Annotated in this window: 106 protein-coding genes and 2 pseudogenes (1 of these 108 running past the window's edge); 41 read left to right on the top strand and 67 right to left on the bottom strand. The window is 53.9% G+C overall.

Annotated elements, in window-relative coordinates:
* Positions 1-109: the start of a hypothetical protein gene (locus BLS94_RS02330; RefSeq protein ID WP_090957649.1), read on the bottom strand. It extends 470 nt beyond the left edge of the window; the window shows 109 of its 579 coding nt (coding positions 1-109); its start codon is at positions 107-109; the stop codon falls past the left edge of the window.
* A 338-nt stretch (positions 110-447) separates the two neighbouring features.
* On the opposite strand from BLS94_RS02330, the gene BLS94_RS02325 reads away from it, so the two are divergent.
* The 4 genes from BLS94_RS02325 (at position 448) to BLS94_RS02310 (ending at position 3,171) form a co-directional block, all read left to right on the top strand.
* Complete coding sequence (locus BLS94_RS02325; protein WP_090957594.1) at positions 448-828, top strand: winged helix-turn-helix transcriptional regulator; 381 nt, start codon at positions 448-450, stop codon at positions 826-828.
* A 141-nt stretch (positions 829-969) separates the two neighbouring features.
* The gene (locus BLS94_RS02320; protein ID WP_090957593.1) at positions 970-1,533 is read left to right on the top strand and encodes a sugar O-acetyltransferase; all 564 of its coding nucleotides are present in this window, start codon (positions 970-972) and stop codon (positions 1,531-1,533) included.
* Positions 1,534-1,636: 103 nt separating this feature from the next.
* Complete coding sequence (locus BLS94_RS02315) at positions 1,637-2,095, top strand: DUF3293 domain-containing protein (protein WP_090957592.1); 459 nt, start codon at positions 1,637-1,639, stop codon at positions 2,093-2,095.
* A 134-nt stretch (positions 2,096-2,229) separates the two neighbouring features.
* Positions 2,230-3,171 (top strand): D-hexose-6-phosphate mutarotase, encoded by a 942-nt coding sequence (locus BLS94_RS02310; protein WP_090957591.1) that lies wholly within the window; start codon positions 2,230-2,232, stop codon positions 3,169-3,171.
* A 55-nt stretch (positions 3,172-3,226) separates the two neighbouring features.
* Here BLS94_RS02310 and hrpA read toward each other — a convergent pair whose 3' ends face one another.
* Positions 3,227-7,105 (bottom strand): ATP-dependent RNA helicase HrpA, encoded by a 3,879-nt coding sequence (gene hrpA / locus BLS94_RS02305; protein ID WP_090957590.1) that lies wholly within the window; start codon positions 7,103-7,105, stop codon positions 3,227-3,229.
* A 452-nt stretch (positions 7,106-7,557) separates the two neighbouring features.
* On the opposite strand from hrpA, the gene BLS94_RS02300 reads away from it, so the two are divergent.
* Both BLS94_RS02300 and BLS94_RS14770 read left to right on the top strand, forming a co-directional pair.
* Positions 7,558-9,303: a hypothetical protein gene (locus BLS94_RS02300; RefSeq protein ID WP_090957589.1), complete on the top strand. Its 1,746-nt coding sequence runs from the start codon at positions 7,558-7,560 to the stop codon at positions 9,301-9,303.
* Between the two features lie 153 nt (positions 9,304-9,456).
* Positions 9,457-9,621, top strand: coding sequence for a hypothetical protein (locus tag BLS94_RS14770; protein WP_176767767.1), 165 nt, complete (start codon positions 9,457-9,459; stop codon positions 9,619-9,621).
* A 333-nt stretch (positions 9,622-9,954) separates the two neighbouring features.
* Here BLS94_RS14770 and BLS94_RS02295 read toward each other — a convergent pair whose 3' ends face one another.
* Positions 9,955-11,085, bottom strand: coding sequence for a TIGR03118 family protein (locus BLS94_RS02295; RefSeq protein ID WP_090957588.1), 1,131 nt, complete (start codon positions 11,083-11,085; stop codon positions 9,955-9,957).
* A 621-nt stretch (positions 11,086-11,706) separates the two neighbouring features.
* Here BLS94_RS02295 and BLS94_RS02290 point away from each other — a divergent pair.
* The 3 genes from BLS94_RS02290 (at position 11,707) to msrA (ending at position 14,021) form a co-directional block, all read left to right on the top strand.
* Positions 11,707-12,639: an NAD-dependent epimerase/dehydratase family protein gene (locus BLS94_RS02290; RefSeq protein ID WP_090957587.1), complete on the top strand. Its 933-nt coding sequence runs from the start codon at positions 11,707-11,709 to the stop codon at positions 12,637-12,639.
* A gap of 124 nt (positions 12,640-12,763) precedes the next feature.
* The gene (msrB, locus tag BLS94_RS02285; RefSeq protein WP_090957586.1) at positions 12,764-13,288 is read left to right on the top strand and encodes a peptide-methionine (R)-S-oxide reductase MsrB; all 525 of its coding nucleotides are present in this window, start codon (positions 12,764-12,766) and stop codon (positions 13,286-13,288) included.
* A 91-nt stretch (positions 13,289-13,379) separates the two neighbouring features.
* Positions 13,380-14,021, top strand: coding sequence for a peptide-methionine (S)-S-oxide reductase MsrA (gene msrA, locus BLS94_RS02280; protein ID WP_256325249.1), 642 nt, complete (start codon positions 13,380-13,382; stop codon positions 14,019-14,021).
* 229 nt (positions 14,022-14,250) lie between these two features.
* On the opposite strand, the gene BLS94_RS02275 is transcribed toward msrA, so the two are convergent.
* Positions 14,251-14,991: a hypothetical protein gene (locus BLS94_RS02275; protein ID WP_090957585.1), complete on the bottom strand. Its 741-nt coding sequence runs from the start codon at positions 14,989-14,991 to the stop codon at positions 14,251-14,253.
* Between the two features lie 249 nt (positions 14,992-15,240).
* On the opposite strand from BLS94_RS02275, the gene tmk reads away from it, so the two are divergent.
* From tmk to BLS94_RS02245, 6 genes are all read left to right on the top strand, one after another.
* The gene (gene tmk / locus BLS94_RS02270; RefSeq protein WP_090957584.1) at positions 15,241-15,873 is read left to right on the top strand and encodes a dTMP kinase; all 633 of its coding nucleotides are present in this window, start codon (positions 15,241-15,243) and stop codon (positions 15,871-15,873) included.
* Positions 15,873-16,991, top strand: coding sequence for a DNA polymerase III subunit delta' (gene holB / locus BLS94_RS02265; protein WP_090957583.1), 1,119 nt, complete (start codon positions 15,873-15,875; stop codon positions 16,989-16,991). The genes tmk and holB overlap by 1 nt, the downstream gene beginning before the upstream one ends.
* Positions 16,992-17,158: 167 nt before the next feature.
* On the top strand, positions 17,159-17,923 hold the full coding sequence (locus BLS94_RS02260) for a TatD family hydrolase (protein WP_090957582.1): 765 nt from the start codon (positions 17,159-17,161) through the stop codon (positions 17,921-17,923).
* Complete coding sequence (locus tag BLS94_RS02255) at positions 17,924-18,580, top strand: ankyrin repeat domain-containing protein (RefSeq protein ID WP_256325248.1); 657 nt, start codon at positions 17,924-17,926, stop codon at positions 18,578-18,580.
* 41 nt (positions 18,581-18,621) lie between these two features.
* Positions 18,622-19,014, top strand: coding sequence for a VOC family protein (locus BLS94_RS02250; protein WP_090957581.1), 393 nt, complete (start codon positions 18,622-18,624; stop codon positions 19,012-19,014).
* A 113-nt stretch (positions 19,015-19,127) separates the two neighbouring features.
* Positions 19,128-19,871: an SDR family oxidoreductase gene (locus BLS94_RS02245; protein WP_090957580.1), complete on the top strand. Its 744-nt coding sequence runs from the start codon at positions 19,128-19,130 to the stop codon at positions 19,869-19,871.
* Positions 19,872-20,002: 131 nt separating this feature from the next.
* Here BLS94_RS02245 and BLS94_RS02240 read toward each other — a convergent pair whose 3' ends face one another.
* The gene (locus BLS94_RS02240; RefSeq protein WP_072767523.1) at positions 20,003-20,269 is read right to left on the bottom strand and encodes a hypothetical protein; all 267 of its coding nucleotides are present in this window, start codon (positions 20,267-20,269) and stop codon (positions 20,003-20,005) included.
* A 268-nt stretch (positions 20,270-20,537) separates the two neighbouring features.
* Between BLS94_RS02240 and BLS94_RS02235 the strand changes: the two genes are divergently transcribed.
* The 12 genes and pseudogenes from BLS94_RS02235 to BLS94_RS02180 all read left to right on the top strand — a co-directional run.
* Positions 20,538-21,233 carry an MgtC/SapB family protein gene (locus tag BLS94_RS02235; RefSeq protein ID WP_090957579.1) on the top strand — a complete coding sequence of 232 codons (696 nt, stop codon included), beginning with the start codon at positions 20,538-20,540 and terminating at the stop codon, positions 21,231-21,233.
* Positions 21,234-21,527: 294 nt separating this feature from the next.
* Positions 21,528-21,965 (top strand): YciI family protein, encoded by a 438-nt coding sequence (locus tag BLS94_RS02230; protein WP_072767521.1) that lies wholly within the window; start codon positions 21,528-21,530, stop codon positions 21,963-21,965.
* Between the two features lie 135 nt (positions 21,966-22,100).
* The gene (locus tag BLS94_RS02225; protein ID WP_072767520.1) at positions 22,101-22,502 is read left to right on the top strand and encodes a VOC family protein; all 402 of its coding nucleotides are present in this window, start codon (positions 22,101-22,103) and stop codon (positions 22,500-22,502) included.
* Between the two features lie 83 nt (positions 22,503-22,585).
* Positions 22,586-23,212: an SOS response-associated peptidase family protein gene (locus tag BLS94_RS02220; RefSeq protein ID WP_090957578.1), complete on the top strand. Its 627-nt coding sequence runs from the start codon at positions 22,586-22,588 to the stop codon at positions 23,210-23,212.
* A gap of 391 nt (positions 23,213-23,603) precedes the next feature.
* A complete protein-coding gene (locus BLS94_RS02215) occupies positions 23,604-26,537 on the top strand; it encodes a PAS domain S-box protein (RefSeq protein ID WP_090957577.1) in 2,934 nt (977 codons plus the stop codon).
* A 925-nt stretch (positions 26,538-27,462) separates the two neighbouring features.
* A pseudogene (locus BLS94_RS02210) lies at positions 27,463-28,213 on the top strand (IS6 family transposase).
* Between the two features lie 69 nt (positions 28,214-28,282).
* Positions 28,283-29,899 (top strand): dihydroxyacetone kinase subunit DhaK, encoded by a 1,617-nt coding sequence (locus BLS94_RS02205; protein WP_090957576.1) that lies wholly within the window; start codon positions 28,283-28,285, stop codon positions 29,897-29,899.
* Between the two features lie 117 nt (positions 29,900-30,016).
* Positions 30,017-30,982 (top strand): tyrosine-type recombinase/integrase, encoded by a 966-nt coding sequence (locus tag BLS94_RS02200; protein WP_090957575.1) that lies wholly within the window; start codon positions 30,017-30,019, stop codon positions 30,980-30,982.
* Between the two features lie 60 nt (positions 30,983-31,042).
* Positions 31,043-32,500, top strand: a complete 1,458-nt coding sequence (locus BLS94_RS02195) for a CHASE2 domain-containing protein (protein WP_090957574.1) — start codon at positions 31,043-31,045, stop codon at positions 32,498-32,500.
* 55 nt (positions 32,501-32,555) lie between these two features.
* Positions 32,556-32,942, top strand: coding sequence for a hypothetical protein (locus tag BLS94_RS02190; RefSeq protein ID WP_090957573.1), 387 nt, complete (start codon positions 32,556-32,558; stop codon positions 32,940-32,942).
* Between the two features lie 10 nt (positions 32,943-32,952).
* On the top strand, positions 32,953-34,545 hold the full coding sequence (locus tag BLS94_RS02185) for a M48 family metallopeptidase (protein WP_090957572.1): 1,593 nt from the start codon (positions 32,953-32,955) through the stop codon (positions 34,543-34,545).
* Positions 34,546-34,730: 185 nt separating this feature from the next.
* A pseudogene (locus tag BLS94_RS02180) lies at positions 34,731-34,838 on the top strand (transposase); the annotation flags it as partial.
* A gap of 102 nt (positions 34,839-34,940) precedes the next feature.
* On the opposite strand, the gene BLS94_RS02175 reads toward BLS94_RS02180, so the two are convergent.
* Positions 34,941-35,984, bottom strand: coding sequence for an NAD(P)H-quinone oxidoreductase (locus BLS94_RS02175; protein ID WP_256325247.1), 1,044 nt, complete (start codon positions 35,982-35,984; stop codon positions 34,941-34,943).
* A gap of 420 nt (positions 35,985-36,404) precedes the next feature.
* On the opposite strand from BLS94_RS02175, the gene BLS94_RS02170 reads away from it, so the two are divergent.
* Positions 36,405-37,121, top strand: coding sequence for a type 1 glutamine amidotransferase domain-containing protein (locus BLS94_RS02170; RefSeq protein WP_090957571.1), 717 nt, complete (start codon positions 36,405-36,407; stop codon positions 37,119-37,121).
* A 199-nt stretch (positions 37,122-37,320) separates the two neighbouring features.
* Positions 37,321-37,539 carry a hypothetical protein gene (locus tag BLS94_RS02165; protein WP_072768931.1) on the top strand — a complete coding sequence of 73 codons (219 nt, stop codon included), beginning with the start codon at positions 37,321-37,323 and terminating at the stop codon, positions 37,537-37,539.
* Between the two features lie 105 nt (positions 37,540-37,644).
* On the opposite strand, the gene BLS94_RS02160 is transcribed toward BLS94_RS02165, so the two are convergent.
* The 4 genes from BLS94_RS02160 to BLS94_RS02145 all read right to left on the bottom strand — a co-directional run bounded on the left by BLS94_RS02160 (position 37,645) and on the right by BLS94_RS02145 (position 44,244).
* A complete protein-coding gene (locus tag BLS94_RS02160) occupies positions 37,645-38,655 on the bottom strand; it encodes a 2-hydroxyacid dehydrogenase (RefSeq protein ID WP_090957570.1) in 1,011 nt (336 codons plus the stop codon).
* 510 nt (positions 38,656-39,165) lie between these two features.
* The gene (locus BLS94_RS02155) at positions 39,166-42,258 is read right to left on the bottom strand and encodes an efflux RND transporter permease subunit (protein WP_090957569.1); all 3,093 of its coding nucleotides are present in this window, start codon (positions 42,256-42,258) and stop codon (positions 39,166-39,168) included.
* 86 nt (positions 42,259-42,344) lie between these two features.
* Positions 42,345-43,484, bottom strand: coding sequence for an efflux RND transporter periplasmic adaptor subunit (locus BLS94_RS02150; RefSeq protein WP_176767765.1), 1,140 nt, complete (start codon positions 43,482-43,484; stop codon positions 42,345-42,347).
* 133 nt (positions 43,485-43,617) lie between these two features.
* On the bottom strand, positions 43,618-44,244 hold the full coding sequence (locus tag BLS94_RS02145) for a TetR/AcrR family transcriptional regulator (RefSeq protein ID WP_090957567.1): 627 nt from the start codon (positions 44,242-44,244) through the stop codon (positions 43,618-43,620).
* A gap of 596 nt (positions 44,245-44,840) precedes the next feature.
* Here BLS94_RS02145 and BLS94_RS02140 point away from each other — a divergent pair.
* On the top strand, positions 44,841-46,757 hold the full coding sequence (locus BLS94_RS02140) for a ParB/RepB/Spo0J family partition protein (protein ID WP_256325246.1): 1,917 nt from the start codon (positions 44,841-44,843) through the stop codon (positions 46,755-46,757).
* Positions 46,758-46,853: 96 nt separating this feature from the next.
* Here BLS94_RS02140 and BLS94_RS02135 read toward each other — a convergent pair whose 3' ends face one another.
* From BLS94_RS02135 to BLS94_RS02130, 3 genes are read right to left on the bottom strand one after another with little or no spacing between them, the layout of a single operon-like run.
* On the bottom strand, positions 46,854-47,354 hold the full coding sequence (locus tag BLS94_RS02135; protein WP_090957566.1) for a hypothetical protein: 501 nt from the start codon (positions 47,352-47,354) through the stop codon (positions 46,854-46,856).
* Positions 47,351-47,650: a hypothetical protein gene (locus BLS94_RS14450; RefSeq protein WP_143021633.1), complete on the bottom strand. Its 300-nt coding sequence runs from the start codon at positions 47,648-47,650 to the stop codon at positions 47,351-47,353. The genes BLS94_RS02135 and BLS94_RS14450 overlap by 4 nt, the downstream gene beginning before the upstream one ends.
* Positions 47,634-48,359: a glycosyltransferase family 2 protein gene (locus BLS94_RS02130; protein WP_090957644.1), complete on the bottom strand. Its 726-nt coding sequence runs from the start codon at positions 48,357-48,359 to the stop codon at positions 47,634-47,636. The genes BLS94_RS14450 and BLS94_RS02130 overlap by 17 nt, the downstream gene beginning before the upstream one ends.
* 280 nt (positions 48,360-48,639) lie before the next feature.
* Between BLS94_RS02130 and BLS94_RS02125 the strand changes: the two genes are divergently transcribed.
* The 3 genes from BLS94_RS02125 (at position 48,640) to BLS94_RS02115 (ending at position 50,410) form a co-directional block, all read left to right on the top strand.
* Positions 48,640-48,852 carry a hypothetical protein gene (locus BLS94_RS02125; RefSeq protein ID WP_256325245.1) on the top strand — a complete coding sequence of 71 codons (213 nt, stop codon included), beginning with the start codon at positions 48,640-48,642 and terminating at the stop codon, positions 48,850-48,852.
* A gap of 587 nt (positions 48,853-49,439) precedes the next feature.
* Entirely contained in the window at positions 49,440-49,931 is a 492-nt protein-coding gene (locus BLS94_RS02120) for a hypothetical protein (RefSeq protein ID WP_072767028.1), read from the top strand.
* A gap of 197 nt (positions 49,932-50,128) precedes the next feature.
* Entirely contained in the window at positions 50,129-50,410 is a 282-nt protein-coding gene (locus tag BLS94_RS02115) for an NrfJ-related protein (RefSeq protein WP_256325244.1), read from the top strand.
* Between the two features lie 49 nt (positions 50,411-50,459).
* Here BLS94_RS02115 and uvrB read toward each other — a convergent pair whose 3' ends face one another.
* Positions 50,460-52,544 carry an excinuclease ABC subunit UvrB gene (uvrB, locus tag BLS94_RS02110; RefSeq protein ID WP_090957565.1) on the bottom strand — a complete coding sequence of 695 codons (2,085 nt, stop codon included), beginning with the start codon at positions 52,542-52,544 and terminating at the stop codon, positions 50,460-50,462.
* A 98-nt stretch (positions 52,545-52,642) separates the two neighbouring features.
* On the opposite strand from uvrB, the gene BLS94_RS02105 reads away from it, so the two are divergent.
* A complete protein-coding gene (locus BLS94_RS02105; protein ID WP_090957641.1) occupies positions 52,643-53,836 on the top strand; it encodes a pyridoxal phosphate-dependent aminotransferase in 1,194 nt (397 codons plus the stop codon).
* Positions 53,837-53,881: 45 nt separating this feature from the next.
* Here BLS94_RS02105 and BLS94_RS02100 read toward each other — a convergent pair whose 3' ends face one another.
* The 3 genes from BLS94_RS02100 to BLS94_RS02090 form a co-directional block, all read right to left on the bottom strand.
* Positions 53,882-55,255: an alkaline phosphatase family protein gene (locus BLS94_RS02100; RefSeq protein ID WP_090957564.1), complete on the bottom strand. Its 1,374-nt coding sequence runs from the start codon at positions 55,253-55,255 to the stop codon at positions 53,882-53,884.
* Positions 55,242-55,934: a hypothetical protein gene (locus BLS94_RS02095; RefSeq protein ID WP_090957563.1), complete on the bottom strand. Its 693-nt coding sequence runs from the start codon at positions 55,932-55,934 to the stop codon at positions 55,242-55,244. Before BLS94_RS02095 ends, BLS94_RS02100 begins: the two co-directional genes overlap by 14 nt.
* A 126-nt stretch (positions 55,935-56,060) precedes the next feature.
* Positions 56,061-57,149, bottom strand: coding sequence for a hypothetical protein (locus BLS94_RS02090; RefSeq protein WP_090957562.1), 1,089 nt, complete (start codon positions 57,147-57,149; stop codon positions 56,061-56,063).
* Positions 57,150-57,658: 509 nt separating this feature from the next.
* Here BLS94_RS02090 and BLS94_RS02085 point away from each other — a divergent pair.
* A complete protein-coding gene (locus tag BLS94_RS02085; RefSeq protein WP_090957561.1) occupies positions 57,659-58,414 on the top strand; it encodes a hypothetical protein in 756 nt (251 codons plus the stop codon).
* Positions 58,415-58,538: 124 nt separating this feature from the next.
* Here BLS94_RS02085 and fliR read toward each other — a convergent pair whose 3' ends face one another.
* The 13 genes from fliR to fliF all read right to left on the bottom strand — a co-directional run bounded on the left by fliR (position 58,539) and on the right by fliF (position 71,193).
* Positions 58,539-59,333, bottom strand: coding sequence for a flagellar biosynthetic protein FliR (gene fliR / locus BLS94_RS02080; protein WP_090957560.1), 795 nt, complete (start codon positions 59,331-59,333; stop codon positions 58,539-58,541).
* 493 nt (positions 59,334-59,826) lie between these two features.
* A complete protein-coding gene (fliQ, locus tag BLS94_RS02075; protein WP_025039698.1) occupies positions 59,827-60,096 on the bottom strand; it encodes a flagellar biosynthesis protein FliQ in 270 nt (89 codons plus the stop codon).
* Positions 60,097-60,229: 133 nt separating this feature from the next.
* Positions 60,230-61,006: a flagellar type III secretion system pore protein FliP gene (fliP, locus tag BLS94_RS02070; protein ID WP_090957639.1), complete on the bottom strand. Its 777-nt coding sequence runs from the start codon at positions 61,004-61,006 to the stop codon at positions 60,230-60,232.
* Complete coding sequence (gene fliO, locus BLS94_RS02065; protein ID WP_256325243.1) at positions 60,996-61,583, bottom strand: flagellar biosynthetic protein FliO; 588 nt, start codon at positions 61,581-61,583, stop codon at positions 60,996-60,998. The genes fliP and fliO overlap by 11 nt, the downstream gene beginning before the upstream one ends.
* A 23-nt stretch (positions 61,584-61,606) precedes the next feature.
* Positions 61,607-62,002 carry a flagellar motor switch protein FliN gene (fliN, locus tag BLS94_RS02060; protein ID WP_072767093.1) on the bottom strand — a complete coding sequence of 132 codons (396 nt, stop codon included), beginning with the start codon at positions 62,000-62,002 and terminating at the stop codon, positions 61,607-61,609.
* Positions 62,003-62,058: 56 nt separating this feature from the next.
* Positions 62,059-63,036, bottom strand: a complete 978-nt coding sequence (gene fliM, locus BLS94_RS02055; protein WP_090957559.1) for a flagellar motor switch protein FliM — start codon at positions 63,034-63,036, stop codon at positions 62,059-62,061.
* Positions 63,037-63,043: 7 nt separating this feature from the next.
* Positions 63,044-63,547, bottom strand: coding sequence for a flagellar basal body-associated protein FliL (fliL, locus tag BLS94_RS02050; RefSeq protein WP_090957558.1), 504 nt, complete (start codon positions 63,545-63,547; stop codon positions 63,044-63,046).
* 359 nt (positions 63,548-63,906) lie between these two features.
* On the bottom strand, positions 63,907-65,364 hold the full coding sequence (locus BLS94_RS02045) for a flagellar hook-length control protein FliK (RefSeq protein WP_090957557.1): 1,458 nt from the start codon (positions 65,362-65,364) through the stop codon (positions 63,907-63,909).
* A 48-nt stretch (positions 65,365-65,412) separates the two neighbouring features.
* On the bottom strand, positions 65,413-65,862 hold the full coding sequence (gene fliJ / locus BLS94_RS02040; protein ID WP_072767017.1) for a flagellar export protein FliJ: 450 nt from the start codon (positions 65,860-65,862) through the stop codon (positions 65,413-65,415).
* A gap of 78 nt (positions 65,863-65,940) precedes the next feature.
* Positions 65,941-67,302, bottom strand: coding sequence for a flagellar protein export ATPase FliI (gene fliI / locus BLS94_RS02035; protein WP_176767764.1), 1,362 nt, complete (start codon positions 67,300-67,302; stop codon positions 65,941-65,943).
* A 182-nt stretch (positions 67,303-67,484) separates the two neighbouring features.
* The gene (locus tag BLS94_RS02030) at positions 67,485-68,180 is read right to left on the bottom strand and encodes a flagellar assembly protein FliH (protein ID WP_256325242.1); all 696 of its coding nucleotides are present in this window, start codon (positions 68,178-68,180) and stop codon (positions 67,485-67,487) included.
* 333 nt (positions 68,181-68,513) lie between these two features.
* On the bottom strand, positions 68,514-69,512 hold the full coding sequence (gene fliG / locus BLS94_RS02025) for a flagellar motor switch protein FliG (protein WP_090957555.1): 999 nt from the start codon (positions 69,510-69,512) through the stop codon (positions 68,514-68,516).
* Positions 69,505-71,193 (bottom strand): flagellar basal-body MS-ring/collar protein FliF, encoded by a 1,689-nt coding sequence (gene fliF / locus BLS94_RS02020; protein ID WP_090957554.1) that lies wholly within the window; start codon positions 71,191-71,193, stop codon positions 69,505-69,507. Before fliF ends, fliG begins: the two co-directional genes overlap by 8 nt.
* A 287-nt stretch (positions 71,194-71,480) precedes the next feature.
* Between fliF and fliE the strand changes: the two genes are divergently transcribed.
* Positions 71,481-71,879 carry a flagellar hook-basal body complex protein FliE gene (gene fliE, locus BLS94_RS02015; protein ID WP_371130202.1) on the top strand — a complete coding sequence of 133 codons (399 nt, stop codon included), beginning with the start codon at positions 71,481-71,483 and terminating at the stop codon, positions 71,877-71,879.
* A gap of 398 nt (positions 71,880-72,277) precedes the next feature.
* A complete protein-coding gene (locus BLS94_RS02010; protein ID WP_090957553.1) occupies positions 72,278-75,115 on the top strand; it encodes a PAS domain S-box protein in 2,838 nt (945 codons plus the stop codon).
* 123 nt (positions 75,116-75,238) lie between these two features.
* Here the strand turns inward: BLS94_RS02010 and BLS94_RS02005 are convergent, their stop codons facing one another.
* From BLS94_RS02005 to BLS94_RS01950, 12 genes are all read right to left on the bottom strand, one after another.
* Entirely contained in the window at positions 75,239-75,814 is a 576-nt protein-coding gene (locus BLS94_RS02005; protein ID WP_090957552.1) for an NADPH-dependent FMN reductase, read from the bottom strand.
* A gap of 349 nt (positions 75,815-76,163) precedes the next feature.
* Entirely contained in the window at positions 76,164-76,490 is a 327-nt protein-coding gene (locus BLS94_RS02000; RefSeq protein ID WP_090957551.1) for an EscU/YscU/HrcU family type III secretion system export apparatus switch protein, read from the bottom strand.
* Positions 76,483-77,547 carry a flagellar hook-length control protein FliK gene (locus tag BLS94_RS01995; protein WP_090957550.1) on the bottom strand — a complete coding sequence of 355 codons (1,065 nt, stop codon included), beginning with the start codon at positions 77,545-77,547 and terminating at the stop codon, positions 76,483-76,485. The genes BLS94_RS02000 and BLS94_RS01995 overlap by 8 nt, the downstream gene beginning before the upstream one ends.
* 488 nt (positions 77,548-78,035) lie before the next feature.
* Entirely contained in the window at positions 78,036-78,365 is a 330-nt protein-coding gene (locus tag BLS94_RS01990) for a flagellar protein FliT (RefSeq protein WP_090957549.1), read from the bottom strand.
* A gap of 2 nt (positions 78,366-78,367) precedes the next feature.
* Positions 78,368-78,841: a flagellar export chaperone FliS gene (fliS, locus tag BLS94_RS01985; RefSeq protein ID WP_090957548.1), complete on the bottom strand. Its 474-nt coding sequence runs from the start codon at positions 78,839-78,841 to the stop codon at positions 78,368-78,370.
* 32 nt (positions 78,842-78,873) lie between these two features.
* On the bottom strand, positions 78,874-80,892 hold the full coding sequence (gene fliD / locus BLS94_RS01980; protein ID WP_090957547.1) for a flagellar filament capping protein FliD: 2,019 nt from the start codon (positions 80,890-80,892) through the stop codon (positions 78,874-78,876).
* Between the two features lie 50 nt (positions 80,893-80,942).
* A complete protein-coding gene (locus tag BLS94_RS01975) occupies positions 80,943-81,284 on the bottom strand; it encodes a flagellar protein FlaG (RefSeq protein WP_090957546.1) in 342 nt (113 codons plus the stop codon).
* A gap of 85 nt (positions 81,285-81,369) precedes the next feature.
* Entirely contained in the window at positions 81,370-82,536 is a 1,167-nt protein-coding gene (locus BLS94_RS01970; RefSeq protein ID WP_090957545.1) for a flagellin, read from the bottom strand.
* Positions 82,537-83,039: 503 nt separating this feature from the next.
* On the bottom strand, positions 83,040-83,666 hold the full coding sequence (locus BLS94_RS01965; protein ID WP_090957544.1) for a response regulator: 627 nt from the start codon (positions 83,664-83,666) through the stop codon (positions 83,040-83,042).
* On the bottom strand, positions 83,663-85,219 hold the full coding sequence (locus BLS94_RS01960; RefSeq protein WP_256325241.1) for a sensor histidine kinase: 1,557 nt from the start codon (positions 85,217-85,219) through the stop codon (positions 83,663-83,665). Before BLS94_RS01960 ends, BLS94_RS01965 begins: the two co-directional genes overlap by 4 nt.
* 103 nt (positions 85,220-85,322) lie before the next feature.
* Positions 85,323-85,649 carry a thioredoxin family protein gene (locus BLS94_RS01955; RefSeq protein ID WP_090957635.1) on the bottom strand — a complete coding sequence of 109 codons (327 nt, stop codon included), beginning with the start codon at positions 85,647-85,649 and terminating at the stop codon, positions 85,323-85,325.
* A 154-nt stretch (positions 85,650-85,803) separates the two neighbouring features.
* Positions 85,804-86,283 carry a VOC family protein gene (locus tag BLS94_RS01950; RefSeq protein ID WP_090957543.1) on the bottom strand — a complete coding sequence of 160 codons (480 nt, stop codon included), beginning with the start codon at positions 86,281-86,283 and terminating at the stop codon, positions 85,804-85,806.
* Between the two features lie 212 nt (positions 86,284-86,495).
* Here BLS94_RS01950 and BLS94_RS01940 point away from each other — a divergent pair, with 212 nt between their 5' ends.
* Positions 86,496-87,782 carry a DNA topoisomerase IB gene (locus BLS94_RS01940; protein WP_256325240.1) on the top strand — a complete coding sequence of 429 codons (1,287 nt, stop codon included), beginning with the start codon at positions 86,496-86,498 and terminating at the stop codon, positions 87,780-87,782.
* A 105-nt stretch (positions 87,783-87,887) separates the two neighbouring features.
* Here the strand turns inward: BLS94_RS01940 and BLS94_RS01935 are convergent, their stop codons facing one another.
* The 12 genes from BLS94_RS01935 to flgB form a co-directional block, all read right to left on the bottom strand.
* Positions 87,888-88,229 carry a hypothetical protein gene (locus tag BLS94_RS01935; RefSeq protein ID WP_090957540.1) on the bottom strand — a complete coding sequence of 114 codons (342 nt, stop codon included), beginning with the start codon at positions 88,227-88,229 and terminating at the stop codon, positions 87,888-87,890.
* Between the two features lie 574 nt (positions 88,230-88,803).
* Positions 88,804-89,739 (bottom strand): flagellar hook-associated protein FlgL, encoded by a 936-nt coding sequence (gene flgL, locus BLS94_RS01930; protein ID WP_090957539.1) that lies wholly within the window; start codon positions 89,737-89,739, stop codon positions 88,804-88,806.
* Between the two features lie 86 nt (positions 89,740-89,825).
* Positions 89,826-91,736, bottom strand: a complete 1,911-nt coding sequence (flgK, locus tag BLS94_RS01925; protein WP_090957538.1) for a flagellar hook-associated protein FlgK — start codon at positions 91,734-91,736, stop codon at positions 89,826-89,828.
* 121 nt (positions 91,737-91,857) lie between these two features.
* Positions 91,858-92,886: a flagellar assembly peptidoglycan hydrolase FlgJ gene (gene flgJ, locus BLS94_RS01920; protein ID WP_090957537.1), complete on the bottom strand. Its 1,029-nt coding sequence runs from the start codon at positions 92,884-92,886 to the stop codon at positions 91,858-91,860.
* On the bottom strand, positions 92,886-93,941 hold the full coding sequence (locus BLS94_RS01915; RefSeq protein WP_256325239.1) for a flagellar basal body P-ring protein FlgI: 1,056 nt from the start codon (positions 93,939-93,941) through the stop codon (positions 92,886-92,888). The genes flgJ and BLS94_RS01915 overlap by 1 nt, the downstream gene beginning before the upstream one ends.
* Positions 93,942-94,049: 108 nt before the next feature.
* Positions 94,050-94,748, bottom strand: coding sequence for a flagellar basal body L-ring protein FlgH (locus tag BLS94_RS01910; RefSeq protein ID WP_371130201.1), 699 nt, complete (start codon positions 94,746-94,748; stop codon positions 94,050-94,052).
* A 64-nt stretch (positions 94,749-94,812) separates the two neighbouring features.
* A complete protein-coding gene (gene flgG / locus BLS94_RS01905; protein WP_090957535.1) occupies positions 94,813-95,595 on the bottom strand; it encodes a flagellar basal-body rod protein FlgG in 783 nt (260 codons plus the stop codon).
* Positions 95,596-95,915: 320 nt separating this feature from the next.
* Positions 95,916-96,668, bottom strand: a complete 753-nt coding sequence (locus BLS94_RS01900; protein ID WP_090957534.1) for a flagellar basal body rod protein FlgF — start codon at positions 96,666-96,668, stop codon at positions 95,916-95,918.
* A 74-nt stretch (positions 96,669-96,742) separates the two neighbouring features.
* Positions 96,743-97,963: a flagellar hook protein FlgE gene (gene flgE / locus BLS94_RS01895; protein WP_090957533.1), complete on the bottom strand. Its 1,221-nt coding sequence runs from the start codon at positions 97,961-97,963 to the stop codon at positions 96,743-96,745.
* A 56-nt stretch (positions 97,964-98,019) separates the two neighbouring features.
* Positions 98,020-98,688, bottom strand: a complete 669-nt coding sequence (gene flgD / locus BLS94_RS01890; protein WP_090957532.1) for a flagellar hook assembly protein FlgD — start codon at positions 98,686-98,688, stop codon at positions 98,020-98,022.
* A gap of 9 nt (positions 98,689-98,697) precedes the next feature.
* The gene (flgC, locus tag BLS94_RS01885; protein WP_090957531.1) at positions 98,698-99,117 is read right to left on the bottom strand and encodes a flagellar basal body rod protein FlgC; all 420 of its coding nucleotides are present in this window, start codon (positions 99,115-99,117) and stop codon (positions 98,698-98,700) included.
* A gap of 14 nt (positions 99,118-99,131) precedes the next feature.
* Positions 99,132-99,539: a flagellar basal body rod protein FlgB gene (flgB, locus tag BLS94_RS01880; protein ID WP_090957530.1), complete on the bottom strand. Its 408-nt coding sequence runs from the start codon at positions 99,537-99,539 to the stop codon at positions 99,132-99,134.
* Positions 99,540-100,022: 483 nt separating this feature from the next.
* Here flgB and flgA point away from each other — a divergent pair, with 483 nt between their 5' ends.
* From flgA to BLS94_RS01865, 3 genes are all read left to right on the top strand, one after another.
* Positions 100,023-100,745 carry a flagellar basal body P-ring formation chaperone FlgA gene (gene flgA, locus BLS94_RS01875; protein WP_090957529.1) on the top strand — a complete coding sequence of 241 codons (723 nt, stop codon included), beginning with the start codon at positions 100,023-100,025 and terminating at the stop codon, positions 100,743-100,745.
* Between the two features lie 185 nt (positions 100,746-100,930).
* Positions 100,931-101,254: a flagellar biosynthesis anti-sigma factor FlgM gene (flgM, locus tag BLS94_RS01870; RefSeq protein WP_256325238.1), complete on the top strand. Its 324-nt coding sequence runs from the start codon at positions 100,931-100,933 to the stop codon at positions 101,252-101,254.
* Entirely contained in the window at positions 101,247-101,723 is a 477-nt protein-coding gene (locus BLS94_RS01865; RefSeq protein WP_090957527.1) for a flagella synthesis protein FlgN, read from the top strand. Before flgM ends, BLS94_RS01865 begins: the two co-directional genes overlap by 8 nt.
* Positions 101,724-102,023: 300 nt before the next feature.
* Here BLS94_RS01865 and motD read toward each other — a convergent pair whose 3' ends face one another.
* The 13 genes from motD to BLS94_RS14990 form a co-directional block, all read right to left on the bottom strand.
* A complete protein-coding gene (gene motD / locus BLS94_RS01860) occupies positions 102,024-102,938 on the bottom strand; it encodes a flagellar motor protein MotD (protein WP_090957526.1) in 915 nt (304 codons plus the stop codon).
* A 104-nt stretch (positions 102,939-103,042) separates the two neighbouring features.
* Entirely contained in the window at positions 103,043-103,783 is a 741-nt protein-coding gene (locus BLS94_RS01855) for a flagellar motor protein (RefSeq protein WP_090957525.1), read from the bottom strand.
* Entirely contained in the window at positions 103,765-104,493 is a 729-nt protein-coding gene (locus tag BLS94_RS01850) for an RNA polymerase sigma factor FliA (RefSeq protein WP_090957524.1), read from the bottom strand. Before BLS94_RS01850 ends, BLS94_RS01855 begins: the two co-directional genes overlap by 19 nt.
* 8 nt (positions 104,494-104,501) lie before the next feature.
* Positions 104,502-105,392, bottom strand: a complete 891-nt coding sequence (locus tag BLS94_RS01845) for a MinD/ParA family ATP-binding protein (RefSeq protein ID WP_090957523.1) — start codon at positions 105,390-105,392, stop codon at positions 104,502-104,504.
* The gene (flhF, locus tag BLS94_RS01840; protein ID WP_090957522.1) at positions 105,385-107,034 is read right to left on the bottom strand and encodes a flagellar biosynthesis GTPase FlhF; all 1,650 of its coding nucleotides are present in this window, start codon (positions 107,032-107,034) and stop codon (positions 105,385-105,387) included. Before flhF ends, BLS94_RS01845 begins: the two co-directional genes overlap by 8 nt.
* On the bottom strand, positions 107,031-109,109 hold the full coding sequence (gene flhA / locus BLS94_RS01835) for a flagellar biosynthesis protein FlhA (RefSeq protein WP_090957521.1): 2,079 nt from the start codon (positions 109,107-109,109) through the stop codon (positions 107,031-107,033). The genes flhF and flhA overlap by 4 nt, the downstream gene beginning before the upstream one ends.
* Positions 109,106-110,287 (bottom strand): flagellar biosynthesis protein FlhB, encoded by a 1,182-nt coding sequence (flhB, locus tag BLS94_RS01830; protein ID WP_090957520.1) that lies wholly within the window; start codon positions 110,285-110,287, stop codon positions 109,106-109,108. The genes flhA and flhB overlap by 4 nt, the downstream gene beginning before the upstream one ends.
* A 195-nt stretch (positions 110,288-110,482) precedes the next feature.
* On the bottom strand, positions 110,483-111,412 hold the full coding sequence (gene motB, locus BLS94_RS01825) for a flagellar motor protein MotB (protein ID WP_090957519.1): 930 nt from the start codon (positions 111,410-111,412) through the stop codon (positions 110,483-110,485).
* 12 nt (positions 111,413-111,424) lie between these two features.
* Positions 111,425-112,285: a flagellar motor stator protein MotA gene (gene motA, locus BLS94_RS01820; RefSeq protein ID WP_090957518.1), complete on the bottom strand. Its 861-nt coding sequence runs from the start codon at positions 112,283-112,285 to the stop codon at positions 111,425-111,427.
* Positions 112,286-112,576: 291 nt separating this feature from the next.
* A complete protein-coding gene (flhC, locus tag BLS94_RS01815; RefSeq protein ID WP_090957517.1) occupies positions 112,577-113,125 on the bottom strand; it encodes a flagellar transcriptional regulator FlhC in 549 nt (182 codons plus the stop codon).
* Between the two features lie 84 nt (positions 113,126-113,209).
* On the bottom strand, positions 113,210-113,527 hold the full coding sequence (flhD, locus tag BLS94_RS01810) for a flagellar transcriptional regulator FlhD (protein ID WP_025039760.1): 318 nt from the start codon (positions 113,525-113,527) through the stop codon (positions 113,210-113,212).
* Between the two features lie 289 nt (positions 113,528-113,816).
* A complete protein-coding gene (locus BLS94_RS01805) occupies positions 113,817-115,025 on the bottom strand; it encodes a hypothetical protein (protein WP_090957516.1) in 1,209 nt (402 codons plus the stop codon).
* 104 nt (positions 115,026-115,129) lie between these two features.
* On the bottom strand, positions 115,130-115,343 hold a 214-nt coding region (locus tag BLS94_RS14990; protein WP_218124719.1), incomplete at its 5' end, for a hypothetical protein.

Below are 115,343 nucleotides of genomic sequence, written 5' to 3'. Positions count from 1 at the left end.
AGGTGTCTTCTTCCATGGAGACTCTTCCATGCGCAGCCACCGCACCGCTGTAAAGCGCTGAGGCGAGCACAAGAGTCGATACGCCGACCCGTATCACTTCTTTGATCATCATTGAATTACTCCTCTCTGTTTATAACGCTTGCCTCTACAATGAACCCTTCTTTGAGTTACGATTTAGCGGAGGCCAAGCCATTGGCTGGCGGAAGAAACTTCACTGGCGCCAGCCATAATGATTTTTCCGGAAAAGCCCGGATAAAGTAAAATACGCTTTGAATCCTTTAAAGCAGCATTAGCTGCTTTGCCGGTTTGGCAGGATAGTTTTAAGACGCTCTACATTTGCAAAAATTCGACCCGCCGGCAAGTTTATTTTATCCTGTATAGGGGTTGCGCAAGGAAAGTATAATCGATTAATTGCATAGTGCAACTAAATAATAAGTTGAGGCTGTTATGGTTAAACAAGATCAGATCAAACGCTCTTCCTGTCCGGTTAGTTGTGCGCTCGATATATTAGGCGACAAGTGGACCCTGCTTGTCATTCGCGACATCATGTTTATGCACAAGCAGTATTTTGGGGATTTTTTGATGTCGCCGGAAAAGATCGCTTCCAATATACTTTCCGACCGGCTAAGAAAACTGGAAGAGTCTCATATCGTTTCACGCCAGCGCGATCCCGGCAATGCGCGTAGAGTGATTTATACACTTACCGAGAAAGGCCATGATCTGTCGCCTGCGATCCTGGAGTTGTTACGCTGGGGTTCGAAGCACGATCCTGCGAGTGATGCGCAAGAATTTTTGAGCCAATACCCGAATACGAGCTCGCACAATTAGTGACTGACGCAAAATCAAGCTCGCCACAGAATGCTGGGAGAGGGCATTCTGTGGCAGGGCCTTGCGAAAATCCCTCCATAAAACTTCAGTAAAATGTCCTGTTCGTTTTGGTTGCCCATTTCTTGTACTCCCGGGTAATTTATGGCCCATCAGTCGGAAAAGCATAAAATGCTCACCGGGCAGTTGTACCGGTCCAGCGATGAGTTGCTGTGCAGGGAAAGAAGGCACGCCAGAAAACTGCTGAGAACATTCAATGAAACCCTGCCGGATGACCTTGATAAACGATCGATTATTCTGCGCGAGCTATTCAGTACGCTAGGTCAGCGTGCGGTGATCGAGCCGCCTTTTTTTTGCGATTACGGCTATAACATCCACATCGGCGATAACTTCTATGCCAATTTTAACTGCGTGGTGCTCGACTGCGCAGAAGTAACCATAGGCAACGATGTGTTTCTGGGTCCCAGTGTTCAGATCTATACCGCAACGCATCCACTGATGGCGGAAGAACGTAATACAGGGCTGGAAGCGGCTAAACCCATTGAAGTCGGGGATAGCGTCTGGATTGGCGGCGGTGCGATTATCAATCCTGGTTTAACGATTGGCCGAGGCACAACCATTGGATCGGGCAGCGTCGTAACCAGAAATATCCCGCCGAACGTTTTCGCTGCCGGGAACCCTTGCAAAGTAATACGGCATCTTGGCTAATGGGCATTTCCGCCGGATAAACACTTTTGAAGCCACTTTGAAGCGTTTCTTCTTATACGCCCGAAGAATCAGGAACAAGGCTGGGTAATACCGGGATTTTTATTTGCCACAGTCTAAAATTGACGGCGGCCTCATCGCCGCTTACCGCTCAGCGCGCTATCGGGTTGACCAACAGGTTGACTACGGAAGAGGCTTTGCTCCTGGCGCAATTATCCTGCGCATAGATCAGTATTCCGAACCGTTGTCGCAGCTTTTTTCCGCTTCGGGTCATCGATCTGCCGCTTTCATCACTGCTTGCAATCCGTTTGGACAAGTTCGGAGCCCCGAGATAAATCAGGAGGCTTGCGTGCATCTTTTCGGCAAACTGCGCAGCCTGGTCGGGCCAGGCCGGATTATCGAGGGTGAAGGCTTTGATCCCTGCGGGAAGTGGCCGGCGGAGAAGAGCTTTCTTGCGCTTGGGCTGGATCTCAAGGCATCGTCTGCGCTAGGGAAAGAGTTTGGCCAAAACGCTATAGTATGGGCTGGAGCTGACGCCATCCCCAGGCTGATCCTGCTCCGATGATCTACCATATATTTTAATGATATTAGAATAAGTGACGGTCTCCGAAAAAAGCCTTCCAAACAGATTGTTGTAATGCTATTATAATGTTGTTTCTATCTAGCTAAACTCAGATAAAATACGAATGGAATAAAATCATGAATATCGAACGACTAAATGCGGAATACGGAATTGCCGACCAGCTCAAATTCATTGAAGGTGCGGAAGGATTCCCTTTTATCAAAATAGATAACGTCAAGGCAAGCGCTCTGGTCTCTATCTACGGAGGCCAAGTCTTGTCCTTTCAGCCCGCCAATGAGCCGCATAACCTGATGTTTCTCAGCGAAGCTGCATATTATCAGGCGGGTAAGAGCATCAAGGGCGGAGCACCGATCTGCTGGCCCTGGTTCGGGCCGGACCCTGAGCAACTGGGACGCCCAGCCCATGGTTTTGTGCGAAACCGGCTTTGGAATGTGATAGAAACCGAAGTCACCGCAAATGGGGAATGCAAAATTACACTGGGTCTGGCAGATACACCCGAAACACAGGCGATATGGCCGCATTCATTCAAACTTTCTCTGGAAATTACTGTTGGGGAATCGCTGAACCTGGAATTAATTACGCACAATCCGACAACCCATACGTTTCACGTAACTCAGGCGTTGCACACTTATTTCAAAGTAGGGCATATCGATCAGGTGGCGATATCGGGTCTGGAGGGAATCAAGTATATCGATAAAACCGATAACGGCCTTCAAAAGCTCCAGGCGGGCCCGGTAACGATCGATACGGAAGTTGACCGTATCTATGAGGACACACACGGCGAGGTACTGATTGATGATGCTGCCTTCGGCCGGAGGATTCGAATCACATCCACAGGGAGCAAAACCGCGGTAGTGTGGAACCCCTGGGAAAAAATATCAGCTGAAATGGGCGACCTGAAAGATGACGATTACGAGCGCTTTGTGTGCGTTGAAACCGCCAATGCGGGCGTGGATATTCTGGAAGTCGCTCCAGGCAGTGAAGTGCGATTGGCGGCAAACTATCGAATAGAACCCCATTTGTCGGAGTTGGATAGTGAATTTCCATCTGCCGCTTAGTGAGTCAAATATTGCATACGCGTCCATAGGTGGGCAGTGAGACGGCCCTTCTACTTCATGCGCTTATTTCTTCCCAAGATTTCTGTAGCCGTTTAGCGGAAACAGGGTAGGGCGTTTTCAGCTCCTGAGCAAATAGCGAGATACGCAGTTCCTCGATTTGCCAGCGGAATCCGGCCAGGGCCGCATCGTAGATTCCGGCCTTGAGTTGCTTTTCCATACGCTGCTCATACTGGTTCCATAGCCCGGCAATAACGGCGCCGTGGCGTGCGTCACGCTCCGGGTTGGCCGCGTATTTTTCCAGTCGCAAAACCATGCCTTTCAAATAACGCGGTAAATGTGGCAACTGCTCCCATGGGGTGGCATTTAAAAACCCTGGATAAACGAGGCTGCGCAGTTGAGCAGTCAGCTTGTCTTTCAGCTTTGGAGTACCCGATCCCGCTGCAGAAAGACTGCTCGACAATGCCTGGCATTCACCCGCGATATTTTGTACCGTCCGGATAACAGCTTCAGTCACGGCGGGTAGCCGCGCTCTCGCCCGCTGCCGCTGGGCAATAAACTCTTTTTCGGTTCGGGGCAGTGCATCGTCACCGATAAAAGCGCGGTCGGCGATGGCGTCCAGCATGTCTTCCCTGAGTAACGGGGGACTGATAAGGGTTTGCAATTGCAATACTGCCTGGCTCTGGTATCGATTTTGTCCCGACAGGTCTTTTTCCAATCGCTTCATTTGCTCCTTGAGTTCGAAGCGCAGCAGCTGCCGCACGCCTCCGCGCATATTGGCTTGTGCCGCATGGCGCGTATCGAACAAATGAATGGCTACTTTTTCCTCTCGTGTGACCAGCGCCGGGTAGCCGGTCAGTTTCTTCCCGCTGCGGATAAAAGTGATTTCTTCGGGCAAATCACCAAAATCCCAGCGTTTCACATCATCACGCTCGATCGGGCTGCGCTCGCCCGAATCGAGCTGGGCGAATGTCATCTGCGCGGCTTGGCCAAGTTGCGCCTTGAGTTGCGCGAGGTCACGGCTTATCGCCAGTTCGCGCCCCGCATCGTCCACAACGTTATAATTCATCAGCAGATGCGGCGGGGGTTTTTCGTTGTGCCACATATCGCGCGGAACAGTGATCCCCGTCTTGAACGAGATAAAATCCGCTAATGCTTCAGTCAGAGGCTTGGGTAGGGGCACAGGGGCGGAAGCCGTAACCGTTGATTCATGGCGTTCCAGGAACTGCGTTACGAAATCCGGTATCGGTATCAGCTGGCGGCGTATCTGTTTGGGCAGCGCTTTCAAATACCAGGTTATTTTTTCGCGGATCAGCCCTGGGACGAGATTGTCGAACCGGGCAGCCTGAAGCTTGTTGAGCAGCGGTAACGGTACGGTAAGGGTGACGCCATCCAATAGATGCCCCGGCTCGAAGCGATAGGCAAACTGCAGCCGTACACCATCCACGACCGTACTATCGGGAAAACGCTCTTCCGTAACGTTGCCCGCCTCATGACGCATCAGGTATTCCCTGGTGAGATAGAGCAGGCGCGGGTTTTCCCGCTCGGCCTGCCTGCGCCATTTTTCGAATGTCGCGCCGTTGCATACCCCGTCAGGGATGAGATTGTCGTAAAACGCAACTATCTCTGCTTCATCCACGAGCACATCCGGGCGGCGTGTCTTGTGCTCCAGCGCTGCCACCTCGGCGATAAGTTTGCGGTTATGCTGATAAAACGGCGCCTGGGTCAGGTATTCGCCCGCCACCAGCGCCGAGCGTATAAAAATTTCACGCGCTTCCTTTGGGTTGATTGCGCCGTAATAAATCCGCCGCTTCGGTATGATCGTCAAGCCGTACAGTGTTATGCGCTCGAATGCCGATACCTGTGCCGGTGTCTTCTCCCAATGGGGATCGAAATAGTGCTTCTTGCACAGCCTGCCTGCAATTTTTTCTACCCAAAGGGGATCGATCCTGGCCACGCTACGTGCGTAGAGCTTCCTGGTTTCGGTCAGTTCGGCAGCCATTACCCATTTAGGTTTGGCTTTTTTGAGCACTGAACCCGGAAAAATCGAAAACTTGATGGCGCGCGCTCCCAGATACTCGCCATCCTCGTCGGCCTTGAAGCCGATATTGCCCAGCAACCCCGCCAGAAGTGCGCGATGAATTTCGTCATAACTCGCGGGAATTTCGTTTGGTCTCAGCCCGAATTCGGCCACCAGCGTATGTAGCTGACCATGAATTTCACGCCACTCCCGCATTCTGCGGTGGGATAAAAAATTTTCCCGGCACTGCTCCATGAGCTTGTGATTGGATTTTTTATGCTTCAACAATTCATCGAAGAAATCCCACAGCTTCAGGTAGCCGATGAAGTCGGACCGCTCATCCTGAAAGCGCTGATGTGCCCTGTCGGCGGCCTCTTGCTGCTCGAACGGCCGGTCGCGGGGATCTTGTATGCTCAAGCCGGACGCAATGATCAGCACTTCGCTCAGGCTGTTCTCTTCTTTGCCAGCCAGGATCATGCGTGCAATCTTGGGATCGATAGGAAACTTGGCCAATCGCCAGCCTATGCTGGTCAACGAATTGCTGTCGTCTACTGCGCCGAGTTCCGCCAGTAACTGGTAGCCATCCGCGATCATTCGCGGCAGGGGCGGATCAAGGAACGGAAAATTCTGCACTTCTCCAATTTTGAGAGACTTCATGCGCAAAATCACGGCTGCCAGCGATGAGCGCAGGATTTCCGGATCGGTAAATTCCGGACGCGCAAGGTAATCTTCTTCCGAATAAAGACGAATGCAGATACCGCTCATTACGCGGCCACAACGCCCCGCCCGTTGGTTGGCGGAAGCCCGCGAAATTTTCTCGACCTGTAATTGCTCCACTTTGTTGCGATAACTATAGCGATTGAGCCGCGCAAATCCTGTATCGATCACATAGCGAATGCCGGGAACGGTGAGCGAAGTTTCGGCTACATTGGTCGCCAACACGACACGTCTCAAATTGCTGCCGCCGGGCTTGAACACCCGCTCCTGCTCGGCATAGGACAATCGCGCGAACAACGGCAGAATTTCCATACCGGATATGGCGGCGCTACTGCCGGGCCTGCTTATGCCATGCTTGCGCAGCGCCTCGGCAGTCTCGCGGATTTCCCGCTCGCCAGGGAGGAATATCAACACATCGCCCGTATCGGAGCCGGGAATCTCATCCAATGCGTTCAGGATGGATTGTTCAATATCGTCTTCTTCCTTATCCTCATTCTGGGCTTCATCTTTACTTCGATTTTTCGCCTGATATTCGGGATCAATGGCGCCGTGCGACTGAATCGGCCGGTAGCGCACTTCCACTGGGTACATTCTGCCCGAGACTTCGACTACCGGCGCATCATCGAAGTGGGCTGAAAAACGTTGCGCGTTAATGGTGGCGGAAGTGATGATCAGCTTCAGATCAGGTCTCGCAGGTAGCAATTGCTTGAGATAGCCGAGCAAAAAATCAATATTGAGGCTGCGTTCATGTGCCTCATCAATGATGATAGTGTCGTAAGCCAGCAGGAAATGGTCACCTTGGGTTTCCGCCAGGAGAATTCCATCGGTCATGAGCTTGATATAAGTTTCCGAACTCACCTTGTCGGAAAAGCGCACCTTATAGCCTACCGCGTGTCCCAGCGGACTCTTGAGTTCCGAAGCGATGCGGGCTGCTACTGTGCGCGCCGCAATGCGCCGAGGCTGCGTATGACCGATCATGCCGGCAGCCCCCCGCCCGAGTTCAAGGCAAATTTTGGGTAGCTGCGTGGTCTTGCCCGAGCCGGTCTCACCGCACACAATTACCACCTGGTTTTCCCGGATCGCGCGCGCTATCTCATGGCGTCGCGCAACCACAGGCAGATCTTCCGGATAGACCGGCTTAGGCAAATTGGCAAGACGCCGCGCAGCATCAATCACAGAAATGGCAGGAAGTTTTTTCATCAGCGGGTTATTCAAGAGAAGACACGTATTTTAACGCAGCGGAAGGAACGGGTACGAAACGCTGGATGGGGCAGCGGAAAGCGATTTATTCTTGATTTCTCATTCTCGTCAGCTATGTTTAAAAAGGGGTGGTAAGTCGATCGGCCGCACCCGATAGAATAGTACGTGTAAATATATGTCTACGTTATACTGGGCAAATGGCTTGTGATGAGGCGACTGGCATGCCAATTACCTGAACCACTATAGATAAGGTAGCATGACCGAACTATTTACGCTTCGATGAGCTGCTAAAGGTCGGTCCTGATTTCCGATGAGCTGGCGATTCTTTCCGAACTGTCCAGGCCAACCTGAAAAGATCAGCCGGCCGAGCATGGAGTGCCGTCTTGTCGACGTTATCGAAGCGAAGCGATGTTTATATAAGGCATTCATTTTTTATCCAGGAAAAATCCAACATGCGGGCTGCCATTCAGTTTATCCATCCGGACAGGAAACTGGCTATCCTCACCAAACTGCTGGGCATCATTCAAGGTATCGGTAATTTGCGGCAGCATATCCTGGCGCATGGCGTATTACTGGACAAATTGAATAAAAACGATCGGGAGATATTAAAAAACGCGCTGATAAAACTGGGCTATTCGAGTTATATAGCCACGGACAGTTCCATTCGCCTGCTGATCGCCAATGGTGAATTACGGACCTTGTTTGGGCTGGTGATGCCAATCGGACGTCGACAAAACGACTTTGCGGAAATTTTTTGGGAACGCGGTTTTACTATTGAGAATCTTCCAACCCATCAAGCCGAGGACCTGAAAAAACGGCTTGAGACCATTGCTACCGTTGTTATTGCACCCGACATCCCGCAGCCATATATTCACACCGTTTGCGGCCAGGTCAGCCAGGCAGACGGCACCCCGATCAGCACCGTCGGCTTTACCGCGCGCGCTTTCGATGCGCTGTCGCCAACAAATATTGTCCCACGCGGAAATACGGTTGCGCTTCAGACCAATGGAAATTATCGCATTGATTTTGCCTGGCAGTCAGACGGCAGAAAAGGGCCCAATCTACTCGTTCACATCTTTGATCCGGAAGGAAATGTCGTTGCGGAAGGTAGAAAAACCGCAGCGGCTATCCAGGAATTCCTCGACATCACGGTCCCCCACTTCACACCTGAAACTTATGCGCTGACAATAGCGGTTAAAAACTATGCAACAGATGCTTCTTTGCCAGGGGTACAGGTTGACGCCGTATTCCAGATTAATGGCCAGCAACTGATTCGCTCAGGCACGACAGATGCCGACGGCGTAACTTTTATCCCGGTTGATGAATATTTTTTCGGTGCGGGACATACTGTCGAGGTTCTGTTCCGGGTTCATCAGGATGATCAAGCGCTCGATACCGATACCTTTATCGAAAACCTTCTACCTGGAAACCAGGAGGTGGAAATCCTGGTTACGTTGCCGAAACCCGGGGGGGAGTTGCGTATTGTCCGAGGTACGGTTCGGCAGACGGATGGCTTCCCTTTGCCGGATGTCATCGTACGGGCATTCGATCGGGATATCCGGACAGAGACATTACTTGGACAGGCAATTGCCGATACCCAAGGGTTCTATGAGATTGCTTATACCACCGGCCAACTGCGCCGGCCAGAAAAAGTGCGAGCTGATCTGATCGTTCGCGCATTCGAACCAGAGGGGAAGGGGGACGAAATCGCTGTGTCGGGTATTATATTCAACGTTTCGCCGCAGCAAACTGTCGATCTTGAGGTTGACCTGGAAAAATTTCGTGGACTGTCGGAGTACGAGCGATATCTTGCCGAGCTGCAACCGCTGGTTGAAAGCGTGCCAATTCACGAATTAACGAAGGAGGATCTGTATTTCCTGGGCGGTAAAACAGGCATTTCACCTAAACAGCTGAATTATTTGCGGCTGGATGCGCAATTGTCATTTCAACGGATGCTGTTACCCGCGGTAACCTACGGTCTTTTTCGCCAGGGGCTTCCGGCGGACTTGGGCCGCTTGTTGATGGAGAAGCCGTTGCGCCTACAGGAAGCACTTAAGGCATCGCTGGCGCAGAACATCGTTCCGGCGTCAATAGCTCCCCAAATTGATCAGGTTATTGAGCAGCTTTTATCCCTTAATGATTCGCTGGGCTTTGAGCTGGAGCTGGAGGCGAAGGCCAGGCAAGGTGCGGTCAGCTGAGGATAATGCCCGGGCATTTGAGCTTGCTGTACAAAACCGTGGAAATGTATGCTTGTTGCAATCGCCTGATTCCCGCGTTCGTTGGAATGATGGCATTTATCGGCCTGCGGTCTATAGTGATATATCACCTTATCCGCGATGAGTTTCTAAATCATGTCCAGAAGTCGTCGCACTAAACGAGTTTTATCTGTTTTGCTGCTTATCGTGGGCGGCATGCTGATGTTCCTGGCGCCGGAAAACATCTGGATCGGCGCCATTCTTTTCATGCTTGGTCTCGCCATGGAAATAGCAGGACTGGTGCTCAGGCGCAACAAATAACGAAATAAAAAGCGGTAATTGTTGCTATGTCGCGTTGGCGTTGATAGACAATCTCTTGGGTGCTGCGATCCCGGGTTGCAGGCCGCAGTCATCGCGAGGTCATTGATTAAATTCGGGTAAATTTAGCGGTCATAAAAAAACCCGAAAACGGACGGGCCGGGTTCGGGTTTAGAGTTTCCGCTTACAAAGGAGGGATCACTTATCCAACGGCTCCATGATAAAACTATCAGAAATAAAGTCAAGTATTTTTGGGACATGTCCCGATCAGCGAAATCAGACCAGGACATGTCGATTTGTATCGATCAGCCGAAAAAATTAGGTCCCTTCCCTTCTTTAAATCAAGGCGCGGCGCCGGATCAGCAGACCTAATACCCCAAGCCCAACGAGCATCATTGCATAGGTTGATGGCTCCGGAACCGGTGTCAGAACGCCAAACAACCCGTGGGCTTCTTCATTGGGCCCAGCAGTGAAATACAACAGGTGGCTGCTCCCGGCCATCATATCGTTTCCAGGGGAAAGTGCCCATAATCCATCGACCGCCAGCGGTCTATTGCTGGCATCGAGCACTTGTCCAAGAAACGCGTGAGTATTCGGGTCGTAAATGTTTATGTGGCCGTCGCCGAAATTACCCACCAGCAGGTCGCCTGCCATCGGGCCGAACGATGATGGCGCGGTAGCTACTGCCCATGGCGCGTTTAATGTTCCGCCTGACGCAACCCGCTCCGCAAAGTCGCCATTCAGGTTATATCTGTCGACAAAACCCAGTCCCAAGCCTGCGACTTCGTCCTCCTTGGCTACATCCTGCAAGGCATAGGTGACATAGAGCGAGCCGTTGAGATTTTGAACATTGAAAGGAGCATATCCCGCGGGAAGGCTCGGGTCCGTGAATGAGCCTGTCAACGCCGGCGCTGAGGTAGTGCCCTTGTAGACATCCACGGTGCCGGCTTTGAAGTTGGCTGCATACAGATAATCCTGCCCCGCAACGCTACCAATGGCTGCGCCCTTGTAAATATTATCCGTTGAGGCCGGGGCGATGGTTTCGGCATTTATCAATCCGGTTGTACCCAGCGCCGGGCGCCAACCGGAAACACTGCCGTTTTCACTGACGAACAGAAAACGATTGCCATTGAATGATGCGGTGCTGTTGAACACTTGCCCGGTAACACCGCCGCCAGGGATCGAAACTGTCAACTGTAGCTTGGCAGTAGCCTGTGTTGCCGGGTCCACGCTATATAAAGGCGATGTTCCAGCACCATTCGAGGAGACCCAGAACGGACCGTTGGGCGCGTATGCCATCCCCCATGCATTCTTGAGGCCGGGATCGGTAAGTTGTGCGGGATTTAACGCCTGATTATCGGTCACAAGACCGGTTGCCGTGAATGGAACAGCCCAGGCAGGGATAGAGAGTAAAGATATTACTACCCCTGCTGTGAGTGAAGGCAAAAAGGATCGAACTTGTCGCATGATATTTCCCCTGAAATAATTATAAGAACTCGATGCCACGCTAGTTTGTTCCCTCTCTATCCTTCTCTACCCCGTTCTGTCCCTTACTTTTTTTCTCTTGAAAAGAAAAGCTTACGGCTTATAGAATCGACGTTGCGTAAAACTACCCTTGACCGCTCGGGTGCAGCCTTTTCCGGGATGAGAAGCTAGTTCTCATTTAACATAGCCTGTGTGATGAAATTGTTGTTTTACTGTAAAAGCTTTGTGAAATTTCAATCCGGTTACTTTTCGAAAGGCAATTTCGATAGCTTCCATGGAGTTCTTGCGCAACTTGTTTCATAATGAAGCGAATGAAGCGCCGAAACCAGTGCGAAACCAATGCTCGAATAAAACTTGTGCTCGAAGCGGGTTATTTTTTATTACGTCCAACCCAGCCTATGCCCGGTCTCAACCTGCTGCGACCTCCACTGCGACCGGCCTCTCGGGCAAAGGTATGAGCTGGCTTGGCAAACACGCTCTTTCCCGTCAATTCCCGGCAGCAGGCCGAATTGCCGGACGGGGAGATCGATATGACCGGGTTTTCAGCCCTCGAGGTACGAAAGCCTGTTCCAGCCACCAGAACTGTTGTCCCAAGGCCTGCCTATGGGCTTGAAAGTCTTTGTCACCGGAGCCGGCGGTTATCTCGGAAATGTGCTGGTTGCTTATCTGGCAGATATGCCAGAGGTCGAGCATATAACCGGGTTGATCAACAACACATTGCCGCCGGCGCCTCTCTCGCCTAAAGTAAATCTCGTCAAGATGGATATCCGTTCACCTGAACTGGCGAGCGTAATGGCCGGGCATGAGGTCGTTGTACACACTGCGTTCCTTGTACAGTGGATCTCCAGAATGCCAGCGGCAGTTCGCGATGACATCAATTTAAGAGGCACGTGGAATCTGGCTCAAGCGGCGGTCGAAAGCCGTGCTCAAAAGGTTATCTATGCCAGCAGTATCTCGGCATACGATCCCATCCTGGTACAAGGAACAGATGACGTAAAAGAAGAATTTCCTACCGGAAAAGGCGATTCCTCCATGTATTACTGGAACAATAAGGCGATTGCGGAGAAGATACTGACGGAGATTCTGGAGCCTTCCGGGATCATATTGACCTCGCTCCGCCTCAGCTACATCATTGGCCCGCGCAACCGCATTACGGTGGCGGGATTTCGCGAGAACGCGGCAAATTTTCCGGGCCGCGATCCCCGCGCGCAATTTGTGCATGAAGAGGATGTGGCTGAGGCTTTTGGGCAAGCAGTGCGTGCCGATATGCCGGGTGTCTTTAACGCTGTTCCAGACGGCAACATCCGGCTCAGTGAAGTCTATGAAATTATCGGTGCAAAGCCCATAACCGTCCCATTATGGCTGGCGCACCTGATAACATTCGTTCGCTGGCAATATCTCGGTTCACCCGTACACCCATCCTGGATCCGGTCAGCTTTGGTGGATGCGACCTTGAGTAACGCAAAACTGAAAGCCGCGGGATGGCGCCCGCGTTACAGCAGCAGGGATGCCATCATCGGCGCCATCGAGAAATAACGATTTTTTTAATCCGTGATTTCATTCGGGAAATGCAGCGGGAGGGCTTGCTCAGGCCCTCAAAGAACCATAACCGCGGGTACACGGTCAAAGGTTGTAATGACCGAAGGAGAAGGAGGATCCCATGAATCGACGCGCTGTACTGCAAAGTCTCGCCACGCTGGCCGGGCTGCCGTTGATTTCGGCATGCTCAAACAGCAAAACCTCGGTAAATACGTCAACTGCGATAACGGTAAAACCTCTGAACAAACCGCATGAAGATTGGCGCGACCTGGTTTCGCCCGCCGCTTATAAGGTGTTGTTTGAAGAAGATACGGAGCCGCCGGGCAGTAGCGCGCTAAATCGTGAAGACCGGGAAGGTACCTTTATTTGCGCCGCGTGCTATCTGCCGCTGTTCGATAGTGCGAACAAATATGAAAGCGGCACGGGATGGCCCAGTTTCACCCAGCCCATTGCGGGTCATATGGAAACGAGGCGCGATTTCAAAATGATTCTGCCGCGCACGGAGTACCATTGCGCGCGTTGCGGAGGTCACCAGGGCCATGTATTTAAAGATGGACCCCTTCCCAGGGGAGAGCGTTGGTGCAACAACGGGCTGGCGCTCCGGTTCGTGCTGAAGGGTGAACAGTTGCCGCCACTCAGAGGCTGACCACCTCCAGCCTCAGACTATGTTCAAGCCATTTAAATTTTACGCCATGCCTCGCGCCCAGCCTTTCCGCCGGGTGTTCGAAGCCATGGTGATGGGCATGATGCTGATCATGTCAGCCGCATGCGAACAGCCTGGCGCGCACCTCAACTCCTCGGCCGCCAGCCCATCAGCGAGTCAGCATGCCGGTTCGCCCGCCGGATCTTCCGTTACGGACATCGCAATTTTCGCTGGCGGTTGCTTCTGGTGTACGGAAGCGGATTTCGACAAGGTCCCCGGTGTAGTATCCACCACATCCGGCTATATCGGTGGCAAGGTGGCAAATCCAACTTATAAGCAGGTGTCTTCAGGAAAAACCGGTCACATTGAAGCAGTGCAGGTGCGCTTCGATCCTGAAAAGATTAGTTTCGCCAAGCTGCTGATTGCATTCTGGCCGACGATCGACCCCCTCACTCCTAATGGACAGTTCTGTGATGAGGGCTCGCAATATCGCAGCGCAATCTTTTATCGTAATGCTGATCAAAGGCGACAGGCCGAGGCATCCAAAGCCGAACTCGAAGCCTCTGGTCGTTTTACGCAACCTATTGTGACCGAGATTTTGCCCGCCACGGAATTTTACCCGGCAGAGGAATATCATCAGGATTATTACAAAAAAAATCCGGTCCGCTATTCCTATTACCGTAACGGCTGTGGCCGCGATGCGCGTCTAGCCCAGGTATGGGGTATTCGCAAATAGTCGGGAGGCAGGTATCGAGGTATCGAGGAAATGCCCACACGCCGCACTGCCCTACGTTTATTGTCGCCTTATACTTTTTGGACTCACTTCAAAGGCTCGGTTGCACGTTGTGTGCCCGCAGCTTTTACCTCCCGGACTCCTCGAATAACGGGCAATTCTCCCCTCATTTTCCTACTCTGCTTTCGCGGGATCAGGCGAGTGGGTTTCTACAAGCGGTGTCCACAGAACGCTAGTGCACGGCGTTCAAGGCTGGGCCCGATGCCGGGTTCGGAGTCAAGCCTGTATTCGGACGACCGCTCCCGTCGCGCCTCTCCCTGAGCTCCGTGGTATCCAAATCCATGATGCGGGGATCTTTAGCCGCGTTGTCGTCGGCCTGTAGATATTGCGTTTCGGGTTCCCTGGTTTTTACCTTCGTTCCCTTCTGGTCTTTCACCTTCGAAGCCTTGACCTTCGCAGGCTGCGTCTTTGCATCTTTACGGCCTTCGGCTGTATCCTGCGGATTCTTTGAAATGTCGGCGGTATCGTGCTGGGCCTTGAGATTGGCGCTCATGGCCATATAGTTGCGATACTCATTCTGCATCTGGGAGTGCAACTGCGAATATTGAGTACTGTAGGAACTCCGCGCGCTTTCCAGCTGCCGTAGTTTTGTTTCCAGCTGGCGCCGGTTTTGGGAATTATCTTTTGCTTCGACAGTTTTTACTGCCAGCGAGACCTCCTGGATTTTTTGATTCAGTTGCTTGAATAACTGAGCCATACTATTGGCAGCGTTACTGTAACGCCGGTGGTATAACTCCAATTTCTCGAAATCGGTCAGCGGTTCACCGATAGGGCGCGAAGTTGTCTCGGACATATCATTTGCCGCCGGCTCCTGCTCCACCTGTCCTGCGAAAGCATTGGGCAAGGATAGTCCCAAAGCCAAAGCAATTATGGCTGCGTATTGCGTCCATAAGCTCTTTATGTGCCGTTTCATGGATGAACTCCTGGATATGTTGGTTTTGTTGAATATGATGGTATACCTGTTTAACGCGGGACTCCAATTTCTGGTGCTTATCGTTTAGTGATTGGTTTTGGCTTTGGGTTCGATGAAATCAGGATATCAGACAAGGCTATTGCCGTTTGCGAGTATAAGTTAAACTGCGTGGTGATAATGATATGGGACAAAAATGGAAAGCAGTTTTCTAATACACCCAGCCATCCGCCCTGACCAGCAATCGCGAGAATGACAGTTTCCAGATCGTCCAAGAGTAAATTCATTACGTTGGAAGGCATAGACGGCGCAGGCAAGAGTACACACCTTGGCTGGCTTGCGAGCCTTTTGCGTAGCAGGGGGAAAAGCGTAGTCGTGACACGCGAGCCGGGCGGCACCCGTTTGGGCGAAGGATTGCGCGAGCTTTTGCTTGACAGTGACCAGGCCATGCATCCAGAAACCGAGGCTCTGCTTATGTTCGCAGCGCGCCGGGAGCACTTGGACAAGATTATCCTGCCGGCGCTGGATCGCGGCGATTGGGTGCTTTCAGATCGGTTCACCGATGCCAGCTTCGCCTATCAGGGCGGTGGCAGGGGTTTGGCAATGGAGAAACTCGATAAGCTCGAGCATTGGGTGCAAGGAGAATTTCAACCTGACCTCACGCTTTATTTCGACGTAACAGTCGAATTGGGCAGGCAACGAATAGATGCCATCAAGCCAGCTGACCGGTTCGAAGCGGAACAGGATGAGTTTTTCGGGAGAGTACGAAATGCCTACCTGGAAAGAGCTCGCCGTTTTCCGCGGCGTATCTCTGTAATAGACGCAAACCAGACTCTCGAGGAAGTTAAGGAATCAGTTGAAAAAATCATCCTATCCTTTTGTTGATGAAGAATATTTATTCATGGCAAAAAGAAGCCTGGCGGAGATTGGCCCAGGATGTTCAAGGAAGCAGGAGGTCATCAGTCCATGCCTTGCTGCTGAGGGGCAGAAAGGGCTTGGGCAAGCTTGCATTCGGCCGTTACCTGGCCAAATCCAGGCTCTGCGAGAATCCATCTGCTGAGGGCGAGGCATGCCAAACTTGTGCCAGCTGCCGCTGGTTTGAACAAGGCAGTCATCCGGATTATCGCCTGATCGAGCCAGAAGCCATGTCAGGATCGCCCGATGATAACGGGGAGGATGGAAGCAGCGATATCGGGCCGGGCTCCACGCCTGGGTCTGCCTCGGGCGCCACGACGGAATCCAGCAACGCAAAATCCAGGAAAAAACCAAGCAAGCAGATCAGTGTCGCGCAAATAAGAGATCTGGCCGATTTCATCAATATATCCAGCCATCAGAACGGATATAAGATCATCTTGCTCCATCCTGCAGAAACCATGAATGCAGCCGCTGCCAATGCGCTGCTGAAGAACCTGGAAGAACCGCCGCCCCGAACACTGTTCATTCTCGTTACCCATCACGCGCAGTATTTGCTGCCGACCATACGCAGCCGGTGCCTGCAAGTTGCAATGCCCGTGCCTGATCCTGCAACCGCCATTGCCTGGCTTAAGCAGCAGGGGATCAAAGATCCGGAAACATGCCTGGCTTCCGCTGGGTATGCGCCATTGTCGGCGCTGGAATTCAACGATGACGATTATCTGGAGCGGCACGGCGACTTCATCGAACAGATCAGCGTACTCGCCGAACTCAGCCCGATTGCGCTGGCGGAGGCGTTGCAAAAATCAGACTTGTCCACGGTGGTCAACTGGCTGCAGAAATGGTGCTACGACTTGATGAGCTTTCGCACGACCGGCAAGGTCCGCTATCATCTTGACAGACTCGCCGCCATAGAATTGCTGGCGCCAGGGATTGAGCCGCGTTCACTGGCCACGTACTCGCGGACACTGGCTGGCGCACAGCTGCTGGCAAGCCATCCCCTCAATACTCGATTATTCCTGGAAGAGTTGCTGTTTTCCTATGTCGCTGCGCTATCACCGGCATCACCCTCATCTCAAGTAGAAGCATAAGCGAGCCATGCTTGATTTGGACTGGGGCAATATCCACCCCATGCGTTGCACTCGTCGGCATCGTAGACTAAGCTACCCCTTCATCGTACGCTTGCAATTCCACGCCGGGTTGCGGTCAACTACCGCCGATGGTCCACGGGAAGTACTTGTTCAAAGGTTCCATAGCCATGTTTGTTGACTCTCATTGCCATCTTGATTTTCCTGATCTGTCGAGCAACCTCAACGAGTTGCTGGAGAAAATGCGGGCGAATGATGTTAGCCATGCACTCTGCGTGAGCGTTAACCTGGAAGACTTTCCCCGAGTGCTTGCGTTGGCGGAAACCCATCCGAACCTGTTTGCCTCAGTGGGTGTTCATCCTGATTATGAAAATCTGGCCGAGCCGCAAGCATCGCAACTGGCATCCCTGGCTGAACATCCGCGAATCGTCGCCATCGGGGAGACGGGGCTGGATTACTTTCGCCTGAAGGGCGATCTGGAATGGCAGCGGGAACGCTTCCGCCAGCATATTCGTGCCGCCCGGCAGTGCGGTAAACCGCTCATCATTCACACGCGCGAGGCTGCTGCCGATACCTTGCGTATCATGGCGGAGGAGGGCGCGGATAAGGTCGGTGGGGTGATGCATTGCTTCACGGAAAGCTGGGAAGTGGCCCAGCAAGCGATGGAAATGAATTTTTATATTTCTTTTTCCGGGATTGTCACTTTCAAGAATGCCATTGCCTTGAAGGATGTGGCAAAGAGAATCAAACTGGAAAGAATGCTCATAGAGACAGATTCGCCATATCTCGCGCCGGTGCCTCATCGCGGCAAAATGAATCAGCCTGCCTTTGTGCGACATGTAGCGGGGGAAATAGCCGCATTGCGCGGTATCAGCATCGACGAAGTAGGCACAACTACGACCGAAAATTTTTTCAACTTATTCAAGGCGGCGTGAATGATGAGCTTACCAGGAAAATTCTTTTTCATGGCTGGTCTGATGCTTGCTGTCAACCTGTGCCAGCCGCCGGTTGCGCTGGCAGGAGCCTATGAGGATCTACGTTGGGCGGCTGAGGACAATAACATTACAGACATAAGGGAGTTGCTAGCTAAAGGTGCCGACCCTAACACGTCTGATGCGCAGGGAAATACGCTTTTGATGGTTGCGGTACGCAACAAAAATGCCGAGCTCGTTGATTTGCTGATAAAGGCTGGCGCAAAGCTCAATTTGCGCAATAAATATGGCGAAACCGCCATTATGCTCGCCAGCTATAACGGGCTTGGGGATATCGTCGAGAAACTGTATGTAAAGGGAGCGGAAATCAACCATAAGGGGTGGAATCCACTGCTTTATGCCGCAACCGCCGGTCACGCGAAAATCGCCCAGTTATTACTGGAGGGGGGCGCGGAAGCCAATTCGATATCCAGCAACGGATCAACTGCATTAATGATGGCGGCTCGCGGCAATCATGTGGATACTGCAAAAGTGCTTCTGAAAAACGGCGCCGATCCCAATATCAGGAATGAGTTGGGAAAAACGGCATTGGATTGGGCTTTGAGCAAAAATCATGGCCAAATAGCTGAGGTGTTGAAAGCCGGCGGAGCGACGAAATAACCGGGTCTTCCGAAAGTTGACCCGTAACTGACAGGAGTGACATGAGCACGATTGGATTCAATCATTACAATTTGCGCGCTCCGCGCGAGCTCATGAATCAGCTCAAGGATTTTTATTGCGAGATAGTGGGACTTGCGCAAGGTCAACGTCCATCTTTAGAGAGTCCTGGGTATTGGCTTTATGCCGGCGATCAATGTGTTCTCCACTTGAGCCAGGCACGCCCGGATGAAGTGCGCCTTACGCATATCGCCACCACTTTTGATCACGTGGCGTTTACCTGTACTGATCGTCCGGAAATGGAGGAGCGCCTGAAGCAGCACAATGTCGAATTCCGGAGAAGTAAAGTACCTTCTCTTGGCATAGCCCAGCTATTTTTCAAGGATCCGGCAGGGAACGGAATAGAATTGAGCTTCGCCGAAGACCAGCCCGTCTGAATGAGTCGTTAACTTGATGCCGCCGATGCAAGCGACAACAGATAGCAGAGGTAGCGAAAACAAGCTCCGCGCACGGAACACCGCGCACTTTGCATTCATACGGAAACACGGAAATGAAAAAACCGCTTCAGGATAAAGTTGCCATTATCACCGGCTCGTCGAGGGGCATCGGTGCGGAAATCGCTCGTACGCTGGCTGGCGCGGGCGCAAAGGTGGTGGTTAACTTTACCGCGAACCCGAGTGCCGCCGAAGCGGTATGCGCTGCGATAGCGGAAGCAGGCGGCGAATCGCTAGCGGTTAAAGCAGACGTCAGTGACCCGGCTCAGGTTCGAATGCTGTTTGATGCCACTATCGAACGCTTCAAGCACCTTGATATTCTCGTCAATAATGCGGGCGTGCTTCTATCCAGGCAAATTGCCGACATCAGCGATGAAGAGTTTGACCGCGTCCTGAGCATTAACGTAAAAGGCGTTTTTTATGCCCTGCGGGAGGCTGCAAAGTGGATGGCGGATGGTGGACGCGTGGTCAGCCTCTCCAGCACTGTTACCCGGCTTATGCTGCCGAACTATGGCGCTTATGCGGCAAGCAAGGGCGCTGTAGAACAATTGACGCGCGTCTTTGCGAAGGAGATGGGAGAACGGGGCGTGACAGCCAATATCGTTTCACCAGGGCCGATCAATACCGAAATGTTTAATTCGGGAAAAAATAAGGAAACGATCGAACGGATGGCGGCAATGTCCTTCCAGGGTCGCATTGGCGAACCGGAAGACATTGCGCGCGTGGCACTCTTTCTGGTCAGCGAAGAAGCGGGCTGGGTTACGGGGCAGAATATCAGCGCCAGCGGCGGAGCTGCGTGACCTCCGCGGCAGGGGTACGCTTAACCAGGCTAGGCAAAAAAAAGAGGATTCCCAAAAAATCCCCCTCGTGCGTAGAGAAATTACCTATAGATACAGATACCACTACTGCAAATACCGCTACCGCGACCTCTTTACATCAATAGCCGGTCTACTTCTGTTATCGCAACTTCCTCTATTCCCTTGATTCCATGGGATTTAACCATATCCATCATCATGCAGAAGTCCCTCATTTGCATGCAATCGAGGGCCCATTCTCCAGGTTCCGATTCGTATGCCGCATCTTCCATCGTCGACGCAGCGGCAGCCCAGTGACCATGCGCGATCTCCAGCATGGCAATTTTGCACCGCGTCACTTGCGTTGGCGCCGCGGCCATCAATATTTCATGCATTGTTTTCATGGCGATCTCCTTGCCAAAAAAATTTCACCTATACTGAGTTTGACCGCGTTACGTCGATCGAGTGCTATGGGTCGAAATTTTTTTATACAATGAACTGTTATCGTGCTGTTCATTCCGTTTTCATCAAAACAGCCATTTCAAGCACTTAAGGCCTGATCCGCATCATTAGGATTGACATCAGTCATTATGCCTGCCGGTACAGGCTGAGGGCTGTGACTATTCGCTCAGTTGGTTGACCGGGTCAAGGATCATAATCGTGGAGTCCATTATGAACATTGATGGCGATTTCCTGATAATCGCCATGCATCTTGTCGCAGCGTTGGTGGCAGGGGGCGCCATCGGCATGGAAAGAAGCTTGCACGGCCATCCTGCCGGTTTCAGAACGCATGCGCTCGTCAGTCTCGCCTCCAGTTTGCTGATGCTGATCACCCTATACCAGTGGAAATGGCTTCCGGACGTTCCGATCGACGCCATCAGAATGGACCCGACCCGAATGGCTCAGGGAATTATGACGGGGATAGGTTTTCTGGGTGCGGGCGTGATTTTCAAGGAGGGTTTGAGCGTTCGCGGCTTGACCACCGCCGCTTCGATCTGGATCACGGCAGGCATCGGCATTTTGATGGGTATAGGATTTTTTATTCCCGGCATTCTTGGAACTATCCTGACGCTCGGTATTCTCTCTTTGTTCCGCTTGATTGAGGACAGACTCCCCCGTCAGCTATATGCTCAATATCATGTCAGCTTTGATCGCGGCAACATCATGTCGGAAAGCGAAATCCGAAAACTCGTGGTGGACCACGGGTTTGAAGTTGTGACGATGAGTTATCGCATCACTTCGGCGGCCTTGTTTGAATACCGCATGGATATTCGAACCACAGACCTCGGCGGAACTTCAGCGCTTGCGGATGTGATGCGTGAAATGGAATCAGTCCGCGAATTCCGCATCTCGACGACCGGCAACTGATGGCATGCATACTCACTCTGGCGGGAACAAAAGGAAGCGGGGAAAAATAAGCTGGATGGGACGCTCATGATAATCTGTTACGGTAAGCAGAATGGAGAATGAGAATGGAGCATGTGCAAAAATACGTCTCGGTCTCATTCGGCAGGAGAATGCCGAGTGATTGCTCGCATCAAGCATAGTAATATTCGGAGTCGAGCTGCCAAGCTGAACTTAAGTTAACCCCTCGTTAAGTCTCACGCTGTATGGAGACTGAACCCGGAATTCGCCAAACCTAAATTAAATGGAGAAATAACCATGCAATTCATGATCTTGCTCAAGGCCGATAAAAATACTGAAGCGGGCGTTATGCCAAGCGAAAAGCTCCTTACCGATATGAGCAAGTATAACGAAGAGCTCCTTAACGCTGGCGTATTGCTTGCGGGCGAGGGGCTGCACCCAAGTTCGAAGGGCGCGCGCGTGAAATTCTCGGATGGGAAGAGAACCGTAATTGAAGGACCCTTTCCCGAGGTGAAAGAGCTGATTGCCGGCTTTTGGCTGCTCCAGGTAAAATCCAGGGAAGAGGCGATAGAATGGGTTAAACGCTGTCCCAATCCCCTTGAGGGAGAGGCTGAGATAGAAATTCGCCAAGTATTTGAAGCAAGCGACTTCGGTGCGGAGTTCACCCCCGAACTGAGGGAGCAGGAGGAGCGTATGCGAGCGCAACTGGCGGGAAAGGGCGAACCTGAAACGTGACGGAACCGCTCCGCCAGAATAATGCATATGGCCGACGCAGAGCTATAAAAATCGGAGGCGGGCACTTGCCGGATTTCGGATATTACACGATACAGCCTGGTTTCTCGAATCATCAACCACCTTAAGGAGCGTGCCATGCAACTGAACCCTTATCTTGTTTTCAATGGTCAATGCGAGGCAGCTTTCAAATTCTATGAGGAGCGCCTCGGCGGAAAGATCCTGGTAATGCTCACCCACGGAAGCTCGCCGATGGCGGAGCAAGGACCACCTGAATGGCGCAATAAGATCATGCATGCTCGCCTGACGGTGGGAGACGCGGTATTGATGGGTTCCGACAGTCCACCCGATCACTTTGAGGAGATGAAAGGCTTTTCCGTAGCGCTGAATGTCGAGGCCCCGGCAGATGCAGAACGTATTTTCCACGCATTAGCGGAAAATGGAACAGTGCGAATGCCGCTGCAGGAAACTTTCTGGGCGGCCCGGTTTGGCATGCTTATCGATCAATTCGGCGTGCCATGGATGATAAACTGCGAGTAAATCGGTAATGTAAATCGCGCGCAGCCAACGTATTTACTGAAGCAACGAATTGCGAAAGCGGTTGACCGGGCGCAGTATGAGATATGGGGGGACGTTTTGAACAATCCGGAACGCGCAAGTATTACACGCGGGCGCTAGGAGCGGATACCAGCGATGATCGCGAGTGGACCGGTGGCGATCATATCGCGTCGTACAACATCGCGCCCGGCCTGTGCCCCTGGATGATCATGTTGCGCAATCGCAAGGTGGAATTCATCGGCAAAACCGGGGGCTATCGGACACCTAGCGAGGCTGCTGCGAAGAGAAAACCCTGGATTAATGCGCGTGTAGAAAAAGCCCTGACAGGGCGCTATTTCCGGCACATGTTCCGCGAGGGGAGGGTAATCATTCCTGGAGGGGGCTGGTTCGAGCGGACGGTAGAGGGCGGCAAGAAGCAACCCTGGTATATCACCCGCAAGGTCGAGGCGACGATTTTCATAGCTGGGCTAACCAACTTCCGCCCCTACACCGAGCAAAACGTTGAAGTCGGGTTCGTCATTGTCACCGAGGACTGTGAAGGCGGCATGGTGGTTATACATGACCGCCGGCCGTTGTGCTGGAACCGGAGGATGCGTGGCGCTGGATGGACCCTGATACGCCGGTTGAGGAAGCGGCGCATATCGCGCAAACACGCTCTCTGCCTACCGAAGCCTTCACTTGGTGGAGATTAGATAGAGCAGTGAACCGAGTCGATCCGAATAACAATACGAGAGAGCTGATAGCGCCGATAAACGAATTAGCTCAGCCATGAGCATAGTCTTTTAGGGCCCATGCCGCCTTACGGTTTGAACCCCATTATTTTCATTGCCGGATCGCTGGATAAGGGAATAGTCCCTGGGTCCTTATTGGTAAAATAATTGAACGTCTTTACCTGTCGCCTCCGATGGTTATCATTGGCAGTGTCCAGAGAATCTTTTCCATGTTCCCTCTGAGAAAGTGCTTAAAGAACTTCTACTCACTTTCCCTCCCGCGTCTTCAATTGGCTCTCGCGGGTCAGGCACGAACCACTGAAGAGTAATCGCTCCATACGCCGGCAGATGTACCAGGAGGACTAACAACTCGATGGATGTAGCTGAAAACGATACTGATGCAGTACGCCGCTTGCGGCGAACAATGCGGGATTTGCTAGCTCTCTCGACCCTGTCTGGGGCGTGGGCTGGTCTAGAACCGGAGGATATTGCCAAGAGGCTCGCTAAGATTCTCTCAAGTACTCTTGATCTTGACTTGGTCTACATCCGCCTTCTCCAGCCCAAAAGCTCTGGCTTTACGGAGGCTATATGCAGCAAGCATCGTCCTGATGCCGACCGCTGCATTTCGGAAACATGGGACTGGCTCGCTTCGCTCTTGACCGATGCTGCTTCGATTCCAGTTGCTATAGTGCCTGATCCGTTTGGATCCGGCACTCTGCGAATGACTCTCAATCGATCCGGCTTGGAAGAGCATGACGTTTTAATCACTGGTTCCCAACGCGCAGACTTTCCAACGGAGGAAGACCGGCTGCTGCTGGAGCTTGCTGCCAACCAGATGGCTGTCGTTTCGCAGCGGCGCCGGGCCGAGCAGGCTCTCCAGCAAAGCGAAGAGCGATTTCATGGTTTTGCCAACGCCGCTCCGGCCATGCTCTGGGTGACGGAGCCAGACGGTTTCTGCTCTTTCCTCTCTCACGGGTGGTACGAGTTCACCGGCCAAGGCGAGGACGGAGGCCTGGGTTTCGGGTGGCTCAATGCCGTGCATCCGGAAGATCGGGAGACAGCAAGCAAACATTTCCTTTTAGCAAACGAGCGGAATGAAGCTTTCTCCATCGAGTATCGGCTGTGGCGGGCCGATGGCGTGTACCGGTGGATCATCGACGCAGGCCGCCCTCGCTTCTCCCCTGAAGGCCAATTTCTCGGGTATGCCGGAAACCTGCTTGATATCACCGACCGCAAGCAGGTCGAGAAGGATCTTCAGGAAAGCCGAGAGCACTTGCGGGCCATCTTTGAATCCGTCGGTGATGGTCTTTATGTAATGGGGCCAGATTTCCGCTGCACCTACATGAATCCGGCTGGAGCGGCAATGCTTGGCTATCAGGCCCAAGAGCTCGTTGGTCGGCACCTGCACGACACCATTCACCATACACGCCCGGACGGCCGTCATTACGCGGTCAGTGAGTGCCCTATTGCCTTAGCCGCGCGTAAGAGTGTGCCGGCGCGCGTGGACGACGATGTCTTCTGGCGGAAGGATGGCAGCACGCTATCAGTTACCTACTCTGTTGCTCCAATAATGGTCGATGGCCGACCCGCTGGAGCGGTCGTCACATACCGGGATGTCACGGAGCGGAAGCAATCCGAAGAAGAAATGGCCGCTCTCCTGGGAATGGAGAAGTGCCGTGCTGCACTTCTGGCACGGGTAGCCAATGCAAGCCAGTCGATGAACGTGGAGTGGTCGGTGGACAGCATTGTCCGGATTTTGACTGAAGAAGCCTGCTCCATGCTTGGAGCCCATCAAGCGGTGACTTCCGTGACTATTTCAGAAAACTGGACACAGGCGATTAGAGCGGTATCACTGTCGGACAAGTATGCCGGCTACCATACCTATTCGGAGAAGATGGATGGATCGGGCATTTACATGGAGGTATGTCGGACCAATCGTCCGATGCGGATGACTCAACAAGAGCTGGAAGCCCACCCAGCGTGGAAAGGGTTTGGAAAACATGCCAAAGATCATCCGCCGATGAGGGGGTGGCTCGCCGTGCCGCTGATCGGCCACGGAGGGAAAAACCTCGGCTTGGTCCAACTCACCGACAAGGCTCAAGGCGAATTCACCGAAGAGGACGAAGCGATTCTGGTACAGCTTGCCGCGATTGCCTCTGCCGGGATCGAAAACGCCTATCTTTATGAGCAGGTGCGGGAGCAGGATCGACGCAAGGATGAATTCCTCGCCACGCTGGCTCATGAACTGAGAAATCCTCTTGCCCCCGTTCGTAACGGACTTGCCGTGCTCAAGCTGGCACCTTCGATGGAGGCCACGGTGAGGACCCGGGAGATCATGGAGCGACAGGTGGAACATATGGTCCGCCTCATCGACGATCTGCTTGACGTTTCCCGTATCACCAGCGGAAAGATCCAACTCAAGAAGGAGCGAGTAGAGGTTCGCACAGTACTGGATGCAGCTCTTGAACTAAGTCGGCCCCTTATTGAGGAAAACCAGCACAGGCTGTTCATTTCGAGTCCTAAAGAGTCGCTCCTGCTTGACGCCGATCCAACGCGTATGGCCCAAGTAGTAAGTAACCTCCTGAATAACGCGGCGAAGTACACTTCCAAAGGAGGACGAATTGAGTTGTCTGCCGAGAGAGACGGCAGCGAAGTGATCATCAGGGTGCGGGATAACGGAGCCGGTCTTACGTCAGAGGCTCTGCCAGAGGTATTTGAATTATTCAGTCAGGTCGGGAAAACCCTGGATCGCTCACAGGGAGGATTGGGCATCGGGTTAGCCCTCGTCAAGCGCCTTGTTGAAATGCATAACGGATCCATCGCGGCGGAAAGCCAAGGCCTAGGGCAAGGCAGCACGTTCGTTGTCCGCTTTCCCCTTGCCGCAACGCAAATAATCAAGAGGCAAGTTGCTGGGGCAAGTGACTCCTGTAGCTTATCTGTTCCCCGTCGCATTCTGGTGGTGGACGACAATGTGGATGGTGCTGAGACACTCGCCATGCTCCTTATGTTGTCCGGACATACGGTAGAGACGGTTCACACTGGACCGGACGCTCTTAAAGCCGCTCAAACCTTTCAACCTAACGTAATGTTCCTCGACATTGGCCTTCCTGGCCTGAGCGGGTATGAGGTTGCACAACAACTGCGTTCTGATTCGAACATGAAGGGCTTGATCCTTGTAGCATTGACCGGATGGGGATCCGAAGATGACCGCCGACGAGCGCTAATTGCTGGATTCAATTATCACCTTACCAAGCCGGTCGAGATAGAAAAGCTGCAATCATTACTCAGCGAAATAGATAGTTTATGATGAGTAAACTATCTCTCACTAGGGCTAGCCCTAACGAGAGAGCGACAGCTTAGCTGTCACACCGAAGACAGCGATGGTTTTGTTCCTCACGAGGTAAGTGTTGAGATCGAGCACAGATCATGGAAATATTCTCCGTGCGCGATACTGACAGAGGCTGCGAGGGTTCCGTGATGCGCTGGGGTTTTATTCCCCCTCCTGGAAAGTCCGCTCTGGTTGATCCTATTGAGCCTGATGGCTACTCATAAATAGCTTTGCCGACAAGCAAGCCACAGCGACTCACCAAGCTGGAAGATTGCCTGCCAAAAACTGCGCCATGCGTGGCGCTGGCTGGATATAGATACACCAATTGGGGAAGCGGCGCATATAGCGCAATCACGTTCTTTGCCTAGCGACGCCTTCACTTGATGGAGGGTGGATAGAGCCGTGAACCGGGCCGATCCTTCTAACAACAGCAGGGAATTGTTAAAACCCATAGCGAGCAGTCCTACATAAATCATCAGGATGATTAGACGGATCTCTTGGAAATCCCAAAATGGCAAAACGAAACGAAAAAAAAGCTAGCGGTAATAGGTAGGTCCTATTCAGCACGCGTGGGATTGCCCGAGAGCAACAGGCGACCTGACGTGAAATGGTTTATTAAGGCTGCAAGCCTTCGAATTGCAGTGAAAGGGAAAGTATGGGTTGTAATAAAACGATTAAATTTCGGTTAAATTTTGCAATAAAAAATGAAGTAGCCTGTCAACTACATAAAAAGAAGTAGCCTGTCAACTACATAAAAACAAGCATTGAGGTGATAACTATTTACCGTTGATAACATATTTTATCAACTGCCTCCCACCCCCATTTGTGTAGCCTCCCGGCTACGGCTCTGTTGCAAAAAATAAGAAGCGAGGTGCACCATTGTATTTTTCAGGACAATCCTCAAATGTCAGATTTTAAGTGGCGTCATTTCCGTGGTGAGCTGATTCTGGGTTGTGTCAGGTGGTATTGCAAATACGGGATCAGCTATCGTGATTTGGCGGAAATGATGCTGGAACGTGGTCTTGATGTAGATCATACGACGCTCTACCGTTGGGTTCAGCATTACGCGCCCGAAATGGAAAAGCGCCTGAGGTGGTATTGGAAACCTCCCATGGGCTACAGTTGGCGGGTGGATGAAACCTACGTAAAAGTAAAAGGGGAGTGGACGTATCTCTACCGGGCACTTGATAAAAAAGGCCATACGATTGATTTCTATCTCTCCGCTACTCGCAATACCCAAGCTGCCAAACGTTTTCTGGGGCAAAGCCCTGAAATCCATGAAACCCTGGGCGCACCTCGGTGCTATCAATACCGACAAGGCGCCCGCTTACAGGTCCGCCATTACCGAATTAAAAACGGAAGTAAAGCGTCCGCCGGACACCGTGCACCGGCAGGTAAAATACCTGAACAATATTATCGAAGCTGATGGCAAGCTCAAACGCTTGATAAACCCGGTGCGCGGCTTTAAATCGATGAAAACAGCCTACGCCACCATCAACGGTTTCGAGCTCATGCGGATGCTTAAGAAAGGACAGCTGGACGTTTGGAAATTGGGCCAAGGCCTCACAGGAGAAATCTGGCTCATTGAAAGGCAATTCGGTATCTACAGGGGCTCTGTTGCAAAAAATAAGAAACAGCTATATTTTAATTTTTAACTAAATATTTTTTAATACTTTTAAATTCACTTTTTATCAAAAATCATTTTTTGCAACAGAGCCGAAAACATGGCCCAGTTCACCAACACCAAAGAAAGCATCGTCACCGAAGCCGTCGATGGTCTGGTCGCGGCGTCTGGCGGTAAGCTGGCGCGGCTCGACGGCTATCCGCATATACGGGTGGTCGTACGCAATGACTGGGACAAGTCCAAGGTCGCGTTGATCTCGGGAGGCGGATCGGGCCACGAACCGGCACATGTGGGTTTCGTCGGGGAAGGAATGCTGACGGCTGCGGTGTGCGGCGACATCTTCGCCTCGCCGACAGTCGACGCGGTACTGGCAGGCATCCTTGCCGTGACGGGATCGTCCGGCTGCCTGCTCATCGTCAAGAATTATACCGGTGACCGATTGAATTTCGGGCTGGCGGCCGAACGCGCTCGCCAGTTTGGCTTGAATGTCGAGATAGTCATCGTCGACGATGATGTGGCGTTGCCCGACTTGCCCCAAGCCCGCGGCGTCGCCGGCACGCTTTTCGTGCACAAGATAGCCGGCGCGTTGGCCGAGAATGGTGCCGACTTGGCGCACGTCGCCGCGGCCGCGCGCAAGGTCGTGTCAAAGACAAAAAGCATCGGCATGTCGCTAAACACCTGCACCATCCCAGGTTCGCCAAAGGAGGATCGCATCCCGCCCGGAATGGCCGAGCTTGGGCTTGGCATCCACGGTGAAGCCGGGGTCGAGCAGGTCGAGTTCAAGGACGCGAGCGAAGCTGTCGCTGCCATGGTCGAGCGCCTGTCAGCTGCAATGGAAGAAAAGCCGCATGTCGCTATGGTCAACAATCTCGGCGGCACGTCGGTCATCGAGATGTCGATCATCCTCAACGAAATCCGGCAGTCAGCGATTGGCGAGCGGATAACCCACGTCATCGGGCCGGCGGCCATGATGACATCGCTCGACATGCATGGCTTCTCGATTTCGGCCTATCCTGCCGACGATGCCGAGATCGCCCTGCTCAAGCAGCACACGCCGCTGGCGGCATGGCCACGGGTCTCCCGGCTAGGCCAGGTCGCGATTCAGGCGCTTCCGGACGGCCTGATGGCTGTCGTTCCGATGCCCTCGATGCACAAGCCGACCAGGGAGTTCCTGACCAGTTGCTGCGAGGTTCTGATCGCCGCCGAGAACGACCTCAACGCGCTCGACGCGAAGTCAGGCGATGGCGACACCGGCAGCACGCTAGCCGGCGCGGCACGCGCCCTGATCAGCGCCGTGGACCGCTTGCCGCTTGCCGACCATACCCAGCTCTATCGAGCCATTGGCTTGGAGCTTTCCCAAACCATGGGAGGCTCGTGCGGTGTGCTCCTCGCGATCTTCTTCGCCGCAGCGGGCGATGCCGCCTCAAGCGGCTTGCCAATGCGCGAAGCGTTGCAGGCCGGGTTGCGAAGAATGCAGGAGATCGGCGGGGCACGTCCGGGTGACCGCACCATGGTCGATGCCCTTGCGCCGGCCCTTGATGCCCTGGAAGAGAGCCTGCCCGAGGCGGCGAAAGCCGCGCGTGCGGGTGCCGATCGCACTGCCCACATGAGCAAGGCGAATGCGGGCCGCGCTTCCTATGTCAATGCCAAGCATTTGGTCGGTCACGCTGATCCAGGTGCTGAGGCGGTCGCGCGACTGTTTGAACACTTGGCCTAATTTTAGATTGTAAGCATCTATTTATAACCATAACATGTTTTATGTGTGATGAATTAGGACAAACCCCTCGGTCAGTTATTATTGATAAAAATACGTTATCAATAATAGAATGGATGCATGAGCTCATCCAATCTTCCCGCTTCAATACCTCCTTCCAGCCGGCTTCTGAGCACCGCCGACTTCCGCCGCCTGGCTGATGTTCCGCTCGAGGCCGAATGGTTCGCCAACATCGACAATCCGCAGACCCGGCGCGCCTATCGCAATGCGCTCGAGGATTTCATAAAGTTCACCGGCATCGAGCGGCCGGATGAGTTTCGGGAAATCACGCGCGCTCACATCATTGCCTGGCGGGATGACCTGAAGTACCGGGAATTGAGCGGCACCACCATCCGGCATCGCCTAGCGGCGCTGTCCTCCTTGTTCGAATATCTGTGCAACAAGAATGCCGTGACCCACAATCCGGTCAAAGGTATCAAGCGACCTTCAGTGGAAGGCTATGAAGGCAAGACGCCGGCCATAGGAGATCACCAGGCGCGTGGATTGCTCGATGCACCGAATAACATATCACTCAAAGGTAAACGCGACCGCGCCATTCTGGCCACCTTGCTCTATCACGCGCTGCGGCGTGAAGAACTATGCAAGCTCCTGGTCAAGGACTTCAAGCATGAGCGTCGCGGGGTCGCGCATCTCAAGGTTTCCGGCAAGGGCGGTAAAATACGCTATATTCCGCTGCATCCTGCGGCAGGCGGCCTGATTCTGGATTATCTGGAAGAGTCAGGTCACGGGTTTGACCTTGCCGGGGCGCTTTTTCGACCCATTCGCAACAACCGTACTGGTACTCTGCACACGGCAATAACAGCCGACATGGTTTATAAACTGGTGCGTTCGTATTCCGCAGCGCTCGGATTCAAGATCGGGGCGCATGCGCTACGGGCGACTGCGGCAACCAACGCCCTGGATCATCAGGCCGACATTGCCAAGGTGCAGGAGTGGCTAGGGCATGCCAATATTGCCACCACCCGGATTTACGATCACCGCAAGACCCGGCCGCAGGATAGTCCAACGTTTAAGGTGAGTTATTAACGTAAGTGCCGTAGGATGAGTACCAGCGCTGAATGATCGGTTCGCAGGCCGAGGAAAAATATGAAGAAAACGTTCTCAATTGGCTTGTTCCGATCATCATTATTGGGGAGTCTGCTCATAGGCCTGCTCATAGGGGTTACTGCGCAGTTTGATCCCGTAGGCATGAAAACAGCAGCAGCTCTTCAATCAGAATCATTCTTTATACGTCTGGTTGGGGGGCCCTGGTATAGATCCGAGGCTCAGGACAAGATTACCGTTGTACTAATTGATGACAAGTATCTTGCTGAAAGCAATGAAGCCTGGCCACTTTCATATAAGGAGCAAACTCAGTTACTAGCAGGTATTTTGGCACGCAATCCCAAAGCGGTATTCTTGGATTTGCTATATCTACACAAACAAAGGGGGCATGACGTTTATCTCGACGATCTAGTCGATACTATTAATCAATCTGAATCGGCACGATCCGTCCCAATATTTATTCCTTATTTGTTAGATAAGGAATCAAGTCAGTGCGATTCAGAAGAAGAAAGGAAACCGAGTCTTACTAAGCCCGGTAGGGAAAATCTAATAATTAAGGAAGTAAGAGATTCGGGTGCGAATAAAGTTTCCATTGGATGGACAGGTTGTAGCAACAAATATCCAAGTTCTATTGGTCAACATAAGACCCCCGCATTTGCGCTATACGAGAGCGTTTGCGAAAACCCTGGCTGGTTCTCCAAAGGCTGTCGAGATAGTCAGTCCGGCGAGTTTAAGAAGCCAATGATGGTGAACTGGGGTTCTGGAGTAAGTAAAAGACAGGAAGAAACATATGATGTAGGAGGTATTGCTATATGTCCAAAAATCGATAAGAGTGATTTTCAGAGCATATTACTTTATCAATGGAATCAGCTCCTAAGTATGAAAGGTCAGGTATTTGACGGCACCACAGAGCGCGGCAAATCCGAATCCTGCACCTATACAGATACACTCCATGCCACTTGGTTCTTGGGGTGCGCACCTGGATATTTGGAGTGCGGATCTCAGATGAATGAATTCTTAAAAGAGCGAATTGAAAATAGAGTCGTTCTTATTGGCACAAAGATTGAAGGGGTACATGACAAAGTTCTAAGTCCGGTAAATGGAGGCGTGCCGGGTGTATATCTATTTGCTATGGCTCTCGATAACTATCTTGAATATGGCGCGGGTTACTTTACCCATCTGGATAGAGTGGGAATCGCGCTGGCCGAGATAAGTGCGCTTCTTTTCAGCATTATTGTAATTGGCTGGGTCTGGCAAGAGATAGTCCCTAGCTCGAAAATGGCGCAAATGGGCTTCGGTAGTTTTAGAGAAGGCGTTAAGTCATTAATCGTTATCCTGATATTTAAACTGCTTATTCCCTTAGGACTAAGCCTAATTATCACAGCCGTGATGTGGGTAGGGTTTAAAGTTTCCCCAATGGATTGGATCAGCGTTTCATTATTGTCTTTTATCGTAAACCCGGTGAAATTGGATTTTAAGATATATACTGAAGAGGCATAATGTTGAGCTTGTTCCTTCATTAAAACCAAACAAAAAATTGAAAAAGGGTATCCATATGAAACCCACATTAGTTATTTTTTCTGGTTTTATGTTTTTAACCACCATCTTCTCAGTTGCTCAAGCAGATCAGCAAATAATACTTGGTGTACATAAGAAGGGGCTGGATGTGTATTCAGAGGATGGGGTTAAAGAAAAGTACCAGTTAACTGAAGCGGATGTTAAAGGCGCTCCCGTACTAGCAACCAGTCCAAAAAATCTGGTTAAGGTAAATATTAATGGTAAAGAGGTCTGGTTACGATCTATCCAGTTGGAACTATCCGGTCCAAAACTCGCTTCGGACATTCCCGCTAGACCACCATGTCCAGCATCTGCTCCAGGTGCGCCCGCTGATGAAACTAGCCCAGCAGCAAGCGGCATAGGGCCTCCTCCTTGCAGGAAATAATGGAGAAAATATGAAGAAAGTATGTAGTTGCTTAATGTTGATATGGGTCTTTGTTCTGGGCGGCTGCGCAACAAAGCCCATTACTGAATCCAATTCTTCTGATAAAGGAATTGTATTGGATCAGACCAATGCGAAAGCAAAGGGCAATAAATCCTGGTTCAATTCGGGCAATGAGGCGAAGCAAAAATTTAGCCAAAAATATAATGGCGAGATAGATCCGGCAACCGCTTTCTATCTGGAATACGATACCTATATCTATGAGGACAAAAAGATAGTGGCGTATCTGCAGAAAATTATCGACAGGCTGCTTCAGGGTTGGCAAGGGGAAAAACCTGAACTGTCTGTAGTTTTAATCACAGATGAATTTTTTAATGCCTATGTCGATGAGTTAAATCAACTCCATGTGACAACAGGATTATTGAGAAACGTTGAAAATGAAGATCAACTGGCAGCAATACTGGCGCATGAAATAAGTCATATTCTTCTAAAGCATAATCCAGAGAAAAGCTCAGTCAACTCTGTAACTTCAGGTTTGGAGATGGGTGGAATTATTGCTGAAACGGCAAGCATTATTATGGGAGACGAGGACTTAGGAAAACAAGCTTGGTTTGGTTTTACATCGCTAGGTCTAGTGTGGGCTGATTTACTTTCGCCTGGCTGGTCTAGGAAAAATGAGCTGGAAGCAGACAAGATGGGCATGGATTTACTAATGAGGGCTAATTATAACTATGAACAATTTCCTGTGGTTCTTGAGAAAATCGGTGAAGGTGAAGGAAAAAAATCAGCGCACTTGAATAAGATGATCAAAGGGCTGGATCCCTCCGAACAACCTGATGCTTCGACCAAAGAACAATCTGCTGCGCTAACCAAAAAACTCAACGATGAGGTTTCCTCGAAAAATAAAAGTCATGAGGATCGGGCAACCCGAATCAAAGCATTAAAGGATTACTTAAATACAGCATATGCTGGAGGTGAACTACCCCCTGCAAACAGCGAGGCAGAATTTCGAAGCACAGTTTATGATCCCATTTCTAAAGCTCAACTTGATCAGGACTATAAGGCAATAGAGACTATCAATGCTCTCAGTTTTCGAGATGTAGAGCGGGCTAAAACGAAAGCAGCTTCTCTTCCGGACTCTAAATTGAATCTGGTATCAAGTAAAATTGCTAAATCCTCAGTTGAAATTTCAGAAAAGAATTATGGGGATGCAATAAATAACCTTCTTTCATTGATCGATCATAATTACGCTCCAGCGGAAGCATATATAAAGCTAGCAAGCGTTTATATGGAAGAAAAAAAATATGACGAGGCGGGAAAGATTCTTAATCTCGGTATTAAAAGGATTGGTAGGGATTATAAGTTTCTTCCCGCGCTGGTAAATCTCTACAAAACTTCCGGCGATAAAAAGACCGCGGAAGGAACCACAAAAAAATGCCGGGACTATGACAAGACGGTCTTATTGTCGTCCGAATCGGGTGACTCCTATTACAAGAATTGCGTAGCAATACTGGGCTATGATCCCGATGAAAGGGTATTGGTCCCAGCTGCAAAGAAAATTATTCCATATGTGTTACCAGGCATCGAGCTTCTAAGAATGTTTTAACTACAAAGTCAGTTTTGATATTTGGCGACACGGAAATTAGTTAGGTACCACCGACGTCCCCCCGTTTTCAGTAGCACCGGGCTTTAGAGTCCGAGGGTAATTGACCCTACCCCAATAAACAGCATCGTTTGAAAGTAGAATTTCCGGCATGATTTTCACCCTTGAAAAGGAAAGGAGGTCGTGACGTGAAGAAGAGCAAGTATACGGAGCAGCAGATTGCGTTTGCCTTGAAACAGGCTGAGCTTGGCACGCCGGTTGAAGAGATCTGCAGGAAGATGGGTATCAGCGATGCCATTCCGTGGTGATTCAGCCGTCGTTCGCGGTAATGCCATCGATTAGCGGGATTAACCCCAAGGCAGCGCGGGAGAAAAGGGCAGTAGAGAAGGGCAGTAACCTCAGACCGATGTTTTGGAGTCATTCGCCTGCAAGGCAGCAGTCGTCAAAACGAGTTTTCCGATATGCACGCCGGATTCCATCAATGCATGGGCCTCGGCTGCGTCCTTCAGCCTGAAGGTGCGGAAAATCAGGGGTTTCAGCTTTCCCTCATTCAACATCGGCCAGACTTGCTGTTCCAGTTCCCGCGCAATCTGCGCTTTCTCCAAAACGTTGCGGGACCGTAGTGTGGAACCGGTATGCGTTAGCCGTTTTTTCAGCATGGTCATGAGGTTCAGGTCTTTTGCGGGACCATTCTGGACGCCGATCTGGACAATGCGGCCATTCAGCGCAGCCGCCTTATAGTTTCGGGCGACATAGTCGCCGGCAATAATATCAACCACGACGTCGACTCCTGCGCCAGCCGTGAATTTTTCAGCTTCTGCAACGAAATCATGCGTGCGGTAATTGATAGCCAGATCGGCGCCCAGCGCCAGGCATGCCTGGCGTTTTTCTTCCGAACCCGCCGTAGCCAGCACGATGGCGCCGAATGCCTTGGCCAACATCGTTGCGGTGGTGCCGATACCCGATGTCCCACCGTGTATCAACACGGTTTCGCCGGCTTTGAGCTTGCCGCGCTGGAAGAGGTTGGTCCAGACCGTGAAGAAGGTTTCCGGCAAGGCCGCAGCTTCTGTCATGCTGAGCCCTTGCGGCACCGGCAGCGCGTTACTTTCGTGCGCGGTGCAGTATTCGGCGTAACCGCCTCCTGCAACGAGTGCGCATACCTTATCGCCTATTTCGAAGCGCACTGCTCCTTTGCCCAAAGCAACAATCTCCCCGGCGATTTCGAGCCCCGGAATCTCGGAAGCCCCCGGCGGCGGCGGGTACAGTCCGCGCCGCTGCAGAATGTCCGGACGGTTGACCCCAGCCGCCTCGACCTTGATCAGAATTTCTCCCCTTCCAGGCTGGGGAATAGGGTGCAAGGCGCACATCAATACCTCCGGTCCTCCTGGATTCCGGATATCAATGGCCAGCATGGTCAGCTCGCTGCCGAGTTTGAAAGTCATGCTTATTCCTGTTATACCTAATATATGCTTGGTGGTGGGGCAGAGCACGAAGGCGCTCTCCACTCGGTTCTCAAGATTTTGTTCAGAGATTCAGCTATTGTCCTGCTTGCCGGGACAGAATCCCGCAGCCTCGCCAATCCATGGATGGGATGGCCGTCTGGCAAGTGAACTTGAAAAACTATACTCTTGAATTGTGACAGTCGCCAACCGCCGATCACGTCTTTGAGACCTGTACTATCTCTGCTGATCATCAGGCCGAGCGTAAAACGAATCAGCTAAATCAAGGAATGACCACGGAAATGGCAGTACACTGGCATTTCATAATCTTGGGCCCGGCAGTTGGACGGCGCGGACTTAGGATTGTTAATTCAGGGATTGCTGATTCAGCATAATAGCTTTCTACCCAGAAGGAGGTGTGTGATGAAGATTCTCATTGTTCTGACATCTCACGATCAGCTTGGCAATACGGGAAAGAAAACCGGCCTCTGGCTGGAAGAGTTCGCCGCTCCGTATTATTTACTGAAGGACGCCGGAGCGTCGCTCAAACTAGCCTCGCCGAAAGGCGGCCAGCCGCCGCTTGATCCAAAAAGTGAATTGCCGGAAAACCAGACTCACGCCACAAAGCGTTTCCGGACTGACGGCGCTGCACAGGCTGAGCTGGCGAATACGGAAGAGCTGGTTCATCTTTTGGCGAGCGATTTTGACGCGGTATTTTATCCTGGTGGCCACGGCCCGATGTGGGATATGCCCGATAACGCAGCATCCATTGCGCTGATCGAAGGCTTCGTAAATGCCGGCAAACCCGTCGCGGCAGTTTGTCACGCGCCCGTCGCGCTGGTTAATGTTCGGGGGAAAGACGGCGAATATCTGGTTAAAGGAAAGCGCGTGACCGGGTTTTCAAATGCGGAGGAAGAGGCCGTAGGCTTGATCACGGTCGTCCCTTTCCTGCTGGAAGACCGGTTGAGGGAACTGGGTGGAAACTACAGCAAGACCGACAACTGGATGCCATATGTCCAGGTGGACGGTAATCTGATAACCGGTCAAAATCCTGCCTCTTCGGGCCCTGCGGCAGAAGTGCTGCTGCAATTGCTTCGCTCCACCGGCATCAGTACATTCATGGGCAAAACCAGCCGTTAAAACCCCAGACAGGAAATTTACGCGCTTGAGTCTTTCGCGATAATGAAGAGCCCTGGCCACGCGAGTTACCTTGCAGATAAAGCCAATTCCATGGGGCAAGGATTCGGATTCGAAGGGGCAGGGCGCAATTTCAACAGTTACCTGTAGCGGCAACCAGTGATCAAGCGCAGCAGCAGTGACATCAAGCGGAGCAATTAGCGTGGACAACGACGAATGGTATTACCAGGTGGGGTACGTGGAGATTTTGTACGCGGCAATGGTGGTGGGCATTATTATTGCCTTGTTTCTTTTTCGTCGTCTTGATCGCGTGTCTGCCTTGGCTGCTAATTTGATGGGGGAGAGCAGTCGCCTGCTCGGCTTGCTTACGCTGGCCGTGATGCTTTTTGTGATTAACAGGGTGCTGGGAGATCTATGGTAACCGGAGCTCTCGTCAACGTTCTTCCATCAGTTCAGGCAGTAACGCTTATGCATCGCCTGCTGAGCCAAATGCTTTGGAATGAACTGTGTTGAAAACAACGATGAGCTAATCTCCTCTGAGCATATCGACTTTAACTTCATTCTGGCATATTCCATCTCGCTCGAAAACGGTGATATTTTGCAAGGTGGTTTGTGCGATGCTCGAAAGCGCTTCGGCAGTGAAGAACCCCTGATGACCGGTAATCAGCACGTTTGGAAAAGTCAGCAAGCGTCCAAACACATCATCCTGTATCACCTGATCAGATAAATCCTGGAAGAACAGATCGCCTTCCTGTTCATACACGTCAAGTCCAAGGGAGCCGATTTTCCCGGACTTCAGCCCTTCAATCGCCGCCCGCGTATCAATGACTGCGCCACGACTGGTGTTGATCAGCATCACGCCGCGTTTCATTTTGCTGATCGCCGCCCTGTCGATTAAACGATGTGTTTGAGGATTCAATGGGCAATGCAACGTGATAATGTCGCTCTCGGCATAGAGTTTTTCGAGCGGTACATACTCCACGCCCAGGCTGATGCATTCATGGCTTTCCTGCGGATCATGGGCGATCAGACGACAACCAAATCCCCGCAGTATTTGCGTGATTGCCATGCCAATACGGCCAGTGCCGACGATACCAACGGTTTTGCCGCGCAGTTCAAACCCTAGCAACCCCTGCAAAGCGAAATTCCCGTTACGCACACGGTTATATGCCTGATGAAGGTGTCGATTTAACACGAGCATCAATCCTACGCTATGCTCTGCAACCGAGTGGGGCGAATAAGCCGGCACTCTCACTACATGTAGGCCCAGCCTGGATGCCGCACGAATATCGACATTGTTGAAACCAGCACAGCGAAGTGCAATCAGGCGCGTCCCATGTGCTGCCAAAGTTTCCAGTACTGTGGCGTCGAGCGTGTCATTGACGAAAACACAAACGGCGGGAAAGTCTCCAACCATCTGGCGCGTCTCATGGCACAGGTGCGAATCGAAAAACACCAGCTCATGCCCGACTCCATGATTAGCAGCGGTAAAGAATAGGCGGTCATAGGACTGTGCGCTGCAAACAGCTACTCTCATGCAATATCCTCGCTTGCCTTCCTACACTGCACGTAAGGAAGCTCGACGTCAAAAATCTCAGCTGAATTCTGGGCTGCTTACTTATCCATCGGCATAGGATACCGGATTTAACCGGAAGCATAAAAGAGGCAATAGCGCTGGATAAGGACTGCGGCACCAGCACTTATAGAATGGGTTGGACCATATAATTCTTCAATACAGTCAGCCCAGTATCGTCGCTGATTGCTTCATGGGTTCGACGTAGAACTGACGAGTACGAATAACGCTCTACACACCTCTAGCAGCCTGTAGGACTTAAAGGAAACCGGCTGCAAAAGCTGCGATTCTTCATGTCTGACAGGCTGCTACATGCTTTTAACGCCCCGATGCCGAGTCGATTTTTTTCACTGCTGTTGGATATTGCCGGGTTGCCTTGCCATTGACAGTATTAACTGTGGCTGTCAGCATTTCCAAACCAGTCATGCGATTTACACCTATTGTAACCGCGTTTCCCGGTAGGGCTCAGCCTGCTCAATTCCCGCCCCATTTGCGCTTTGCCCAGGCAGACAGGTCATCCAGATAGGAGTAGATCACGGGTACCACCAGCAGGGTCAGCAGCGTGGAGGTGACAAGTCCCCCTATGACTGCGTGGGCCATCGGCGAACGCTGTTCGCCGCCTTCGCCCAGGCCAAGCGCGAGCGGCAGCATGCCGAAGATCATCGCCATGGTGGTCATGAGGATGGGGCGAAGGCGCACATTGCCCGATTCGATAATTGCCGCGTGGCGATCTTTGCCCGCCTTCACGGCCTGATTGATGAAATCGACCAGCAGGATGGCGTTCTTGGTAACAAGGCCCATCAGCATGATGAAGCCGATGATTGAAAAGATATTGAGTGTGCTGCCCGTGATCAGCAGCGCGAGAAATACGCCGATCAGCGAGAGTGGCAGCGAGGCCATGATTGCCACGGGTTGAAGGAAGCTGCCGAACTGCGACGCCAGAATCAGGTAAATGAAGATAACCGCCAAAGCGAGTGCGATAGCGGCGTAGCCCATGGTCTCCTGAAGATCCTTGTTTGCGCCGCCGATCACGAGCCGATATCCCGGCGGCACCTCGATGTCCTTAAGTGCGATACCGAGTTCCCGGCCCAGATCGCCCGGAGGCCGCCCGGAGGGATTGGCGCCGATCAGGACTTCGCGATGCAAATCCTTTCGGTTGATCTGGGAGACGCCGAGCGTTGGCACGAACTCGGCAATCTGCCGCAGGGACACCATGCGCGGGCTGCCGTCGGCATCGACGAGCGTGCTGGTCAGGTAGAGCCTGTCCAGGTTGGCGGCGCGCGCGCGCTCTTCGCGTGGCAGACGCACTGTTATATCGTAGTTCTCCCCATCCGGAGCCTTCCAGGCTCCGGCGATTTCACCGGCGACGAGGGGGCGCAGGGCACTGGCAATCTGTTCAACTCCCAGCCCCAGATCGCTGGCCAGTTCGCGATTGATGTCCACAGCCAGAGTCGGTTTCGCTGCCTCCAGGCTCGAATCGATATCGACGAGACCGGGAATCCTGTGCATGGTCGCCATTACTGCTTGCGACAGCTTCTCCAGTTGTGCAATATCGGCCCCTTGTATGCTTACCTGGATCGGCTTGCCGCCGCCCAGGCCACCCGACGCGCCCACGCTGATCTCGATGCCGGCGATACGGTTCAGGCGCTCGCGGATCGGGTCCTGCAACTGCTTCTGGCTGCGGCTTCGCTGCTTATGATCGGTGAGGCGTACATAAATGGTTGCTGAATTCTTTCCCACGGCGCCGCCGCTGTTTACCGTAGCGTAGGAATATTCAACCTCCGAAAATTCGGCCATCGCCGCCTGCGCCTGCTGCACCTTGGCTCGTGTGTATTCGATGGACGAACCGACGCGCGTTTTGATCGTGACCTGGACTTCGCCGAGATCGGCCTGGGGCGCGAACTCGGAGCCGATCAGCGGCACCAGCGCGAAGCTGCCGAAGAAGGTAACGAAGGCCAGTGCCACGATCCACAAGCGATGCCTCATCGCCCAGTGCAGCAAAGCGCCGTACATGGCATGGATGCGGTCGAGCAGCGCGTCGCGGCCGGCTTGCAGGCGGCCCAGCACCGGTCGGAGCTTGCCTCCCTGTGTCGCGGGGTCGGGCCAGATGCTGGACAGCATCGGGTCGAGGGTGAAACTGACGAAAAGGGAGAGCAGCACCGCTGCGGAAACCGTGACGCCGAACTGGAAAAAGAAACGCCCGATAATACCGCCCATAAAAGCCACCGGCAAAAATACCGCGACGATGGTGAAGGTGGTGGCAAGCACGGCGAGGCCGATTTCCTGCGTGCCTTCGAGCGCTGCCTGGCGGTGATTCTTGCCCATCACGAGGTGGCGCACGATATTTTCTCGCACCACGATGGCATCATCGATAAGTAATCCCACACTGAGCGACAGCGCCATCAATGTCATGGTGTTAAGCGTGTAGCCGAAGGCATACATGGCAAGAAACGTCCCGATCAGCGCGATCGGCAGGGTCAGGCCAGTGATCACCGTGCTGCGCCAGGAATTGAAGAATACGAACACGATTGCGATGGTGAGAGCCGCGCCCTCGATCAGTGTCGCTTTGACATCCGCCACCGAATTGCGGATGCCGGTGGAACTGTCGCGCACAACCCTGAGTTTGACATCGGGCGGCAGTATGCTGTGCAGGTCGGCCGCTGCCGCGCGCACGCCGTCGGCCACCACGATGGTATTGGATCCCCGTACTTTGACGATATCGATGCTGAGGGCGGGTTTCCCGTCCACCAGGGCCGCCGTGGTCATTTCCTGGCGGCCATCTTCGATGCTTGCCACCTGGTCGAGACGCACCGGCGCGCCGCCGCGCTGCGCCACGATCAGGCTGCCGAACTGGTGAGGCTCGGCGATGCGCCCGCGCACCTGGACCATGGTATCCTCCCGGCCGGTGGAAATGCTGCCAGCGGGGAGCTCCTGGTTTTCTCGTTTGATGGTCTCGAGGATCTTGTCCACGCCGACGCCGAGTGCGCGCATCTGGTCGGGCTTGAGGTAGATCTTTACCTCGCGCATGATTCCGCCAACCAGGGTGGCCTGGCCCACGCCGCGAACGGTTTCCAGCCGCTTGCGGATGATGTGGTCGGCCAAAGTGGTGAGCTCGCGCAAGTTACGCGTACTGGAATCCAGCGCCAGGGAGATGATGGGCGTGTCGTCCGGGTTGAAACGGCTGATCCTGGGTTCCTTGACTTCGCGCCGGAAGCCGGGGCGCACCAGGGCTATCTTGTCGCGCACGTCTTGTGCGGCCACCGCCGGGTCCGTGGTCAGGTCGAACTCCGCCATTACGCGCGAGCTGCCTTCGAAAGAGCGCGAACTGACGGTCTTGATGCCGCTGACCGTATTCACGGCTTCCTCGATCTTGCGCGTGACATCCGACTCCACCGTCTCGGGGGATGCGCCCGGATATTCCGTTTGCACCACCACGATTGGAAAACTGACGTCCGGAAATTGGTCGACATTGAGACGCTGGTAGGAAAACAGCCCGAGCACCAGCAGCGCCGCCATCATCATGGTGGCAAAAACTGGGTTGTTGATACTGACGCGGGTGATCCACATGGCTATGCGCTGAAGGGTGTGTTATGGATTTTATGGATACTCAAGCAGCGGCGCCTGCGGAATTAGCGCGGGTCGTGCTGCAGGCGTCATTCCGTGGGGACATTCATCACGCGAACTGGTTGCCCCGCGCGCAGGTTCCCCAGGTTGCCTACCACTACCCTGGCGCCGGCAGAGAGGCCTGACCTGATTTCAATGGTGTCGGTCGCCGCATCGCGCATGCCGGTTTCCACGCGCTGTTCGGTCAGCGCGCCCGCTTCAATGCAAAAAACGGAGGCGTGGCCGCCTTGCTCGCGCACCGCAGCCTGTGGCACGACAACGGCGGAAACGATGCTCGATACACCCAACGTGCCTTGTGCGAACATTCCTCCCTTCAGTTGGCCGTCCGTGTTGTCGATCAGCAGGTGCACCATGATCGAGCGCGACCCTTGTTCGGTCGAAGGATTGATCCGGTCCACCTTTCCAATAAAGACGCGTTCGCCGAATCCCTCGATCAGCAATCGGGCCTCCTGTCCCACCTGTACCGCGGGAATGTCGCGAGCCGGGACCAGGGCTTCGATACTCATCAGAGAAAGATCGTGTACGGTGAAGAGTTTCGTGTTGACTGCGACCGCAAGGCCCGGTTGCGCCACGCGTTCGGCGATCACGCCGGCAATCGGCGAGCGGATGACGGCATGAGCAAGCGCTTTGCGTGCCTGTTCAACCTGGGCCTGAAGCGAAACCAGCGTCGCTTCACCGATATGAAAACTGCTTTGTAAATTGTCGAAGGCGGTTTGAGAAATGAAATTACGCTCCAGCAGTGACTTATTAGCGTGGAGGTTCTTTCTGGCAAGCGCCAGCTGCGCTTTGCCCACGTCCAGCGCGCCGAGCTTGTCGCGCAGCTTGGCTTCGAGGTCTGTAGTGTCGAGCCGGGCGAGAACCTGTCCTTTTTCCACCGGCTCGCCTTCGCGAACCAGCACTTCCTGGATTTCGGCGGCCTGCTGCGATCTGATCTCCGTTTGATTCAACGGCTGAATCGTGCCCGTGAGAGGAATAGTTCGCTGCAGTGCCTGTACCGTTGCCTCCGCGACGTCCCGCGGCAGCAACTCCAGCGCCGCCGCACCCGCTTTGGGGGCGGGAGCGGCGGAATTAGTCCCCACATAGCCGAAGATATGTAGTGCGCCCGCGATGCACAGCAATATAAGCAGAGCGGCGATTGTAAGGCGGGCCGCCCGGCGCCGGCCGGGCATCTTTTGGCTGGTGCCGTCCGGGAAAGGCCGATTGCTTTCGGTATGATCAATATCCATCACGAAGCTCTGGGATATGTCCTATCGGTCGTATATGGACTAACGGTCACAAAGGTAAGAATAAAGCCCCCTTTCTCTACAGGCGCCTGTCCTGGTAGATCAGGCCCGTCAATATGAAGTTGGTAATTTCGTCGCAATACCTTGCCTTGTCCCGTTCGTTCAGATAGCCGCTCCAGATCAGTTGAACCGCTCCCCAGAAAGCCGATTGCGCCCCGAACATCAGCATGTCCAGAGGCTTACGTGGAAACAGGCCTTCCTCGACGCCTTGCATGATAGCGGCATTAATCGCCTTGTTTGTCGCTGCCTCGACCGCCTTGAGTTCCTCGCTGATCCGCGCCGGCAGGTTTCGCCTGAACTCGGCACGCCCGCAGTAGAGCACTACGCGGTGAAGCTCCTTGCTTGAAAGATGGGCCTCCCACGCAACCCGGGTCATTTCGCGAAAGCGCGCAATAACGGGCAATATATCCGTTTTCTGGATTTGCGCCAGCAACTTGCGATTGAATTCCAGCGCAAGCCGCGCATAAATTTCATCCTTACTCTCGAAGTGTTTGTAGATCGTGCCTTTGCCAACCTCGGCTTTTCGGGAGATTTCTTCAACCGTTACCAATTCCCAGTCAGCACGGCCGAAGAGGGCCAGCGCCGCATTGAGAATTTCACTCTCCCGGCGATTGAATTCCCGTGCTTTTCGTTCCTGGATGCTCACGGTGTCGAAGCTCCTGGTAGGTGACCGCCGGTCATTATACGACTGCTAGCCCAAACGCTTCATGATTATTAATGATTTGGCCAGATTCAGTTTTGACGGCTTGGGAAAGAGTTGGGCAGTTGCAGCACAAACTTAGGTCAATAACTGCAACTATTCGTCTCCCACACTGGGACTAACTACAAATCAACCTGCATTTATCTCCTAGCTGAAACAACCTGCCTTTCAAACTGGACCGACCAGCATTCAACGCGATTTTGAGCCGGGAACAACTGCAACTATTAATCTCGCAAACCGGGATTAAACTGTAATGCACCTGCGTTTATCCCCGTCGACCTGCATTTGATCTTTGCGAACCAGATTTAATTGCAACTGAACAAGCCAGGGTTGAAGAAAGCCGTATTCTGTCCACTTATCCAAATTGACGAAACCAAGCCGTGTGAAGGTTTTGGCCACAACACCTTCTGGATCATCACGGAATGGGATCGCAGCGTGACCACCTTCCTTGTGCCCAACGAATACTAGAACCCATGCCCATGCCCGTGCACCGCCCCGGCTCTTTCCTTTACTATTCACTATTACCACAGGAAAAAATCATCATGGAAAACACCGACCCCATCCAAGACATTGAAATCAGCAACATTCAGCGCATAGCCATCAAGAATCTCGTTAAATCGCCCCTGAATGTCCGCAAGAAAGAGGGTAGCGGCATAGCGGAACTGGCTGCTTTGATAGCATCCCAAGGGCTGATACAAAATCTGGTTGTCACCGAGCAAAAGAAGAAAAACAAGAAAACCGGAAAATTTGAGGTTGTCGCCGGCGGGAGGCGGCTGGCCGCTCTGAATCTGCTGGTGGCCGAGGCACGGCTATCCAAAGAGGATGAGGTGGATTGCCGTGTAGTGGGCGTGAAAGAAGCGCTGCAAATGAGTCTTGCGGAAAACAGTGGGCGCGAAGCCATGCACCCGGCCGATCTCATCATGGCCTACCGGAATTTGACTGAAGCGGGACTTTCGCCGGACGAGATTGCCCCGCGTTTTGGCGTTTCACCCCTGACCGTGAAGCGATACCTGAAGCTCACCAACGTTTCCCCGGCAATCTTCAAGCTGTATGCCGAGGACGAAATGAACTTCGAGCAGATTTCCGCGCTGGCGCTTACCGAGGATCACGAATTGCAGGAGCGCATCTGGAACAGTACTTCGGAGTGGCAGCGCAACGGCTCAACCTTCCGGCGCTTGATTACGGGAACCGAAATAGACATTCGGCAGAGCCCGCTTGCCAAGTTCGTCGGAGTGGAGGAATACGAAGCGGCGGGAGGATTAATACGGCGCGACCTGTTTGGGAAAGAGGACGAAGGTTATATACAGGACGCCGAACTGCTGGAATCGCTTGCCCTGGAAAAACTCAATCAGGCGGTTGAGGCCATCGTGGGCGAAGGCCATGCCTGGGCGCAATGCCACACCACGTTCGACCATGCGGATGAGGCTGAATTCGTGAAGGCGCGAACTATAAGGCGTGAGCTAACTTCTGAAGAACAGGCCGCAAAGGATGCGCTTGACGCTGAAATGGAGGCCATCGAAGCCGAATTTGAGGGTTACAACGAGGACGAGGACGCGTCCGGCGAAATCTATTCGGAGATTGAAAAGAGACATGAAGCCGTACAGAGAAAGATAGCGGCATTGAGCGAATCACTGGAAGAACTTTATGCAGACGATCTTGAAATTGCGGGAGTCATCGTTACGGTTGACCATGCGGGGGAGCTACGCATCGAGCGGAATCTTATTCGCAAGGAGGATGTGAAAAAGCAGCCGAAAGAGCAGGGAACAGGACTGGCAGGAACCGGCCAAAGCGAGGCACTCAAGCCACTGCACTCGGAAAAGCTCACGCGCATGCTGACGGCGCACCGCACCGCAGCCCTTCAGGTAGAACTGGCGAACAGGCCGGACGTGGCGCTGGCGGCACTCGTACACCAACTGGCGCTGCAGGTTTTCGGGAGCGGGTACGCATCAAATCGTATCGTGCAGGTCAACATCGAACGTCCTTATCTCAAGCCGGATGCGGAGAACATCGAGCAGAGCCGCGCAGCTATGGCAGTCGAGGAAAAGCGTAAGGTATGGAAGGAGCGCATCAAGGCAGGAGAGCAGGGCGGCAAGAACCTCTTTCAGTGGCTATTGGAGCAGCCGCAGCAAGACCTCCTGGACTTGCTGGCGTTCTGTATGGCGGTTTCGGTCAATACCGTATCAAGCAGTGAGAACGCGCCATCTGATGACATAGCAGCCCTTATGAATGCGCTGAATCTGGACATGGCCGACTGGTGGGAACCTACGCCGGAGAACTATCTTTCGCACGTGTCCAAAGACAAGATTCTTGAGGTGGTGGGAGAGGCGGTTTCTCCGGACATAGCACAGGCCCTGACGAAGATGAAAAAGGGCGAACTGGTCGAGTCGGCAGAGAAATACTTGTCCGGTTCGCGCTGGCTACCGAAAAATCTCAAGGTGAAGCCAAGCGCTGAAATCTAAAGCAAAAAAACTGCAAATCCTTGTTTTTGGACTTGCAGTTCTGTTCAGCATTTAAAATGAAAGAAATTCATTCATAGCCAGGCCCTTCTGGACGACCTAGCCCGCAGAAGGAATGAATAAAGGCGTACCGGCCTTGTATTCTGGGTTCTTGGCTAAATAATCCTCGTAATCCTTATGATCCCCTATATACCGCAACGAATACACCGCAGTTCCAGTACTCTCTCTAAGGCTCGCTCGATGCTCGATTAATCGATAGTCGAGTTGATATACCTGCCCGGCTTTCACGGAAACCTTAAGTACCGGTAGTTTTAGGGCCATCATACGGTCATGACTTACGGATAACACTAGCTCATGGCTTCCAGGATCAACATGAAGAACATTCGGCGATCCGTACAATGTCTCACCGTCAAGCTTATGGACCCTTAAGGTTACAGGCCTGTTCCAGTTCGTCCAGTCGTTTATTCCAATAATAGTTGCAACATCTTTTTCGTTTTTTATTTCACCTTTATACATCTTCCTTGGTGTATGGGTCGCGCATCCTGAAAGAAATAGCGCAATTAGGAAACCCAATACATACCGTTTAAAGACTGAATTCATGCCACCCTCTTGAGAAAAAATAAGCGAGGCAGGATTTTATCAAAATAATGACGAGCTAGCGTATGAGTTGGTATCCCGTCATGCCCATCATTTAGGGTGACCCGAGGAGAAAAAATTGCAACAGAAATTGCACTTGGCGTGAATAAAAGAGAACTGGCAACGTCACCGCCAACCTCGTCAGTTAGTTGCAGTTGATCCTGGCTCAAACCGGGTTGAAATCGGGCTGAATGTGTTAGCGCCATTTCAACTGCAGGGACTGCTAAAACGACGAGTCTGTTTTTAACGCCGCCCGTCATACCAGACCGGCAACTGCTTCTTGTCTTGCAACGACCGGCGCGGGTGTAGCATGACGCGCAGGATCTGGCCGGTAATCTCTCCGGCGGAGTAAAGCTGCACCTTGCGTGGCGACGACTCCAGGGGATGTCTTGTCAAGATGACAAATTGAAGCCCGCGTTGTTGTCCCCATTTTTTGAGTTTCTGGCTCAAGCCTATTTCGTCGGCGGCGTAAAGTTCCTGGTCGAAGCCGCCAATGTCGCGAAACGCATCGCTGCGGGATACGACCAGCGCCCCAGCCGCCCAGCCAAATAGAACGGAGGTGCCGGTCCAGAGCTTCAAAGTCGCGCTCGCCCACCACGGCAATCCCGGCATTTGTATCGTGCTGCCACAGCCTACGCTCTTGCCATCCTCGATAAGCCGCAGGATATCGGCAAGCAGCCCGGTATTTAAGTAGCTGTCGGCATCCACAAACAGCAACCAGTCGCCTGTCGCCTCAGCCGCGCCAGTATTGCGTGCCCGGCCGATCTGATTGATCGGCTCAAACACGACTCGGGCGCCTGCCTGTCTTGCCAGATCGGCCGTGTTGTCAGTGGAGTTGTTGTCCACCACGATGATTTCGGAGGTGAAGCCGGGCTTGTAATTTGCGGCGAGTGATGTAGAAATAGATTGCAAACATTCTTCGATCAGACGCTCTTCATTAAAAGCCGGAATAATAATTGAGAGATGCATAGGGAGATTTTGATTTGTCCAGTTGGAACGCCCATTATCCCGCAAAATATAGCCCTGGATGAAAAACACACGGAAGATCTTTGCAAGCAATGAAATGGGAGCGCTCGGGCCAGTTTACCCACAAAGCCGATCTTTCGAATTTTCCAGGTCATAAGTACATACGCTTGGCTCAACAAGACCTTCTTTAAATGCCGCTAAGCGGGTATAGCAAGGTCGATCGCGAAAATTACATATTTACGAATTTCATCATTTCAAGATGAGCAATTCGTGTGGAGGTCATATGAGTCAATTCGGAGTTTTACAATGGCTGGTGGCTGCAACCATTTTTTTTGTCGTGCCATTCTGGAGAATACATAAACGAGCCGGTTTTAAGCCGGAACTGGCATTGTTCGCATTGGTTCCAGGAGGAGTCCTGATATTACTGTTGGTCATTGCGTTTGTCGATTGGCCTGTTTTAACGGAAAAGAAGGTTTTAACGGAAAAAAAGGAATAATGGCCATCGCATTCGATCCGCCTCAATGTTTTTATCCAATTTAACATAATATACATTATGCGCAAATTAAAATAATCTCTGCGGCGGATGTAAATAAATTTTCCCTTATGTGCGGTTGGGAACAGAGTCGTTGAAGCCGATCGAACAAACTATCGCCGGACGTCTACTTTTTTCTCCCTCTTGTAGTAGGCGTCTCTGGCCCGGCAAGGCCGACTACTCTTTGCCGGGCCTTTTTCTGGGTAACGCTTCAGCATGAAGATTCTCCTTCTCGAATACTCACGGCCCGCAATGAAAAAAGCAGCGTTGCTGTGTATGATCATACAATATTCACTATGCCCCAATCTGGGCCGCCTTGAATTTGGTATCCACATATAAGCCATTGAAGGGCCGGCACTGGCGCCGGAACTCTTGTATGGGAACAGGATCCGTGCGATTTGGACCCCGACTTAAAACTGTTCGATTGTTCTCGTTCTTTCACTTTTAAACTTGTTAAAAACGGCTTATTATTGAGTGAGTAAATAAGCGTTACGGGTTTTTTTAGGCGCCGTCTTATAATTCTCAAACTCCATTCATTGAAAGGAGAAAACATGAAACTTATAGTTCTGGCAATTTTTACCGCAATCATTTCAACCGTCGCATCGGCGGCGGACGCTCCTCCGATATTTCAAAAGCCGGATCCCCAAAGCAAGTTCAAGGACGCACAGCTTCACGTGAAAGAACTGATGAAAGCCGGCCAGTACAAAGAAGCGTCTGATTATATGGCTGTTTATCAAAGATTGGCCTGTGAAGCGGCGGAGCAGAAAGCAGGAACGAGCATAGAGGAAGGAACTGCAATTTGCGCACGCAAGCACCATCAGGCGGGTGTTAACGCCATCAGCGCCTTACATCAGGGGCAATCTGCGACAGAAAGTACGCTCGCCCCTGGCATCATGGTGATGCCTCGTACCCTGCCTGGTACCCCGACAGCGCTGGATAGTGGCTCAACACCTTCCCTTTTTGTATTTGATCCCCGATCTGCCCCTGGGCAATCTGGTCCTCAGCCTGATCGCAAGGTTGATCCCTGGACCGGAAGCCCTTAATTTTCTTTCCTCTCAGCAAAAATAAGCAGCTGAAACCCTACGCTATTAGGGAGAGACAGCTTTTTTCGGTTGGAACCTCAAGAATTGAGGTGTATGATTTCGTCCTGCCAATATTATTGATACTGGAGACAATTTTGAAAATATCCCATCTAACGGTAGTTTTTTCCATTGGACTCTTACTGCTGAGCCCGTTACATGTGCTTGCCGAAAAGGCGGGTACCAATACGGCGAGCGCGGCGGCGGGAATGCCGAGCAATGAGGGCAAAGTGCTTTCTACGCTGGATGCGCCAGGCTATACCTACATGGAACTGGCCAATACTGAAAAACGCTTCTGGATCGCCGCCCCAACCACCAGAGTAAAAATAGGAGATCGTGTTCGTTTTGAACAAAGCCTGGTTATGAAGAACTTCAATAGCAAAACGCTCAATCGAACCTTTGATCAAATTATCTTCGTCAATTCAGCAACGATAGTTAACTAGTTTGAAATAACATTAATATTGGAAGGTAAACACCTAATGCATAAAAGTATTATGCGTCCTTCCGCATTTTCTGATGTTTAGTTGTTTTTTTCAGGTCTTTTCCAGATTCTGGTTCAACAAACCCAACAAAGAGCTTGTTTTTTAACTTTTTTAGCTCATCCCGATATTCTGCCGCTTTTTCGAATTCCAGGTTTTTTGCGGCATCATGCATTTGCTTCTCGAATGCCTTGATTTCCTTGGCCAACTGCACTTCGCTCATCGAATCGTAGCGCGCTTGCACTTGCGCTGCCTTGAGATGCTGCTGGGCGGTTTCAATGTTATAAACCCCATCGATCAAATCCTTCACACGCTTGTGTACGCTACGTGGTGTGATGCCGTGTTCCTGATTGAACAACGTTTGTTTATTGCGGCGGCGCTCGGTTTCGTCCATTGCCAGGCGCATGGAATTGGTGATCCGGTCGGCGTATAAAATCGCGGTGCCATTAATGTGACGTGCGGCACGCCCGATAGTCTGTATCAAGGAGCGTTCGGAACGCAGGAAGCCTTCCTTATCGGCATCCAGTATGGCCACCAGCGACACTTCGGGTATATCCAGACCCTCCCGTAGCAGGTTGATCCCGACCAGCACGTCGAATTTCCCAAGCCGGAGGTCACGAATGATTTCCACTCGTTCCACTGTATCTATGTCCGAATGAAGGTAGCGTACTTTGATACCGTGGTCGGAAAAATAGTCGGTCAGGTCCTCGGACATGCGTTTGGTCAGTGTCGTTACCAATACCCGTTCACCTTTGGCCGTGCGCAGGCTGACTTCCGACATGAGATTATCGATTTGGGTTGTGGCGGGACGAACCTCAATCTGCGGATCCACCAGGCCGGTGGGTCGTACCACCTGCTCTACGACTTGCCCGCTGTGCACTCGTTCAAACTCCGCGGGAGTCGCTGAAACAAACACCGTTTGCGGCATTATCTTCCTGAATTCATCGAATCGCAGCGGGCGGTTGTCCAGCGCCGAAGGCAGGCGGAAGCCATATTCCACCAGATTTTCCTTACGTGAACGGTCTCCCTTGTACATACCCCCTATCTGAGGGACGGTGACATGGCTCTCGTCGATTACCATCAACGTATTGGGCGGCAGATAGTCGAGCAAGGTAGGCGGGGGTTCACCCTCTTTTTTTCCGGACAAATGCCGGGAATAGTTCTCGATGCCTTTGCAGAAGCCCAATTCGTTAAGCATCTCCAGATCGAAACGAGTGCGCTGTTCGATACGCTGTAGCTCCACTAACTTGTTGTGCTGGTGGAAATAATCTATGCGTTCCCGCAACTCGGCCTTGATCGTTTCGATCGCGCGTAACGTGGTACTTCGGGGTGTTACATAATGGCTGGACGGATAAACCGTATAACGCGACACTTTTCTCAACGTGTGTCCGGTGAGCGGATCAAACAGCGTCATGCTTTCTACTTCATCGTCGAACAGCGATACGCGCACTGCGGTTTCCGAACTTTCAGCGGGAAATATGTCGAGTACGTCTCCCCTCACCCTGAAGGTCCCACGAGCGAATTCAAAATCATTGCGTTCGTACTGCATTTCGATCAAACGCTGTATGGCCTGACGCTGGGTAATTTTTTCCTGTTCGCGCAAATGCAGGATCATGCCGTGGTAATCCACCGGATCCCCGATGCCATATATGCATGAAACCGTGGCGACGATTATGGTGTCGTTTCGCTCAAGCAGCGCCTTGGTGGCGGACAAGCGCATTTGCTCGATGTGTTCGTTGATCGCAGAATCCTTCTCGATAAACAGATCACGCGAAGGAACATAGGCTTCCGGTTGGTAATAGTCGTAATAGGATACAAAGTACTCGACCGCGTTTTCCGGAAAGAACTCGCGCATTTCCGCATAAAGCTGAGCTGCGAGTGTTTTATTGGGCGCCATGATAATCGCGGGACGCCCCAGCAGAGCGATCACGTGGGCCATGGTGAAGGTCTTGCCGGAACCCGTCACGCCCAGCAATGTCTGGAACGCGAGGCCGTCCCCTATCCCTTCCACCAGCTTGTCGATTGCTTCTGGCTGGTCGCCGGCTGGCGTGAACAGCTGATGCAGTTTATAAGGGCTATTGGGGAAGGTCAGGATCACAGGTATAATCGCGGGCTCAGTTGTTTCGGAATCATTCTTCGGCTATCCAGCAAATTTTACCATGCGGGCGCAGCCGGCATCAGCGTAAGGACATTATCGTGGAACTCTCAAAGCGCGTTCAGGCCATCAAGCCCTCCCCTACTTTGGCGGTCACCGCCCGGGCCGCACGGCTTAAGGCAGAGGGCAAGGACATCATTGGGCTGGGCGCCGGCGAACCTGATTTTGATACCCCGCAGCATATCAAGGATGCCGCCATTGCCGCCATCAACAGGGGTTTTACAAAATATACGGCAGTGGGCGGCACCCCCGGCCTCAAGAATGCGATCATTGCCAAATTTAAACGCGACAACGGTTTTGATTATGCTGCGCGCCAGATTCTGGTTTCGTGCGGCGGAAAGCAGAGCTTTTTCAATCTGGTGCTTTCCGTCATCAACCCCGGCGATGAAGTCATCATACCCGCGCCCTACTGGGTGTCCTATCCCGACATCGTTCTTATCGCGGAAGGCAAACCGGTAATCGTCGAGGCCGGCATTGAGCAGGATTTCAAGATAACCGCGGCGCAACTGGAAAAAGCCATCACTCCCAGAACCAGGATGTTCGTCATCAACAGCCCCAGCAACCCTTCGGGCGGGGTTTATACGATGGATGAGCTCAAAGCCCTGGGTGAAGTTCTGCTCAAGCATCCCGATATTCTCGTGGCCACCGACGATATGTACGAACATATTCTGCTTTCCGGCGGCAAATTCGTGAACATACTGAACGCATGCCCCGAGCTATATCCGCGCACCATGGTGCTCAATGGCGTATCCAAGGCCTATGCCATGACGGGCTGGCGCATCGGCTACTGTGCGGGACCGGCGAACATCATTACCGCCATGGAGAACATTCAGTCTCAGAGTACATCTAACCCCACTTCCATTTCGCAAATCGCCGCGGAAACCGCCCTTAACGGCGATCAGGCCTGTATTGAACCCATGGTGGCCGCGTTCAGGGAACGTAACCGGTTCGTCACCGATGCGCTCAACGCCATCCCCGGCATCAAGTGCCTTTTGTCCAAGGGCGCATTCTATGCTTTCGCAGACGTCCGGAAGGCGATTAGTGAATTGCATGCCAAAGGCGATATCAAGGATGGCAGCGATATCGCCTTTAGCGAATATCTCCTGGAACACGGCGGCGTGGCGGTGGTGCCGGGTTCTGCGTTCGGAAGCGAAGGATATATTCGTCTTTCCTTCGCCACCACCATGGCGAACCTGGAAAACGCGCTCGGACGCATCGCGAAAGTACTTGCCTGAAAAAACGATGGCGATAGTGAAAGCGAAGGTGCGGCGTGTGCGGCGTTACTTCGGGGAAGCCGGAGGAGGTTCTTCAGGGAGGTGCACAAGCTCAGGATATTTTTCCAGCGCTCGCTTGCGGTCGTACCTCAGAAGATCTTTGGCAGCCGCGTTGAAAGCCTGCTGACTATCGGTCTGCGGTTCAAGTTGCGGTGTCTGCGCTATCGTGCTGGAAATCGTCTCCCGTGGCGGTGAGGGGATGTCTGTCCTTGGCTGGGCAAGTGGCTCGGCGAGTACTTGCGACACGCTTTGTATACCCAGTTTTCTCCTTCGCGCAACCTCATCATTATAGTCCGGCGTCCCGGCGAACTTCTCGGACAGCAATTGCAGGATCGATGTGTGATCCATCGATCCCTTGAAAACCGTTCCGGGCGGGATCCATGGAGACGCAATTAGAGCCGGAACCCTCGGGCCGGTGCTTTCAAACGCCGTCGAAAATAGCGCATGGGGCGGAACCACGGCAGGGATTGCGAGCGGCGGAACATGGTCGAAAAATCCGCCATGCTCATCATGCGTAGTGATCAACAGCGTACGGTTCCATTTAGCACTATCCCGGGTCAGCAGGCTGTAAATATCGCGCAGGAAGTTTTCGCCAGGTCCGATAGGCGTAGGTGGATGGTTGTCGTTGGGAGTCCAGCCGAAATGGGTAGGAGAGTCGCTGTATTCGGGTTCGATGAATATCACGCTGGGCATTTCCGCCGCGGATTCCGACTCAAAATCCGCCGGAAAATGCCGGAAACTGCGAAAATTAGGCCCTAATACTTCCTCATGGAAGCGTTCAAAAAGCGTGAAGAATGAAATTCCGCAGTGATAAACCCGCCAACTGACATTTCGGGAATTCAGCCACTCGAACACGAAGCTTTCCTTGACGGTTGGAATCAGACGGGGCTTCGTGTTCTCAATCAAGCTATAGCCGCTGTAGGCTATCGAGCGATTTGGCTGAGTATCCGTCGGAAGCGGAGCAAACCAGTTATCGCACACGGCATACTGTGCCGCAAGAAAACTCGATATTGGCGTATCGACCGGCGAAAGAAAGCCCAGCGATGGGGGATCGTTCACCTTGCTTCCCGATTGCTGAAAATAGGCATCGGCGAAACCACTCATCGTAAAGCGTGTGCCGGTCTTTGCCAATTGGGTGGTTACACTAGCCCTGCTGTGGGGTAGATCATGCGGCAGGGGTCCATCCTTCAACTCGAAAGGCTGGTAACCTTGACCATTCAGGAAATTGGTATAGTCGAAGTTCGTCTCGGGGTCGACCAACCCCTCCACATCCTTCCGGTTGCCAAAGCGGGCCATGCTGAGGTGCCCGAGAACGTGATCGAAGGATCGGTTCTCCATCATCACGATCACAATGGTCTGAAACTGATCAAGAGCCGCCATCGGGTCTCTCCTCGCAGCTCATCTGCGTTCTGATGGTTAATCGGCCCCTTACCGCGTCGAGCGCATTATCGCAAGTTTCATCGGGAGCCAGTGGGGTACGAACCGTCCAGGTACCGATAACGGATGCATTTTTGAAGCGATCTGTCGTACCTTGAGGGGGTATCTCCACCTCAATATCTTCCTTGCTGACACTCAACGGTCGATTATAGTTATTTACGATCGACACGGCTCGGACTCGTGAAGAGGTGTCTTTTTGCCGCAGTGTGAACGATGTTGATACAGACTGCGGGCTACCGCCACATTGGGCAACGCCTCCCAGCAGTCCGGCGCTCTGGCTGGGTATCACCTGCACATCCCACTCGCGCTGGGCGCTCTTGAGCAGGCCTGGAACCTTGATCGTAAATCGGACGTTTTCAGTGGGGGCGAAAGAACGCGAACCTTCGGAGGGTCCTTCCCCTGTTCCCTCCAGGGGAGGTGCCGCGTCCAGAGCTATTTTGTCTGAAGCCTTCCAGTGGACCTCGACAGTTTCTCCGGGACATACAATGCTCGGAGTGACAGAGAAAGATTTAATCTGGGCACAACCCGCAATCAGCGGCGCGATGAGCAGCGTGGTCAATACTATGAGTTTGTCATGCATTTGCAATCCCCCGGATAACCCGCGCTGTCCGTCAACACCCATGTTCTCTCCTTTACGCCTATACTCTTTCCAGCGAGCGGCTCATCAGAGCCAGCACCCGGTGGATAGCAACGATTGGGACATGCTAATTACATCAGGTTTCCCGCCTTCCCGGCCATTCCGGTGGCTTTACCAATATCCCGGCGGCACCAGATAAAGTCCCGTATCCCATTTCCATTGCCGAACGGGGTTCTCGGTCATCGCGTCTTTATCATCAGGCTGCGCAGTCCAATGAAAATCGCACACGCTTCCTTTATGCCCTACGAATGTATGTATGCCGCCATTCGCTACACCGACGAAGAAAGGCACATTCTCCAGCTTCTCAAGCATCATTTTGGTGTTGCGGTCCGGCGTGACGTCGCGGTAGCCTGTAATGACCGCATCGCAGCGTACCCCTTCCGATCCCGGAATCGGTGATTTCCACACGCGTGCACCCGCCTTTGCCATATTAAGTGCGCCCAATTTCTCTCGCTCGTTCGAGTCCGCCAGGTCTTCTGCGGTTCTCGGGCAGTAAAAAATCGCGGTCCACCCGTCTTTCTGCAATTCCTCGCAGAGCACGGTGCCGCGCAGATCGGCAACCTTTACTCTTCTGTTGATCTCAGCGAAACGCTCACCATAGCCGCCCCCTTCGAAGGCTGCCTTCACGTTTTCCATCACCCAGCCGATACACGAACTTTCCTTAAGCCGTGCAGCTTGCCCGGACGTACTTTCTATGATAATCGACCCAGGTTCGATCGATTCCATTCGCCAATTTCCCATGCTCATGGCATCTATTTTCGTTTGCAGGGCTGGTCGGTCGCCTTTCAGGATAGCATCATGGAAAGGGGAGTGGTCGCCGTAGTAGAGGCCAATACCGGTATTGTCGATAGCGGCTTTGTGCGCGTTGCTATTGTCAGTGATACTCTTGTCACCCAGTTCCGCAACCTTCTTCCAATTTCGCGTTTCGTCTCTTCCCGGCGCGAGATCTCCTGTTTTTGAAAATAACCATTGCGCAATGGCCAAGGCCGGCGGGTCAGAGATCGTATTGACATCACCGTCATGGTCGTAGTTATCGATGACCTCCCACAACCTCTCAAGGTTTTGGGTCGTGCCTGCAATAACGCCATTACTGGATATACGCCTCACATTCAAATCCGGATGAGCGCTTTGAAGCTCGGCGGTATCAATGAGTTTTCCCCTCAAGCGATTAATGAAGGTGTTGTGGTCGAGTATGGGCATTTCGTAGCTCCTGGCGATAACCGGACAAGATGGAAATGGCGGCGATTTCAGCTTCCAGTTTTCCCTGCCTATAAATTTACTTTAGCATCAATTGCGAAAAGTTCAATTCCTTTCAAGAGTCCAATATCTGTGCTGCATTACTGGTCGGGTACTGCCCATAAGGGTCATATAAGCCATATGAGTCATATCGTCATAGGAGATGCTGGAGTATAAGGATTGTATGTTTCAGAGCTTGTTCCGCATGAGTGGGAGATTGGTCGGTCACGACTCAGACTCATGCATGCAAACCTTGTGCTGGCGCCAATAAAGCCCCGTCAAGCCGACAAGTTGGAAACAAGTTAGAAGTCCGCATGAAGTAAGAGCCACATTGCATTGAATATGTTTAGTAATTTTTGGTTGACGCAGAAGGTCAGGCATTATAAATTTGCGCCGGGACAAAACTTACACCTCAGTTGGCTGCAGAAATACTGACGCGTTGTAACTTGTTTATTCACTTGAAGGGAGTTAACTTGAAAACAGTCAGTTCAAATTTAATCAAGCACCTCGTGGCATCCGCTTTGGCAATCACATCCGTTATTGCGCCGCTGGCTGCTGAGAGCGCGCTGTTGTCAATCAGCGCAATCACGCAGGAACATACGGGTTATAGACCTGATTGCGCTTCGAGTTTCGGGGGTACGGCTACGGGTTCCGGGCTCAGTTCGTTCTTAGGTGCAGTTTCCATCGAGAGCAACGATTGCATCGCCCCTGCTGGGAATAATAATTTCTCTTTTATTGGAGATATGGTATTTACGGTATCGGGTGGAGATGAACTATTTGCCGACTATAGCGGTTACCTTACTCCGACGATTTATCCCTCGATTTTTTCGTTGACACAATCGATCTTCAAGATAACGGGGGGGACGGGAAATTTCCTGGGAGCAACAGGTAGCGGAACGTTACAAGGGGTTCAAGATATCTTGAGCGGCCGGGGATTAATGCAGCTCACGGGACAAATAGCTTACGCCAAGAAAAATAGGGGTAAATCCGAGCCTTTATTGTTTTATCAACGCGCCAGCGATAGTCCGGATGATTCCACCATGGTTTATGCCGGTTCGGATAATAGTTTGTTTCCAGGCTCGACTTCGCTCGGCGATTATTTTTATCAGGATCAGAATGGACAGCTACTCGCGATAAACGCGCTACCCGTATCTGGTTCATTGAGCTTGCTGGGCATCGGCCTCGCCTGTTTCATGGTCATGCGCCGCCGCAAGATATCAAATTCGTGAAATAACTTTAGTAATCGTATCCTGCGGGCGATGCGATATATTAAATGTAGCGCGCTTCGATCCGGTTTTGAGTGCTGTGCGTAGCATTGCAAATGTTCGAATAGCGATCAGGATGGGGGCATTCTCACGGTGTCGGAGGGCGAGCATCATGCGCTATCTGCAGCATGGTTTCCATTCCTTGCGTTATCAGATGTTCAATCACTGGTATAAAGTAAGGCAGCGACAGCATCAACACGACCATTCCCACCATCAGCGTGATCGGGAAACCGACTGCAAAGACATTCAACTGGGGTGAGGCACGCGTCAGGATACCAAGCGCCAGGTTCACGATCAGCAATGCTGCAACGACCGGCAGCGCAAGTTGCAGGCCTGCCAGGAAAATTGTGCCTCCCCACTCGGCGAGCCTTCTCCATCCCCCGACTGAAAAGGGTTCGGCCGAGATGGGAAATGCGCTGAAGCTTTCGGCCAGCACAGACAGCATCAGCAGATGACCATTTAACGAGAGGAACACAAGCGTCGCCAGCAGCCCGAGAAATTTGCCCACTACCAGCGTACTGCCATCGCTGTGCGGTGTGAAGAAAGTGGCGAAACCCAGGCCCATCTGCAAACCCGCAATCTCTCCCGCCAATTCCACGGCACTGAACACGATACGCATGGCAAAGCCCATCGCCAGTCCGATTACGACCTGTTGGCTCAGCACCAGCAGTCCTGCGGGCGAAGCTGCCTCCAGGCCTGGAAGCGGGCCTATGGCGGGCGCCAGGATCAATGTAATGAGAACGCCCAATCCGATCTTCACCCGCATGGGTATGGCCGTGTTGCCGAGTACCGGGGCCGCCGCCAACAGCGCCAGGATGCGGACAAACGGCCACAGGAATGAGGTCATCCATGCGTCAAGATCGGCGGAACTGAAGGTGATCACCAGGGGTATCTTTAAGGACTTTTAAATAACGGCACTTCTATAAGATCTGGCCGTAATAGCGTGTTATTCAAGAAATTTTATCGCTATATCAAGATCATGCGGTGAGCCGAATTTCTTTCGCGTCTTGTCTTACTTTGACCTTCAAATTTATAGAAGCATCCTAACGTTTCTGATTGTGTCAGCGAGCCGATGGTTGTGTGGATGATCCGGCTTTGCGACGTAACCGGTAGCCTTCCGTCGAACCGACTCAGCTGTTTGCGTTCTCCACCTTTCCTGTGTACCCCACCGCTCGTAAAATCAGCATGGGGCGTAGGGCGTCAATAAGCGAAGCGCATTGCGCCGCATGGGAGCTTCCCTCAATTACCCAGTCATTTCAATCACCGTCCTACACCATTCGCTCCGGCGAACAATATGACTCATACCCCTCGTCGGCATGCGGCGCAATGCGCTTCGCTTATTGACGCCCTACAAGCTTCAGGTCAGATGTAGATTGCTAGCTTACTAAAGCTGGAATTCCCTCAAATACCTGCCGCATATAATCGAGCATCACCGAGAGCATCCACGGCCCAGCCAGTACCAGAGCCGTAAATAGGGCCACGAGCTTGGGAATGAAGGATAAGGTCATCTCGTTGATCTGGGTGGCGGCCTGGAAGATGCTTACCAGCAGGCCGGTCGCCAGAGCAACCAGTAATAGCGGGGCAGAAATCATCAGTGTTACCTCCATGGCCTTCTGGCCCAGAGTCATTACGCTTTCGGGGGTCATGGTTTCATCCTTAAAAGTCGATATGGTGCTAACTGGTAATGGCTGCCACAAACATTTCTGCTCGATTCATTTCTCCCTGATCGGAGAAAATTTCAAAACCGGTTACCTGCCAACCGTTAAATGATTCTCAACGTCATTGGTAGAAGCTCTCCGCAAGCGAGCCGATCAGCATGTGCCAGCCGTCGACCAGCACGAACAACATAATCTTGAATGGCAATGCCACAAGGGCGGGCGATACCATCATCATGCCCATGGACATGAGTACCGACGCCACAACCATATCGATAATAAGAAAAGGAATAAACACCGCAAAGCCGATCTGGAAGGCGGTTTTCAGTTCGCTTGTGACAAAGGCCGGGACGAGTACGCGCAATGGTACGTCTTCGGGGCCGTTCAGTTGCTCGACGCCGGAGAGCTTGACGAACAGCGCAAGATCCGCCTCCCGCGTCTGCTTCATCATGAACGCTTTGAGCGGTGCAGCGCCTCTGTCCAATGCCTCCGACATTGTTATCTTATTGCTGGTGTAAGGTTCGTAGGCATTTTCGTAAATTTTGTCGAAAACCGGCCCCATGACGAAAAAAGTAAGAAATAGCGCAAGCCCGACGAGCACCTGGTTTGGCGGCGAAGACTGCGTGCCGAGTGCCTGGCGCAGCAGCGAGAGTACGATGATGATACGGGTAAAGCCGGTCATCATCAGCAGTGCCGCTGGCAGAAAGGTGAGCGATGTCAGCAGCAGCAGGGTTTGCAGGCTTAGTGAATAGTTTTGCCCGCCGCCCAGAGCCGGCGTGCTGGTGAACGCGGGCAAACCGGGATTCTGCGCCAGCGCAAGCAAGGGTGCGGCCAGTAGTACTGTTCCGAGCGCGACCCCAAGCACGATGCGTGTCCAGGACGGAAAACTGCTATTTGCCATGCCGTTCACCATCGCGCTTCGCCATTGTCTTCCTGAACCAGGCAGAAAAATGGTGATCCGTGCTGGCGCCGCCGACGGTATCAGCAGTGCCGGTGGTAATCTCGCCCTTGGGCATGCTATGCAATGCTGTGACATGCCCTGGTGCAACGCCTATCACCAGCCAGGTATCGGCGACTTCCACCAGCACAACCCGCTCGCGCTGACCGACAGCCGAGCCGCCTATAACCTTGATACCGCCCCCGGACCTCTGCTGGAGCCCGCCAAAGCGCTTCAATAACCATGCGGAACCCGCCATTACAGCGAGCACCAATCCTAGACCGAGTATGACCTGGAGCATGCTTCCGCCGGAGGCGGCACTACCCGTTGTATCTGATGCTACCGTTTGTGCCATGGTAGTCACTGGCAATGTATACAATATCAATGACAGCGGAGCCAGAAAAGGTATTGATCCGGCCGGAAAACCTTTGGGGTGGCGCGCGACGTCATCGCGATATGATGAGTTTATAAAACATGCGCTCTTGCCTGAGAAATGCGCAAATGTGCTGTTGCGAATGCCGCCGATCTTCATCTCATCCATACCTGAATTCGTCGCCTTCAAACTTAGCGGTTTAATTTGCGGATCCGCTCGCTCGGCGTGATGATATCGGTCAAACGAATGCCAAATTTTTCGTTGACCACTACAACCTCGCCTTGGGCGATCAAATAACCATTGACCAGCACGTCCATCGGCTCCCCTGCCAGGCCGTCGAGTTCTACGACCGAGCCTTGTGCCAGTTGGAGCAGATTCTTGATAGCGATTTTGGTACGCCCCAATTGCACAGTGAGTTGAACGGGGATATCCATGATCATGTCGATGTCGTTGTGAATCTGCATCTTCTGACCGGGGGTAAACTGCTCGAAAATTGGAGCTGGGGCGCCCTCCGCCACCGCCGCTGCAGCAGTTTCCTGCTCGGTAATTCTTGATTCGGAATTGACTTGTTTTGCCTGCACGTTCATCTCCTCGGATTTATTCGTAAAGGGCCGCCTGGACAGATCGCGGCGTTCATCTGAGTTCATTCGTTGCTCGCGGAGCCAAGCATTTTTTCCATGCGCAGCGCGTACCTGCCGTTGGAAATGCCATAACGGCATTCCATTACCGGTACGCTGTCGACGCTGGCGGTGACAAATTCGGGGATATCCAGCGGAATCACATCACCCACCTGCATATTGAGTATTTGATCAAGGGTAACGTGCACATGCGCCAGATCCACCAGCATCGTTACCTCAGCCGATTGCACCTGTTTTGACAGACGGCCAACCCACCGCTTGTCGACCTCCAGCGCCTCACCCTGCATGCTGCTCGAAAGCAGGTCACGTATCGGCTCGAGAATGGAGTATGGGATGCAAATATGCATCTCTCCCACGATGGTGCCGAAGTTGACCTCGAACGTAGTGGCGACAACCACTTCATTAGGTGTCGCCACGTTGGCAAACTGCGTATTTGTCTCGGCGCGCACATATTCGAACTCGATTGGATATACTGGATGCCATGACTTTCCGTAGCTGTCGAATACCAGATTGAGCAAGCGCTGGATGATGCGCTGCTCGGTTTGGGTGAAGTCGCGTCCCTCTGCCGCGGGAAGAAGGCGGCCATCACCGCCGAACAGGTTGTCAACCACCAGAAATACCAGGGTGGGATCGAATACGAATAGCGATGTGCCGCGTAGCGGCTTGACGTGCACGAGGTTCAGATTGCTTGGGACCACCAGGTTGCGCACGAATTCGCTGAATTTGATGACCCGGACCGGACCTGCGGTGACGTTTGCGCTCCGGCGCATGAAATTGAACAGGCCAAGCCGTAAAAGCCGGGCGAAACGCTCGTTGATAATTTCAAGCGTGGGCATGCGCCCGCGCACGATACGCTCTTGGGTCGCCAGGTTATAGGGACGGAAACCTGAAGGGCGAGCCTCCTGCTGAGTTTCACCCGCCCCGCCTCTGATCCCTTTGAGTAGCGCGTCCACTTCTTCCCGCGAGAGAAAGTCGTTACTCATGAGGCATTCACTGGATCACGAAAGAAGTAAAAAGCACGCTTTCGACGATTTCTTTGGAGTGCCCTTCACTGAACGGCTGATTGATCTCCGCGAGCAATTCGGCGGCAAGCTCCTTTTTGCCGTCGGTAGCAATAATCTGTGAAGCAGCCTTGCTGGAAAGGAGCAGCAAAATGCGGTTGCGCACCTCCGGCATATGCAGCTTGATCAATCCTACCGCTTCGACATTTTCAACCTTCAAGGTCAGATTGGTCTGAAGGTGCTGCTCGCTGTGCTCGGGCTGCAGATTGACGGTAAACGTATCCAAGCTGACGAATACGGGCGGCTTCTTCACAGGAGTTGCTCCGTCCTGCACCTGGCGAAAATACCACGCCGCGCCGCCGGCGCCGGCGCCAAGCAGCAGTACGGCCGAAACAATTACCAGGATCAACTTGCTGCTTTTGGACTTTTGCTTCGGGTCAACGACAGCGGACTCGCGATATTCCCTTTCCTGCTTGTTCAGCCTGCTTGCCATGATTCGTCCTGTTCCAAAATGGAAATACCATTATCACGTTAGTAACCCTGCGACAACACGGCGAACAGAAGGAGAAAAACCGGCCATCTCGGAATTTGATCTATGAGACCGAATCAGCCGGGGATTGAACCTGAATCCGGCCGTTCAACTACCGGATTCAACTGAAGGAACGACGAAAATAAGGCGCAAAATTCCCCGCTTTTGGGATTTGGTTTTCAGGGAGGGTGTGCTGCAGCCAAAAGCAATTTCAACGCTTGGCAACCTGTCGGATTTGAACTCGCAGCGAAAAAGTAACGCTTTTGCAGCCGATTCCTTTAAATTCGATAGACTGCCAGTTGCGGCTTTTGCATTTTTGCAAGCTAAGCGAAAGTATCCACCAGGCTGCTTACGCCGGAACGAACAGGGTTTGCGCCCGCCTCTATCCCCGGCACGGTCATTTGACTGTTGCCCTTACCGTATCGTGCGCCAGAATGATTTTGCTGTTCGGACTCTGCCTGTTGCCGGGTAGAATCGGCACTCACGGTCGTGTTGCTCAGATTGATCCCACTGTCCGCCATCATTTCCTTGAGCCGGGGAAGCGCGGCTTCCAGCGCTTGCCGAACATCAGCCTGTTGCGAAATGAACATCGCGCTGACCTGGTCATCGGAGATGGATAAGACGACTTGCAAGGGGCCCAGATCGGGTGGGTTGAGGCTCAGCTCCGCAATCTGCTGCTGATTGGAAACCATCCAGAGGACTTTCTGACCCAGCGCATTATCCCAGCCAACAGCACCGAGGCGGGGTTCCAGCCCAGGCGCGGCGTGAACAGGAGTGCCTGCCGCGGCCGCTGAAGCTGAAGCAGCCGTTATGGAACCGCGCTCAGGTATGGCTGCACCCACCCCTACCCCCGCCCCCGCTTCTACCTGTGTGGCGGACAAATTGTGCTGTGCAACGTCGAGCATGGATTTTTCGAGTTGCTGGCTTTCGTCGGCCAACCTGAATTTCGGCGAGCCGAACTCCAGTTGCGGCGAAATGCCCTGTCTTGCATCCTTGGACGGCTTGATCGGGGCGTCATCGTTAGTAACGAAAGTGTTGGTAACGAAAGTTTTATCCGGATTGACCGGATCGCTAATACCGCCCTGCCCCGCTCCGGATGCTATCCGCGCGGCTACGCCAGCCGCGACGCTAGTTAATGCGTCAGGTGATAATTTTGCATTTTGGGACGCGCCCGCATCGGCGGCGGCCATGGCCGCCATCGTGCCGATGCCTGTGCCGATATCTGCGCCAGTGTTGTTTGGGATTCCGGCCGAGCGTGCTATAACCGGGCTAAACTGCGAAGCCGCCAAACCTGCATGCTGCGCCGCCGCAGTGGCGAGCTCGGCCGGGGACATGCTGGCCAGGATATCGGCGGGATCACTGCCCTGGGTATCGGCCAGGACATCGGCTCGGACATCGATTCCGGCATCGGTTCGGGAACCTGGCGTGCGAGCGCCGGGCAGGCCGGCCAATATTTCCGTCATATTCATGGGCTGAAGCGCCACGGCAGCCACAATCACATTACCTTCCTTTTCCTCTGTATCTTTCTTTATTTCTGCATTTCGCGCTTCCATCTCCCCGATACTGATGACCTTGCCATCGCGATCTTTGCCTGGAGCTGTCTTCTCGTCGCGTAGCTCAGCCTCGGAGCGGTCCTTGCCGCTTATTTCATGTGCAAGCACTTCGCCAAAACTAGCAGCGGCTGCTTGACCGGCCTCCTGTGCATCAGTAGCGGGAGCGGAATTTTTGAGCTGAGACACCGGGGATGAAGGCGTATTGTGGAGCGCGGACAAGGTCAGCATAATATTGGTCCCGATATTTTTCTATGGTGATGGTTAAGAAGGAAGCCATTAGCGCGATGGATTCTGCCGGGCGGCGGCGTTGACCGTATGCTCGTCGGTTTCACGCTGCTCGCGCTTTGTGGCACGCAGCAATTCCGCGCGAGCCTGGCGTTGCGCGAGCGTGTCATAAGAATTGAAAGTGCGCTTGGCCGACTGCCACGCAACTTTGCCTGCTGCGACGCGTTGCTGCGCCGAGGCCAGGGTCTCGCGCTGTTGGGTGATTGCCGCGTCGAGCTTGTCTATAAACTCCTGGTAGTTGCGCCAGTCGGATGCCGTCAGCCCTTGCCGCATCGACACCTGAAAGCGAGCAGAGTAGTCATCCCGATATTGCAGCAGCAACTGGAGCTTGGCTTCTACCTGCACACCTTGTTTGCAAAGCATCCCCAGGCGTTTTGCCGCATCATCCGTGCGTGTCTGCGCCAGTTCGATCAATGTATCCAAAGCAGATGGTTTTGCCATTTTCTTCTTTTCGGGTCAGAGGATTGGTCAGGGTCAAGCTTGGTCTGATTCAGTCAGGTCAGACCAAGCTTGACCAGGTCAGGTTGGCCGCGGCTGTTCGCCGAGCAGCACGCCCAGTTTAGCGGCACTGTCCGCATAATCCGCGCGCTCGAACATGCCTTGCTGAAGGAACGCTTCCAGTTGGGGATATAGCGTGATCGCGCGGTCCAGCATCGGGTCGCTCCCGGACGAGTAGGCTCCTACACTGATCAGATCGCGTGAACGCTGATAACGGGAATAGAGCTGCTTGAAGCCACGTACCTGTTCGAAATATTGCGGCGAAATCAATCCGGTCATGGCCCGGCTGATCGAAGCTTCTATATCGATGGCGGGATAATGACCTGCTTCCGCAAGATGGCGCGACAGCACGATATGCCCGTCGAGGATGGCGCGGGCTGCATCCGCGATGGGGTCCTGCTGGTCGTCCCCTTCGGTCAACACGGTGTAGAACGCGGTAATCGAACCTCCTCCCTTGATGCCGTTGCCGGCCCGTTCCACCAGTTGCGGCAATCGGGCGAACACGGAGGGCGGATAACCTTTCGTGGCGGGCGGCTCTCCAATTGCCAGCGCTATTTCTCGCTGCGCCATGGCATAGCGCGTGAGCGAATCCATGATCAGCAGGACATTCTTGCCCTGATCACGAAAATATTCGGCGATGGATGTGGCATAGGATGCGCCCTGCAATCGCATCAACGGCCAGGTATCGGCCGGGGCGGCCACTACCACTGAGCGGGCCAGCCCTTCCGGACCAAGGATTTGTTCGATAAATTCCTTGACCTCGCGGCCTCGCTCACCGATCAGCCCCACCACAATCACATCGGCGCTGGTGTAGCGCGCCATCATGCCGAGCAGGACGCTCTTGCCCACCCCGGAACCGGCAAACAGGCCCATGCGCTGGCCGCGTCCAACAGTAAGCAGCGCATTGATGGCGCGTACTCCGACATCCAGAGTCTGATTTATCGGATCCCGATCGAGCGGATTGAGCGGTTTGTTGACGAGCGGCGCGCCATGCTCCGCCTGCAGCGGTCCCAAACCATCCAGCGGCCGTCCGGCGCCGTCCAGCACGCGCCCCAGTAGCCCGTTTCCCACCGGGAAACGCTTGAGTCGGTCGGAAGCGCGACGTCGTGGTTGGCCAGCGTCATCCAGCACCGGCAATGCGCCTGTGTTGCTCCAGGGGATCACCTTCGCGCCGGGTGTCAGGCCAAACACATCGGTGTTGGGCATCAGATAAAGCCGGTCGCCTTGAAAGCCTACTACCTCCGCCTCTACCCTGTTGCCATTGGGCGTCAGCACAGTGCAGCCGCTTCCCACTGCAAGCTTGAGCCCTACTGCTTCCATTACCAGTCCCGTAACCCGAGTAAGACTACCGGAAACCTGGAAGGGCTGAGCGTTGACGGCCATATCACCGCAGCTCTTGAGAAACTTGCACCACTGGTCTGTGTGAGGTTCTGTGTGAGAGGAAGCTTGCATGGGTTTGTCCTGAAATCTGCCTAACGAACTACCAAAAAGTGAAGGTCAAGCGTTCCATCAGTTCCAGCAAGTCATCACCTGGCTGAAAAATGAGTGGTAAACCGTGGCTCGGGTTACTCCAGCCAACTGCTGCTTTGCCCCAGCGTTTGAACCATGCGCTGCCAACGCGTCGCCAGGGTGGCGTCGATCTGGCCACTGACCGTCTTGATCCGGCAACTGCCGCGGTCCAGGCTGGAATCAACGCAAACCGTGCAATCGTTGAGTTCGTGGTGCAGATGTTCGCGCACCAGCGCGGCATCATCCGGATGCAAGAATAGTTGTACCGGTTGACTGAACGCGGCATCATTTTGCAGGCAATCGCGCACCACCCCAAGCATGAGCTCCGGTTTCACCTTCAAGCCTTCACGCAGCATTTGCTTGGCGAGGCACAGGGCCAGAGTGAGCAAGTTGTCAGAGACAGCCTGATCGGCATTCGTTAATTCACGCTGGAAATCATGCAGCAGCGCCTGCAATTTGCCGACCTCCGCTGCGCCTTGCGCACGGGCGGCCTGATAGCCAGCCTCTTGGCCAGCGTTGAAGCCGGCTTCATATCCAGCCGTGTAGCCTTCCTGCCGTGCTTGCTGATGAATCTGTTCGATCTGCTCGACCGTAGGCAGGATCAATGCCGTGTTGGAATTATCCGCACTCTCGTGCTGTCCTTCGCAAGGCTCGGGCACCGATACCCCCGCAGGTTCGAAAGTATCCATTTCCCAACGCTGATAGGCAGCGAGAGGCTCCTTATGAATAATCCGGCTGGCCATGGTCGTCATTCGTCCTTTTTCTCACCTTATCTATGCGGCGGGCGCGGAAGCGAAAGCGGCGCGCAGTTATTGCTACAGGATAAATTCGAAATACACCAGCGCTCGCTCATTGCGTATTTGGTAGCTAAAAAGTTTCAGTAGGCAGGTATTGCAAGATCTGATGAGATTCCGTTTGTTTATCTGGCAGCCTGTTGGACTTAAATGAAATCGGCTGCCAACGCGTCTGGCCGGTTCATATTTCGCCTTTTTTCAACCAATAGAATAACTATTGGCCTTCAAAATCCACAGAATCTGCCTTCACCCGTCACTTTTTCGCTGCGATTCTTTAAGTCCCACAGGCTCCTAGATATAACTTTCTTCTTTCTTGCTGCCGAATACGATCCGGCCTTCGTCGGAAAGCCGGCGAACAACCTGTAATATTTGCTTCTGCTGGGCTTCTACCTCACTCACCCTCACCGGACCCATGACCTCCAAGTCTTCACGCAGCGTTTCGGAAGCCCTGTTTGACATGTTTCTGAATATCTTTTCGCGAAGTTCCTCGGCTGCGCCTTTCAGCGCGATGACGAGCGACCCGGAATCGGTCTCACGCAGCACAAGTTGAATGCCACGGTCGTCTATGTCCATCAGGTTCTCGAAGACAATCATCTGGTCCATTATTTTTTGCGCCAGATCCTCATCGAACTCGCGTAAATTGCCAAGCACGGAAGTCTCGGCTGCGCTACCCATGAAATTGATAATTTCGGCTGCCGTCCGGATTCCCCCTACAGGGCTTTTGTTGATATTTTCGCTGCCGGAGAGCAGGTCGGTCAGCACATCGTTGAGCTCGCGCAAGGCGTAGGGTTGAATGCCCTCGAGCGTGGCGATACGGAGCAGTACGTCATTACGCAGTTGCTCGGTAAGCTGGCCCAGAATATCGCTTGCCTGATTGCGATCCAGATGCACCAGGATGGTGGCGATGATTTGTGGATGCTCGCCCTTGATCAGCTCCGCCACTGATTGCGAATCGATCCATTTGAGCCCCTCGATACCGCTGGTATCGTTGCCTTCCAGAATACGGCTGATGATGTCCGTGGACTTGTCCTCGCCCAACGCCCTTTCGAGTACCGCGCGGGTATAACTTTCCGAGTCGAGATCCATGAGAAGGTTTTCCCCATGGGCGCGACTACAGAAATCGCTGAGTACGGCATTGATCTGCTCCTGGCTCAGGTTCTTGACTTTTGCCATTGCGATGCCCAGCTTCTGCACCTCGAGGGGGTTCAGATGCTTGAGTACCTTCACCGCCTCGTCCTCGCCCAGCGATAGAAGCAGGATCGCGCCTTTGCTGATGCCCTCCTCATTCATTGCCTGTCACCCACTGTTTGACAATGCCCGCCACCAGCTTCGGGTCATCCCTGGCCAATTGCCGGGCAAGCGCCAGGTTTTGCTCATAACCGGAGAATCGCGGCGCGGTAGTCAGAGCCGGCGCAGGTTGCGCGGTTTTATCCTCGTCATTCTCGGTGGAATCGGTCAGCAAGGGGGGCGGCGGCTGATTCGCGCGCTTCAGCATCGGCCGCAATACGCCCAGTACCAGATACAGAATCAGCGCCCCGATCAGCAAATTCTTTCCGGTCTGCTGCGCAAGGTCAATCATTTCCGGCTGTTTCCAGAGCGGCAACTCGGGCAGAACATCCTGCTCGATGTCCGTAAAGGGACTGTTGACCACATTTAGCGTGTCGCCACGCTCATTGCTGAAGCCCATGGCTTCCTTCACCAGATCCGTGATCTGTATCTTCTGAGCATCGCTCAACGGTTTGCTGCTGACTACTCCATTCTGATCCGTCACCTTGCTGTGGTTGACGACCACCGCAACGGACAGACGTTTTATGCCGCCCACCGGTCTGCGCACATGCTGGATCCTCTTGTCCACCTCATAATTGATGGTGGCGTCCTTGCGTGTGTTGGTACTCGTTTGCACGGGAGGCGTTACAGGTTGCGTCGCACCGGTTGTCGGCGTCTGGCTGAGGGGCGAGCCCGGCGGTGTAGTGATCGGAGCCGTTGCCGGCATGGGAGGCTGATTGGAAAGGGCGCCCGGGACGCCGCCCTCCTGGGCCGTCCCATTGGCTGATTCCGAGGTCTGCTGGCTGCGCACCGTGGAGCTGCCCGGGTCCTGGTTGGGTTTATAAATCTCATCCATTTGCTCGGAGTGAGCGAAATCGACATCGGCCGTAACCTGGGCCCGCACGTTTTCCTTTCCCACGATGGGCGCGATGATGCCTTCTATACGTTTGGTATAGTTCTGCTCCAACGCCAGCAAATACTTCAGTTGGTTGGGGTTCAAGCCGGTGCCGGTGTCCGATTCGTCGGTTTTGCTCAACAAATTGCCCTGCTGGTCTACGATGGTGACATTACTGACAGGCAGGTTTGGGACGCTGCTGGAAACCAGGTGTATGATTGCGTTTACCTGCTGCTGGTCGAGCACGCGGCCGGGGTAGAGATTTACCAGGACCGAGGCGCTCGGTTTTTGCTGTTCACGCATGAACACGGATTGCTTGCCGATGGCCAGATGGACCCGCGCGCTATCGATTGCTGCCACTGCCTGGATCGAGCGGGCAAGCTCGCCTTCCAGTGCACGCTGGAAGTTGACCTGTTCAAGAAACTGGCTGGTGCCGAACTTCTGGTTTTCCATCAGCTCGAAACCAACCAGGCCGCCCTTGGGCAACCCCTGTGCCGCGAGTTTGAGGCGGACGTCGTGAACCTGGTTGGCAGGCACGAGAATCGCTCCACCTCCATCGGCAAACTTATGCGGTACATTCATTTGCTGCAGGGATGCAATGATAGCCCCGCCGTCACGGTCGGATACATTGCTGAACAGCACCTTGTAGTCGGGAACCTGGCTCCACATCCAGCCGCCTGCCAGCAATGCGACAATGGCCGAGACAGCCAGCATCAGGCCCATCTTCTGCTGACTGGACATCCGCGCCAAAAAACCCTGCACGAAAGTCTGAATTCCGCCTGGTGCAGTGGCTTCAGCAGCTACCGCCATGGTGTCTCCCGTGATCGATATGAATAGAATGGATTTTTTTATTGTTCGTCATATAAGCCCAACAAGCATTCGACATAAATCTGCCGGCTGTGGCGAGGTAATGAACTCACCAGGAAGTTGAGGATAAGCGATACAGGAAATCTTTATGGTCCATGGTTGCTGAGTTTAAAAATGTGCGGTCGACTGCCGGATTTGGGTTTAAGCGAATTCGAGCATTATCAACATGCACGCAGGTTTCAAAACAAGGAATAGAAGCGGCTTTTACAGCCTTTTCAGGGAACGGATTCGTGGCTGAGCCGTGTATCGTGCATGCTTTCCAAAGCAACGCAAGAAACGGGGATCAGATGGATGTATCGAAAATAGACGCAATGCTCGCCCAGTTGCAAAGCGGTGCTGCGCTCGCGGCGGGAAAACCGGCATCGGCTATATCCAATGGTCGCGGGGCCGGCGGTGAAGGTATGGGGGTTGATTTCACCACCGTATTCAGGAAATCCCTGGATCAGGTCAATAACGTCCAGCAGCATGCGGCTAAGCTTGCGCGAGATTTCGAGCTGGGCGCGCCTGATGCCAATCTTACCGAGGCAATGATATCGATGCAGAAGGCCTCCATCTCATTCCAGTATACCCTGCAAGTCCGCAACAAAATGGTATCGGCGTATCAAGATATCATGAACATGCCGGTATAAATTTCAACTTCGGCTATCAGCCTGTCGGACTCGAAGGATCACAGCGAAATATGAACCGACCAGACGCTATAATCATTGCTGAAGTACTGACAAGCAGTTGAGCTCGCAACATGGAAATTTCTTTGTAGCAAGAAACAAATCAATTTCCAAGAGCCCCTTGTCGTGGAACGGCCCCTCGCCTAAAAACCACAGAAATTGTCGACAAGACTAGCTCGCAGACCCCCTACGCCGAAGAATATACACCAGCGTTTGCAACATATGCTGCAAGAAGCGCTGCTGCTGTATCAGCTTTGCGGTATTGACCTAACCCTTTGAACCAGCAATTTTCTGGAGGCCTTACCGATCGGTGGCCTTACCACGCCTCAGAATGAACGAATTTCTTTGCGAGCAATAGTGTGATGACAACAGATTTTGGCAAGCTTGTTCTTGATGAAATGCCCGACGGAATTGTGATTACGACACTTGACGGCATTGTTGTTTACTGGAACAACGGCGCGGAATCTGTATTCGGCTATACCGTTGCAGAGGCCTTGAAGCATTCGTTTGAGGAGCTTATCAGTACTCCCGATTATCAGTGGAGAATGCAGGATGAGATCAAGGATCTTTTGCAAACTGAAGTTTCCGTACACGAAGCATTGTGTCGGAAAAAAGACGGCGCTCTGATCCATGTAAACCTTTCATTCAAGGTCCTGGCATCCGAACAGCAGCAGCATAGATATGTATTGATCAGCAGCACAGACATAACCCACCTGAAAGCATTGCGTGATGCGAAGCTGATCAGGACTAAATTCGGTAACCTGCTCGATTCGACCCCCGACGGGATAGTGATAGTGAATTCGACAGGTCGCATCGTGCTGGTCAACATGCAGGCCGAGAAGCTGTTCGGCTATCAAAAGCAGGAATTACGAGGCCAGACGATAGAAACGCTATTACCGCAGCGCTATCGCAGCCCTCATGTTGGACATCGCGCTAATTTCTTTACCCAGCCCCGTACCCGCACGATGGGTGCTGAATTGGACCTATACGGTTTGCGCAAGGATGGCATCGAGTTTCCGGTCGAAATCAGCCTGAGCCCCATCGAAACGGAAGAAGGAGTTTTTAGCATGGGTGCGATTCGCGATATCAGCGAACGCAAAAAAGCGGAACAGAAATTCCGTGGTCTGTTGGAAGCTGCACCGGACGCGATCGTGATCGTCGATAATAAAGGTGAGATCGTGTTGGTCAACTCGCAAACTGAAAAGCTTTTTGGCTATCCGCGCGAACAACTTCTGGGCAACAGGATCGAGATGCTGATTCCCACCCGTTACAGGGAGAAACATCCGATTTTTCGCAAAAATTTCGCTAGTGCGCCGCGAACACGGCCAATGGGGATCGGGCTGGAACTGTATGGATTGCGCCGGGATGGCACTGAGTTTCCTGTTGAAATCAGCCTTAGTCCCCTTGAGACCGAAGAGAGCACTCTAATATCCAGCGCCATTCGCGATGTCACCGAACGCAAGCGGGTCAAGGAAATACAAACACAGCTCCGGCGCGATCTTACAGAACGCGAGATTGCCGAAAAAGCACTCCATGAAGAGAAGGAGCGCCTGCGCGTAACGCTCAGCTGCATCGGTGATGCCGTTATCACGACCGATGTGGCTGGGAAAGTGACTTATCTGAACCCTGTTGCAGAAACCATGACTGGCTGGACTTCGGAGGAAGCGAACGGTCTCCCGCTGCCTGACGTATGCCAAATAGTCAACGCGCAAACCAATGAACCCGTTCACAACCCGGTTGAACGAGTTCTCTACGACAAGAAAACCCGCCACGATGCGCATATCCTTCTGATACAGCGAAACGGCAAAACTTTTCCGATTGAAAAGTCTGTTGCCCCCATTCGTGATCAACATGGGAAAATTATCGGCGCTGTGCTCGTGTTCCACGATGTGACCCATGCACAGAGAATGGCAACCCAGATGACATATCAGGCAACCCACGACGGGTTAACCGGCCTGATTAACAGGCATGAGTTTGAGCGGCGCCTGAAGCACGCACTGCGGACGGGTAAACAGGATGGCGCCGAGCACACGTTACTCTATGTTGATCTTGATCAGTTCAAGATCGTAAATGATACTTGCGGCCACATCGCCGGCGACGAGCTGTTGAAACAACTCAGCGCCGTACTGCAAACCAGGCTCCGTAGGAACGACACCCTGGCGCGCCTTGGAGGAGACGAATTCGGCGTATTACTGGAGAGTTGCCCTACCAAGCCTGCATTGATTCTGGCTGACGAGTTGAGGCAGACAGTGCGTGACTTTCGTTTTATTTGGGAAGACAGAATATTCCGGCTTGGTGTCAGTATCGGGCTGGTGACATTCAGCGACGGCGAGGAAACGATTACAGACATTCTACGCATGGCTGATTCAGCCTGCTTTCTTGCCAAGGACAAGGGGCGCAACAAGATCCAGCTCTATACTTCCGAAGATGAAGGCCTTGAGAAACGGCGGGGCGAGATGGGATGGGTCGGGCGTATTCACAAAGCACTGGAAGAACAACGGTTTGTGCTGTACTCGCAAAAAATACTACGGCTCTCGGACAGTACCGGAAATGGTGGTCACTATGAAATGCTGTTGCGCATGAAGGACGAAGACGGGATGTTGGTACCACCCATGGCATTTATCCCGGCTGCCGAACGCTACGGGGTCATGATTCAACTCGACAGGTGGGTAATTGCTACTGCCTTTGCACAATACGCGAAACAGCATCCCTCGGGCAATGCGGTGAGTATATGCTTTATTAATCTCTCCGGCGTATCCATCTGCGACGAGCTTTTATATGAATATATTGTGGAGCAATTCAATCTATATCAGATTCCACCTTGCGGAATTTGTTTCGAAATTACGGAAACTGCGGCAATTGCAAACTTGACGCAAGCCGCCATGTTGATTCGCAAATTAAAAGCGCTGGGATGCCGTTTTTCTCTCGACGATTTTGGAAGCGGGATGTCCTCTTTTAATTATCTCAAGCATTTGCCGGTTGATTATTTGAAAATTGATGGTGGGTTCGTGAAAGATATGACCGAAGATCCCATCGACCATGCCATGGTCAGGGCGATAAACAACATAGGACATGTCATGCATATAGAGACGATTGCCGAGTCGGTAGAGAACGATTCGATCCTTGGAGCACTACGAAAGATGGGCGTCGACTTCGCACAGGGGTATGGAATTGAAAGACCGCATTTGAGCAGTCTATGATGTTCTTTCATTGAAGTGTTAGCAAGAGCGTAGCGTAATGGGGAGCGGAGCCTTAGAAGCAGGAACGGGAGATGGAGCATTTTCGCACGTACGAAAACACTCCTGTCGGCTTCGTTCGGTACGTCAGGTGGTGGCACGCGGCAGCACGGTCAGTACTTGCACGATGAAGGCATGCAGCTCGCTCATGTAGTTTCGGAGGAATTCGGCTGTCCGCTCCTCGGTAACCTGTCCATCTTCCGTGATAAGTCCAGGCTTGAAATGGATGTGCGCCTCGACAGTATTCATCAGGGGTGAATTGCAGTAGCACAACACGCCGCGCAGTTGACTCTGTGCCAGGGCGGTCCCGATCGCCCCGGGGGAAGTGCCGATCACACCCGAAGGCTTGTGAGAGAAAGAGTTCTGGCCCCAAGGGCGGCTTGCCCAGTCGATCGCATTTTTAAGGCCACCAGGAATCGAGCGGTTGAATTCCGGCGTTACGAAAAGTATGGCATCGACATCGGCTATGGCCTTCTTGAGGGCGCGCGCGGCTGGCGGAAAGTCAGCATCGTAGTCCTGGCTGTAAATCGGCAGATCCTTGATCGGGATTTCGGACAATTCCAGTTCAGGCGGCGCCAGGTGCGCCAACGCCTTCGCCAGCAAGCGATTGATCGAGGTGCTTGAGAAGCTTCCAACGAGATAGCCCACCTTGTACTTATTCATATGTTCTCCTTTTTGCGCGGTGCGCAAGATTGTGCGCGGCTACTGCCAAGGCAGTGCACGGGCAAAGATATAGCCGGTCGTCGTCAAGCATCGTGCGCGTGCAACTCGCATTGACCACGAAGGATGGAGTCCCGCATAGGCGGCAAGGGAATTTCGGTACAAGCAGTTAATAGCCGATGCGTCAACCCTAAAATCATCATAGGCGAGCCGCACCTCTTCGGCAAGTTAATATCACCCACCGTTTTCCTGTCTATTGACGTGTCTTAAAACGGAAGGTGGATAAACACACCTCGCAAAGTTTTACGCATCTGGCGCGCCTGGCGAAGGATAAACCACGCGTTCAAACGGATTAGCGAGGTCCTGGATCAGGTCGGGGAAGCGCCGAGATTTCCGTTCTGGTCTCCATTCCAGCTTCCATTTTATAAAGCCAGGCGAGCAGTTCCGCTACCACGCGATAAAGCTGTGGCGGGATATACTGGTCCAGATCTACCTGCATCAGCAGGGATACCAGGTCGGCCGACTCGTGCACATAAATACCATGGGCTCGCGCCTCGCTGATGATGGTTTCGGCGATGAGCCCACGACCTTTCGCGACAATTTGTGGCGCCGCTCGGCTGGCGTGATAGGCCAGCGCTACTGCCATCCCATGCACCTTGGACGGATCGGGCTTATTCATCCAGTTCGACTCCCATTCCGCGCAGATTGATGCCGGCGGAATCCAGTCCGTTCGCGAGCGGCGTCGCACCCGCTCGTAGCATGAACGCCGTAACAGGGCTTGCTGTGGTAAGCCGTATTTCGACCCCACACGCGTCAAAGCGCAGGTTGGCCGAGACCTGGCCCAAATTAGGCATGGTAAGATTCAGGCGGGTTTGCCAGGCGGCAGGAGCGTGGCCAGGTTCATCGGATTCATTAAACTCGCTCGGCTCGTCGGTATCCGCGGGCTTTTCCTCGAAAAGCTCCCATTCAACCTTCTGGCCGGGCCACACCACACCCTGCCAGGTGATATGACGTGTTTCGAAAACTTCCAGTTGTTGTCGCACCAGGGCTAAAGTATCAGGATGAACCGGCGCATTCGCGTTTGCGGCACTGTCGCGTGCCATACTGGCCATTACGGGTGCGTTGGACTGTGCGGCTGGATCAGGCAAGCGCGCCCTCAACCCGAATAGCGGCGCCTGCGGCTCTAGCAGCAATTCTTCCAGCGGCCTTTCCCCGGCTATCCATTGAGCCTGATGAGACTCGTAGAACAGGCCGCTTTGGCCTAGCGTGCGGGCCAGGACCGCGGCCAATTGAACACCGTCGGCAGGCGGCGCCGCAAGCAGTGGAGCAGTACCGGATAACGTTGTGAGGCTGCCTGCTGAAGGGGTCGAGCGGCTCAACAGATCGCTGATGAAGCGTCCTGTCTCACTTAGCGGCACGGAAACTGCGGCTGAAGAAGGTTCGGCCATGAGCATGAATGTGGGCCGGGGATTCCGTGAGACGAAAACCAGGTTCAGCGCATCACCGGGGCGTATATCGGCAGGCAGCCTCATATGCAATAGTTGGGCATCCGCCATGTCTTTTGCACCTACTGTCACCAGAAACTCCCCGTTTGGAAGACGGGATTGCACTGAAGCTCGCAGATGCCGCCCTGCTTCCAGTCCCGCCAGGAACGCGGTATATCCTGGCTGCCTGTTGAAGGATGCACCACTGGAGTGGACTTGAACTACTTCATTGAGCGGATTTATCGCGGACATATCGAGGTTCCCTCCTCCTGGCCTTTATTTTTATGTCTCTATATGATGTGGCGGGTAGGTCGGGCTATGCCCGACGATTAGATTATGTCGGGAGTAGGTCGGGCTATGCCCGACGATCGTAAAAATGATGTCGGGCATAGCCCGACCTACTTAAGCGAAGCGTAATCATCATCGAGCCTTTTCTTGCTCCATATCTTGTTGGGTTGCGCTTTGCTCCACCCATCCTACAAAATCTACAAAAGCTGTGCATATGTCTCCCTGGCGAAAGATAAGAAATAATGAAGTAGGCCGGACTACGCAGGGCATCATTTTTTGATAGTCGGGCGCAGCCTGATCCACTTTGGAGCCATCTACATAGAGGCGGTGGAACCATGTCCCTAAAGGCTGGGTATTATTCCCTTCCTTCCGTGAAAGAGGTGGCGGCGATGTGAGACATGTTCAATTCCAGCCTGCGTTCTCCAACCACCAAGGTTTAGCCCTTGCCGTCTCTAAGTATGCGTGTCGTACGCTTGATGTACCCGCCGGGCCATTCCGGCGTTGCCAAGCAGCGTCTGAACGCTTTTCATCCAAGGCTCGGTATGTGTCCGTATCTCCGCATCGTCAGCCAGTATCTTGTGGATCAGCTCTACTTTTTGTTGCTGCATGTCGACCGTAAGCCGGACAGGTGGCGCCGCTCTGAGTTGCGTCACCAGGGCCGCGCAACGATGCTCCAGTATTTCCAGTTTGTCCCATTCGCTCGCGCGGGCAGCCTCCACCATTTCGCCGGTAAGATTGGAAATGGATTGATAGGCGGCGATTTTTTCTGTGCTGTTCATCATGCTCACGCTTGACCAAAATCGGTGGCGGCTACGGAACCTTGCAGAACTGAGGAATTGGTGTGGTCGGCATTCCCATTGGACGATGCGGGCAAACCAATCGCTTCCCAGGCTTCACTCAACTCGCTAAGGAGGCGGGCCACTTCTTCGATGTATTCAGGCTTGTTATGCAGGTTGGCCTCCAACAGGCGGCGGCTCATATACTCGTACAGCGCATTCAGCTGTTGGGCCAGTTCGCCTCCAGCCTCAACATCGAGGCTGGCTTGCAGGCCGCAACTGATAATAGCGATGGCCTTGGAAACGGCCTCTCCCTTGGCAGTAATCTGGCCTGTCTTCATATGCGCAAGGGCAGAAGACAGTGCCACGTGCGCGCCTTGAAACAGCATCAGGATGAGCTTGTGCGGATTGGCCGCGATGACTCCGGTCTCGAGGCCAACACGGGCATAGGCGTTTACGCCGCAGCGGGATGCTGAATACATATCGAATGGCTCCTTCGGCAATTATTTTTCGTTCAGGAATTGTTTTTCGGTAAAGTGGCCAGTTGCTGGGTTAGAAACTGGCTGGTCTGATTCAGGCTGCTAAGCATCGTATCCAGCGCAGTGAATTGCGCCCGGTAACGCGCCTCGATCGCATCCATGCGCCGAAGGAACACTTCCTGGCGGCGGTCAATATCCTTTATGCTCTTGGCAAGCCCATCGACACGGCTCGCAAGGATGCCGTCGGTGGTCAGCAGGTCTCCCGCTAGCTTGTTCAAGCGGTCGGCGGAACCGCGTGAGAAGTCCACCATTCCACGCGTGCCCAACAGGCCGCCTTTGATGATAAGGCTCAAGCCTTCCGACGCGGTGCCGGCCACGGCCGTAAGTGTCTGGCCTGTTCCGAGCGCGGCCACGCCATTAATGGTGCCGGCGACATCCGCGCCTCCTGTGGTTATCGGACTCGCACCCAGAAGATTGCCGGCGCCATTGCCACCGGTGACAGTGACGCTGGATGCAGAACCGTAGCGTGCCGACGAGATGGCGAGCACGCCGCCGGATTGCGAAACCACAACTGAGCTGCCTGCCGTCGTCAGGCTGGTGTTGCCATTCAACTTGCTTTGCACCTCGGCCGCCAGCGCATCGGCCGATGCGTAAATTCCCGCCGCAAGCGTAATACTGGCAGCCACCCCGTCGGTTGTGATATCAATTTGATCATTGATGCCGGCGATAATGGTCAGCCCTGCTGCCTGGCTCCCGGTGAGGCTGCCCGTGGTAGCCAGCTGGGCGATTGTTACGGCATAGTTTCCGGCCGCCGTCTTGTCGGTCGCACCACTGTAGGCGATCAGGCTATCGGTCGATTTGCCGTTTGCGGCGAAGAGGCTGGCGATCTGGTCGAAGCCGGCATCCATTGCAGTCTGGAGCCGGGTGGCATCCAGCGCCAGGCTGCCGTCTTTCTGGAAAGCGACACCGATTTGCGACAACGAGGTAAAACTGCCTGCCGCGCCGCTCGTGCTTCCCGTTGCGGCCGATACCGTGGCGCGGAGCCAGCGCTGGATGGACATCGCCGCTGAATCTCCTTGTAACACCCCGCCCTTTTTAGCCACCGTGTTGTACGAACTCAGGTCGGCGAGCGTCTGATTAACGGCATTGAACGATTTGACGAATGCTTCCACCGATGCCTTGACACCCGTTGTGTTGCGCGCCACATCAAGTGTGGTTGGGGTGCCCGCATTATTTTTGAGCAGGTTGAGTGTCACACCCTCAATCACATCGGTAATCGTGTTCGAGCTCTTGCTGATGGCAATTCCGTCGATCTGGAGCTTGGCGTCCTGCGCCGCCTGGACCTGCGTCAGATTCTTGCCTGAGCCCGCGGCAGCTGTGGGGTCGAAGGCAAGCTGAGACAGGCCGGCATTATCCAGGTCAGCGCCGTCGTTGTCGCTCGCGATGATCTTTATACTATTGGTGGCGCCTGCATCCTTGGCCGTCAACACCAGCCGGTTACTACTGCCGTCGTTGATGATTGTCGCGCTAACACCGATATTGGCTGCATTAATTGCGTCGCGCACCCCCGAAAGCGTATTATTGGCGGGGTCGATGGTCAGCGTCTGCGCGGGTTTGGCGTTGTTCAGCGTAAAAGTGTTCAGGCCGCTATCATAGTCGCCATATTGAATGGTCAGGGTGCCGCTGCCAACCGTACTGTTGGTACTGGCAAACCCCTCTGAGCGGATTTTCTGTTGTTGCGCCAATTGCTGCACTTCCACCGAGTAGCTGCCTGGTACAGCCTTACCCGTGCTATTAGTGGTAGCAGTCAGTATGGAAGTATCTGCCACACTGGCTGTGGCGGCCTGGAATCTGGCGGGATCAGCGAGCCCTTGCATTGCAGTCTGGAATGCAGCCACTGCACCCTTCAGCGTCCCATAGGCGGACAGCTTGGCCTGATAATCGGCTTCGCGACGGTCCAGCAACGCAAGGGGTTGCCGTTCGACTGCCATCAGTTGGCTGACAATGCTGTTCACATCCAGATTCGAGCCCATGCCTGGCGCGGTGATACCCATATCTGCCTCCCGTTTTGTGCTGTTAGTCAAATTCTGGCCTCGGAGGCCAGTTAAACTTTCGTGTTCAACAATAGGCCTTTTAAACGGCCCAGTGCCTTGGCCAAGGCCAGCATCTCCTCCATGGGAATTTGCCGCACTAATTCCCGTGTTGTGCTATCGATGATCTTTACCACCACCATGTCGCTCTCGGCGTCAATACTGAATTCCAGCGTCGAGGTGACTGGCTGGCTGATTTCCTGCGCCATTTCCTTTGCCGGTCGCACACTTGCCGGCGATAGCGCACGGTCCAGACGGTTTTGTACGTCCCCGGACGGTGGCACCGAATTGCGTTCCAGCGAATTTACGGGGATTACAGCGGCTTGAGTGCCAGCTCCAATGTGCCTGGTTTCCATGGGGGCTCCGGAAGCGATTGAAAAAGCGAACCCGGGGCGCCGCCCCGGATTCCTTGTTCGCTGATCGAAAACCGTATAGTTCCTGTTATCCTCTCAGCAGCGCCAGCACGCTTTGCGGAAGTGCATTGGCTTGAGCCAACATTGCCGTGCCTGCTTGTTGCAGTACCTGGTTGCGCGAAAGAATAGCGGTTTCAGCGGCAAAATCGGTATCGACGATACGGCTGCGGGAAGCGGACAGATTCTCTGCTGTGGTTTGCAGGTTCGAGACCGCTGACGAGAAGCGGTTCTGATACGCACCCAGGTCGGCACGCGCAGCGTTAAGCGCGCTCAGAGCCGAATCCATTGAGGCGATGGCAGTTTGAGCGCCCGCAGTGGTGCTGATGTTCACTCCCGCAAAACCCACGACGCTGGCGGTCGTAACTGCCGTCGTACCCGCTGTCAGGCCAGTCCGCGCCGTGGTGGCTGTGCCGCTCATGGCTACAATTGTGGTGCTACCCGAAGTGTTGGTCAGCGTCACTACGCCAGCACCATTGGCTGTGGCGGTAACGTTGCTTGTACCCGACACCAAGTTGATGGCCGCCGCGACGGCTGCCCCTTGAAGAGGAGCAGTGCCAGCGGCGGCAATGGCACCTACGTCTACACCGTTGATTTTGAGGGCGCCTGCGGCAATGTCGTCCGTTGTAGCCGTGAAAGCGGTTGCGGCAACACCGGTTACATTGGCGGTGGTAGTGGTGCTGGTACCCAGGGACGCGCTTTGCGCATTGACCAGGCTGGTGATGGAGATGGTTTCACCGACGTTGGCCCCGACCTGAAATGCCTGATTGGTAAAGGTGCCATCGAGCAACTTGATACCGTTGAACGCTGTCGTTGAAGCCACGCGGTCGATTTCGGCTTTGATCTGCTGCACTTCGTTGTTGAGCGCGGTACGGTCGCTTACGCTGTTGCTCGCGTTGCTCGACTGAACGGCCAGTTCGCGGATGCGTTGCAGGTTATTGCCGATCTCGCCCAGCGCGCCTTCGGCGGTTTGCGACATCGAGATGCCGTCGTTGGCATTGCGGACAGCCTGGTTCAGGCCGCGAATCTGCGAACTCATGCGTTCGGAAATCGCCAGTCCTGCCGCGTCATCCTTGGCACTGTTGATACGCAGGCCCGAGGACAAACGCTGCAGCGTAGTGGCAAGCGCGTTTTGCGAACTGTTAAGATTGCGTTGCGCATTCAACGCAATCACGTTGGTGTTGATAATTGCAGCCATGTGAATCTCCTCGACTAAGTTTTATGGATTACGCCGGTATAGCGTTAACTTTGGTTCGCCTCGCCTGTCCGAGACTGATCAACCGCTGTTAGGTTTATTAACGGAGGGTCGGGAAAAACATTTAGCCGGTTCGTCAAGTTTTTCTTGGCGAAATATTTTTGTTCCTGTGGCTAGCTTTGGAGTGAAAAAATGGTTTGCTATTTTTTTCCTGGGAGAAGCCACTCAATCAAGGAGCGGGTCTATCAGTCCCGTCTCTCTCGAAAGCAAGAATCCTCCTTGAATTGCACATGATAAGTGGAGAAGAGCGTGCTCGATTCGCCAATCAGCGGCTGATCTACGTCTTATATTGAACTTTGCGCTTCGAGTCCAAGTATTAAGGGCGCAATAAATCCTGATAGATAGGCACGAGGAGCACTTTTAGACAGATAGACCGCGAAAATACATGCGAATACATGCGGGAAGGGAGATAGCCTCCCAAAATCCGGCCCAGGAGCGGCCCGGATTCAGGCCAGGCCGTTCTTGATCGCGTAGTGAGTCAACTCGGCGTTGTTCTTGAGCTTCATCTTCTCCAGCAGGCGACTGCGATACACGCTGACAGTCTTGACAGACAGGCACATTTCATCAGCTGTATCGGTAAGGCTTTTACCCGAGGCGATCAGGCATAGCGTCTGGTATTCCCTGTCGGACAAGGCTTCGTGCGGTGGCCGGTCGTGGTCGGTGCCGAGATTGTCCGCCATCGCCTCTGCCAGGCTTGTCGTAAGATATTTGCGCCCCCTCGAGACCTGTTGAATGGCAGCCATCAACTCGCTCGGGGCACTTTGCTTGGTGATATAACCAGACGCGCCCGCCTTTAGCGCTCGAATGGCGTACAAACCTTCCTCATGCATGCTGAGCATGAGTACGCGAATTTTAGGGTGCTCCTTTTTGATGTGCTTCAGGACTTCGATGCCGTTCCTGTCGGGCAGCGATATATCCAGCACGACAACGTCCCATTCGCCGTCGCGTACTTGCCGCATCGCCTCCGAACCACAATCCGCTTCCCCGATAAGCATGACCTTATCGCTCTCCAGCAGGATCTGCCGCAGACCCTGGCGTACAATGGCATGGTCATCGACGATCAGTACATTCATGACCGCCGCGCTTTCGATAGCAGGATGACAGAATCCATAAACGGGTCGCTCGGTTCCGGTACGAGCGGAATTGATAGAAGCACCGTTGTACCTTGTTTCTGGCCGCTGCCCACGGTCAGTTTTCCGTCGAGAAGGCGGGCACGCTCGATCATGCCGCGAATACCAAACGAATCAAGCTTCATGCGGTCCGGGAGCATGATGCCGCAACCGTTATCGCGCACTTCCAGCTCCAGTTGCCGCTGAGTTGCATGCAGCCTTACCCAGACGCATGAAGCCTGCGCATGCTTGCTGATATTGGTAAGGGCTTCCTGAAAAATACGGAACACGGCAACCGCGATATCCGGTTCCAGGTCGACATCCTGCGCAGGGCATGTCACTTCACAAGGAATGCCAAGCCGTTTCGCAAATTCGCTCGATTCCCATTCAATTGCCGCAATGATGCCAAAATCCATGATGCCGGGACGCAGATCGCGGGAGATGCGCTGTATCGAATGCATTGTGCGATCCACCATGTGGGACACGGTGTGGATTTTTGCCTCCAAGGCTGAACTCTCCTCTCTGCCGCCGTTGCTGCCCTCGCCAACATGTCGTGCCAGCCAGTCGAGGTCAATCTTGATAGCCGTGAGATTACCGCCCAGGTCATCATGAATTTCGCGGGCAATGCGGATACGCTCGTGTTCCCGTGCCGCCATAACATGGGATGACACCTCCTTCAGGCGTTCATGCGATTCCTTGAGTTCTGTTTCCCTGCGCCTGCTTTGCGTAACGTTGATAATGATTCCTTCCCAGATTACCCCAACTCCTGGCTCCCGGCGGGGGCTGGCGCGCAAGCTGACCCACTTTGTATCGCGGTAAGACTCTATCCACAGGCGGCCTTCCCAGTTCCATGTCGTCAGGCTGGCGGCCGAGTGCGCCCTGGATTGACGCAGGCTCTCACGGTCCCCGCCCGGCAGTACCAGATCCAGAAGCAGTGCGGGGTTTGCCTGCAGCTCCTTGACGGCGATATCAAGCAGATTCACGCACTGGTCGCTTACGAATGGCATGGAGTGATTGCCATTCTCATGCAATACGTATTGGAACACCATGCCTGGGGCATTTGAAATAATAGCTGGCGGATAAGCTTCTCCCCTTCCTGTCCGCCCTGATTCCTCCCGCTTCTTCCCTTGTACACCTTTTACAGCCTGAGTGCTGATTGCACCAGTGCCATGCCGGGTGATATCGTTTGCAAGAATGATAAGCAACGACGTACCGGAGCCTTGCCATAAGTGCAAGCGCACTGCTACCGGAAAAATAGTGCCGTCCTTGCGCCTAAAATATGTCTCGCCCTCCACCTCCTGCTTTTCGCCCGCGCGCAACGGAGACTGCAAGGACCATAAGCTTTCCGCCGCGAAGCCAGGGACATCGCCGCGCGGCATGAGCTCGTGCAACTCAGCCATCGAATATTGCGAATCCCGCTGGGCCGCTATATTGGCGTATTTGCACCGGAGCGTATCGGCATCAAGCAGATACACGGCGGCATTGAGATGAGGAAATCGGGATATGGGAGAGCTCATGCTTGAATCAGGTTTTGAAAAAGAACGCTTGGCTGAATTATTCAAACGCTGAATTATTCAATATCGTGGTGCAAATAACCGCATGCGCCCGGGAAAGCAGGCGTCACGATATCCTGTCGAGGTCGCCCAGGGCTTTGCTGATTGCGGCAGAATCGGTAGGCCGCACCAGGCGGGCGATCTCCTTCCCCTGGTTCAAAAAGATCAGGGTGGGCCAGAGTTTCACCCCGAAGGAGCGCCCTAGCCGACGACCCTTGCCATCTTCGATCTTGATATGGCGTATGGAAGGACGGTTGGAAAAGGCCGAGGCAATCAACGGTTGGGCCGCACGGCAGTATCCACACCACGGAGCGCCAAACTCCAAGAGAACAGGCTCTTCAAGTGAATCAATCTCGGCACGTGGCGGTTCAATAGCTGCATAGACGTTGTTCATGCGCCCATTATAATCTGTATAAATTGTGATTAGATCTGACAGCATGTGTCAGATCTTGAATGTTCGCTTCCGACCCAAAGCGGCCAAAGCGGCCATTCCCAGCCAACACAAGCATACGCTCAGTCGCGGCGACATGGGTTGGGCATCGGGAGCGTTAGCCACGTCGAGCCGCTTCGATCACAGCTATGTCGATCTTACCCATTTCCATCATGGCTTCGAACGCACGCTTGGCCGCTGCTCGATCAGGATCGGTGATCGCGGCCGTCAAGGCGCGTGGCGTGATCTGCCACGACAGTCCCCACTTGTCCTTGCACCAGCCGCAAGCGCTTTCCTGGCCGCCGTTTCCGATAATCGCGTTCCACAAGCGGTCCGTTTCGGCCTGGTCGTCGGTCGCAACCTGGAACGAGAATGCCTCGTTGTGCTTGAATGCTGGGCCCCCGTTCAGACCGAGACAAGGGATGCCCATTACCGTGAACTCGACCGTCAAGACATCGTCCTGCTTGCCCGAAGGATAATCACCAGGCGCGCGATGGACCGCCCCAACCGCGCTGTCCGGGAATGTCTCGGCGTAGAACTTCGCGGCGTCCAACGCGGTGCCGTCGTACCATAGACAAATCGTGTTCTTATTGACCATCCTGGTTCTCCTGAGTTGGAACAGATACGTCGGATTGCCCTGTCGCGAGGAACGCACTCAGGCAGAGGCACATCAATCGTGGCTGACCCTCTGCTATTCCCCGGTTATTCTTGTAACCCCTTTCTTGTGAATCTGATATGAAGTCTTCATTTTGCATGAATTCTTTGCGGGGTAATTTTATCACGTCCGGCATGCTGGATTGACACTGCGTAATGCCGCTCCAATACCTCAGCCTCAACGTCATGTTTGTTTTCAGCGTTGCGGATTGCGAGCGCCATTCGCTGTCGTTCCTGCCGTGGCAAATTCCCGAGTTCCATTGTAGACTTCTTGCAGCACTTCAACCCTTGCGGCTTGTCAATGTTGTATGTAGTGAGGTTGGGACAACAAGGAACTGGGTGACTTTCTCGCTAAAAAACAATGGGCCCGGTGCACCAAGGGTAGAGGCTCTGGCGGCACAGGCCGCTGGTGTTGGACTGATTTATGTTTCGGATAACGAACCGGGAATCCGAAGGCTTCCGTGTGGCGACGGATTTCGCTACATCGGTCCCGATGAAAAGGCGCTGACCGATGAGGCCGAGCTTGAACGCATTGCCCATCTGGCAATACCCCCCGCCTATACCGACGTCTGGATCTGCCTTCACGCAGAAGGGCACCTGCAGGCAACCGGACTGGATGCCCGCAAGCGCAAGCAGTATCGCTATCATCCTGATTGGAATGCAGTTCGGGACGGCATTAAATTTGGGCGAATGGCGGAATTCGGAGAAGCGCTACCAGAGCTTCGTCAGCGCCTGCGGGGCGATCTGAGAAAACGGGGCTTGCCGCGGAAAAAGGTGGTTGCGGCTATAGTAAGCCTGCTTGATACCACGCGTGTGCGAATTGGCAACCTGTCTTATGCCCGCGACAACCATAGCTTCGGGCTGACAACGCTACGGAAACGTCATCTCGCCTTCATCAATGAGCGACGCGTACTACTAAGATTCAGAGGCAAGAGCGGAATCGAGCATGAAGTCAATATCGACGACAGGCGTATCGTGAAAATCATCCTTGATTGTCAACAGCTGAGAGGCAAGAATCTTTTTCAATATCTGGATGATAACGGCAAGCGGCGCACCATCGGGGCGGAGCAGGTAAACAGCTACCTCCGCGAAACCATGAATGCCGAGTTTACCGCCAAGGATTTTCGAACATGGGGGGCGACAGTGAGAGCGTTTGAACTGATGCTGAATACGCCTTTGCCGGAGCTTCCAACTAAACGTGCCCTCAGAACCTGCGTTGTATCCGCCACGAAGAAAGTTGCTGAAGAGTTACGCAATACCCCTGCGGTTTGCCGGAAATCCTACATAAATCCTTTGGTGTTTTCTGCTTGGCAAGATGGTTGGCTTCACGAATGCGTGCAAGAATCCGCAGAGGGAAATCGCGACGCGTTAGAGTGCATGGTGCTAGCTTTTCTTCGCAAGGAAGAGGCAACGCGTGCCAATGCGGAGTCGCCGCACTGGTAAGACCGTTAGAACTGTGCGAGTTCAATGGGTCGGACTCCATGGTAGTCATCCAATCGAGTCTGTCCCCATTTTTTCTGAATATTCACGCCCTACGCGAAGAAAAGACTAGAGTTTAACCAAGGTGACATGACGTTCCGATTTCTTCGAGTCGCGCCATACCTCGACACGGAAGAGGTCCTCTGGCGGCGCTGGACGCGGTTGAGGCGGCACTGGCGGACGCTGAGCACGATCCAACTCTATTACCTCATCGTCTTGAAGTTCGTACGGAAGGGGTATTTGCTGAGGGAACCGTGGCGCATCTTCCAGAGCCGACTGCAGCGGGGTCATGAAGTCTGGGGACCCGGCACCATCATCGCCTAGCAAAACTCTCGCTTCGCGCATCGCGTCGTTAACGCTCAGTTCGCCGCGTTGCACCTTGTTGAACAAGGTTTGTAGCTTTGCAAGCATGGCACCACACCTGCGAATTTTGGGAGCACAGATTGCTCCTGGTAGCCCTAGCGAAGCGCTATCGGTTAGCGCGGTAGTAACTGTGGCAACTTGGGATCTTATTACCTGCAAACCATTTATGAACGAGCCATATTGACCAATGCCGAAATAGAGAGCTGCCAAAGTTGCTGCGACCTTCCCAAGGCCCTTAACTGACCCTTCTTCAATACGCAAAGACAGCGCGTAGTCGTTGAGAGCGAGACCTTGCTAGACACTTCTTTCCCATGTATCGAAAAGGGAGATGGAGAATGATTCAAGCTCGCTCGGCGGAAGACTCGGTACCTGAATGCGAAAGCTAGCCGTCCCGAGATCAATCAAAATCGTCCCCAATTGACGTGGTGTTTACAGCCCTAACAAGAAATTAAAAACTACACCTATATGTACCATACTTTGATGGATCTTGAAGCAGATTCCAGTCCATTTGCCTTTTGGTTGATTCTACAGGCCTGTAAACTCGTGATTTACTGCCAGCTCTGCGATAAACCCAGCTCAGTAGATTTACTGGCGTTTGAGTACCCGGTCGCGCGGCCCAGCACTACCGAATATAGTCAAACAGCGACAACCCCTGCACTTTCAAGAATGCTTTCTGCGTGGCCTCCAGATAAGTCTGCTGTTGGGTCAAATCACTGATGACCTTGGCGTAATCAACCTCCCGCAGGTCGGATAGCTGTTGTTTGTACTGAATAGCCAGATCGTTGCCGCTGTCGTTGAGCGTATCCACCTCTTTCATCCGCGTGCCTACCGATGCATGGACTCGCAACACGTTGTCCAGCGCGTTGGAGAGGTTGTTTTGGGCGGTGCTTAACCCGTTGGCGAGCGCAGCCTTGCTGGCGTCATCGGTCACGGGGGTTTCAAGCAGGTTGATCAGATTGGAGAGTGTGTTGAACATGCTCTGGTACCCTCCCCCGTCCGCCGGGATCCGCTCGAATACTTCTCGTCCCGATTCGTTCACAGCAAGCTGGCGGGATGAGCTGGCCTGAACCATGCGAAGTCCTTCGTCGCCGTGATACTGTATGCCGCTGCCCGTGTCGGCAAATGGCTTGGTCGCACCCTGGAAGCCGGAAAACAAGTACTGCCCGTTCCCGTCAGTGCGATTTGCCAGGCCCAGCAGTTCGTCAAGATTCCCCCGTAATTCTGTTGCAATGGCGCTGCGCCCGCTGTCGGTAAGGGTGCCGTTAACCGCATACACGGCCAGTCCCTGCGCGTTCTGCAATAAATTCGTTACATCTCCGAGGGTAGCTTCCAGCATTCCGAAACTTGCGGCTGCATTCTGCCGGTTTATCGCGTATTGCATATTGGCTGAATCGGCCTGCGATACTTCAAGTGCCCGGACATAGGCTGCGGGATTCTCGGAGGGCGTCAGCGCGCGCTGCCCGCTGCTAATCTGCTGCAGGGCTTTCACCTGCGCGGCCTGCTGCCGGTTGAGAGCGGCAATGCCGATTTCAAAGCTGATATTACTGCTGACTCGCATGAGAACTCCTTTTTGGTAATTCTATATCTATCCGCCTTTTTGCAGACTATCCACTGGCCCGAGCATGGATAATCTGCGCCCGCTCGTTACCTAGTAATATCGAGCAGCGCGTCGAACATCTGGTTGGCCGTCTGTATTACCTTGCTGGCTGCGAGATACGCGTGCTGATAGCGCATCAGATTGGCGGCTTCTTCGTCCAGATTCACGCCCGACTGGGATTGCTGCAAAGCCCGCGCCTGGTTTAGAAATGCCGACTGGGCGGTACTGGTGATTTCCAGTTCATGGGTCTTGTTACCTATCAGGCTGACCACCTGACCATAGGCGCCCTGATAATTCGCGGTGCCGCCCGCCAGAGTGCGGCTACTCTGCAATGCGCCAAGCAGCAAGCCGTTGCGGTTGTCCGTTGTCCCGTTGTCGTTGGGGCCAATGCTGAATGTATCCCCCGGCTTGGGTATCCCCGTAAGGGTCACGGTCCATCCGTTGAAACTGATCGGGCTGCCGGAAGTGTATGCAATACCGGTCGGGTTGCCGGTTCCGTTCCCGCTCACATCGAACGTCGTGGCGCTGGTGAAGGTAAAGGTCACCGGTTCTTTAAGATTAGGGTTGGGGGGCGGCGGCGTATTGACACTGCCGGCGCTGATGCGTCCGGTGCCAGTGTTGGCAAGCGGCGCATCGGTTCGGATCGGCGCGGCGACGGCGATCAGATCGGTATCCTGAATGGCCACCTCAATTTGTCCTGCGCCGTTTATCGTGGGCCGGATCAGAAATTCGTCTCCCGCAACAGCAGTGCCGGAAGCAATATTCAAACGTACGCCATCCACAGTCTGCGGGAGCGTTGCAAAGGTTTCCGCGACGCCGTCGTTAAGCCGCGTGAGGGTATAATTGGCGCCATCGTAACGCAACCGATAATCGCTGGTGGTAAGGGCATTGTAACCAGTGATATCAGCGGCAATGACCGCGCTGCCGGTATTTTTTGCGGATGACGTCACCGATGGGCTCGGTATTGTAAAGAATTCGCCGCCCAGTTTGCCGCGCGCATCCTGCCCCAGCCGGTGCTGGTCGTTGAATGTGCCCGCCAGACCGATAGCAACGCGCCCCAGGCCGTTGCGGGCGGCATCGAGTTCGCCATTGCGAAATTGCAACAGGCCGCCCAGCTTGCCGCCATTCAGGCTCGATTCCTTGATCGGTAAAGTATTCCCTCCGGCAACGTAACCTATTTCAAGGTGGTGCGGGTCAACCGGAGACGCTGCTGTAGCGAGCTGGAAGGCGGTTGAACCCACGACCAGGGACTGACCCGTGCCGATGAAGATACTGTAGCTGCCATCGCTCTGTTCAACGACCTGCGCGCGCACCTCATTGTTGAGTTGCATCACCAGTTCGTCGCGCTGGTCCCGCAAGTCGTTTGCAGGCTGGCCGCCAGCGCTGCCCTCGGCCAGGCTGATGGTTGCGTTCAGCTCGCCGATTTTCGCACCCAGCGTATTGATAAGCGAGACGCTATCCTCGATCTGTGCGTTCGTCCCACCCTGGATCTCATCCAGACTGTCGTTCAGCGACTGGAAACGCCGTACCAGCACCTCGGCGTTGGACAACATGGATTGCCGGGAGGCGACGTCGGATGGGCTGGTGGCAACGTGTTGCACACTACCGAAAAAATCCTGCAGCGCCGGCACCAGGCCGAGCCGTCCGGTGGGGTCCGCCAGCAGTGTATCTATCTGGCTCATCTGCGCAAAATAGGTATCGAGCTGGGCCGACTCCGTTTTTGCCTGTGCAACCTGGCTGACCAGCAGCTGGTTATATACGCGCTTTACCGTATCGACCTGCACCCCCCGGCCGATGAATCCGCTGCCGGTGGCTTGCGCGCCGCTGGCTGACTGTACGGTTTGCTGGCGAGTGTAGCCGGGCGTGGCCGCATTGCTGACGTTGTGGCCGGAAATAAGCAAGCCTTGCTGAGCCGCGTTGAGTGCGCTGAGACCGATACCAAAAATGCCGTTAGCCATATTGTCTCCAAATCCTATCCGTATTCATTTGATATTAACGGCTCAGGATCAAAAATATTTAGTCCGTTTAGTCCAATTTGGCAGTGTCCAGGGCAGCGAGGGGAAATATCGGCAGTGGCGCTTACAGCGGTGCTTCGCCGGACCATTGGGTGGTCCTGATGATCTGGCTAAGTTTGTCGGCGTAATTCGGGTCGGTCGCATATCCCGCCTGTTGCAGGCCTTGCGCAAAACTTTCCGCATCGAGGCCTTGCACTGCCTGTGCAAGCACTTGCGCATAGCGTGGATTGCTGCGCAGCAGGTTTGCGTAGTCGCCAAAGGCATCCGCATAAGAACTGTAAGCACGGAATTTTTCCACGCTCTTGCGAGCCACGCCGCCGACGTATTCTGTCGTTACGGATTCCACTACAGGGCCTTTCCAGCTCGCACCGGCCTTTACGCCAAACAGGTTGTAGCTGGGTGAGCCATCCGGCCCGCGAAGCTCGCGCTTGCCCCATCCACTTTCCAACGCAGCCTGTCCCAGCATGAACAGCGCCGGTATGCCGGTCGCCTGGCTGGCCTGCTGGGCGTACGGCATCAGTTTGGTCTGAAACTCCATCACATGTGAGTGCGCTGCGGGTTGAGGTACTACTGGAGCGGGCGATTCAGCTCGCGGATTTATTGGCAGTGCCAGTGGACTCGATGGTCCCGATAATTCAGGCTCGGCTACTGGGGTCGACGGTTGCGCTCGCTGTTGGGTAACCAGGTTTGATTGCAATCGCGCTAAAGAGGGAATGTCGCCGGCAGACTGCTGACCAGTGACGGCGGAAGCCGGCGCAGGTGCTTCCTGTTCCGGTTCCGGTTCCGGCGGCAATCCGCCACGTAGTTGCCTTATCATGACATCGGCCAGGCCTACCCCACGCGATGCCATGCTCTGCGAGAGCTGTTGGTCGAGCATCGATGTGTAGAGGCGGCTCTGCTCGCTGTCTATCAAGTCATCCTGGGGCGTGGCGTCGCGCATGGCCTTCAGCATCATGTTCATGAACAGGGCTTCAAACTGCCGGGCTGCGGCTTCAAGGCTTGCGTGGCTGTCTTTTTTCGACGCAATGCGCAACTCGTTCACCGCCTGCACATCCAGGGCGAACTTGGTAGACAGATCAGCCGAAGCAACCATCAGATGACCTCCAGTTCCGCCCTTAGCGCGCCGGCCGATTTCATCGCCTGAAGAATCGACAGCAGATCCTGTGGCGTCGCGCCGATTGCATTCAATGCCTTCACCACCTCTGCCAGCGATGCACCTTCAACCATTGTCAGCATCCCCGACTCCTGCTTGATCTCGATCGTCGAGCGCTGTGCCTGCACGGTCTGCCCGCTGGAAAACGGCCCGGGCTGGCTGATTACCGGCTCGGTGCTGATAACTACCGATAAATTGCCGTGGGCGATGGCGCAGGCGTCAACCGTGGCCGACTGGTTCATGACCACTGAACCGGTACGGCTGTTGACGATAACCCTTGCCTGGGCCGGCGCCGGGCTGATATTCATGCTTTCCACTTCCGCGATGAATGCTACGCGCTGGTCGCTGCCCTCGGGTGCTCGTACCTGAATCGCTCGCCCATCCAGTGCCGAGGCGGTGCCCTCGCCGAAGCGGGCGTTGATCGCTTCCACTATCCGTCTGGTATTGGAAAAATCGGTGGCGTTGAGGTCGAGCCGTATGCCATTGCCCTGGGTCAGCACCGCAGGCACCGCCCGTTCGACTGTCGCACCGCCGGAAATACGACCGGCGCTTAAATGATTGACCGTTACCCTGCTGCCGCTGGCCGCCGCACCGATTCCGCCAACCACCAGGTTGCCTTGGGCCATCCCGTAGACCTCACCATCGGCGCCCTTGAGCGGCGTCATCAGTAATGTGCCGCCGCGCAGGCTTCTTGCATTGCCCATGCTCGAAACCGTCACATCGATAACCTGGCCGGGCTGGGCGAACGGCGGTAACGTGGCCGTCACCATGGTGGCGGCCACGTTTCTCAAACGCATGTTGGTGCCGGGCGGGACATTGATGCCCATTTGCATCAGCATATTGGTAAGCGTCTGTATGGTAAATGGTGTCTGGATAGTCTGATCGCCCGTCCCGTCCAGTCCCACCACCAGGCCATAGCCGATAAGCTGGTTTGTGCGCATGCCCTGGACCGAGGCAAGATCCTTGATGCGCTCGGCGTGTGCCGGGCCCGCCATGGCGTAGCACCCAATCCACAGAATAGACAGTAAGTGAACGGCAGATCTGAAGGATAGGGGCGTCATGGGTTCGCTGGGATCGCGGTAATCATTCAATTCATGCGTTCGTCAAAACGGCGAGACGGTCAGGAAAAAGCGTGAGAGCCACCCCATTGTCTGTGCCTCATCAATGTAGCCGTTGGCCTTGTACTCGATTTTTGCGTCAGCCACCTGCACGGACGAAACCATGTTGTTGATGACGGTCTCGGGGCGGACTACACCGGAGAAACGGATGTACTCGGTGCCCTGCGTCATCGACAATTGCTTTTCGCCACTTACCACCAGATTGCGGTTAGGCAGCACTTCAAGCACGGTGACGCTAATCGTGCCGGTAAAATTGTTGGCGGAAGCCGCCTCGCCCTTCCCGGCGAAATCGTTGGAGGTAGAGGCTCCCATGTCCACTTTCTTGGTGATGGGCACGCCGAATACAATGGGCGGGATACCGACATTTACCTCGCCGTTCTTATTGGCGCTGCTGTTGGATCTCTTGCTTGCGTTGGTTTTTTCGTTGAGGACGATCACCAGGATATCGCCCACCTGACGCGCACGGCGATCTTCAAATAATGGCCGGTGCTGAATGCCCGCCTGATAAATCGCGCCGTTGGGAGGTGGCGCTCCTGCCTGGGCCGCGCGGGAAGACATCGGTTGCTGCACGATCGATGCCGGGGCCGGCAGACTTATGCAGCCAGACAATCCGGCCAGCATGACCGCCATGAGCAACATGGATGCTGCCAACCGTCGGCATCGCTGAAGGAGATCAGTGTTCACCGAGATTGCCCGTATGCGTGCGATACATTGCCGCCTCCCGTCATTGTTTCCATATTTGCCATTTCTACATTTGCGATAGGCGCTGCAGCATCTGATCCGAGGTCTGGACCGCCTTGCTGTTAATTTCATAGGCACGCTGGGTCTGTATCATGTTGACCAACTCCTCCACCACGTTGACGTTGGAAGTTTCCACATAGCCCTGGCTCAATAATCCGGTACCATCCGCGCCCGGCGTGTTGAGGTTAGGGGTGCCGCTGGAGCCGGTTTCGATAAAGAGGTTCTCACCGACCGCCTGCAAACCCACCGGATTGATGAAAGTAACAAGTTGCAGCGAACCTACCTGCGCCGGGAGAGGAGAATCCTGCTGGGTTATGGTCACAACGCCGTCGCGGCCAATGGTAACGCTCTGAGCATTGGGAGGAATGGTGATTGCGGGCTGAATCTGATATCCGCTCGAGGTGACGAGCTGTCCCTCGGCATCAATCTGAAATGAGCCGTCACGCGTATAGGCTGTCGAGCCATCCGGCCGCAGTACCTGGAAGAATCCCTGGCCGTTAATCGCCACGTCCTTCCAGTTGCCGGTCTGCTGCAAGTTGCCTTGGGTAAACACGCGCTCCGTGGCGACCGGCCTGACGCCAGTACCAATCTGCAGGCCGGACGGCAGTTGGGTCTGCTGCGATGATTGCGCGCCAGGCTGGCGCAACGTCTGGTATATCAGATCCTCGAACACCGCACGCGAGCGCTTGAACCCGTTGGTGCTGACATTTGCCAGATTGTTGGCGATGACATCCATCTGGGTCTGTTGTGCATCCAGACCGGTCTTTGAAATCCAGAGCGAGCGAATCAAGTGGTTCTCCTGAAGGTTAAGCGGTAAGGGTGCTGTGCAGCCGTTGGCTGCAATGGCGATATTTGCGACATCGTATAACAGCGCCGAGATGCCCAGCGCGTGGAAAAGAGGGTCAATTCCGTGTTTCTTTCCGGTTTCATCCTGGTTCGATAAGAAGAAATCGTCCTGTGGATAACGCGAATTGATCGATGTTGGATTAGGCGTAACGCGCTATGCGCAAGTAGGTCGGGCTCCGCCCGACAATCAAAAACGATGTCGGGCGGAGCCCGACCTACTTGTGGATTATTGCAAGGATTACAGCGGAGTCTGGCGTTCGGGTATCAGCCGTTTACCGACAGGAGGACACTGGCGCGTTGAGCATTACCCTCGGCATTCTTGAGCATCTTCATGTGCATTTCAAACTGGCGGGAAAGCGAGATCATGTCGACCAAGGCCTCGACTACATTGACGTTGCTGCCCTCCAAGGCGCCGCTGCTGAGCGTAACCTCGACATCGGCCTCGGACTCGCCGCCGGCCGCCAGCCGGAACAATCCGTCCAGGCCGCGCGTGAGCTGGGCCTCGGGAGGATTGACCAGCTTGATGCGGCCAATTGTCGAGGAGATGCTCGGTTCGTTCGAACCCGCCCCTGCCGGCACCGTGGAGACCGTCCCGTCCCTCCCCATCGTGACGACGGTATTCGGCGGAATGGAAATCGGTCCGGCATCGCCCCGTATATTCAGGCCGTTGCGAGTCTGCAATATTCCGGCGGAGCTGATATGCAGGCTGCCGTTGCGTGTGTACGCTTCGCTGCCATCTTCCAGCTGCACGGCTATCCACCCTGGTCCCTGTACTGCTACATCAAGTTCACGCCCCGTATGCTGCTCGGTACCGGGGCGGAAATCCGCGCCCGCGCTGGAATCCACCACGAATGCCCGCGTCGGCAGCGTATTGCCGAGGATCGGCACGGCCCGTAATACACTGGTCTCGGCACGGTAGCCGGTCGTGTTTGCGTTCGCCAAATTGTGCGACATGGCGGCTTGCTGTCCCAGCGTATGCTTTGCGCCAGTCATGGAAACATAGATCATTCGATCCATGATTACTCCTGTGAATAGGTAGATGTTTTAAACAGGTGGAACAGTTGCAGTTTCTTGTGCCCTCATGCTTTCCGTCACTTCAGATTCACTATCGTTTGTAATAGCTGGTCTTGTGTTTTGATGGTCTGGGCATTGGCCTGGTAGATTCGCTGGGCAGTTATCATATTGACCAGCTCCGAGGTAAGCTCTACGTTCGAATCCTCGACTGCGCCGGATTGAAGTACGCCCAAGCCTGCTGTGTTGGGCGCGCCCACCAATGCGGCGCCGGAGGCGGCGCTTTCTTTCCAGGTATTGTTACCGCGCAATTCCAAACCCTGCGGATTGGCGAAATTGGCCAGCGCCACCTGCCCCAGGGTTAAAAATTTTCCGCTCGAATAGCTGCCGCGGATGATGCCGTCAGCGCCGACGGCAAACCCGGTCAGCCGACCTGAGGTATAACCGTCCTGCTCCAAAGCGTTGATACCGAAGTCGGATCCAAACTGGGTCGTGCCGGTGAAATCAAGATTGAAAGCCAGAGGATTGGCGCCGGTACTCACTGGCGCCGCTACACTGAACATACTGGAACTTAGCGGATCGAGCGCGCCATTGGACAAGAAATTCAACGCGCCCACCGATGCGCCGCCATTCAGCAGAGCGCCATCATTGGCCGCAAAGATATCCCAGCTATTAGTGCCTGTCTTGAGAAAATAGGCCGATAGTGTGCTCGGGTTGCCCAGACTGTCGTGAATTGGTAAAAAGGTTGAACCATGGTACGTTGTCGGATCAGCCAGGTTGAAGGCAGCAGAACTGAGTACCGGTTCGCGCGAATCCAGGTTGACAAGGGCGCTCACCTGCGTCGTTGCCGCGGGCGGCAGGTCGGCCGTCGAGATCTGCAGATCGGTGGGTGCCGCGGTACTGACCACACCGGTTGCGTTCGCCGTATACCCGGTGAGGCGCTGGCCGCTGCTATTGACGATAAACCCATCCTTATCCGGATGGAATTGACCATTGCGCGAATAACTGACGGTGCCCTGATCGTTCAGGCGAAAAAAACCACCGCCGTTGATGGCAACATCGAGCGGATTACTGGATGCGGTAATGCTGCCCTGATTGAACTGCTGCGCGATCGCGGCAACCTTGACGCCGATGCCGGCCTGAACGCTGCTGCCGCCCGAAAGTGAATTGGCGAACACATCCGCAAACTGGGCCTGAGATTGCTTGAACCCTACTGTATTGGCATTAGCCACGTTGTTGCCGATCACGTCGAGGTTTTTCGACGCTGCGTTCAAACCACTTAAGCCTTGCTGGAAACTCATGATAACTCCTTGGATAGCGCCTCATCCCTGAGGCGGAATACTTGATGATGCCCGGTTTAAAAAATCTGCTTGATATCGGTCAGTCCTACCGTCCCAAGTGTTCCCACATTCAGCCGGACGCCTTCACTGCTTTGGGAAACGGCCTGGACAGAGCCGAAGGCCAGGGGCTGCGCGTCGACTTTCTGATCGCCGCGCAATGCGGAAACGCTGAAGCTGTACGCCCCATCAGCGGCCTGAGTGCCATCTGCCGTCTTGCCATCCCATGCAAGGGCCAAAGGACCGGCTGCTTGCGCGTCCAGGTCCATCGTCCGGATTTCGCGGCCCGAAGCATCGTGTATCGTTACTTTCACCTGATCCGCGGCTTGTGCCAGGTCCACACCGAATATTCCACCGCCACCCGCCACTTGCAACATTGAGCCGGGCACGAGCACGTCTTTTCCAATCATGTTCGCCGCCTGCAGGGATTGTCCCGCATTAAAGCTGCTTGCCATGGTCTCGATGGTGGCATTAAGCTTTTCGATGCCGTTGACTGTGCTGATTTGTGCCAGTTGCGAAGTCACTTGAGCGTTGTCGAGAGGATTGAGAGGGTCCTGATTCTTCATCTGGGTAACGAGCAGCTTTAGAAATCGGTCCTGCAGATCATCCGTAGCCGGTTTAGCCGTATTTTTTGCACCATACGTTGCAAAGAGATTCGAGGCGGATTGCGTATCCTGGATTGTGCTCATGGTTTTTCCTTATTGTCCGATGCTTAAAGTCTTCAGCAGCAGGGTCTTAGCGGTATTCATCATATCCACATTGTTCTGGTACGAACGCGAGGCGGAAATCATGTCGACCATTTCTTCCACCACGTTCACATTCGGCATGGTTACAAAGCCTTCTTCGTTCGCCATTGGATGGCTAGGCTCGTATATCAGCTTCATCGGTGATTGATCCTCGACTACTCCCGACACCTTTACCCCGCTGGAGGCATTGTTGGGATCAGAACCTGCCAATGATGGAATGCTCATGAACAGCACCTGTTTGGCCTTGTAAGGCTGGCCGTTGGAGCTCACCGCACTATCGGCATTGGCGAGGTTGCTTGCAACCACATTCAGGCGCTGATTCTGGGCTGTCATCGCTGAACCGGCGACGGTGAAAATATTGAACAGGGACATGATGCAATCTCTCCTTAACCTTGAATAGCAGACCGCATGATTTTGATCTGGTCGCTGATGAACGTGAGGTTGGCCTCATAGTGAATGGCGTTGTCGGCAAACTGGCTGCGCTCGATATCCATATCTACCGTATTGCCATCCACGCTTCCCTGTATGGCCGCCCGATACATCAACGGCGCACCGGCTGCGGCTGGCCCGCCGCTACTGCCTGGCGACGCAATGTGATTCGGGGCATTTGTTGCCAATTTGACAATCTTGTTACCGCCGGCATTCTCCAGCGCGTCCTTGAAATTGATGTCGCGCGCCTTGAAGTTCGGCGTATCCACGTTTGCAATGTTGGATGCAATCAATTGCTGGCGATGGGCCCGCAGATTGGCGGCATCCTCGTAAAAGCGGAATGTCGCGTCAAGTTTGTTGATCATGAATTCTCCTCAAGTACATGCTGCTTCTGACGCCAGTATTGCTGGCAATTGTTATTCAGCATGGTATTTCACCTCTGATCCGTGCAAAAGAAAGATCAGCAGGGTTAAAACCCCTTATCTCCGGGTTTAAGCAATCTCCCGCTTCCCGAGCCGTTTCCAGTATTGGAGCCTGTCCGGTAAAAAAAGACCGGCTCTCAACTATTCCGCAGCCACAGGACCAGAGGTCCAGTCTGCTCGTCGTCGTCGGAAGGAGGAAATGGAGGGAATCAATCAATGCCGCTTTCCCGCAGGATCGAGCAGTCCGGGTCAGCTTGGTTGCGGCAACACTGCGGGCAACATGATGCGTTGTCATGTATGCGCGCAATTCATCAAATAAAGGCCCAAACCAGCCTCATTTCGACACGCTGCCAAGGCTGCCCGAAGACTAGACTTGCGCCACCCTCGGTTCACCCCGACCCAAGGCATTTTTTCGAGGAATACATCATGCCCATCGTGTCTCGCCAGGTACTTTCCTGCGGCCTGAGTTTTGTGGCCCTTCTCTCCTTGTCCGCTGCGGCATTGGGCTCGGCATCGGCTAACGCGAGGCAGGACCCGCGTCTTGTGCAGGATATCGTCTTGAACTTCCTGCATACCCAGTCGGCAGGTTTGCCCGGTCAGCCCGAAATCACGCTGGGTGCAATCGATCCCCGCATCAACCTGCCCGCCTGCGCGGCACTCGAGCCGGCCTTGCCGCCCGGTAGCCGGCCATGGGGCAATACCACCGTGATAGTGCGTTGCACCGTGCCGCATCAATGGACGATCTACGTACGCGCTACGGTAAAAGTCATTGCAAATTATGTGGTCAGCGCCAAACCTCTGACTCAGGGGCATATGCTCACTGCGGCCGACCTGGCCATCCGCAGTGGCGATCTGGCACAACTTCCGCCAGGTATTGTCACTGATCCGAACCTGGCTTTGGGCAGAACGCTCGCCGGTGGCATCTCTTTCGGAAGCCCGTTACGCCAGGACATGCTGCGCGCGCAAGCGGCAGTGATGCAGAATCAGAATGTGAAGCTGGTTTCCAGTGGACGCGGATTCAGCGTAACCGCAGATGGCAGGGCGCTCAATAACGCGGCTGAGGGACAGTTGGTGCAGGTTCGTATTGCGTCGGGCTCGGTGGTGAGCGGAACCGCCCGCGCCGGAGCAATAGTGGAAGTAAGTTATTGATGGGCCGTAGGACCGTAGAACTGTGCAATGGAGATTTGGTCAGGTGTATGATGGATTGCGCTACAAATAAAGGTATAAAAGGCTTCCTGGGTTGAGCCTGTGGTGCCGCGAGATTCTGGCAAAAAAGCTCAAGTTTCTCCGAAGGCCGTCGTTACATGCTTACAGTCAATTGTAGGAGCAAATCCGTGCAGATAGAAAATAACATCAAAACCAACGCCACCAAGCCCATCGGCGAGACGACCTCTGCCAAACCCGGGCAAACAGCAGTGGGTAGCGTGCCCTCAAAAAGCCAGAATGCTTCAGTGGGCGGAAAAGATGGTGTTCAACTGAGCATACAATTGCAAAGCATCGAAAAAAAATTGGCGAGTGTCGAGGTCTTTGATGCCGTCAGGGTGGAAGAGATCAAACGGGCAATCAGCGAGGGCCGCTTCACCGTAAACCCCGACAAGGTTGCAGATGGTTTGCTAGACACGGTGCGCGACCTGATTCATAGGGGGAAGGGTGACTAACAGTATTTTCGATCCCCTTGCGTGCATCAGCCGCGAGCGCGACGCGACGCGGAACTTCATCGATGTTTTGCGTCACGAGCAAGCCGCATTACAGCAGCCAGGTGCCTCTCTGCTGTTGTCGATCGCCAATAAAAAAGCGCACCAGGCCCAACAATTGGCTCAGCTGGCAGATGCGCGCAACTACTGGTTGAGAAAACTCGGTTATACTCAGGATCACATCGGCATGGAACGCGGTTTACGCGATTGCCCCGCTGCCGCCGATGTCTGGGAGGAACTGCTTCAATTGGCGGAAACAGCCAGCCAGCTCAACAAGATCAATGGCATTCTCGTCGGTCAGCGCCTGCGCTACACCCAGCAGGCGATTTCAGTATTACAAGCCTCGACCCACGGCGGGGCAAACACGAGGCTGTATTGTTCGGATGGTCAACCCCAGCCGCTTTTCGGCGGTCGCCAGCTCGGCGAGGGCTGAACCGACAGGATACTGTCGATCACGAGAAGCAAGCTTTCGGATTCGATGCACAGTGAGAGGTGTAGGGTCGCAATAAGCGAAGCGCATTGCGCCGTACGAGAATTTCCTCAATACACTACTGTTGCCATAACTGATCACCATCGTTCCGGGTTTCGGCCAGGACAGCGCTCTATCCCCAACATCTGCAATAACAGGGAACGCCCTGCCCTGCCGCTTTTCGGTTACCTTTCTATCTACCTGACCTGCCGCTTTTTGTCCTGTGTTCAGCCGCCGGCTAGCGCAATGAACCAACGCACCCAATCACGCATCTATAAGGATGGGGGATACGGTGTCGGATAGGCCGGGTATTGCTTCAGGGGAAGCCCCGGTGGAAATGTCAGACGAGCTTTCAGATGAATTCCCGGATGAAATTCCGGCTGAGGCATCGGGAAGGCTGGACAGGATCATTATGGTGACTCGCCGATTTCGCATACGGCCCTCCTCCGTGTCGTTCGGCCCGACGGGCCGGTTTTCGCCGTACCCTGCTGCCGTAAGCCGCGTCGCATCCACACCGTTGCCGATCATCAACCTCACCACGCTGCTGGCTCGCACGGCGGACAGTTCCCAGTTGGAGGGAAACTTTTCGGTGACGATCGGTATATTGTCGGTATGGCCTTCCACCTGAATCGCATGACTGTCGTTCTTCAACACTTGCGCCACCGCCTCGATCACTCTGCTGGAATCTTGCTGCAACAGCGCCTGGCCGGGCGAGAATAATACGCTGGCATTGATCTCCACTCCCAGGCCCAGGTTGCTGTGAATTACCCTTACCTGCCCATCTTCCACCAGTGAACCGAATACGGCGATGATTTCGCGGGCGATGATATCCATCTGGTCCTTCTGCTGGCGTTGCGCTTCCACAAATCGACGTGCTTTTTTTACTGCGAGCTCATCATCCGGCGTTGGGAGGGTCGAAGCGATAATCGGAGCGGTTTTTGGCACGCGTTTCGGCAATATGACGTCGAGCGTCAGAACCGACCTATCGCTCCCGTTCGGCTGGGCGCCGAATGCACTCACAAACGATCCCGCCAGTACCTGGTCATACTGGCCGTCCTTCAAGCGGGAGGCTGCATACATGACAACAAACAGCGCAAGCAGCAGGGTAATGAAGTCGGCGTAGGATACCAGCCACCGCTCATGATTTTCGTGCTCTTCCGGTCTGTGTCCGCGTGGCATTTCAGTTCAAGTGGAGGTTATGGATGAGCAACTTTTGTTAGATAAAAATGCCTTACGCTGCCTATCAGCCTTCTGTGTCGGCAATATTCATCTATATTTTCTGGTCACGGCAGATACCCGTTGAGGCGGCCGGTGATCAGCCTCGGGTTCTCGCCTTTGGCAATACCGACCAACCCGTCCACCAGCATTTCACGCATCAGTACCTGGCGGCCGATGAGCGTTTTCAGTTTGTTGGCAATGGGCAGGAATGCCAGGTTTGCGAGCCCTACGCCATAAATGGTTGCCACGAACGCGACGGCGATCCCGTTGCCCAGATGGGCCGGGTCGGACAAGTTCTCCATGACCTGTATAAGGCCGATCACGGCGCCCAGAATGCCGATGGTGGGCGCATAGCCGCCCGCCGCTTCCCATACTCTTGCGCCCTGGCGATGAAAGTCTTCGAATGTTTCGATCTCTACTTCCAGCACGCGCTTCAATACCAGCGGTTCCGTGCCGTCCAGCACGAGTTGCAATCCTTTTTTTACGAAAGGATCATCAATACCTTCCACGTGCGTATCGAGCGACAGTAAACCCTCTTTGCGGACAGTAGCGCTCCATATGGCGATATGCTCCACCAATGTGGCCGCGTCGAGTAGCGGTGGAACAAATACCCAGCGGCTCATCTTCATGCCGAGTACAAACTGGCGCATCGGGCTTTGCAGCAGTACCGCGCCCAGTGTACCCCCCAGCACGATGAGAAGCGGGGTAAACTGGACAAGGGAGCCGAGATGGCCGCCTTCCAGCGCTTGCCCGCCAAAGATGGCGACCAAAGCGATGGCAATACCGATTATGCTGTTGAAGTCCATGCGCATTCCTTGAGTTTGGCGCGTAAACGCGCAACGGCCTGGCTATGTATCTGACATACCCTGGATTCGGATACGCCGAGAACCGTGCCGATCTCCTTGAAATTCAGCTCCTGCTCGTAGTAGAGCCCCATCAATGTTTTTTCCCGATCGGGCAAGCAACCTATGGCGCCGATCAGCGCTTGCCTCAGGTCACCATCCAACAGGCTCGCCAGCGGATCGCCGCTAGTGTCGACGCAGTTGCGCTCCAGGAAATCATCATTTTCGCTATCGGAGAAATCTTCATAATGGATCAGCTGCGCACCCCGCGCATCGAGCAACATCTCGTGGTAGCCTTCAATTGGCACCTCGAGTTCCCTGGCTATTTCCAGTTCCGTGGGCGCACGGCCGAGGCGTTGCTGTAGTGAATTGATTGCCGTTTCGATTTGACGCATATTCCTGCGCGCGCCTCGTGGCAACCAGTCGAGCTGGCGTAACTCGTCCAGCATGGCGCCGCGTATGCGTTGCTGCGCATACGTCGCAAACTGGGCTCCCGGTATTTCCTGGTAGCGATTCAGCGCATCCATCAAACCCATCATGCCGACCTGGATGAGGTCATCCGCTTCCACGCTGCCCGGCAGCCTGGACATCATGTGATGGGCAATGCGTTTGACAAGTGGAGCGAACTCGGCAAGATGCTGCTGTTTATCGATTACTCCGGCTGAGGTATACATCGTCTGGCTCATATCGCACCTACGACGGTGGCAGCGTTGGAGCTGCTGTTCTGGCTGCTTAGCAGCAGGCATTCCATGAAGCGTTTCAGGCCTCTCTCCTCGTCATCCGGGCAGGGCCAGTCAGCCAGTGATGCCGCTATCCGGCTGAATGCGGCGGCTGAAGCCGTAGCGGGAATGGCGCCGGTTACACGCCGACCGAGGCAGAGCTTGCCGTCTTGCGGCACAAAACCCATGAAATCGAGTGAAACCGAGAGATGACGCTTGGCTACGTCAGCCATGTTGTCGAAAATCATCTTCGCCTGGGTCTCGGTTCCAGCCTTATTGACCATTACGTGAAAATGCTGTTTATCCTGATGATGACTACAGGTATGCTTGATCAACGCATAGGCCGCGGTAATCGAAGCGGGCTCGGGGGAAACGACGACCACGATTTCATGAATGGAATGGGCAAGCGTAAGCATCTGGCTGGATCGGCCCGGTGCGGCATCGATGAGTATTACGTCGATCGGTTGAGCAAGTTGCGCGAAACAGCTGATCACATGAGCCTGTTCGGCCGCGCTCAGCTTTCCCAGAACACGTATACCGCGACCGGCCGGCAGGATGAAAAACCCTCCGGGGCCAGGAATGATGACTTCATCCAGCGACTTGTCGCGCCGGATTACATCGAGCAAATCACGATGGGCGCTGATACCCAGCGTAGCGCTAACGTTATTGGCGCCCGCATTTTCGTCGATTACCAGTACGTGCTTGCCGCTGCTCGCAAGGGCTGCCGCCAGACTGATAACTGTGGTTGTCTTGCCTGTGTCCGTGCCACCGGAAGTGATGGTGAGGACGCGCAGAAAATTCTGCTCCAGCAAGCGGCGGAGTCCCTCTGCCTGGTCATGGATGGGCTCAGCCAAGACGGGCCTCGCTTATATCCGGGTTGCCCGCGCCGATATTGTGGTCCATCAGGATCGAGGGAAACGCATCCTCCGGCATTGCGCAGGAAGATTCGTCAGGTAGATTATCCAGCGCGCGATTCACCAGAGCCCGGGAGTCAGCCATTTCAAGATCTTCCGGAACGCGCTGGCCGCCCGCTACATAATAAAGCGGCAAGCGATGCCGGATTGCGGTGTCGAGCGCGCAGCCAATGGTCACTGCTTCGTCCAGCTTGGTGATGATTGCGCCCGCCAGGCCGTCCCCCTGGTAGGCGTGAGCCACTTCATTGAGTGTATGCCCGTTGGAAGCGGCATTGAGCAGCAACAGCCGTTTGACCGGGGTGCCGCAACCCGCCAGCATCGCAACCTGTTCGGCTACCATCTGGTCGCGCTGACCCATGCCTACGGTGTCGATCAGAACCATATGCTTGCCCCGCAGCTCAGCCAAGGCGAGGTTCAGATCCTGGGTGTCCCTCACGGCATGCACCGTAACTCCAAGTATCTTGCCATAAATCCGCAATTGCTCATGCCCGCCAATGCGGTAGCTGTCGGTAGTCAGCAGCGCAAGCTTATCCGCGCCGTGACGCACCACGCAACGCGCCGCCAGCTTTGCGGTAGTCGTCGTCTTGCCCACTCCGGTAGGGCCTACCAGCGCATAAACACCTCCCTTCTCCAGAATTTCGCGCTCGTCGCCAATGCTCTGGAGATTGGAAGTCAGCACGTTTTTTATCCAGTTCATCGTGTCTTTTTCACCATTTCCGGCATTTTCGGCAGGCAGTTGTTCCAGCAGACCATGCGCGAGCGAACGGCTGAAGCCTGCTGCCAATACCTGCCGCAGTAGCTCTCCATGGATGGGGTCACGTTTTTCCTGATTGTTCCAGCTCAGCGCAGAGAATTGTTGTTCCAGGGTGCCACGCAGCAACCTGATCTCTTTAAGCACACTCGCGGCCACTGCATCGGCCATTTGAAGGGGATCGATTGCAGGCGGATGCTTTTTGCTGGACATCCCAGCATCCGGAATTGCCTTGCCGGATGCCTTGCGGGTATTTCGGCGCTTTGCCGAACCGGAACCGGAAGCATCCGCCACGGCGGCATTGTTCGTCACCCCAACCGGCTGACTGGCATTAATTGTAGAGCGACCCGTTTTTACAGCGGTTGCCGGGTCCGGCATTGCTTGTACTACCGGCGCCGCCGTTTTCGGGATTTCGGCGGCCGGAAGCGGAACTCCCCTGTCGTTCGCAATTGCCGCGGCGCCTGGCCATTGCGCTTGCTTTTCATTTGAAAGACCGGTATCCGGTCGAGTCGGGTTTTTGAAGTCCGTATCAGCTTCGAGAGCATACTTCAGGGCGTTTTTCCTCGCGGAAGGAAGAAGCGCCTGCTTGTGGTTCCAGGACTCGCCTGCCTGCTGCTCCTGATGCGCCATATGCACTGGATGAGCGCATTCCGTTTCTTCAGGCTGGGGGGGCGGTATCATGGCGGTCATGTCATTATTGCTCAAGGCCAATATCTCGACGCCGCCATCCGCCGCGCGGTTGGATAGAATTACTCCATCGGCACCAAGCGCATCGCGAACTTTGCGCAATGCCTCGCTGGTTGTTTTGCCAAAAAACCGTTTGATGCTCATGCTCGGGCTCCCAGAATAGACGTGACTTTAATGTTGCTGGAATCGGGTACTTCGGCGTGTGACAATATCTTGAGCTGCGGAACGGTACGACGCAGGAATCGCGCCAGCAGTGTTCGCAGCGGTGCGGGAACCAGCAGTACCGGCACGAGGCCTACCTGTTCCTGGCGACGGCTTGCGCCGGAGGCTTCGCGTAGCAGCGTATCGGCCAGGCCTGGCTCTATGCCGGCTCCGTTCGGGCTGGCTTGCAAAGCCTGTGTCAACAGCCTTTCAAGCCCGGAATCCAGGGCGATGACCTGCAAATCGCCCGGCTGCGGCCAAATCTGCTGGACAATCGCCCGGCCTAAAGCGATGCGAACCAGCGCGGTCAGTTCGTGCGGGTCCTGAATCCGGACGGCGTGCTCCGCCAGCGCGTCGACGATAGTCCGCATATCGCGTATATGCACATTCTCTTCGAGCAGATTCTGCAGTATTTTCTGGAGGGTGGAGAGCGGCAGCAGCTTCGGGATCAGATCCTCCACCAGTTTGGGTGAATCCTTCGCGAGACGATCCAGCAATTGCTGCACTTCCATGCGGCCCAGCAATTCCGCCGAGTGGCTATGTACCAGATGGTTGAGATGCGTGGCCACGACTGTGCCGGCATCGACCACGGTATAACCCAGGGTCTGGGCATAGTCGCGCTGGCTGGCTTCTATCCAGACCGAGGGCAATCCAAATGCGGGATCGCTGGTCAGGAGGCCAGGCAAGCTGGCGGATACCGTACCCGGATTGATCGCCAGGTATTGACCGACGTTGACCTCGCCCGCGCCGATCACGACGCCTTTGAGCGTGAGCCGGTAACCAGTGGGCCGTAGTTCCAGATTGTCGCGAATGTGTACCGGTGGCGGGAGATACCCGATTTCCTGGGCGAATTTCTTGCGTACGCCCTTGATCCGCCGCAGCAGTTCTCCGTCCTGCGCGTTGTCTACCAGCGGGATCAGCCGATACCCGACCTCGAGCCCCAGGATGTCCACGGGCATTACGTCATCCCAACTCGCATCCTGGATTTCCGGCTGTGCAGCGGGCGCAACTGCGGCGGGAACCGCCCCCTGTCTGTTGCGCTGAATCAGCAGGTAGGCTCCGCCACCCAGTATCGCCGCCAGCAGCAGAAAGGCAATGTGGGGCATACCCGGTATCATGCCCATCAGGCCGATGATCGCCGCCGTCAGGATCAGCACCTGCGGCCTTGAAAAGAGCTGGCCCGCCAGTTGGCTGCTGATATTCTCGTCGGTACCCACGCGGCTTACCACCAGGCCGGCCGCGGTGGAAATGATGAGCGCGGGAATTTGCGCGACCAGTCCATCTCCGATGGCGAGCAGGGTATAGTTTTTAGCCGCGGTAGCAAGGTCCAGGTCGTGCTGCAGCGTGCCGATAATCAATCCACCGACTACGTTGATGATCAGGATCAGGATGCCCGCGATTGCATCTCCCCTTACGAATTTGCTCGCGCCGTCCATCGAACCATAGAATTCCGCTTCCTGGGCGATGGTGGTGCGTCGCTTGCCGGCTTCTTCCTCACCGATGAGGCCGGCATTCAGGTCCGCGTCGATCGCCATCTGCTTGCCGGGCATGGCGTCCAAAGTGAAGCGCGCGGCAACCTCGGCGATGCGCCCTGCTCCCTTGGTAATCACGATAAAATTGATCACCACGAGAATGATGAACACCACGATGCCCACTGTGTAGTTGCCGCCCACCAGATAGTGGCCAAATGCTTCGATTACCTTTCCCGCCGCATCGGGTCCGGTATGGCCTTCCATCAGCACGATGCGGGTGGACGCCACATTGAGCGACAGCCGCAATAGCGTTGAAAGCAGCAAAACCGTGGGAAATACCGCGAAATCAAGCGGCTTGAGTGTATGGATGCTGACCAGCAATACCATGATGGAAAGCGCGATGTTGAAGGTAAACATCATGTCCAGCAGGAAGGCGGGCAGCGGCAGCACCATCATGCCAAGAATCATCAATATCAGCAGTGGCCCGGCAAGGCTGTGCACGTTCGCGCCACTGAAGAGGTAAGTCAGTTTTTTAATCGAGTTCATGGGTTATTCGAGTTTTTCTCATGTTTCTGCGAAGCGGCATTTTCCGGGTCCATTTCAGCCGGTACTGGTAGCGCATCGGGTGGAAGCGGAGCCTTGCCGCCCGATTGGCCGTATTCACGGTGGCGGCGCAACTGGTAAATATAGGCCAGCACTTCAGCAACGGCGTTATACAGGGCTTGGGGAATCTCATCCCCCAACTCGGCGTGGTGGTATAAGGCGCGGGCGAGCGGCGGCGCTTCGAGCAGCGGCACATGGTGTTGCTCACCGATTTCGCGGATCTTCTTGGCTAGCAGGTGTGCGCCCTTGGCGACGACTTTCGGCGCGCGCATCTTGCCGTCTTCGTACTTCAGCGCAACCGCGTAGTGAGCCGGATTCGTCACGATCACGTCAGCCTTGGGGATCTCGCTCATCATGCGTTTTCGGGCCATGGCGTGTTGCTGGGCGCGGATGCGGGCTTTGACGTGTGGGTCGCCTTCGGTTTCCTTGTTTTCCTGGCGCAACTCTTCCTTGGTCATCTTGAGCTTGCGGAAGTGATCCCAGAGCTTGAACGGCACGTCTACCGCCGCGATCAGCACCATGGTTCCCGCGATGGCCATAAAACTCATGATGGTCAGTTCAGCGATGTGGCCGGCGCTTGCCGCAAGTGGCGCTGAAATGAGTGACAGCACCGCTTCTTTTTGATGCCAGACGGTCCAGATCGCCATTGAACCGATCAACGTGGCTTTAAGGAGCGCCTTGACCAGCTCGACCAGACTGTTCAGCGAAAACATGCGAGCCAGACCTTTCAGGGGATTAAGCCGGCTGACATCGGGTGTAAGGGACTTCCAGGTAAAAAGCCAGCCCGAGAGCAGCATGGGCGCAAGCAGCGCCACGAGGAACATCAGAATCAGAAATGGGGATAATGCAAGGAGGGCGTGCAAAGACTGGTCGAGCATGCGCTCGGTAAGCAAGCCGGAATTGAAACCGATCTCGGGCGGCACCATCATCCCGTCTTTCATCAGGCTCGCCAGCTCCCGCCCAAGATGACCACCCATCAGCAACAGGCCAGAGCCCGCGGCGATCAAGGCCATGAATGTGGACAGTTCTGTGGAGCGCGGGACTTGTCCATCGTCGCGGGCTTTCTCAAGCCGCCTCTGCGACGCAGGTTCTGTCCGTTCAAGATCGCTATCTTCGCTCACCGCTGACCCCCCGAGACACACCCATAAACACACTCATAATCGTGCACATGCCAATTATCGGGTGCTTCAGGAACGGGTCATCGGTGGAAAAGAGCGAACTTCCGCCCGCAATTCCGCTTTAACCTGAATCCAGGCGCTACATGGATTCGGGTTAAAGCATTTGGGCGGTTTCTATTGGCGTCGGCCCTGAGGTCCTTAACCGCTATTGGTCGGCCGTACCGCTTGCGAATTCACTACGGTGCCACTTTTGATTTTTTTGGTCTCACCGCCTTCCTGGCCAAGGGCCGCCGCGGCTTTTTTACTCATTACGATAATGCTGATGCGGCGGTTGATGGGATTAACCGGATCATCCTTATCGAAAAGCGCAGCGGAACTTAAACCGACCACGCGCATGATCTTTTGCTCGCTCATGCCACCCGCGACAAGTTCACGCCGCGAGGCATTGGCGCGGTCCGCCGACAGTTCCCAATTGCTGTAGTGCTTCTCGCCACTGGCATAGGGCGTTGCGTCCGTATGACCAGAGAGGCTGACCTTGTTCGGCATCTCATTCAGCACGTCACCGAGTTTTTGCAGGATATCCCTGGTATGCGGTTCCAGTTCAGCTCTGGCGAGCGCGAACATTGGACGGTTCCGGTCATCAACAATCTGGATGCGCAGCCCTTCAGTAGTAATATCCACCAGTAGCTGCTTCCTGAACTGGCGCATGGTCGCGTTGGATTCTATCAGCCGCTCCAACCGGTCCTTCAAATCTTCGAGCCTGCGCGTATCGAGACGCTCCAGTTCGGCCTGTGCCGTCTTGAGGCTGAGAGGCGTCGCGTCGGCGTCGGAATTGTGTTTCCTGAGTTGTCCCCTGTGCTGCGCCAGGTCTTGGCCGCCACCCTGGATTATGCTTGTGCCATCGTTCGTGCCGGCGCCCCTCGAGGGCATGATCTGCAGCGGCGTTTGAAAATATTCGGAAATGCCTTGCAATTCGGCTTTGCTGGAGGAACTCAGCAGCCACATGAGCAGGAAGAACGCCATCATCGCGGTGACGAAATCCGCGTATGCAATCTTCCACTGGCCGCCGTGATGGACTCTACGCTTTGTAATTTTCTTGATTACAATGGGACGAATCTGGTTAGCCATGGGTGCTTCCGGTCATCTGATTTTAGCTTGTCTGACACAATCTTCCAGTTCGCTGAAGCTGGGCCGCTCGGTCGAATAGAGAACTTTACGGCCAAATTCAACCGCCAACGCCGGTGCATAGCCGTTAATACTCGAAAGCAGGGTCACCCGGATACATTGCAATATCTTGGTGGACTCCCCGAGTTTCTGCTCCAGCACGCCGGCAAGCGGACCTACCAAGCCATAGCCAAGCAGAATGCCGAGAAAGGTGCCGACCAGCGCCTGGGCAATCAATATGCCTAATTCGGATGGGGGAAGGCCCACCGAGGCCATGGTATGCACCACGCCCATCACCGCCGCGACGATGCCGAAGGCCGGCATGCTATCGGCTATTTTATTAATGCACTGTACCGGTATTTCGCCTTCCTGATGATGGGTCTCGATCTCGTTATCCATCAGGTTTTCAAGCTCGAATGCATTGAGATTGCCGCCCACCATCAGGCGCAGATAGTCTGTCATGAACTCCAGCACCTGCTGATCCGCCAGGATATTCGGATAGTTCGCAAAAATCGCGCTTTCGTGGGGTTCATCTACATCGTGTTCTATTGACATCAACCCTTCCTTGCGCGCCCTGGCAAGAAGATCGTAGAGCAGAGCCATGAGATCCATATACAAAGCTTTGGTGTATTTCGGGCCTTCCATGATTTTCGGAAGTGCCTTGAGCGTGGCTTTCTGCGCTTTGCCTGTATTGCCCAGTAAAAAGGCGCCCAATGCGGCTCCACCGATAATCAGCAGTTCGAGCGGCTGGAACAGCGCAGCCAGGTGTCCGCCAGCGAGAGCATAGCCGCCGAATACCGACCCGAGAACGACGAGAGTTCCGATTATTATTAGCATATTCCCCGACACTTCCCCAATTCGAATTGTTGTGCTGATTGCATAATGAGCGCTGCCGGTATTGTCAGCCGTTGCCGGTTAAGGCGTGCAGTATGCGGCCTGATTCAGCAGCGCTGGAGCAAAGGCAATCACTTTGAAATACTCCATCTTTGTAACGGCCGGAACTTGGGAAACTTTAGGAGAGGAAAGAGTGAAAAACCGGGGAGAAATGAGAGATAAGTGCCGGGAAAGAAAAGAATTCCACCAGAGGAGAAAAGAGACTCCCGGGTCGAAGACTCGGGAGTCTGGATGCTAGGCGGGCACCGCTGTGAACGCTTGTACCCGTGGTTTATTGGTTTTACCGGCCCGTGATGGCGTGTTGCATAATCCGCACACGTAACGGTTATGAAGGTCATTGGAATGTACGACGAAGTGGCCGCCGCACTGCATGCACGGTGCCGTTTGCAGAATCTTGCCCTCGAAGAAGCGCACCAGAGTCCAGGCACGAGTCAGGCTCAAAATCGGTTCCATTTCGCTTATCTCGCAATGTTCCAGATAGAGCTTGTAGCTTTTGATGATGGCTTTGATACCACGGCATTCGGCATGCGCGATCAGGTAGCGGTAAATATCGGCAAATACGGAAGAATGAATGTTGGGCTGCCAGGTCAGAAACCAGTCGGCGGAAAAGGGCAGCATCCCTTTAGGAGGGGAAACGCCTTTCAATTCCTTGTAGAGCTTGATAAGACGCTCCCGGCTCAGGCTGGTTTCGCTCTCCAGCAATTGCAGGCGGGCACCCAGGCCTATCATCTCGATTGAGGCCTGGATCTCTCTGGCTTCCGATACGACGCTCTTTTTACGCATGATGACGCTCCAATGTCCAGTATCCAGTAATTCGGGAAATATCTTCGCCCGGGAATTTTCCTGATTTCAGGAATTGACCCGATGTCAGGAAATTTCTTCCACGGGCTGGCCCGCCAACAGAATCGTTGCATGGGACTGGGCCATGGTCTTGCCTTTGCTGTAATTGGCCAGCATGCCAAAGATCAGGCTATCATCGAAGCGTATACGGCACAGCATCATATTGGAGTTGGAAAGCTTAAGTATCTGACCTGGTGTCAAAACCTCCAGTATTTCAGCAATATCCTTGCTTATCCCCAACCGGAAGATCGCCATATCCTTATCCGCGATGACCATCTGCTGGGCCAGCATCAGGTAGGTCAGGTTGAGCTCCTTGATTTCGGACGTCAGTTCGTAAGCTTTCATTTTTCCTCCATCGTTGTAATGCCCGAATTGTGCGGCGTTGCACGATGCGGAAAAACCCGAATCCATCCGATTTACATGTAGGAAACTACTGAGTATTCATGTAGGAAATTTTCCTACATGAATACTTGAGAGAAACCCGATATCTAGCAAGGCCGAAGGGAACGGCAAGGGTGCTCAGATGCCGGTGCTGCTTTTTTAACGCCATGTCTGGTCAACGGATGTCCTGTGCAAGACTTTAGCCGCAACACAGATATTTTTTTGCTGTTTTTCTGGTTTTGCTGGATAAGGATTAATCACCGAAATCTCTATCCAATGCATTGTAAAAAGATCTGATCTGTTCTTTTATGCTTCTTGCGCCGCTTCGATCTTCGTTGGCCAAATCATCTACCAGGGCCTCGATAGCAGGCCTTTTTTCCTTGAATTCCGCCACTACCCTGGCAATATCAGCCCGCTTGTAGAAATTATTATCAAAGCTGGGCAATTCAGGAGGGGACTCATCCAGCCTGACCCATCCGGACAAATCATAGTCATAAGGAAAAACGATCCACTTACGACCCGCTTCGACAACTTTAATATTCCAGAGGCTACTGGAGTCGTCGGAATCATCTGGGGAAATACGCAAATGCCAATCATAATTTCCGACCAGCGCCTGGAACAGCATGATACGAATGATGGCTTTGGGGTCGATAGGGTCGATCGCCGAGCCGGCAGCGCGCGCATCTTTTGGGGCATTGACAATGCTTGTGAAAATGTATGGCTTGTCCGGATCTTTGAAGCGGGCATCGGCGGACCGAATCTCTCTCCCATCGGCATATTTCACAAAGGTTTTGATATTCTCCAGAAAAAAAGCGGGCATCGGGCGGTTCACGGCAAATCCGCTGGGCTGCGGCTCAACCGGTCCCTTGCCGGTGTTGCGGTCGATATAGCTAAAGGTTGTCGCTGAAGCTTGATAACCCGGAATGGAAAGGAGTTCCTGTACTTTATATACCAGGGCTTCCCGATGCGGAGACTGCCCTCCCCACACGCGGCGGAATCGCACCGAAGAGCCGGGTTTGCCGCCACAGTGGGTGGCTATTCCGATAGATTTCAGACCATCGAACAGTGTCCCTTTCGAAACTCTTTCGTCTGTTGCCCGATCTTTTTCAAAGTTCAGGGTCATCTTGGGGAAAGGGCATTGCAATTCAGATTGGCTGGTATTGCCGCGCAACTGCACGAGTACCGGAAGATCGTGCTTACCGGCCCTGTCTTCCCAAGTGAGGCGTCCAGGCGTTTCAAACTCTTTTATTTCCTCTGGCGCCTCTGCGTTGGCGGGTGCGCGGTGCTTCCATAAATCAACAAAGTCTGTTTCCAGATTAAAGACGATTTTTTCCTGGATCGAAAAAATCGGGGCCTTGCTATGGCCGATAGCTGAATTCGAAGCCGTGTCGGCCTGTGCCGGATAAGAAGACCAAACGGCTAAAGCGGCGAACACAACCCAGTTGATCAGATATTTTTTCATGCAAGCTCCCCAGGAATGTTAGCCAAAAAACGGTAAAGAGCCAGCTATTGCGGAATTCGCTGACGACGGCAAGGTCAACTGCCGATTCATATGTGGCTGATTGCTCAGTCCCCTCGGTTGAAGTGATTGCGGTTATTCGAGCAGACCGTGCAAGCGATAAGACTGATAGAAGAAATATAGACGAGAATTACAGTAGATGCGTCAAAAGAGAAAATACCGAATTGCGCCGAATTAAATGTAACCGAAAGGTATTCTGAGAAATAACGTTGCGCCATATTGAAGGTTACCGAAAAGGAGACCTTGATATGGTAAAGAGTG

The organism is Nitrosospira sp. Nsp18, from assembly GCF_900103145.1.
Classification (GTDB): Bacteria; Pseudomonadota; Gammaproteobacteria; order Burkholderiales; family Nitrosomonadaceae; genus Nitrosospira.
The sequence above is the reverse complement of the archived record's forward strand: the minus strand, read 5'-3'. Positions and strand labels throughout refer to the sequence as shown.

Excerpts from the sequence above, each read along its gene's own strand:
- BLS94_RS02325 (WP_090957594.1), top strand. The coding sequence starts at position 448 with ATGGTTAAACAAGATCAGATCAAACGCTCTTCCTGTCCGGTTAGTTGT.
- BLS94_RS02320 (WP_090957593.1), top strand. The coding sequence starts at position 970 with ATGGCCCATCAGTCGGAAAAGCATAAAATGCTCACCGGGCAGTTGTAC.
- BLS94_RS02310 (WP_090957591.1), top strand. The coding sequence starts at position 2,230 with ATGAATATCGAACGACTAAATGCGGAATACGGAATTGCCGACCAGCTC.
- hrpA (WP_090957590.1), bottom strand. The coding sequence starts at position 7,105 with ATGAAAAAACTTCCTGCCATTTCTGTGATTGATGCTGCGCGGCGTCTT.
- BLS94_RS02300 (WP_090957589.1), top strand. The coding sequence starts at position 7,558 with ATGCGGGCTGCCATTCAGTTTATCCATCCGGACAGGAAACTGGCTATC.
- BLS94_RS14770 (WP_176767767.1), top strand. The coding sequence starts at position 9,457 with ATGTCCAGAAGTCGTCGCACTAAACGAGTTTTATCTGTTTTGCTGCTT.
- BLS94_RS02295 (WP_090957588.1), bottom strand. The coding sequence starts at position 11,085 with ATGCGACAAGTTCGATCCTTTTTGCCTTCACTCACAGCAGGGGTAGTA.
- BLS94_RS02290 (WP_090957587.1), top strand. The coding sequence starts at position 11,707 with ATGGGCTTGAAAGTCTTTGTCACCGGAGCCGGCGGTTATCTCGGAAAT.
- msrB (WP_090957586.1), top strand. The coding sequence starts at position 12,764 with ATGAATCGACGCGCTGTACTGCAAAGTCTCGCCACGCTGGCCGGGCTG.
- msrA (WP_256325249.1), top strand. The coding sequence starts at position 13,380 with ATGGGCATGATGCTGATCATGTCAGCCGCATGCGAACAGCCTGGCGCG.
- BLS94_RS02275 (WP_090957585.1), bottom strand. The coding sequence starts at position 14,991 with ATGAAACGGCACATAAAGAGCTTATGGACGCAATACGCAGCCATAATT.
- tmk (WP_090957584.1), top strand. The coding sequence starts at position 15,241 with ATGACAGTTTCCAGATCGTCCAAGAGTAAATTCATTACGTTGGAAGGC.
- holB (WP_090957583.1), top strand. The coding sequence starts at position 15,873 with ATGAAGAATATTTATTCATGGCAAAAAGAAGCCTGGCGGAGATTGGCC.
- BLS94_RS02260 (WP_090957582.1), top strand. The coding sequence starts at position 17,159 with ATGTTTGTTGACTCTCATTGCCATCTTGATTTTCCTGATCTGTCGAGC.
- BLS94_RS02255 (WP_256325248.1), top strand. The coding sequence starts at position 17,924 with ATGATGAGCTTACCAGGAAAATTCTTTTTCATGGCTGGTCTGATGCTT.
- BLS94_RS02250 (WP_090957581.1), top strand. The coding sequence starts at position 18,622 with ATGAGCACGATTGGATTCAATCATTACAATTTGCGCGCTCCGCGCGAG.
- BLS94_RS02245 (WP_090957580.1), top strand. The coding sequence starts at position 19,128 with ATGAAAAAACCGCTTCAGGATAAAGTTGCCATTATCACCGGCTCGTCG.
- BLS94_RS02240 (WP_072767523.1), bottom strand. The coding sequence starts at position 20,269 with ATGAAAACAATGCATGAAATATTGATGGCCGCGGCGCCAACGCAAGTG.
- BLS94_RS02235 (WP_090957579.1), top strand. The coding sequence starts at position 20,538 with ATGAACATTGATGGCGATTTCCTGATAATCGCCATGCATCTTGTCGCA.
- BLS94_RS02230 (WP_072767521.1), top strand. The coding sequence starts at position 21,528 with ATGCAATTCATGATCTTGCTCAAGGCCGATAAAAATACTGAAGCGGGC.
- BLS94_RS02225 (WP_072767520.1), top strand. The coding sequence starts at position 22,101 with ATGCAACTGAACCCTTATCTTGTTTTCAATGGTCAATGCGAGGCAGCT.
- BLS94_RS02220 (WP_090957578.1), top strand. The coding sequence starts at position 22,586 with ATGGGGGGACGTTTTGAACAATCCGGAACGCGCAAGTATTACACGCGG.
- BLS94_RS02215 (WP_090957577.1), top strand. The coding sequence starts at position 23,604 with ATGGATGTAGCTGAAAACGATACTGATGCAGTACGCCGCTTGCGGCGA.
- BLS94_RS02205 (WP_090957576.1), top strand. The coding sequence starts at position 28,283 with ATGGCCCAGTTCACCAACACCAAAGAAAGCATCGTCACCGAAGCCGTC.
- BLS94_RS02200 (WP_090957575.1), top strand. The coding sequence starts at position 30,017 with ATGAGCTCATCCAATCTTCCCGCTTCAATACCTCCTTCCAGCCGGCTT.
- BLS94_RS02195 (WP_090957574.1), top strand. The coding sequence starts at position 31,043 with ATGAAGAAAACGTTCTCAATTGGCTTGTTCCGATCATCATTATTGGGG.
- BLS94_RS02190 (WP_090957573.1), top strand. The coding sequence starts at position 32,556 with ATGAAACCCACATTAGTTATTTTTTCTGGTTTTATGTTTTTAACCACC.
- BLS94_RS02185 (WP_090957572.1), top strand. The coding sequence starts at position 32,953 with ATGAAGAAAGTATGTAGTTGCTTAATGTTGATATGGGTCTTTGTTCTG.
- BLS94_RS02175 (WP_256325247.1), bottom strand. The coding sequence starts at position 35,984 with ATGACTTTCAAACTCGGCAGCGAGCTGACCATGCTGGCCATTGATATC.
- BLS94_RS02170 (WP_090957571.1), top strand. The coding sequence starts at position 36,405 with ATGAAGATTCTCATTGTTCTGACATCTCACGATCAGCTTGGCAATACG.
- BLS94_RS02160 (WP_090957570.1), bottom strand. The coding sequence starts at position 38,655 with ATGAGAGTAGCTGTTTGCAGCGCACAGTCCTATGACCGCCTATTCTTT.
- BLS94_RS02155 (WP_090957569.1), bottom strand. The coding sequence starts at position 42,258 with ATGTGGATCACCCGCGTCAGTATCAACAACCCAGTTTTTGCCACCATG.
- BLS94_RS02150 (WP_176767765.1), bottom strand. The coding sequence starts at position 43,484 with ATGCCCGGCCGGCGCCGGGCGGCCCGCCTTACAATCGCCGCTCTGCTT.
- BLS94_RS02140 (WP_256325246.1), top strand. The coding sequence starts at position 44,841 with ATGGAAAACACCGACCCCATCCAAGACATTGAAATCAGCAACATTCAG.
- BLS94_RS02135 (WP_090957566.1), bottom strand. The coding sequence starts at position 47,354 with ATGAATTCAGTCTTTAAACGGTATGTATTGGGTTTCCTAATTGCGCTA.
- BLS94_RS14450 (WP_143021633.1), bottom strand. The coding sequence starts at position 47,650 with ATGACGGGCGGCGTTAAAAACAGACTCGTCGTTTTAGCAGTCCCTGCA.
- BLS94_RS02130 (WP_090957644.1), bottom strand. The coding sequence starts at position 48,359 with ATGCATCTCTCAATTATTATTCCGGCTTTTAATGAAGAGCGTCTGATC.
- BLS94_RS02125 (WP_256325245.1), top strand. The coding sequence starts at position 48,640 with ATGAGTCAATTCGGAGTTTTACAATGGCTGGTGGCTGCAACCATTTTT.
- BLS94_RS02120 (WP_072767028.1), top strand. The coding sequence starts at position 49,440 with ATGAAACTTATAGTTCTGGCAATTTTTACCGCAATCATTTCAACCGTC.
- BLS94_RS02100 (WP_090957564.1), bottom strand. The coding sequence starts at position 55,255 with ATGGCGGCTCTTGATCAGTTTCAGACCATTGTGATCGTGATGATGGAG.
- BLS94_RS02095 (WP_090957563.1), bottom strand. The coding sequence starts at position 55,934 with ATGGGTGTTGACGGACAGCGCGGGTTATCCGGGGGATTGCAAATGCAT.
- BLS94_RS02090 (WP_090957562.1), bottom strand. The coding sequence starts at position 57,149 with ATGCCCATACTCGACCACAACACCTTCATTAATCGCTTGAGGGGAAAA.
- fliQ (WP_025039698.1), bottom strand. The coding sequence starts at position 60,096 with ATGACCCCCGAAAGCGTAATGACTCTGGGCCAGAAGGCCATGGAGGTA.
- fliP (WP_090957639.1), bottom strand. The coding sequence starts at position 61,006 with ATGGCAAATAGCAGTTTTCCGTCCTGGACACGCATCGTGCTTGGGGTC.
- fliO (WP_256325243.1), bottom strand. The coding sequence starts at position 61,583 with ATGGATGAGATGAAGATCGGCGGCATTCGCAACAGCACATTTGCGCAT.
- fliN (WP_072767093.1), bottom strand. The coding sequence starts at position 62,002 with ATGAACGTGCAGGCAAAACAAGTCAATTCCGAATCAAGAATTACCGAG.
- fliM (WP_090957559.1), bottom strand. The coding sequence starts at position 63,036 with ATGAGTAACGACTTTCTCTCGCGGGAAGAAGTGGACGCGCTACTCAAA.
- fliL (WP_090957558.1), bottom strand. The coding sequence starts at position 63,547 with ATGGCAAGCAGGCTGAACAAGCAGGAAAGGGAATATCGCGAGTCCGCT.
- BLS94_RS02045 (WP_090957557.1), bottom strand. The coding sequence starts at position 65,364 with ATGCTGACCTTGTCCGCGCTCCACAATACGCCTTCATCCCCGGTGTCT.
- fliJ (WP_072767017.1), bottom strand. The coding sequence starts at position 65,862 with ATGGCAAAACCATCTGCTTTGGATACATTGATCGAACTGGCGCAGACA.
- fliI (WP_176767764.1), bottom strand. The coding sequence starts at position 67,302 with ATGGCCGTCAACGCTCAGCCCTTCCAGGTTTCCGGTAGTCTTACTCGG.
- BLS94_RS02030 (WP_256325242.1), bottom strand. The coding sequence starts at position 68,180 with ATGACGACCATGGCCAGCCGGATTATTCATAAGGAGCCTCTCGCTGCC.
- fliG (WP_090957555.1), bottom strand. The coding sequence starts at position 69,512 with ATGAATGAGGAGGGCATCAGCAAAGGCGCGATCCTGCTTCTATCGCTG.
- fliF (WP_090957554.1), bottom strand. The coding sequence starts at position 71,193 with ATGGCGGTAGCTGCTGAAGCCACTGCACCAGGCGGAATTCAGACTTTC.
- BLS94_RS02010 (WP_090957553.1), top strand. The coding sequence starts at position 72,278 with ATGACAACAGATTTTGGCAAGCTTGTTCTTGATGAAATGCCCGACGGA.
- BLS94_RS02005 (WP_090957552.1), bottom strand. The coding sequence starts at position 75,814 with ATGAATAAGTACAAGGTGGGCTATCTCGTTGGAAGCTTCTCAAGCACC.
- BLS94_RS02000 (WP_090957551.1), bottom strand. The coding sequence starts at position 76,490 with ATGAATAAGCCCGATCCGTCCAAGGTGCATGGGATGGCAGTAGCGCTG.
- BLS94_RS01995 (WP_090957550.1), bottom strand. The coding sequence starts at position 77,547 with ATGTCCGCGATAAATCCGCTCAATGAAGTAGTTCAAGTCCACTCCAGT.
- BLS94_RS01990 (WP_090957549.1), bottom strand. The coding sequence starts at position 78,365 with ATGATGAACAGCACAGAAAAAATCGCCGCCTATCAATCCATTTCCAAT.
- fliS (WP_090957548.1), bottom strand. The coding sequence starts at position 78,841 with ATGTATTCAGCATCCCGCTGCGGCGTAAACGCCTATGCCCGTGTTGGC.
- fliD (WP_090957547.1), bottom strand. The coding sequence starts at position 80,892 with ATGGGTATCACCGCGCCAGGCATGGGCTCGAATCTGGATGTGAACAGC.
- BLS94_RS01975 (WP_090957546.1), bottom strand. The coding sequence starts at position 81,284 with ATGGAAACCAGGCACATTGGAGCTGGCACTCAAGCCGCTGTAATCCCC.
- BLS94_RS01970 (WP_090957545.1), bottom strand. The coding sequence starts at position 82,536 with ATGGCTGCAATTATCAACACCAACGTGATTGCGTTGAATGCGCAACGC.
- BLS94_RS01965 (WP_090957544.1), bottom strand. The coding sequence starts at position 83,666 with ATGAATGTACTGATCGTCGATGACCATGCCATTGTACGCCAGGGTCTG.
- BLS94_RS01960 (WP_256325241.1), bottom strand. The coding sequence starts at position 85,219 with ATGAGCTCTCCCATATCCCGATTTCCTCATCTCAATGCCGCCGTGTAT.
- BLS94_RS01955 (WP_090957635.1), bottom strand. The coding sequence starts at position 85,649 with ATGAACAACGTCTATGCAGCTATTGAACCGCCACGTGCCGAGATTGAT.
- BLS94_RS01950 (WP_090957543.1), bottom strand. The coding sequence starts at position 86,283 with ATGGTCAATAAGAACACGATTTGTCTATGGTACGACGGCACCGCGTTG.
- BLS94_RS01940 (WP_256325240.1), top strand. The coding sequence starts at position 86,496 with ATGCCGCTCCAATACCTCAGCCTCAACGTCATGTTTGTTTTCAGCGTT.
- BLS94_RS01935 (WP_090957540.1), bottom strand. The coding sequence starts at position 88,229 with ATGCTTGCAAAGCTACAAACCTTGTTCAACAAGGTGCAACGCGGCGAA.
- flgL (WP_090957539.1), bottom strand. The coding sequence starts at position 89,739 with ATGCGAGTCAGCAGTAATATCAGCTTTGAAATCGGCATTGCCGCTCTC.
- flgK (WP_090957538.1), bottom strand. The coding sequence starts at position 91,736 with ATGGCTAACGGCATTTTTGGTATCGGTCTCAGCGCACTCAACGCGGCT.
- flgJ (WP_090957537.1), bottom strand. The coding sequence starts at position 92,886 with ATGGTTGCTTCGGCTGATCTGTCTACCAAGTTCGCCCTGGATGTGCAG.
- BLS94_RS01915 (WP_256325239.1), bottom strand. The coding sequence starts at position 93,941 with ATGGCGGGCCCGGCACACGCCGAGCGCATCAAGGATCTTGCCTCGGTC.
- BLS94_RS01900 (WP_090957534.1), bottom strand. The coding sequence starts at position 96,668 with ATGGATCGAATGATCTATGTTTCCATGACTGGCGCAAAGCATACGCTG.
- flgE (WP_090957533.1), bottom strand. The coding sequence starts at position 97,963 with ATGAGTTTCCAGCAAGGCTTAAGTGGTTTGAACGCAGCGTCGAAAAAC.
- flgD (WP_090957532.1), bottom strand. The coding sequence starts at position 98,688 with ATGAGCACAATCCAGGATACGCAATCCGCCTCGAATCTCTTTGCAACG.
- flgC (WP_090957531.1), bottom strand. The coding sequence starts at position 99,117 with ATGTCCCTGTTCAATATTTTCACCGTCGCCGGTTCAGCGATGACAGCC.
- flgB (WP_090957530.1), bottom strand. The coding sequence starts at position 99,539 with ATGATCAACAAACTTGACGCGACATTCCGCTTTTACGAGGATGCCGCC.
- flgA (WP_090957529.1), top strand. The coding sequence starts at position 100,023 with ATGCCCATCGTGTCTCGCCAGGTACTTTCCTGCGGCCTGAGTTTTGTG.
- motD (WP_090957526.1), bottom strand. The coding sequence starts at position 102,938 with ATGCCACGCGGACACAGACCGGAAGAGCACGAAAATCATGAGCGGTGG.
- BLS94_RS01855 (WP_090957525.1), bottom strand. The coding sequence starts at position 103,783 with ATGGACTTCAACAGCATAATCGGTATTGCCATCGCTTTGGTCGCCATC.
- BLS94_RS01850 (WP_090957524.1), bottom strand. The coding sequence starts at position 104,493 with ATGTATACCTCAGCCGGAGTAATCGATAAACAGCAGCATCTTGCCGAG.
- flhF (WP_090957522.1), bottom strand. The coding sequence starts at position 107,034 with ATGAGCATCAAACGGTTTTTTGGCAAAACAACCAGCGAGGCATTGCGC.
- flhA (WP_090957521.1), bottom strand. The coding sequence starts at position 109,109 with ATGAACTCGATTAAAAAACTGACTTACCTCTTCAGTGGCGCGAACGTG.
- motB (WP_090957519.1), bottom strand. The coding sequence starts at position 111,412 with ATGGCTAACCAGATTCGTCCCATTGTAATCAAGAAAATTACAAAGCGT.
- motA (WP_090957518.1), bottom strand. The coding sequence starts at position 112,285 with ATGCTAATAATAATCGGAACTCTCGTCGTTCTCGGGTCGGTATTCGGC.
- flhC (WP_090957517.1), bottom strand. The coding sequence starts at position 113,125 with ATGCGTAAAAAGAGCGTCGTATCGGAAGCCAGAGAGATCCAGGCCTCA.
- flhD (WP_025039760.1), bottom strand. The coding sequence starts at position 113,527 with ATGAAAGCTTACGAACTGACGTCCGAAATCAAGGAGCTCAACCTGACC.
- BLS94_RS01805 (WP_090957516.1), bottom strand. The coding sequence starts at position 115,025 with ATGAAAAAATATCTGATCAACTGGGTTGTGTTCGCCGCTTTAGCCGTT.